The organism is Streptomyces eurocidicus (assembly GCF_002891295.1).
Taxonomy (GTDB): Bacteria; Actinomycetota; Actinomycetes; order Streptomycetales; family Streptomycetaceae; genus Streptomyces; species Streptomyces eurocidicus.
Genome location: NZ_LGUI01000003.1, coordinates 338,148 through 453,490 on the forward strand (window position 1 = coordinate 338,148; position 115,343 = coordinate 453,490).

Annotated in this window: 93 protein-coding genes, 4 tRNA genes, 1 other RNA gene and 3 pseudogenes (2 of these 101 cut by a window edge); 40 read left to right on the forward strand and 61 right to left on the reverse strand. The window is 72.6% G+C overall.

Translation table 11 applies throughout. The features are described 5' to 3' along the window. Window positions 1-211 carry the 3' portion of a hypothetical protein gene (locus AF335_RS11330; RefSeq protein WP_102918214.1) on the forward strand. 59 nt of this gene lie to the left of the window's left edge, so the window shows 211 of its 270 coding nt (coding positions 60-270); its start codon lies off the left edge, out of view; the stop codon is at window positions 209-211. Window positions 212-635: 424 nt separating this feature from the next. Here AF335_RS11330 and AF335_RS11335 read toward each other — a convergent pair whose 3' ends face one another. The 7 genes from AF335_RS11335 to AF335_RS11360 form a co-directional block, all read right to left on the reverse strand. Beyond that, the gene (locus AF335_RS11335; RefSeq protein ID WP_102918215.1) at window positions 636-1,787 is read right to left on the reverse strand and encodes a protein-L-isoaspartate O-methyltransferase family protein; all 1,152 of its coding nucleotides are present in this window, start codon (window positions 1,785-1,787) and stop codon (window positions 636-638) included. Window positions 1,788-1,795: 8 nt separating this feature from the next. Next, window positions 1,796-2,221, reverse strand: coding sequence for a lasso peptide biosynthesis B2 protein (locus AF335_RS11340; protein ID WP_102918216.1), 426 nt, complete (start codon window positions 2,219-2,221; stop codon window positions 1,796-1,798). Further along, a complete protein-coding gene (locus tag AF335_RS11345) occupies window positions 2,218-2,475 on the reverse strand; it encodes a PqqD family peptide modification chaperone (RefSeq protein ID WP_102918217.1) in 258 nt (85 codons plus the stop codon). The genes AF335_RS11340 and AF335_RS11345 overlap by 4 nt, the downstream gene beginning before the upstream one ends. 21 nt (window positions 2,476-2,496) lie before the next feature. Then, window positions 2,497-4,317, reverse strand: a complete 1,821-nt coding sequence (locus AF335_RS11350) for an asparagine synthase-related protein (RefSeq protein WP_170127667.1) — start codon at window positions 4,315-4,317, stop codon at window positions 2,497-2,499. Next, a complete protein-coding gene (locus tag AF335_RS34580) occupies window positions 4,314-4,493 on the reverse strand; it encodes a lasso RiPP family leader peptide-containing protein (protein ID WP_170127668.1) in 180 nt (59 codons plus the stop codon). The genes AF335_RS11350 and AF335_RS34580 overlap by 4 nt, the downstream gene beginning before the upstream one ends. Window positions 4,494-4,638: 145 nt before the next feature. Then, on the reverse strand, window positions 4,639-4,968 hold the full coding sequence (locus tag AF335_RS11355; RefSeq protein ID WP_102918219.1) for a hypothetical protein: 330 nt from the start codon (window positions 4,966-4,968) through the stop codon (window positions 4,639-4,641). Further along, window positions 4,961-5,431 carry an ATP-binding protein gene (locus AF335_RS11360; protein WP_102918220.1) on the reverse strand — a complete coding sequence of 157 codons (471 nt, stop codon included), beginning with the start codon at window positions 5,429-5,431 and terminating at the stop codon, window positions 4,961-4,963. Before AF335_RS11360 ends, AF335_RS11355 begins: the two co-directional genes overlap by 8 nt. Before the next feature lie 200 nt (window positions 5,432-5,631). On the opposite strand from AF335_RS11360, the gene AF335_RS11365 reads away from it, so the two are divergent. Continuing rightward, window positions 5,632-6,507 carry a helix-turn-helix domain-containing protein gene (locus tag AF335_RS11365; protein WP_102918221.1) on the forward strand — a complete coding sequence of 292 codons (876 nt, stop codon included), beginning with the start codon at window positions 5,632-5,634 and terminating at the stop codon, window positions 6,505-6,507. Further along, the gene (locus AF335_RS11370) at window positions 6,504-6,722 is read left to right on the forward strand and encodes a DUF397 domain-containing protein (RefSeq protein ID WP_102918222.1); all 219 of its coding nucleotides are present in this window, start codon (window positions 6,504-6,506) and stop codon (window positions 6,720-6,722) included. The genes AF335_RS11365 and AF335_RS11370 overlap by 4 nt, the downstream gene beginning before the upstream one ends. Window positions 6,723-7,235: 513 nt before the next feature. On the opposite strand, the gene AF335_RS11375 is transcribed toward AF335_RS11370, so the two are convergent. The 3 genes from AF335_RS11375 to AF335_RS11385 all read right to left on the reverse strand — a co-directional run bounded on the left by AF335_RS11375 (window position 7,236) and on the right by AF335_RS11385 (window position 9,321). Beyond that, window positions 7,236-7,952: a zinc finger domain-containing protein gene (locus tag AF335_RS11375; RefSeq protein WP_102918223.1), complete on the reverse strand. Its 717-nt coding sequence runs from the start codon at window positions 7,950-7,952 to the stop codon at window positions 7,236-7,238. Continuing rightward, on the reverse strand, window positions 7,949-8,383 hold the full coding sequence (locus AF335_RS11380; RefSeq protein WP_146045500.1) for a hypothetical protein: 435 nt from the start codon (window positions 8,381-8,383) through the stop codon (window positions 7,949-7,951). The genes AF335_RS11375 and AF335_RS11380 overlap by 4 nt, the downstream gene beginning before the upstream one ends. Window positions 8,384-9,069: 686 nt before the next feature. Then, entirely contained in the window at window positions 9,070-9,321 is a 252-nt protein-coding gene (locus AF335_RS11385; protein WP_376697827.1) for a hypothetical protein, read from the reverse strand. Window positions 9,322-9,427: 106 nt separating this feature from the next. Here AF335_RS11385 and AF335_RS11390 point away from each other — a divergent pair, with 106 nt between their 5' ends. Both AF335_RS11390 and AF335_RS11395 read left to right on the forward strand, forming a co-directional pair. Then, on the forward strand, window positions 9,428-10,162 hold the full coding sequence (locus AF335_RS11390; RefSeq protein WP_146045501.1) for a hypothetical protein: 735 nt from the start codon (window positions 9,428-9,430) through the stop codon (window positions 10,160-10,162). Window positions 10,163-10,175: 13 nt separating this feature from the next. Continuing rightward, window positions 10,176-11,789: a tyrosine-type recombinase/integrase gene (locus tag AF335_RS11395; RefSeq protein ID WP_184743567.1), complete on the forward strand. Its 1,614-nt coding sequence runs from the start codon at window positions 10,176-10,178 to the stop codon at window positions 11,787-11,789. 19 nt (window positions 11,790-11,808) lie between these two features. Here the strand turns inward: AF335_RS11395 and AF335_RS11400 are convergent. The 10 genes from AF335_RS11400 to bldG all read right to left on the reverse strand — a co-directional run bounded on the left by AF335_RS11400 (window position 11,809) and on the right by bldG (window position 28,695). Then, window positions 11,809-11,882 (reverse strand) — tRNA-Thr (locus AF335_RS11400). 108 nt (window positions 11,883-11,990) lie between these two features. Then, window positions 11,991-13,685, reverse strand: a complete 1,695-nt coding sequence (locus tag AF335_RS11405; RefSeq protein WP_102918227.1) for an alpha/beta hydrolase — start codon at window positions 13,683-13,685, stop codon at window positions 11,991-11,993. Window positions 13,686-13,908: 223 nt separating this feature from the next. After that, window positions 13,909-15,129 carry a DNA polymerase III subunit delta' gene (locus AF335_RS11410; protein ID WP_102918228.1) on the reverse strand — a complete coding sequence of 407 codons (1,221 nt, stop codon included), beginning with the start codon at window positions 15,127-15,129 and terminating at the stop codon, window positions 13,909-13,911. 587 nt (window positions 15,130-15,716) lie between these two features. Next, window positions 15,717-19,205, reverse strand: a complete 3,489-nt coding sequence (gene tmk, locus AF335_RS11415) for a dTMP kinase (protein WP_102918229.1) — start codon at window positions 19,203-19,205, stop codon at window positions 15,717-15,719. 242 nt (window positions 19,206-19,447) lie between these two features. Continuing rightward, a complete protein-coding gene (gene topA / locus AF335_RS11420; RefSeq protein ID WP_102918230.1) occupies window positions 19,448-22,312 on the reverse strand; it encodes a type I DNA topoisomerase in 2,865 nt (954 codons plus the stop codon). 258 nt (window positions 22,313-22,570) lie between these two features. After that, window positions 22,571-24,100: a N5-glutamine methyltransferase family protein gene (locus tag AF335_RS11425; protein ID WP_102918231.1), complete on the reverse strand. Its 1,530-nt coding sequence runs from the start codon at window positions 24,098-24,100 to the stop codon at window positions 22,571-22,573. Window positions 24,101-24,188: 88 nt separating this feature from the next. Then, window positions 24,189-24,761 (reverse strand): small secreted protein, encoded by a 573-nt coding sequence (locus AF335_RS11430; RefSeq protein WP_102918232.1) that lies wholly within the window; start codon window positions 24,759-24,761, stop codon window positions 24,189-24,191. A 229-nt stretch (window positions 24,762-24,990) separates the two neighbouring features. Further along, complete coding sequence (locus AF335_RS11435; protein WP_102918233.1) at window positions 24,991-27,384, reverse strand: sodium-translocating pyrophosphatase; 2,394 nt, start codon at window positions 27,382-27,384, stop codon at window positions 24,991-24,993. Between the two features lie 407 nt (window positions 27,385-27,791). Next, window positions 27,792-28,235: an ATP-binding protein gene (locus tag AF335_RS11440; protein WP_102918729.1), complete on the reverse strand. Its 444-nt coding sequence runs from the start codon at window positions 28,233-28,235 to the stop codon at window positions 27,792-27,794. 118 nt (window positions 28,236-28,353) lie between these two features. Continuing rightward, entirely contained in the window at window positions 28,354-28,695 is a 342-nt protein-coding gene (bldG, locus tag AF335_RS11445; protein WP_030367299.1) for an anti-sigma factor antagonist BldG, read from the reverse strand. A 54-nt stretch (window positions 28,696-28,749) separates the two neighbouring features. Between bldG and AF335_RS11450 the strand changes: the two genes are divergently transcribed. Further along, a complete protein-coding gene (locus AF335_RS11450) occupies window positions 28,750-31,209 on the forward strand; it encodes a DEAD/DEAH box helicase (protein WP_102918234.1) in 2,460 nt (819 codons plus the stop codon). A 401-nt stretch (window positions 31,210-31,610) separates the two neighbouring features. Here AF335_RS11450 and AF335_RS11460 read toward each other — a convergent pair whose 3' ends face one another. From AF335_RS11460 to ssd, 7 genes are all read right to left on the reverse strand, one after another. Further along, window positions 31,611-31,943, reverse strand: coding sequence for an Rv3654c family TadE-like protein (locus AF335_RS11460; protein WP_311775600.1), 333 nt, complete (start codon window positions 31,941-31,943; stop codon window positions 31,611-31,613). A 7-nt stretch (window positions 31,944-31,950) separates the two neighbouring features. Beyond that, the gene (locus AF335_RS11465; protein ID WP_102918236.1) at window positions 31,951-32,295 is read right to left on the reverse strand and encodes a TadE family type IV pilus minor pilin; all 345 of its coding nucleotides are present in this window, start codon (window positions 32,293-32,295) and stop codon (window positions 31,951-31,953) included. Then, window positions 32,282-32,500, reverse strand: coding sequence for a DUF4244 domain-containing protein (locus tag AF335_RS11470; protein ID WP_102918730.1), 219 nt, complete (start codon window positions 32,498-32,500; stop codon window positions 32,282-32,284). Before AF335_RS11470 ends, AF335_RS11465 begins: the two co-directional genes overlap by 14 nt. 32 nt (window positions 32,501-32,532) lie before the next feature. Next, on the reverse strand, window positions 32,533-33,156 hold the full coding sequence (locus AF335_RS11475; protein WP_311775601.1) for a type II secretion system F family protein: 624 nt from the start codon (window positions 33,154-33,156) through the stop codon (window positions 32,533-32,535). 236 nt (window positions 33,157-33,392) lie between these two features. Then, entirely contained in the window at window positions 33,393-34,277 is an 885-nt protein-coding gene (locus AF335_RS11480; RefSeq protein ID WP_376697828.1) for a type II secretion system F family protein, read from the reverse strand. Next, window positions 34,274-35,431: a TadA family conjugal transfer-associated ATPase gene (locus tag AF335_RS11485; protein ID WP_102918237.1), complete on the reverse strand. Its 1,158-nt coding sequence runs from the start codon at window positions 35,429-35,431 to the stop codon at window positions 34,274-34,276. The genes AF335_RS11480 and AF335_RS11485 overlap by 4 nt, the downstream gene beginning before the upstream one ends. After that, entirely contained in the window at window positions 35,428-36,552 is a 1,125-nt protein-coding gene (gene ssd, locus AF335_RS11490; protein ID WP_102918238.1) for a septum site-determining protein Ssd, read from the reverse strand. Before ssd ends, AF335_RS11485 begins: the two co-directional genes overlap by 4 nt. A gap of 463 nt (window positions 36,553-37,015) precedes the next feature. On the opposite strand from ssd, the gene AF335_RS11495 reads away from it, so the two are divergent. Then, window positions 37,016-37,861 (forward strand): HAD family hydrolase, encoded by an 846-nt coding sequence (locus tag AF335_RS11495; RefSeq protein ID WP_102918239.1) that lies wholly within the window; start codon window positions 37,016-37,018, stop codon window positions 37,859-37,861. Between the two features lie 392 nt (window positions 37,862-38,253). On the opposite strand, the gene AF335_RS11500 is transcribed toward AF335_RS11495, so the two are convergent. Further along, on the reverse strand, window positions 38,254-39,075 hold the full coding sequence (locus AF335_RS11500) for a Fic family protein (RefSeq protein ID WP_102918240.1): 822 nt from the start codon (window positions 39,073-39,075) through the stop codon (window positions 38,254-38,256). A gap of 100 nt (window positions 39,076-39,175) precedes the next feature. On the opposite strand from AF335_RS11500, the gene AF335_RS11505 reads away from it, so the two are divergent. Next, a complete protein-coding gene (locus AF335_RS11505; RefSeq protein ID WP_102918241.1) occupies window positions 39,176-40,168 on the forward strand; it encodes an ATP-binding protein in 993 nt (330 codons plus the stop codon). Here AF335_RS11505 and AF335_RS11510 read toward each other — a convergent pair. Further along, entirely contained in the window at window positions 40,149-41,387 is a 1,239-nt protein-coding gene (locus AF335_RS11510) for a polysaccharide deacetylase family protein (RefSeq protein ID WP_228773267.1), read from the reverse strand. The genes AF335_RS11505 and AF335_RS11510 overlap by 20 nt on opposite strands. 289 nt (window positions 41,388-41,676) lie before the next feature. Between AF335_RS11510 and AF335_RS11515 the strand changes: the two genes are divergently transcribed. From AF335_RS11515 to AF335_RS11540, 6 genes are all read left to right on the forward strand, one after another. Next, window positions 41,677-43,986, forward strand: a complete 2,310-nt coding sequence (locus tag AF335_RS11515) for a SulP family inorganic anion transporter (protein ID WP_102918242.1) — start codon at window positions 41,677-41,679, stop codon at window positions 43,984-43,986. A 365-nt stretch (window positions 43,987-44,351) separates the two neighbouring features. Then, on the forward strand, window positions 44,352-46,319 hold the full coding sequence (acs, locus tag AF335_RS11520) for an acetate--CoA ligase (RefSeq protein WP_102918243.1): 1,968 nt from the start codon (window positions 44,352-44,354) through the stop codon (window positions 46,317-46,319). Window positions 46,320-46,522: 203 nt separating this feature from the next. Further along, entirely contained in the window at window positions 46,523-47,920 is a 1,398-nt protein-coding gene (nhaA, locus tag AF335_RS11525) for a Na+/H+ antiporter NhaA (protein ID WP_102918244.1), read from the forward strand. A gap of 67 nt (window positions 47,921-47,987) precedes the next feature. Next, window positions 47,988-48,491, forward strand: coding sequence for a phage holin family protein (locus tag AF335_RS11530; RefSeq protein WP_376697829.1), 504 nt, complete (start codon window positions 47,988-47,990; stop codon window positions 48,489-48,491). Then, a complete protein-coding gene (locus AF335_RS11535) occupies window positions 48,488-49,546 on the forward strand; it encodes an alpha/beta fold hydrolase (protein ID WP_221505452.1) in 1,059 nt (352 codons plus the stop codon). Before AF335_RS11530 ends, AF335_RS11535 begins: the two co-directional genes overlap by 4 nt. A gap of 128 nt (window positions 49,547-49,674) precedes the next feature. Beyond that, entirely contained in the window at window positions 49,675-49,884 is a 210-nt protein-coding gene (locus AF335_RS11540; RefSeq protein WP_102918245.1) for a hypothetical protein, read from the forward strand. A 90-nt stretch (window positions 49,885-49,974) separates the two neighbouring features. Here AF335_RS11540 and AF335_RS11545 read toward each other — a convergent pair whose 3' ends face one another. The 3 genes from AF335_RS11545 to nth all read right to left on the reverse strand — a co-directional run bounded on the left by AF335_RS11545 (window position 49,975) and on the right by nth (window position 53,013). Continuing rightward, entirely contained in the window at window positions 49,975-51,174 is a 1,200-nt protein-coding gene (locus tag AF335_RS11545) for a MarP family serine protease (RefSeq protein ID WP_102918736.1), read from the reverse strand. Between the two features lie 82 nt (window positions 51,175-51,256). After that, window positions 51,257-51,940 carry an NUDIX hydrolase gene (locus tag AF335_RS11550; protein ID WP_102918246.1) on the reverse strand — a complete coding sequence of 228 codons (684 nt, stop codon included), beginning with the start codon at window positions 51,938-51,940 and terminating at the stop codon, window positions 51,257-51,259. Window positions 51,941-52,053: 113 nt separating this feature from the next. Next, window positions 52,054-53,013, reverse strand: coding sequence for an endonuclease III (gene nth / locus AF335_RS11555; RefSeq protein ID WP_376697830.1), 960 nt, complete (start codon window positions 53,011-53,013; stop codon window positions 52,054-52,056). Window positions 53,014-53,350: 337 nt separating this feature from the next. Between nth and AF335_RS11560 the strand changes: the two genes are divergently transcribed. Then, entirely contained in the window at window positions 53,351-54,025 is a 675-nt protein-coding gene (locus AF335_RS11560) for a Crp/Fnr family transcriptional regulator (protein WP_030367278.1), read from the forward strand. A 524-nt stretch (window positions 54,026-54,549) separates the two neighbouring features. On the opposite strand, the gene AF335_RS11565 is transcribed toward AF335_RS11560, so the two are convergent. The 4 genes from AF335_RS11565 to sp36 form a co-directional block, all read right to left on the reverse strand. Continuing rightward, window positions 54,550-55,380 (reverse strand): MBL fold metallo-hydrolase, encoded by an 831-nt coding sequence (locus AF335_RS11565; protein ID WP_102918248.1) that lies wholly within the window; start codon window positions 55,378-55,380, stop codon window positions 54,550-54,552. After that, window positions 55,377-56,270 carry an NUDIX hydrolase gene (locus tag AF335_RS11570; protein ID WP_102918249.1) on the reverse strand — a complete coding sequence of 298 codons (894 nt, stop codon included), beginning with the start codon at window positions 56,268-56,270 and terminating at the stop codon, window positions 55,377-55,379. Before AF335_RS11570 ends, AF335_RS11565 begins: the two co-directional genes overlap by 4 nt. Window positions 56,271-56,398: 128 nt before the next feature. Next, window positions 56,399-56,863 (reverse strand): RidA family protein, encoded by a 465-nt coding sequence (locus AF335_RS11575; RefSeq protein ID WP_102918250.1) that lies wholly within the window; start codon window positions 56,861-56,863, stop codon window positions 56,399-56,401. Beyond that, on the reverse strand, window positions 56,860-57,018 hold the full coding sequence (sp36, locus tag AF335_RS34060; RefSeq protein ID WP_146045503.1) for a Sp36 family protein: 159 nt from the start codon (window positions 57,016-57,018) through the stop codon (window positions 56,860-56,862). The genes AF335_RS11575 and sp36 overlap by 4 nt, the downstream gene beginning before the upstream one ends. 72 nt (window positions 57,019-57,090) lie before the next feature. On the opposite strand from sp36, the gene bagA reads away from it, so the two are divergent. Both bagA and bagB read left to right on the forward strand, forming a co-directional pair. Continuing rightward, window positions 57,091-58,086, forward strand: coding sequence for an ATPase BagA (bagA, locus tag AF335_RS11580; protein ID WP_102918251.1), 996 nt, complete (start codon window positions 57,091-57,093; stop codon window positions 58,084-58,086). After that, window positions 58,083-59,696 (forward strand): ATPase BagB, encoded by a 1,614-nt coding sequence (bagB, locus tag AF335_RS11585; RefSeq protein WP_228773268.1) that lies wholly within the window; start codon window positions 58,083-58,085, stop codon window positions 59,694-59,696. Before bagA ends, bagB begins: the two co-directional genes overlap by 4 nt. A gap of 129 nt (window positions 59,697-59,825) precedes the next feature. On the opposite strand, the gene AF335_RS11590 is transcribed toward bagB, so the two are convergent. Beyond that, window positions 59,826-60,161 carry a WhiB family transcriptional regulator gene (locus AF335_RS11590; protein ID WP_184743573.1) on the reverse strand — a complete coding sequence of 112 codons (336 nt, stop codon included), beginning with the start codon at window positions 60,159-60,161 and terminating at the stop codon, window positions 59,826-59,828. A gap of 385 nt (window positions 60,162-60,546) precedes the next feature. Between AF335_RS11590 and AF335_RS11600 the strand changes: the two genes are divergently transcribed. After that, a complete protein-coding gene (locus AF335_RS11600) occupies window positions 60,547-62,733 on the forward strand; it encodes a transglycosylase domain-containing protein (protein ID WP_102918252.1) in 2,187 nt (728 codons plus the stop codon). A 246-nt stretch (window positions 62,734-62,979) separates the two neighbouring features. Here AF335_RS11600 and AF335_RS11605 read toward each other — a convergent pair whose 3' ends face one another. After that, on the reverse strand, window positions 62,980-63,444 hold the full coding sequence (locus AF335_RS11605; RefSeq protein ID WP_102918253.1) for a GatB/YqeY domain-containing protein: 465 nt from the start codon (window positions 63,442-63,444) through the stop codon (window positions 62,980-62,982). A 181-nt stretch (window positions 63,445-63,625) separates the two neighbouring features. Between AF335_RS11605 and AF335_RS11610 the strand changes: the two genes are divergently transcribed. From AF335_RS11610 to AF335_RS11625, 4 genes are all read left to right on the forward strand, one after another. Next, window positions 63,626-64,552: a metallophosphoesterase gene (locus tag AF335_RS11610; RefSeq protein ID WP_102918737.1), complete on the forward strand. Its 927-nt coding sequence runs from the start codon at window positions 63,626-63,628 to the stop codon at window positions 64,550-64,552. 130 nt (window positions 64,553-64,682) lie between these two features. Next, entirely contained in the window at window positions 64,683-65,444 is a 762-nt protein-coding gene (locus AF335_RS11615; RefSeq protein WP_102918254.1) for a Pr6Pr family membrane protein, read from the forward strand. 46 nt (window positions 65,445-65,490) lie between these two features. Continuing rightward, a tRNA-Pro gene (locus AF335_RS11620) sits at window positions 65,491-65,564 on the forward strand. A 425-nt stretch (window positions 65,565-65,989) separates the two neighbouring features. Then, entirely contained in the window at window positions 65,990-67,744 is a 1,755-nt protein-coding gene (locus AF335_RS11625; protein ID WP_102918255.1) for a CDP-glycerol glycerophosphotransferase family protein, read from the forward strand. On the opposite strand, the gene AF335_RS11630 is transcribed toward AF335_RS11625, so the two are convergent. Next, window positions 67,684-69,855, reverse strand: a complete 2,172-nt coding sequence (locus AF335_RS11630) for an NB-ARC domain-containing protein (protein ID WP_102918256.1) — start codon at window positions 69,853-69,855, stop codon at window positions 67,684-67,686. The genes AF335_RS11625 and AF335_RS11630 overlap by 61 nt on opposite strands. A gap of 320 nt (window positions 69,856-70,175) precedes the next feature. Here AF335_RS11630 and AF335_RS11640 point away from each other — a divergent pair, with 320 nt between their 5' ends. After that, window positions 70,176-71,789, forward strand: a complete 1,614-nt coding sequence (locus AF335_RS11640) for a translation initiation factor 2 (RefSeq protein WP_184743595.1) — start codon at window positions 70,176-70,178, stop codon at window positions 71,787-71,789. Here AF335_RS11640 and AF335_RS11645 read toward each other — a convergent pair. Continuing rightward, complete coding sequence (locus AF335_RS11645) at window positions 71,777-73,870, reverse strand: tetratricopeptide repeat protein (RefSeq protein ID WP_102918258.1); 2,094 nt, start codon at window positions 73,868-73,870, stop codon at window positions 71,777-71,779. The genes AF335_RS11640 and AF335_RS11645 overlap by 13 nt on opposite strands. A 166-nt stretch (window positions 73,871-74,036) precedes the next feature. Here AF335_RS11645 and AF335_RS11650 point away from each other — a divergent pair, with 166 nt between their 5' ends. Continuing rightward, window positions 74,037-74,471 carry a hypothetical protein gene (locus tag AF335_RS11650; protein ID WP_102918259.1) on the forward strand — a complete coding sequence of 145 codons (435 nt, stop codon included), beginning with the start codon at window positions 74,037-74,039 and terminating at the stop codon, window positions 74,469-74,471. A 163-nt stretch (window positions 74,472-74,634) separates the two neighbouring features. After that, on the forward strand, window positions 74,635-76,512 hold the full coding sequence (locus AF335_RS11655) for a S9 family peptidase (protein WP_102918260.1): 1,878 nt from the start codon (window positions 74,635-74,637) through the stop codon (window positions 76,510-76,512). Window positions 76,513-76,823: 311 nt separating this feature from the next. On the opposite strand, the gene AF335_RS11660 is transcribed toward AF335_RS11655, so the two are convergent. The 10 genes from AF335_RS11660 to ffs all read right to left on the reverse strand — a co-directional run bounded on the left by AF335_RS11660 (window position 76,824) and on the right by ffs (window position 87,278). Then, window positions 76,824-77,681: an SURF1 family protein gene (locus tag AF335_RS11660; protein ID WP_102918261.1), complete on the reverse strand. Its 858-nt coding sequence runs from the start codon at window positions 77,679-77,681 to the stop codon at window positions 76,824-76,826. 171 nt (window positions 77,682-77,852) lie between these two features. Beyond that, the gene (locus AF335_RS11665) at window positions 77,853-79,040 is read right to left on the reverse strand and encodes a hypothetical protein (protein ID WP_228773269.1); all 1,188 of its coding nucleotides are present in this window, start codon (window positions 79,038-79,040) and stop codon (window positions 77,853-77,855) included. After that, the gene (locus tag AF335_RS11670; protein ID WP_184743576.1) at window positions 79,037-79,696 is read right to left on the reverse strand and encodes a SigE family RNA polymerase sigma factor; all 660 of its coding nucleotides are present in this window, start codon (window positions 79,694-79,696) and stop codon (window positions 79,037-79,039) included. The genes AF335_RS11665 and AF335_RS11670 overlap by 4 nt, the downstream gene beginning before the upstream one ends. Before the next feature lie 285 nt (window positions 79,697-79,981). Continuing rightward, window positions 79,982-81,079 (reverse strand): aspartate-semialdehyde dehydrogenase, encoded by a 1,098-nt coding sequence (locus AF335_RS11675; protein ID WP_102918263.1) that lies wholly within the window; start codon window positions 81,077-81,079, stop codon window positions 79,982-79,984. Next, the gene (locus AF335_RS11680) at window positions 81,076-82,347 is read right to left on the reverse strand and encodes an aspartate kinase (protein WP_102918264.1); all 1,272 of its coding nucleotides are present in this window, start codon (window positions 82,345-82,347) and stop codon (window positions 81,076-81,078) included. Before AF335_RS11680 ends, AF335_RS11675 begins: the two co-directional genes overlap by 4 nt. A gap of 308 nt (window positions 82,348-82,655) precedes the next feature. After that, window positions 82,656-83,312 carry a DUF5063 domain-containing protein gene (locus tag AF335_RS11685; RefSeq protein WP_095579647.1) on the reverse strand — a complete coding sequence of 219 codons (657 nt, stop codon included), beginning with the start codon at window positions 83,310-83,312 and terminating at the stop codon, window positions 82,656-82,658. Next, window positions 83,305-83,904 carry a recombination mediator RecR gene (gene recR / locus AF335_RS11690; RefSeq protein ID WP_102918265.1) on the reverse strand — a complete coding sequence of 200 codons (600 nt, stop codon included), beginning with the start codon at window positions 83,902-83,904 and terminating at the stop codon, window positions 83,305-83,307. The genes AF335_RS11685 and recR overlap by 8 nt, the downstream gene beginning before the upstream one ends. A gap of 102 nt (window positions 83,905-84,006) precedes the next feature. Continuing rightward, window positions 84,007-84,345, reverse strand: coding sequence for a YbaB/EbfC family nucleoid-associated protein (locus tag AF335_RS11695; protein ID WP_102918266.1), 339 nt, complete (start codon window positions 84,343-84,345; stop codon window positions 84,007-84,009). A 317-nt stretch (window positions 84,346-84,662) separates the two neighbouring features. Further along, window positions 84,663-86,999 carry a DNA polymerase III subunit gamma and tau gene (locus AF335_RS11700; protein WP_244926993.1) on the reverse strand — a complete coding sequence of 779 codons (2,337 nt, stop codon included), beginning with the start codon at window positions 86,997-86,999 and terminating at the stop codon, window positions 84,663-84,665. A gap of 184 nt (window positions 87,000-87,183) precedes the next feature. Further along, window positions 87,184-87,278: signal recognition particle sRNA small type (gene ffs, locus AF335_RS11705), an RNA gene on the reverse strand. Between the two features lie 132 nt (window positions 87,279-87,410). On the opposite strand from ffs, the gene AF335_RS11710 reads away from it, so the two are divergent. From AF335_RS11710 to AF335_RS11725, 4 genes are all read left to right on the forward strand, one after another. Continuing rightward, a tRNA-Ser gene (locus AF335_RS11710) sits at window positions 87,411-87,495 on the forward strand. 174 nt (window positions 87,496-87,669) lie between these two features. Further along, on the forward strand, window positions 87,670-88,155 hold the full coding sequence (locus tag AF335_RS11715; RefSeq protein WP_102918267.1) for a MarR family winged helix-turn-helix transcriptional regulator: 486 nt from the start codon (window positions 87,670-87,672) through the stop codon (window positions 88,153-88,155). A gap of 131 nt (window positions 88,156-88,286) precedes the next feature. After that, on the forward strand, window positions 88,287-89,756 hold the full coding sequence (locus AF335_RS11720; RefSeq protein WP_184743601.1) for an MFS transporter: 1,470 nt from the start codon (window positions 88,287-88,289) through the stop codon (window positions 89,754-89,756). A 282-nt stretch (window positions 89,757-90,038) separates the two neighbouring features. Further along, a complete protein-coding gene (locus AF335_RS11725; protein WP_102918269.1) occupies window positions 90,039-91,112 on the forward strand; it encodes a PP2C family protein-serine/threonine phosphatase in 1,074 nt (357 codons plus the stop codon). A 34-nt stretch (window positions 91,113-91,146) separates the two neighbouring features. Here AF335_RS11725 and AF335_RS11730 read toward each other — a convergent pair whose 3' ends face one another. Further along, window positions 91,147-91,986 (reverse strand): helix-turn-helix transcriptional regulator, encoded by an 840-nt coding sequence (locus AF335_RS11730; RefSeq protein ID WP_102918270.1) that lies wholly within the window; start codon window positions 91,984-91,986, stop codon window positions 91,147-91,149. A gap of 410 nt (window positions 91,987-92,396) precedes the next feature. On the opposite strand from AF335_RS11730, the gene AF335_RS11735 reads away from it, so the two are divergent. Beyond that, window positions 92,397-95,612, forward strand: a complete 3,216-nt coding sequence (locus AF335_RS11735; RefSeq protein WP_102918271.1) for a cytochrome P450 — start codon at window positions 92,397-92,399, stop codon at window positions 95,610-95,612. A gap of 125 nt (window positions 95,613-95,737) precedes the next feature. Here the strand turns inward: AF335_RS11735 and AF335_RS11740 are convergent, their stop codons facing one another. Next, on the reverse strand, window positions 95,738-96,055 hold the full coding sequence (locus AF335_RS11740) for a hypothetical protein (RefSeq protein ID WP_102918272.1): 318 nt from the start codon (window positions 96,053-96,055) through the stop codon (window positions 95,738-95,740). A gap of 144 nt (window positions 96,056-96,199) precedes the next feature. Here AF335_RS11740 and AF335_RS11745 point away from each other — a divergent pair, with 144 nt between their 5' ends. After that, a complete protein-coding gene (locus tag AF335_RS11745; RefSeq protein WP_102918273.1) occupies window positions 96,200-97,084 on the forward strand; it encodes a sigma-70 family RNA polymerase sigma factor in 885 nt (294 codons plus the stop codon). A gap of 157 nt (window positions 97,085-97,241) precedes the next feature. On the opposite strand, the gene AF335_RS11750 is transcribed toward AF335_RS11745, so the two are convergent. After that, entirely contained in the window at window positions 97,242-98,747 is a 1,506-nt protein-coding gene (locus tag AF335_RS11750) for an MFS transporter (RefSeq protein ID WP_102918274.1), read from the reverse strand. A gap of 222 nt (window positions 98,748-98,969) precedes the next feature. Between AF335_RS11750 and AF335_RS11755 the strand changes: the two genes are divergently transcribed. Next, entirely contained in the window at window positions 98,970-100,706 is a 1,737-nt protein-coding gene (locus AF335_RS11755) for a GAF domain-containing sensor histidine kinase (RefSeq protein ID WP_170127671.1), read from the forward strand. A gap of 117 nt (window positions 100,707-100,823) precedes the next feature. Here AF335_RS11755 and AF335_RS11760 read toward each other — a convergent pair whose 3' ends face one another. Next, window positions 100,824-101,564: a response regulator transcription factor gene (locus AF335_RS11760; RefSeq protein ID WP_102918275.1), complete on the reverse strand. Its 741-nt coding sequence runs from the start codon at window positions 101,562-101,564 to the stop codon at window positions 100,824-100,826. A gap of 307 nt (window positions 101,565-101,871) precedes the next feature. Between AF335_RS11760 and AF335_RS11765 the strand changes: the two genes are divergently transcribed. Together AF335_RS11765 and AF335_RS11770 are read left to right on the forward strand one after the other, a co-directional pair. After that, window positions 101,872-103,137 carry a globin domain-containing protein gene (locus AF335_RS11765; RefSeq protein ID WP_244926994.1) on the forward strand — a complete coding sequence of 422 codons (1,266 nt, stop codon included), beginning with the start codon at window positions 101,872-101,874 and terminating at the stop codon, window positions 103,135-103,137. Window positions 103,138-103,342: 205 nt separating this feature from the next. Next, the gene (locus AF335_RS11770) at window positions 103,343-103,549 is read left to right on the forward strand and encodes a DUF5988 family protein (protein WP_102918276.1); all 207 of its coding nucleotides are present in this window, start codon (window positions 103,343-103,345) and stop codon (window positions 103,547-103,549) included. A gap of 140 nt (window positions 103,550-103,689) precedes the next feature. Here the strand turns inward: AF335_RS11770 and AF335_RS11775 are convergent. Beyond that, a pseudogene (locus AF335_RS11775) lies at window positions 103,690-104,591 on the reverse strand (LysR family transcriptional regulator). Window positions 104,592-104,688: 97 nt separating this feature from the next. Between AF335_RS11775 and AF335_RS11780 the strand changes: the two are divergent. Beyond that, window positions 104,689-105,687: an NADP-dependent oxidoreductase gene (locus AF335_RS11780; protein ID WP_102918277.1), complete on the forward strand. Its 999-nt coding sequence runs from the start codon at window positions 104,689-104,691 to the stop codon at window positions 105,685-105,687. A gap of 14 nt (window positions 105,688-105,701) precedes the next feature. Here AF335_RS11780 and AF335_RS11785 read toward each other — a convergent pair whose 3' ends face one another. Then, a complete protein-coding gene (locus tag AF335_RS11785) occupies window positions 105,702-106,499 on the reverse strand; it encodes a VOC family protein (RefSeq protein ID WP_102918278.1) in 798 nt (265 codons plus the stop codon). 1,367 nt (window positions 106,500-107,866) lie between these two features. On the opposite strand from AF335_RS11785, the gene AF335_RS11795 reads away from it, so the two are divergent. Then, complete coding sequence (locus tag AF335_RS11795; protein ID WP_102918280.1) at window positions 107,867-109,015, forward strand: PLP-dependent cysteine synthase family protein; 1,149 nt, start codon at window positions 107,867-107,869, stop codon at window positions 109,013-109,015. A 59-nt stretch (window positions 109,016-109,074) separates the two neighbouring features. Continuing rightward, window positions 109,075-110,310, forward strand: a pseudogene (locus tag AF335_RS11800) (MFS transporter). On the opposite strand, the gene AF335_RS11805 reads toward AF335_RS11800, so the two are convergent. Further along, window positions 110,297-111,145 carry a helix-turn-helix transcriptional regulator gene (locus AF335_RS11805; protein WP_102918281.1) on the reverse strand — a complete coding sequence of 283 codons (849 nt, stop codon included), beginning with the start codon at window positions 111,143-111,145 and terminating at the stop codon, window positions 110,297-110,299. The pseudogene AF335_RS11800 and the gene AF335_RS11805 overlap by 14 nt on opposite strands. Before the next feature lie 161 nt (window positions 111,146-111,306). On the opposite strand from AF335_RS11805, the gene AF335_RS11810 reads away from it, so the two are divergent. After that, window positions 111,307-112,119 (forward strand): alpha/beta fold hydrolase, encoded by an 813-nt coding sequence (locus AF335_RS11810; protein ID WP_102918282.1) that lies wholly within the window; start codon window positions 111,307-111,309, stop codon window positions 112,117-112,119. A 47-nt stretch (window positions 112,120-112,166) separates the two neighbouring features. Then, the gene (locus tag AF335_RS35550) at window positions 112,167-112,292 is read left to right on the forward strand and encodes a DUF6126 family protein (RefSeq protein WP_244926995.1); all 126 of its coding nucleotides are present in this window, start codon (window positions 112,167-112,169) and stop codon (window positions 112,290-112,292) included. On the opposite strand, the gene AF335_RS11815 is transcribed toward AF335_RS35550, so the two are convergent. Next, complete coding sequence (locus tag AF335_RS11815) at window positions 112,257-113,225, reverse strand: AraC family transcriptional regulator (RefSeq protein WP_102918283.1); 969 nt, start codon at window positions 113,223-113,225, stop codon at window positions 112,257-112,259. The genes AF335_RS35550 and AF335_RS11815 overlap by 36 nt on opposite strands. Before the next feature lie 102 nt (window positions 113,226-113,327). Here AF335_RS11815 and AF335_RS11820 point away from each other — a divergent pair. Then, a pseudogene (locus AF335_RS11820) lies at window positions 113,328-114,188 on the forward strand (NmrA family NAD(P)-binding protein); the annotation flags it as partial. 120 nt (window positions 114,189-114,308) lie between these two features. Here AF335_RS11820 and AF335_RS11825 read toward each other — a convergent pair. The 3 genes from AF335_RS11825 to tadA form a co-directional block, all read right to left on the reverse strand. Next, window positions 114,309-114,731 (reverse strand): hypothetical protein, encoded by a 423-nt coding sequence (locus tag AF335_RS11825; protein ID WP_102918285.1) that lies wholly within the window; start codon window positions 114,729-114,731, stop codon window positions 114,309-114,311. An 80-nt stretch (window positions 114,732-114,811) separates the two neighbouring features. Then, window positions 114,812-114,898 (reverse strand) — tRNA-Ser (locus AF335_RS11830). A 90-nt stretch (window positions 114,899-114,988) separates the two neighbouring features. After that, window positions 114,989-115,343, reverse strand: partial view of a tRNA adenosine(34) deaminase TadA gene (gene tadA / locus AF335_RS11835; protein WP_102918742.1) — the 3' portion only. The gene runs 167 nt beyond the window's last position; 355 of the gene's 522 nt are visible here — the last part of the coding sequence; the start codon falls outside the window, past its right edge; the stop codon is at window positions 114,989-114,991.

Here is a 115,343-nt window from a genome sequence, read left to right on the forward strand (position 1 = left end):
GCTGTTCTACATGACGGCGGGCGAGGCCCGTCCACAGCTGCCCGACAAATACAACGACAAGGTCGTCACTGCCAAAAACTGGTCGGACGCCGCGGTCTGTCTGTACGAGCACTCGCAGTTCGCGAAGCTGCTGGCGAAGGTCGAGCCGAAGGGAGGCGTCAAGCTGCGCGGGGAGGACCGGAAGAAGACGAGCAGCATCCGGCCCTGCTGACAGACCGTCCTGTGCCCGGTCAGTCGCAGACGACGGCGCGCCCAGGGCTCAGGAGGTAGCGGCGTAGTCGCCGGTCTTCGTACCGTGGCAGTCGGGCTGCCGTCACGCGGGGGTTCAGTCTGCGTCTTGGGGCGCCGGCGAGGTGCGTGCCGCGGGCGCCCTCACTGTCTGCGGCAGATTGCCGACGAGGAGGCAGAGCGAGTGCAACCGTCGCAGTGCGAAGTTGTCTGATGCGGCACTGGCTGTTCGGCGGTACGAATCCCAAGGCCAGACCCACGTCAACTCTGACCGTGTCACTACCCCTTCGAGACCAAGCTGGAGAAGCTTGGTAAGGCGAGCCAGGCACCTCGTCAAGAGGGGACTGGCTCCCGGCGCGTGAGTAGGGGGCACCGACCCAGGTCGGTGCCCCCTCTCGCTGTGTCGGTCAGTGCTGCCGGTAGTCCTCGCGTAGATGCCACTCGACCGGGTAGAAGACCGTCTCGTCATCGCTGGCGCGTTCGAGGATCGCGCGGTGGTCGGCGATGCCCGGCCGTCCGAGGTCCACCCAGCTGTGCACCAGGGCCTTCAGGTCGTCGGCGACGGCCTGGTCGCCGACGTGGTGCAGGTGGCCGGTCCGCTGAATCCAGGCGGTGCCGCGGCTGGGCTCGTGGAGGCAGGCCATGCCCTGGGCGGGGTCGAGGCCGTCGACGTAGGCACGGGTGGTGCGGCCGGTCCGGGTGCCGAGGTGGAACCACAGATCGTAGTAGGCATCGTCCTCCAGGACGGGTCCGACGTTCTCCCATGTGGTCATCGGCTGCGGCGGAAGCGGTTCGGTCAGGGCCGGGGTCTGTCCGTCCTGCCACGCGTAGAGGGGGCCGGCGGCGGACATGAAGTCGCTCGACATCACCCCGCGGCCGATCAGGCGGGTGCCGTCGCGGGTGACCGAGAGGGTGGGGTGGAAGCCGCCGTGTGCGACGGGGACGACGATCTGCCCGTCGTCGGCAAGCTGGTCGAGCCAGTGCGGGGAGATGCCGGTGACGCCGCAGGTGACCACGATCCTGTCGTAGGGGCCCTTGGCGGGATAACCGAGATAGCCGTCGGCCGTGAGGGCGGTGACGTTCTTCTCCCCGGCCCGCTCGGCGGCTTTGGCGGCTTCGGTGACGATGACCTCGGAGACGTCGATGGTGACGACTTCGGCGCCGGTGATGGCCGCGATCAGGGACGCGTTGTAGCCGGTGCCGGCGCCGATCTCGAGGACCTTCATCCCGGGTGCGAGCTGGAGGGCTTCGAGCATGGCGGCGATGACCCGGGGCTGAGAGGTGGAGCTGTAGCGGCCGGCCGCGTCGTCGCTCTTGGGGACGTGGGTCATCAGGGCGGTGTCGGAGTAGATGCGGTCGAGCAGGTCGTCGCCGGGGTCGGCGGGGACGGGGATGAAGGTGCCGCTGGTGTAGTAGCCGCCGGGCAGGAACAGGTGCCGGGGGACGGTGGCGAAAGCCCGCTCGACCGGGCTGGTGCGGATCGCGCCGCGCTCGCGCAGGGTGGTCGCGTAGGCGGCCATGCGGGCGGTCAGGGACGGGCTGGTGGTCTGGTCGGTCATGAGGCTCCTTAGGGTTCGACGGTCAGGGCCGTGGTGAACGTGGCGATGTAGTGCGGGTCTTCGCCGACGGGCTCGCCGTCGGCTTCGACCCACGCGTGGGAGGTCAGGGGCGGGAAGCGCACGCCGCTCTTCCAGGTGGGCCAGGTGCCGGCGAGGCGGCAGAGCAGGGCGGTGGCGATCGATCGGGGCAGGCAGCCGTAGCCGCTGCCGCAGTGGGGGCTGACCGTCGTGACCACGTCCCTCGCTCGCGAGGCCTGCTCGGCGGTGGCGGGTGCGGCCCGGCGGGCGAGCACGTCCAGCAGCTGTTTGAGCCGGGCCGGGCGGGATCCGAGGGCGGTGGTGATCAGGTGGGCGGCGGTGACGGCGAGGTGTCCGGCGGCCTGCTCGGTGCGGGTGAGGTGGACGCGTTCGGGCAGGGCGACGACCGTGCTCATCGCGACTCCAGCAGCCGGTGGCCGGTCAGTCTGGCGGTCAGGTCGCGGACGTCGGCCGCCGCCCGGTCCGCGGTGATGCCGTAGGTGTCCACGAGGGCGGTGGCGGCCTCCTGTTCGCCGTGGCCGACGAGTGCGTCCAAGGCTGTGGCGGCGGAGTCGTTGAGGGCGAAGTAGCCGCCGGTGCGGGTGTTGAAGAGCATCGGCGAGCCGTCGGCGTCGATCCGCTCGACGCCACGAGCGAGGCGGAAGGGCATGGCGATCGGCCTCCTGGCGGGTCAGGGGCGGGCACTGCGAAGCCACAGCTCCACAGCGACCGTCTCGGTGATGAACGCGGGCGGGATGCGGCGGGTGGCGGCCTCGGCCAGGGCCTGGCGTACGGCCCCTTCGTCGATCAGCCCGGCCTTGCCCAGGGCCGAGCCGGTGAACAGCTCGGCGAGCTCACGGTGGTGGGCGGCGAGGCCGGTGTGGATCTCGTGGTTGTAGTGACCCTTGTCCCGCCGGACGAGCAGGCCCGGCGGGGCCAGCGGGGCGACGGCCGCAGTCAGCAGGGGCTTGGGCGACCACGGGTCGGTCCGCTCCTCCGGCCAGGTCGCCAGGGCCGTCTCGATGACCGCCCGGTCCAGGTAGGGGAAGTGGCCGGGAACTCCGGCCGCTTCCATCGCATCCCGGTACAGGCTCGCGCGGCGGGCGACCGAGCGGATCCGCATCACCGCCCCGTGTGTCGCGATGTCCTCCGAGACCGGCTCGGCCGTCTCCGCGACGGCCAGCAGCTCGTGCCGCAGGTCGCGGACGACCTCGGGCACGGTCCAGGGCGGGAGGCGGGGAGGAGCCTCCCACCCGGCCAGGGCGGCGGCCGGGCTGGCCGGGAGGGTGAGCCGGTCGGCGGCCCGGATCAGCCACTGCCGGTAGGTGCCGGCCGAGGCGGCGGCCTGCGCGAGGCTCAGGCTGCTGGTGCGGTTGAGGGCCGCGTGGCCGCGCAGATGCCACCACGCGCGGTACGGGCTGCGGCCGGCGGCCTGCGGCAGGTAGGACAAGGGGGCCACCAGGGTCTCGTCGCCGCCCTGGCCGTTGAGGTGGGCACCGCTGCCGTGCTCGGCCAGCACCCGCAGAGTCTGGCGGAAGCGGGCCGCCGAAGACGCGAACGAGGCGGGCTCGTCCAGCGCGAACTGCGCGTCCTGAAGGTCCTGGAAGATCCGCGGGTAGGCGCCGGGGCCGAGGACCAGGTGGTCCACCCCGTCCAGCAGGCGGGCGGTGCGGCGGGCCCACCGCTCGTCGGGGTTGTCCGCCGCCCGCGAGCCGACGGTGATCAGCAGACTGGTGGAAGCCGGGCGGGCCCGCGCGGCCAAGGCCGCAAGCGCCGCGGAGTCCAGGCCGCCGGACAGCTGCACGCTGGCCACCGGTGGCGAGGCCACCCGGCTGGCGACCGCCTTGGCCAGCACGTCCCGCAGCCGTTCCGCCGCCATCTCCAGCGGGAGGACGGCCGTGGGCGGCGTCCAGGAGCGGGTGACGGCCAGCCGGCCGGAGGCGCTCAGCGTGGCCGCGTACCCGGGGGCGACCGGCTTGACGCCCTCGTACGGGGTGCGGCTGAACAGCAGCGGGGCGGGCGCGTGCGGGGCAAGCAGGCGAAGGGCTGCCCATCGCTCGTCCACTCCCTTGCCCACCTCGTGGGCCAGCTGGCGCGGGCTGCTGGACAGCACCCACACGCCGTCCACGGTCGCGTAGTACAGCCGGTTCAGGCCCGCAACGTCCCCACGTGCGCTACGGACGCCCCGGCGAGATGTGACCAGGTAGTAGCTGCCCGGCAGCGCGGCCAGCTCCTCCTCGTCACCGGTCTCGGCCGCCCTGTCGGCCAGGACCCGCAGCCGGGCGGCGCTGACCGGGCAGGACCCGATCAGCACCACCTTCAGCGGACCGGCCGCGACCGTCCGCAGCCTCTTCCCCCACCCGAACGCGATCAGCCACGGGCGTCCCGAGCTGTGCTGGAGGGTGCGGGCCGCGTCCTGCCGGGCGAGCCGCCGGGCCACAGGCCCGGCGGCGTCGTCATCGGGCAGAACACAGAACCACGGCGGCCTGAACGCACCGGCCGCCTCGGTCACGAGCGGCTGGTCGGGGCGAACAGGGGCGCGTAGTACTGGCCCGCGTCGGAGTCGTCGCTCTGGCCGACGCTGACGTCCCCGAGGGTGTCGGCGGCGAACGAGCCCACCGCCATCACCTTCGGCGCCTCGTACGCAGGCGAGCATGTCTCCGTCCCGCCGCTGGCTACCTTGCTCATAGGGCACTTCCCTTCTTCCGGTGCCGGACGCCGTTGTCCGGCCGCGGTGACCGCCCGGCCGGCTGGCCTGGCGGATGGTGCAGGGTGGTGCGGCCTGCCCGGCCGGGTCCCAGCGGGATGTCACCGGCGGGGCAGGAGCCTGGGGTCACGGCTGCCGTTCGCCTCGCAGGATCGAGCCGACCGGCACCGTGTTCGTCGGGTCGGACAGCGCGCGGACGGCCTTCTGGAGCCGCACGGGGTCCGCTCCGAGGTGGTTGATCGCGGCGGAGGCCAGCACGTTGGCCAGCCGGGCCTGGAGGAACGCTTCGTGGTTGTGCTCGGCGATCGCGACGGCCAGGGCCTCCTGCGAGGCGTATGTCTTGCGGCGCATCGTCTGCCGGGGCGGGTTCCCGTAGGTGATCATCACCACGACCTCGCCTGAGCCGGCGTCGAAGCGCACGTCGAACGGCAGCTCGTCGGCGTCCTGCTCAGGCACGAACTCCACCTCTTCTGTAAGGCACGCGGCAGCGGATCTGCTTGCCCACCGGCGTGATGACGGTGTGCCAGCCCGGGGCGAGCAGGTCGAGCAGGGGCAGCCCCCGGCCGGACTCGGCGTCCGGGTCGTCCAGCGGGGCCGCAGCCCGGTCGGGCAGGTGCTCGCCGTCGGGGTCGTGGACCTTCACCAAGACCGCAACCGGCTCCGCGACGACCTCGACGACCAGGGGCACGAAGGGCCCGCAGCAGGTCACGGCGTTGCCGATCAGCTCGCTGGTCACCAGCTGGGCGTTCTCGGCGACATCCGCGGTGACTCCGGCCTCGCACAGCGCCTGGCCCGTCATGTGCCGGACACGGCGTAAGTGCTCGGCGGAGGAGTGCATGTGGACCGCGAATCCGCCGGGCCTCTCGGTGAGGTAGAAGCCCGGGACCGCCGGTGCCCTCTCGTCCGCCATGGTGACCATGGCCCCTCCATCCGCACAGGCTTCCGCCCGCGCAAGATCGACGCAAGTGCCCCCGGGATACCGCCAGTTGGCAGACCCCTCTGGCCTTTCCGACGAGGATGGACCCAACCGCCCACGGGTCGCAAGGTTTCCACCAAACTCGTTCGGATGGTCCGGCGAAGGGGCTCCCGCTCTCCCGGCGGTGGTGAAACACTGCGCATATGCCCAACAGCCCCGTGGTACCGACGATCCGGCGCCGCCGACTCGGCTCAGCCCTGCGCAAGCTCCGCAACGACGCCGGGCTGACCTTGGATGGTGCCGCCGGGGCCGTGGGCTGGAAGGCGCCGAAGATGTCGAAGGTGGAGAACGCGGCCGCCGGCATCCGCCCGGCCGAGGTCACCGACCTGCTCAAGGCGTACGGCGTCACGGACCCCGAGGTGTTCACCGCGCTGGAGAACCTGGCCCGCGACGCCAGCAAGAAGGGCTGGTGGCAGACCTACAGCGGTGTAGTCGCGCCCGCCTACGCGGACTACCTCTCGCTGGAGTCCGACGCCGAGCGAGTCTTGGAGTGGTCACCGACCCTCGTGCCCGGCCTGTTGCAGAGCGCCGCGTACGCGCGGGAGATGATCGCAGCCTCCGCCGTCACCCGCACACCAGAAGAGGTCGCCGCCCTCGCCGAGGTCCGCATGGCCCGCCAAGCCGTCCTCTCCCGCCCCGACGGCACCGGACCCCTGAACGTGTGGGCCGTGATCTCCGAAGCGGTCCTGCACCAGCGGTTCGCCGTCCGCCCGGCCACCATGCGCGAACAACTCCGCCGCCTGCTCGACGTGGCCGAGCTGCCCAACGTCACCCTCCAGATCATGCCCCTGGGCGCCACCCCGCACCCAGGCGTCGCCGGAGGCTTCACCGTGGTCAACTTCCCCGGCCCCATGCCGGACGTCGTCCTCGTGGAGAACCTCCGAGGCAACTCCTACGTCGAGGGCAGCGAGGACGTCCGCGTCTTCGCCGGCGCCTTCGAACGGATCGTCGCCGCCGCCCTCCCGGTGGACGACTCCCTGGCATTGATCAAACGCATCGAAGAAGGCAGCCCAAAGTGAACGGACCCAAGGCGGAGCTGTACGCGCACGACCTCTCCGCCGCCACCTGGCGCAAGTCCTCCGCCAGCGCAGGCGAAGGCAACTGCGTCGAAACCGCCGACCTCCCCGGCGGCATCGCTGTCCGCGACTCCAAGAAAACCCACCTCGAACCACTCCGCTTCACCACAGCGGAGTGGGACGCGTTTCGCACCGGGATGCTGAGGGGAGAGCTGTAAGCCCTCCCCTCGGAAGAGCACAGCAAGTGCTCGACGCGGCGCGAGCGGGATCTGGATCTCTCATGCGCCACGGTTGCGTGCGTCTCCTGCGGTGGAGCCCGGGCACGACTGACGACCGATACAGGAAGGGCCGGGCGGCCTCGGCGAACGCGGCCTCCATGCGGGCCCGTGCGGGCTCATCCGGCGGCGCATACATCAGTGACCTCCGTCAGTCGTTGGGCGTCCAACGGTAAGTCGAGTGCGGCAGTGGCCTCAGCCCAATGCCCGGAACAGCGACGGTACCCGCGAGACCAGGGAGTGGGGCCGTCCCCCCAGCCACCTGCTACACGCAGGTGGCGGCTCCTCGGCGCGTGGCTTGCGCGCCAGAGCTCGTCGAACGCGCACGCGACTTCCTCACCGCCCACCGCTGACCCATTCCCTCTTGACCACGTGATGGGCCGTCCGGAGCTGTAACCGAGTTGCGCGTTTTCTCCCCTGGCCGTTTCCGGCCGGGAAAGCAACAACCTGGCGGCTTCACGCGGCGGCTTCCCCGCCATGCTGCGCGGTGGCGAGCTCGACGCGGGAGGGGTGCGGGGTGGCACGGCGGGCATTGCTGCGGACGCTGCCATCAGGGCGAACACGACGACTGCGGCACGGGCGGCCTTCGGGTGCCTGGCACCAGTCGCAGCGAACATTGAGCGGGTCTGGCTGTCCAGCCGCGACGGCGGCCTCGCGAACGGCACGTACGGGCCTGTAGCGAGCCAGTTCCGCGCGAGCCGGCGAGGGGATGCACGATCCGATCGCGCGCAGCCGCGCCTCGATGGCCGGGTGCGGCCCGCTGGTCAGCGCGCGGTACTCGATGGGCGCGGCCCGCCCGGTTGCGACAGCGGTACGGGTGGTGCGCATCTCGGTGAGGAAGGCAGGAACGTCGTCGGGGTCGGCGGCCGGGGTGGGGTCGGTGTGGCGCTGCATCAGGGCATCGCGGTGCCGGGCCCAGGCAGTGAGGATGTCGTAAGGCTCGACGGGGTGGTACTGCGCGCTGTTGTCGCCCCCGCGGCGCTCGTAATAGTTGCGGACCACGCGGCCCACGTCCCACGAACCGGCGGGGAGTGTAGCGGGGACATCCGCGAGGGCGGTGGTCCATCGGGTGACGACGCGCTCGGCGCTGCTTGCGTCATTGAGCTGTCGGTCGATCCGGCCGTCGATGGTGGCGACGCGGTCGAGCAGTGCGACGATTTCACGGGGCGTCATCGGGCGTTCTCCCGGTTCTCCAAGTTGTCCAGGGCGGCGAGCAGGTTCTGCCGCGCTGAGGCGGCGGGGGCGGTGGTCGCACGGCCCCGGAAGGGAACGACGGTGGCGCCGGGCCCAGCCGGGCTCAGGTGGTCGAGGTCGGACCAGACCTTGAGCCAGTACCGGGCCGACCTGGGCGCCTCACCGGGCACGGTGCGGTGGACGGCGAGCTCGACGAGAGCAGAGACGCCGTGACGCTGAACGAGACGCCAGACGGCCTCCTGTTCGCCGAGGCCGAGGCTCCAGCGCACGCCGACGCCAGCGGCGTCGAGGGCGGCAGCCAGAGGGCGCAGTGCCTCGGTGACCACGGAGGCGGAGAGGGCTCTCGCGCGCGGCTGCTGCTGTTCCTCTTGGTGCTTGCGTTCTCTTGCGTTCTGGGGTGCAGATTCCACACCCCTGGGGGTGCAGTTCTCGCACCCCTCCGTTGCAGACCCCGCACCCCCTGGGGTGCAACTCTCGCACCCGTGCAGATTCGGCACCGGTGCAGAATCTGCACCACCAATCCGGGGTCTATCGGACGACATGGCGCGGGCGTGACCGACCGCGCCCGCGAGCCGGTACACGGTCTCGCCGCGCGGCCCCTTACGGCCCTCGACGACAGCCAGCTCACCGGACGCGAGCAACTTGTCGACTGCGCCGACGACACACCGCCGGGACGCGTTCGTGCGCTGCACGAGCATCGCGGTGCCGGCATAGGCGGTGCACTCCGGGCCCGAGCACTTGTCGGCGATGGCCAGCAGGATCATGCGGGCAGTGCCCTTCGCGGCGGACCGGGTCCAGACCCAGTCCATGGCGTCGAGGCTCAACGGGCCGCCCCTCCGAATCCGTGCGGGGTGGAGGTGAGGCTGCTGCGGGAGCGGATTGAAGGTATGGGGCGTATCACGCTGCGGCCTCCTGCCTCTCGGCGGAGACAGGGAAGTCGGTAGGCTTCACGAAGAGTCCTTTGACCGACGGTGCGGGGTGGGCAAGACCTCACGCCGTCGTGCTGTTCATGGATGGATGGCGTTGTGGGCTTCGAGGGCTCCGGCTGGCGTTGCGATCGCCAGGCCGGGGCCCGTTCTCGTTGTGGCGCAGGCCGTCACGCAGCCACGGCCACGTCACCGCCTGCACTGTCGGGGGCGATGACGGGCAGGCCCAGGTAGCTCCACAGGTCGTAGCGGGTGACGCGGTAGGCGCGGCCCAGCTGCCGGACGCGCACGGGGTACGTCCCGGTCTTCGCCATGAAGTAGCCCTGTGTGCGGCCGATGCCCAGGGCGCGGTTCGCGGTCTCCAGGGGGAAGCTCACCGGAAGGGCCGTCAGTTCGGCGTGGGTCATCTGGCGGGGGTGCATCCAAGCTCCGGTTTTGTCGATTTGCACAGCCGACGGTTCGAATCGACCTTGATCAACCTAGCGTCACAGAATGGCACGGCGCAAGTTGATGCGCTACCGTGTCGATATGCACAGTCACGAGATCTTGAGCGACGTGGTCGCCGAGCAGGTCCGGGCGCACCGGACTCGCCTCGGGCTCAACCGCGAGCAGCTCGCGGAGGAGTGCGCGCGGATCGGTGCTCCCGAGCTGACGTATGCGGCCATCACGAACATCGAGACCGGCCGCCGGGACAAGGACGGCAAGCGCCGCCGCGAGGTCACCGTCGACGAGCTGATGACCTTCGCGTACGCGCTCGGCGTCCCCCCGCTGCTTCTGATGCTGCCGCTCGGCAGCATGGACAGGGTCCCGTCGCCGGCCAAGTGGGGCGGCCTGCACCCGCACTACGCGTGGCAATGGGTTACCGGTGAGGAGCCGCCGGCCTTCCGTGACGAACGAGGGCGGACGGTCGTCGACAGCTCGGGAATCGGCGGCGAGGAAGGGCCGAACCGCACGGGGGTCTGGCGGCAGGTGGCCGTGCCTACCGAGGTGTACCGCAGCCTCCAGGCGACCCAGGCGGCGCTGAGGCATGCGAGCGGTCAGCTCCACTTCGCCCAGGCGCGTCACGGCGAGGATGCCGACGCGACCCGCAAGGCGCGCGGAGCCTACCTCGACCGGCTCCAGGAGTTCGCTGTCGTACTCAACGAGATGACCGATCTCGGGCTGAACATCCCGGCCTGCGACGCCAGATGGGTCGATGACATGCGGCAGTTCGACATGCTCAAGCGCCCGGAGGCTGTGCAGATCCTCGACACGAAGGACTAGAAGGAGAACAGGATTGACCGGCTCAACCTTCAAACGATGCGCCTGCCGCAACCCGGAAACGGGCAAGCAGTACGGCCAGTCGTGCCCCAAGCTCACGCAGAAGCGGCACGGCCTGTGGAACGTCCGGCAGGAGCTACCGCTCCGTGAGGACGGGACGCGACGAACCTTCCGCCGCTCCGGCTACACGTCCAAGAACGACGCTCAGGCCGACCTGGACCAGATCCGCACGCTGCTCAAGATCCCCAGCACCGACGACGCAGAAGGCCGCGTGCGCATCGGCGATCTCCTCGAATCCGTCGCCTCCGGCAAGGAGCCGATACCGGACTACGAGGAGACGAAGCGGAAATTCGGGACCGGCCAGTCCCTCACCGTGCACACCACGGTCGGCGAGTGGCTCGAACTCTGGCTCGCCGGCAAGAAGCGGCTCCGCAAGAGCGGCAAGGACCGGTACGAGACCGACATCCGCGTGCACCTGGAACCACGCATCGGGCACCTTCGCCTCGACCGGCTGCGGGTGCAGCACCTCGACGAGATGTTCGCGGGCATAGCCGAGACGAACATCGAGATCAACGACGCGAACATCATGCGTCGTGCCGCGATCGACGAGCTGGCCGCGATCCCCTGGAAGGGCGCGGAGAGCCGCGCCCGGCGCAAGGCGCTGAAGGAGACCATCGCGGCGATGCCCCCGTTCCGGCGGATCACCGGACCCTCGACGCAAAGCCACATCAGGGCAACGCTGCGTGCCGCCCTGAACGACGCCATCGCCCAGGGCTACATCACCTTCAACCCCGCCCAGCACGTCGAGCTGGAGGCGGCGAAGCGGCCGAAGGCCCTCGTCTGGACCGAGGAACGCGTCGAAGAATGGATCAGGACGGGCGAGAAACCGTCCCCGGTCATGGTGTGGACCCCGGAGCAGGCCGGCCAGTTCCTCGACTTCATCGCCGAGGACCGGCTGTACGCCCTGTTCCACCTGATCACCTACCGCGGACTACGTCGAGGTGAGGCATGCGGAGCCCGCAAGCAGGACCTGAACCTCCAGGCGATGACGCTCACCATCGCCACGCAGCTGGTGCAGGACGGTTGGGAGGTCCTGGAGAGCGACCCGAAGACCGACAGCGGCGCGCGGGTGGTCCATCTCGACGAAGACACCATGGACGCGCTGCGCACGCACCTAGCGAAGCAGGCCGCTGACCGGCTCAGCTGGGGTGAGGCGTGGCAGGACACGGGCCGCATCTTCACCCAGGAAAATGGCGAGTGGCTCCACCCGGGGTGGCTGACCGATTACTTCGAACGGCTCGTCGAGGCGAGCGGACTCCCGCCGATCCGACTGCATGACCTGCGTCACGTTGCGGCCTCGCTGATGCTTGCCGCCGGCGTCGACGTCAAGATCGTGTCCGAGACGCTGGGCCACAGCGACTCCCGGATCACGCGGGACATCTACCAGTCGGTCCTGCCGAAGGTCGGCGCCGAGGCAGCAGAGGCCACTGCCCGCATGGTCCCTCGGGCCGCGTCCTCGAAGATCGCGCGCACCGCCGGGCTCACCTCGGGCTCACACGCTCCCGCAGAGATCATCGCAATCTCGGGGCCAGCGACCCTGGACAAAGAAAAAGCCCAGGTCAGCGGGTAACTGGCCTGGACTTCAACTGAGCCGCCTTCGGGATTCGAACCCGAGACCTACGCATTACGAGTGCGTTGCTCTGGCCAACTGAGCTAAGGCGGCAAGCTGCGGGGGCCGGATCGGCATCAGCAGCGGGGCCAAGTTTACACAGTTTCCGAGGGTGCTCCGCACACGGTGGCCGAGGGGCCGGGGCCGGGGCTCAGTCGCAGGTCAGGTGCACTTCTGGGAGGCGGGGGGCGCGGTGCTGGTGAGGAGGTAGTTGTTGACGGCGTTGTCGATGCAGGCGCTGCCCCGGGTGTAGGCGGTGTGGCCGTCGCCGTCGTAGGTCAGGAGGCGGCCCGAGGAGAGCTGGGAGGCCAGGGCGCGGGCCCAGGGGTAGGGCGTGGCCGGGTCGCGGGTGGTGCCGACGACCAGGATCGGATCGGCACCCCGCGCGGGGATGACATGCGGCCGTCCGACGGCCGGCATGGTCCAGTACCCGCAGGTCAGGGCCGCCCAGGCGAGGCTCTCGCCAAAGACCGGGGATGCCTTCTCGAAGGCCGGGAGGGCCGCGCGGACCTCACCGGGGCCGCGGAAGGCCGGGGGGAGGTCCAGGCAGTTCACGGCGGCGTTGGCGTACATGAGATTGGCGTAGCCGCCGTTGCCCTCGCGCTCGAAGTAGGCGTCGGAGAGCCTCAGCAGCGGGGCTCCGTCGCCGTGCGCCGCGGCGCGGATCGCCGCGCGCAGCAGGCCCCAGGCCGCCTCGTCGTACATGGCGGAGATCACACCGGTGGTGGCGAGGCTCTCGGTGAGTTTGCGCGACTTCGCGGCCGGCAGCGGGTGGCCGTCGATCTGTTTGAAGAGGGCCGCGAGGCGGTCGCCCGCCGCCTCCGCCGTGGTGGTGCCCAGCGGGCAGTCCTTGCGCCGGGCGCAGTCCTCCGCGAAGGCGGTGAAGGCGGTCTGGAAGCCCGCGGTCTGGTCGCGGTTGATCCGCTCGGAGTCCAGCGACGGGTCGAGCGCGCCGTCGAGGACGAGGCGGCCGACGCGGGCCGGGTAGAGCCCGGCGTAGGTGGCGCCGAGGAAGGTGCCGTACGAGGCGCCGACGTACGTCAGCTTCTCGTCGCCGAGGACCGCGCGCAGGACGTCCATGTCGCGCGCGGCCTCGACCGTCGACACATGGCCGAGCAGTTTGCCCGAGCGGGCCTCGCAGCCCTCCGCGAACTTGATGTAGGCGTCGACCAGTTCCCCGATCTCGCCGGCGTCGTCCGGCGTCTGGTCGACCTGGGTGTAGGCGTCCATCTCCGCGTCGGACAGGCAGACGACGGGCTCGCTGCCGGCTACCCCGCGCGGATCCATCCCGACCATGTCGTACCGGGCGCGGACCGCCGCGGGGTAGCCGAGGGCCGCGTACCGCTGGAGATAGCCGACCGCCGAGCCGCCCGGGCCACCGGGGTTGACCAGCAGGGAGCCGAGGCGCTTGCCGGGCCCCGTCGCCTTCTTGCGGGAGACCGCGAGCCTGACGTCGTCGGCGGGCCGCGGGTCGTCGTAGTCCAGCGGGGCGATCAGCGTCGCGCACTCGAAACCGCTGGTGCCGCACGGCCGCCAGGTCAGCTTCTGCGCGTAGTACGAGCGGAGGGCCGACGGCACCTGGGCCGGCAGCAGGGCCAGCGGGCGGCCGGGCTCGGAGGCGTACGGTCCGGTGGCGTACGAGGTGCCGGATCCGGCGTACGCGGCCGCGGACCCGGCGTACGGGGCACCGGGGCGTCCCCGCGCCGCGTCGCCCCACACCGCGCTGTCACCCCGGTCCTTCGACGGCACCGCCGCGGACGCCCTCGGCGAGGAACCTCCCAGGGCGGCGCCGGAGAGCAGCAGCGCCGCGGTCGCGGCGACGGCGCCGGAGGTGCGGAGCAGGCGGCTGGTGTCCATCGGCTGGTCCCTCTACCTGGAGTGGACGGACGGAAATGTGCGGGTACGCGGAGAACATGGCGAACACCGAGACCGCGATCGTCACAGGGAGTTACGGAGAATCGGATTGCCCGGACGGAGCGTATCCGCAGGGGTGCGCCCCATGGCCAGCCGGAGGGCCTCATTGAGCTCGTTCGAGTGAGAAGGCGTAACCGCAGGCGACTTGGCGCGTACGGCCTTCCCGTCACCCTGCCCGGAGCGCCACCGTCATCGCCTCGACCGCGAGCAGCGGCGCCACGTTCCGGTCGAGGGCGCGGCGGCACTCGATGATCGCCTCGATGCGGCGCAGGGTCTGCTCGGGTCTCGAACCCGAGGCGACGCGCCGGAGGGCGTCCTCGACGTCCACGTTGGCGATGGCGATCGGGGAGCCGAGCTGCATCGCGAGGACGTCGCGGTAGAAGCCCGTCAGGTCGACGAGCGCGAGGTCGAGGCTGTCGCGCTGGGTACGAGTGCCGCGGCGCTTCTGGCGGTCCTGGAGGTCCTTCATGACGCCCGCGGTGCCGCGGGGCAGCCGCCCGCCCGTGCCGGCCGCAGCGCCCAGCGCCGCGCGCAGCTCCTCGGTCTCCTTGGTGTCGACCTCCTCGGCGACCTGCTTGGCGTCCTCCGCCGCCGCGTCGACGAGCTCCTGGGCGCCCTTCAGGCAGCCGCCGATGTCGTCGACCCGCAGCGGCAGTTTGAGGACGGCCGCGCGGCGGGCGCGGGCGCGCTCGTCGGTGGCGAGGCGGCGGGCCCTGTCGATGTGGCCCTGGGTGGCGCGGGCCGACTGCGCGGCGAGCCCCGGCTCGATGCCGTCGCGGCGCGCGAGGAGGTCCGCGACGGCGTCGACGGGCGGCGTCCGCAGGGTGAGGGACCGGCAGCGGGAACGGATCGTCGGCAGCACGTCTTCCAGCGAGGGGGTGCACAGCAGCCACACGGTGCGCGGCGCGGGCTCCTCCACGGCCTTGAGGAGGACGTTCCCGGCACCTTCGGTCAGGCGGTCCGCGTCCTCCAGGACGATCACCTGCCAGCGGCCGCCCGCCGGGGACAGCTGGGAGCGGCGGACCAGGTCGCGGGTCTCCTTCACACCGATCGACAGCTGGTCCGTGCGGACGATCTCGACATCGGCGTGCGTGCCCACGAGCGAGGTGTGGCAGCCGTCGCAGAAACCGCAGCCGGGCATGCCGCCGTGGGCGCGGTCGGGGCTGACGCACTGGAGCGCGGCGGCGAACGCCCGGGCCGCGGTCGCCCTGCCCGAGCCGGGGGGCCCGGTGAACAGCCACGCGTGCGTCATCGAACCGCCGCCGACGGGTGCGCCGCCCTCCCCCGGGGCCGCCGCGCCGGTCACCAGCGCGTCCGCGTCCCGCGCGGCAGCGGAGAGCTGCTCCGTCACCCGGTCCTGGCCGACCAGGTCGTCCCACACCGCCATGGCTGTCCTCCGCCCTGTTCGTCCTGCGGCTCCCCATTGTCGTCCACGGCACTGACACCGCGGACCGCGAACGGGACACGGGGGCCCGGGGCCCGGGTGAGGCGGAGGGCGCGAGGACGGAGAGGGCGGGGGTACGGGGCGGGGCGGGCGCCGGGGCGCGGCGCCCGGCGGTCACGCCGACGAGTACGAGGTGTCCCGCGCCGCCGGGCCTCCGGAGCGTCCGGAGCGTCCGGGGTGTCCGGGGCCTCCGGGGTGTCCGGGGCCTCCCGGGGTGTCCGGGGCCTCCCGGGCGTCCGGCCGGGACGGCACGGCAGCGGCACCCGTCACGGCGACAGCGCGCCGGTCGGCCGGAAGGCGCCGGTCGGCCTCGACGGCGGGCCACCCGGCAGGACGCACCGGCCTGCCCCGCACCCGCAATCCTCAGGCGGCCCGGCCGAACCCGGCGAGATCCGTGCACGCCCACCGGCCGGAAGAGGCCGGCCACCCTTCGGCCTCGTGCCACCCGGCAGGACGCACCGGCCGCCCCACGCCCCAACGCGGTACGGGCCCGCATCCGGGCCCGTACCGATACTCCTACCGCTTCCCCGTCAGCCGTCGCTGCGCTCGTCCGGGCGGCCCGGGCCGCCCTCGCGGCGGTCGCGGCGGTCGCGGCGGTCCCGAGGACCCAGGAGCTCGTCCGCGAGGGTCGGGGCGTCGTCGGACGAGGCGCCCTCCACCCAGCCGGGCCGGCGGCGCGGCTTCGTGCCGGGAGCCGTCCGGCCGTCCGGCTGCGGCAGCTCACGGGTGATCTCGCCGTCCGAGCCGTCCGCCGCGGGGTCCTCCGGCCGGAAGAGCCACGTGGGCACCCGGTCTGTCGGGTCCTCCGGGCGGTCGACAGGACCGGGACCGGTGATCCTTACGGGCGGAAGCACCGCCGTCTCGTCCGCCGCCCCGGCCGGGGTCCCGGAGGCACCGTCGGACGGGACCGGCGGCAGTACGGCGGTCTCCTCCGCGTCGCTCGCCCCGGCGGGCGCGGCCGGAGCGGCCGGCGCCGGGCGGGCGGGCGGCTGCGGCAGTACGGCCGTCTCCTCGGAGTCCGAAGCGCCCGCGGAGGCGCTCGAAGCGTCCTCCGAGGGGCCCGAAGGGGCGGCGTCCGCCGTCTTCTCCGGCTCCGTCCCCCACGTCACCCGCTGCGGCGGCGCCGTGTCGCGTACCGGCGGCAGGACCGCCGTCTCCTCCTCCGCCGCGGGCCGGGCGGCGGAGGCGCGCGGGTCGACGCGCGGCCTTTCGACGGTCGGCGTCAGGTCCGCCGTGCGCGGGTCGGTCCGGCCGACGACCGGACGGCGGACCGTCCGCGTCACCTCGGAGTCGTCCACGGCCGAGGCAGTAGCCGCTTCGTCCTTACCGGACGCTTCACTCTTGCCGGACGCTTCGTCCTTCTTACCGAACGCTTCGTCCTTACGGAGCGAGGGTCGCTCGACGGTAGGCGCCTCGGAGGCGGTGGAAGCCGCCGACGCCGCTGCCGCCTCGGCCGCGGCGACACGCGCCTGCTCCGCCCGCAGCAACGCTTCCTCAGCCTTGCGCTGCTTCTCCAGGCGGCGTTCCGCAGCCTCCGCGCGCAGCCGCGCCTCCTCCTCGGCGCGCTTGCGGAGGCGCTCCTGCTCGGCGGCCCGGGTGCGCTCCTCGGCCTCGCGGCGTCTGCGCTCCTCCTCCGCCAGGCGGCGGGCCTCCTCGGCGCGCTGCCGGGCCTCCTCCGCGAGGCGCTCCTCCTCGCGCTTGCGGGCCTCCTCCAGCTCGCGCCGCCGGCGCTCCTCCTCCTCGGCGCGCAGCTTGGCGAGCTGTGCCTGGCGCTCGCGCTCCAGCCGCTCCTCCTCCGCCTTGCGAGCGGCCTCCTCCTCGGCCTTGCGGCGGGCCTCCTCCTCGGCGGCCTTACGGGCTTGCTCGCGGCGCTCGATCTCGGCCGCGGAGAGCGGAAGGAGCTGGTCCAGGCGGTGGCGCACGACCGTGGAGACGGACTCCGGCTCCTGGCCGGCGTCCACCACGAGATAGCGCGAGGGGTCGGCGGCGGCCAGGGTCAGGAAGCCGGTGCGGACCCGCTGGTGGAACTCGGCGGGCTCGGACTCGAGCCGGTCGGGCGCCTCGGTGAAACGTTCTCGCGCGGTCTCGGGCGAGACGTCGAGCAGCACCGTCAGGTGCGGGACGAGACCGTCCGTGGCCCAGCGCGAGATGCGGGCGATCTCGGTCGGCGAGAGGTCGCGACCGGCGCCCTGGTACGCGACGGAGGAGTCGATGTACCGGTCGGTGATGACGACGGCGCCGCGCTCCAGGGCGGGCCGTACGACGGACTCGACGTGGTGGGCGCGGTCGGCCGCGTACAGCAGCGCCTCGGCCCGGTCGGACAGGCCGGCGGAGCCGACGTCCAGGAGGATGGCGCGCAGCCGCTTCCCTATGGCCGTCGCGCCGGGCTCGCGGGTGACGACGACCTCGTGGCCCTTGGCGCGGATCCAGTCGGCGACGGCCTGCACCTGGGTGGACTTGCCGGCTCCGTCGCCGCCCTCGAAGGCGATGAAGAAGCCGTTGCCCGAGGGCGTCTGGGCGGGGTCGCCGCCGCGCAGCACGTCCATCAGGTCGCGGCGGAACGGTACGCCGTGCCGGTCGTCGGTCTTGCCGAGCACGATGGCGGCGACGGGCAGCAGCAGGGCGCCGACGAGCATCAGCGTGAAGGCCGCCCCGCCGTGCGCGAAGACGAAGCTGCCGCTCTCCACCCGGTGCGGCCCGATGGCCGCGGCGAGCAGCGGCGCCGCGACGGCGCCCAGCGCGGCGCTGACCCGGACGACGGCGTGCAGGTGGTCGGTCGTGCGCGCCCGGCGGCTCTCCTCGGTCTCCTGGTCGAGCAGGGAGTGCCCGGTGTTGGCGACGATGCCGGCGAGGACGCCCGCCGCCAGGACGAGCAGGAGGACCGTGGTCGGGTCCGGCACCAGGCCGGCGGCCAGCAGCGCGAGGCCGGCCAGGGCGAGGGCCAGGGCCAGCAGACGGCGCCGGGAGAAGCCCGGCAGCACCTTCCGCGCGGTGCGGATGCCGATGACCGGGCCGCCGGAGAGGGCGAGCACCAGCAGCCCGAAGGCCACCGGGCCGCCGCCGAGGTCCGCGGCCTGGAGGGCGGCGACGCCGACGGCCGCGGCGATCGCTCCGGCGACGGCGGCGCAGGACAGGACGAGCACCGGGATCGCGCCCGTACGGCCCGTGTCGGGGGTTCCCTGGAGGCCCTTGGGGCGGCGCAGGCCCTCCAGGGGAGAGCGCACGCGCGGAGCCTGTGTACCGGGGAAGGTGAGGAAGTAGAGGACCGCGGCCGAGGCCGCGAACAGCCCGGCGGCGAGGTAGGCGCCCAGGGCCGGCTGGTGCTCGTGGAACCAGTCGATGCCGGAGCCGAGGACGTTGCTGACGAGCGTGATGGCGACGAGCGCGGCGGCCGCCACGGGCAGGGCCACGAAGTTGGTCCGCAGCGAGAGCCGGCGCAGCGCGTCGTAGTGGTCCGGGAGGGGGCGTACGGCCGCGCCCTCGGCGGGGGGCGCGGGCAGCAGCGTGGGAGCCGCGCCCTCCTTGGCGACGGTCCACAGGCGCTCGGCGACGCCCACGACGAAGGCCGACACGAGCAGCAGGGCGAGCGCCTTGTCCTCGGCCCAGTCGATCCACAGGGGGGCGACGGCCAGCAGCGCGAACCGTACGCCGTCCGCGCCGATCATGGTCCAGCGCCGGTCGAGGGGGCCGGCCGGCGCGATGAGCGAGGAGACCGGGCCGAGCAGGGCGGCGCCGAAGAGCAGCGTCGCGAGCAGGCGCGCGCCGAGGACCGCGGCGACCGCCGTAGCGGCACCGCGGTATCCGCCCCCGAACGCCTCCGTCGCGACCGACGCCTGGAGCGCCAGCAGGAGGAGGACGAGAAGGGCGAGGGAGTCCCCGACGCCGCCGACGAACTGGGCGCTCCACAGCCGCCGGAGCGGGGGGATGCGCAACAGGGCCCGTACGGCGCGCTCGCGGGAATCCGCGGCTAGGGCGCCGGATGTGGTGGTTTCCACCGATGGCTGCTCGGCTCGCGTCATCCTGCCAGCCTATCCGGAGTGGCCGGACCTCAACCGCCACGCCGAACATCTGATCGACCTACCGAGTGGTCGTCCCACTGCGGAAACCGCTGCTCACAGGGGTCCTCGGCGCCGACGGCGGGAGGGCGGCCGAGGGAACGGCGGAGGGCGGTGAACCGGATTCCGGTTCACCGCCCTCGACCACGTCGCCCGCGGCAGCCCGCGACGTGAAACCCCCGGCCAGGAGTCCCGGCCGCCCGCCGCTACTCGGCCGGAGCCGCGGCGGTGGTCTTCTTCGCCGCCGTCTTCTTGGCCGTCGCCTTCTTCGCGGTGGTCGTCTTCTTGGCCGTCGTCGTCTTCTTGGCGGCCGTCTTCTTCGCCGCCGTCTTGGTGGCGGTCTTCTTGGCGGTGGTCTTCTTCGCCGCCGTCTTCTTCGCGGGCGCCTTCTTGGCCGTCTTCTTGGCCGGCCCCTTGGCACGCTTCTCGGCGAGCAGCTCGTAGCCGCGCTCCGGCGTGATCGTCTCGACGTCGTCGTCACGGCGCAGCGTGGCGTTGGTCTCGCCGTCGGTCACATACGGACCGAAGCGGCCGTCCTTGACCACGACCGGACGCTCGCTGACCGGGTCGGTGCCGAGCTCCTTCAGCGGCGGCTTGGCCGCGGCGCGGCCCCGCTGCTTCGGCTGGGCGTAGATCGCGAGGGCCTCGTCGAGAGTGATCGTGAAGAGCTGGTCCTCGGTCTCCAGGGAGCGCGAGTCCGTGCCCTTCTTCAGATACGGGCCGTAGCGGCCGTTCTGCGCGGTGATCTCCACACCCTCGGCGTCCGCGCCGACGACGCGCGGCAGCGACATCAGCTTGAGGGCGTCCTCCAGGGTGACCGTGTCCAGGGACATGCTCTTGAAGAGCGAGGCGGTGCGCGGCTTCACGGCGTTCTTGCCGGTCTTCGGCGTGCCCTCGGGCAGCACCTCGGTGACGTACGGGCCGTAGCGGCCGTCGCGGGCGATGACCGGGTTGCCGCTGGCCGGGTCCGTGCCCAGCTCGAAGTCGCCGCTCGGCTTGGCGAACAGCTCCTCGGCGTACGCGACGGTCAGCTCGTCGGGCGCCAGGTCCTCGGGGACGTCCGCGCGCTGGTGGCCCTCGGCGTCCTTCTCGCCCCGCTCGACGTACGGGCCGTAGCGGCCGACGCGCAGCATGATGCCGTCGCCGACCGGGAACGAGGACACCTCGCGGGCGTCGATCGCGCCGAGGTCGGTGACGAGCTCCTTGAGGCCGCCGAGGTGGTCGCCGTCGCCGTTCCCGGCGTCGGCGGCGGAGCCCTCGGGGCCGTCCGCGGAGCCGAAGTAGAAGCGGCGCAGCCACGGCACGGCCTGGGCCTCGCCACGGGCGATGCGGTCGAGGTCCTCCTCCATGGAGGCGGTGAAGTCGTAGTCGACCAGGCGGCCGAAGTGCTTCTCCAGGAGGTTCACGACCGCGAAGGACAGGAAGGACGGGACGAGCGCCGTGCCCTTCTTGAAGACGTAGCCGCGGTCGAGGATCGTGCCGATGATCGACGCGTACGTCGACGGGCGGCCGATCTCCCGCTCCTCCAGCTCCTTGACCAGCGAGGCTTCGGTGTAGCGGGCCGGCGGCTTGGTGGCGTGGCCGTCGGCGGTGATCTCCTCGGCGGTCAGCGAGTCGCCCTCGGTGACCTGCGGGAGGCGGCGCTCGCGGTCGTCGAGCTCGGCGTTCGGGTCGTCGGCGCCTTCGACGTACGCCTTCATAAAGCCGTGGAAGGTGATCGTCTTGCCGGAGGCGCTGAACTCGGCGTCCCGGCCGTCGCTCGCCCGGCCGGCGATCTTGACGGTGACGGAGTTACCGGTCGCGTCCTTCATCTGGGAGGCGACGGTCCGCTTCCAGATCAGCTCGTAGAGCCGGAACTGGTCGCCGGTCAGACCGGTCTCGGCCGGAGTGCGGAAACGATCACCCGAAGGACGAATCGCCTCGTGCGCCTCCTGGGCGTTCTTGACCTTGCCGGCGTACGTACGCGGCTTCTCCGGCAGGTAGTCGGCGCCGTAGAGCTGGGTGACCTGCGTCCGGGCGGCCTGCACGGCCGTGTCGGAGAGCGTGGTCGAGTCCGTACGCATATAGGTGATGAAGCCGTTTTCGTACAGCTTCTGGGCCACCTGCATGGTGGCCTTCGCGCCGAAGCCCAGCTTGCGCGACGCCTCCTGCTGGAGGGTGGTCGTCCGGAACGGCGCGTACGGCGAGCGGCGGTACGGCTTGGACTCGACGGACCGCACCGCGAACGCCGAGTCGGCGAGGGCGGCGGCGAGCGCGCGGGCGTTCGTCTCGTCCAGGTGCAGCACGGCGGAGCCGTCCTTGAGCACACCGGTCGAGCCGAAGTCGCGGCCCTGCGCCACCCGGCGGCCGTCGACCGCGGTCAGGCGGGCGGCAAGGGTGCCGGGGTCCGTGGCGTCGCCGCCGCGGCCGGTGGCGAAGGTGCCGGTGAGGTCCCAGTACTCGGCGGAGCGGAAGGCGATGCGCTCGCGCTCCCGCTCGACGACGAGACGCGTGGCGACGGACTGCACCCGGCCGGCCGACAGCCGGGGCATGACCTTCTTCCACAGCACCGGCGAGACCTCGTAGCCGTAGAGGCGGTCGAGGATGCGGCGGGTCTCCTGGGCGTCGACCAGCTTCTTGTTCAGCTCGCGCGGGTTGGCCACGGCCTCCCGGATCGCGTCCTTGGTGATCTCGTGGAAGACCATCCGGCGGACCGGGACCTTGGGCTTGAGGACTTCCTGGAGGTGCCACGCGATGGCCTCGCCCTCGCGGTCCTCATCGGTGGCGAGGAAGAGCTCGTCGGACTCGGCCAGCAGCTCCTTGAGCTTCTTGACCTGGTCCTTCTTGTCGTGATTGACGACATAGACGGGCTGGAAGTCGGCATCGACGTTCACGCCGAGCCGGGCCCAGGGCTCGCCCTTGTACTTGGCCGGGACCTCGGCGGCCCCGTTCGGCAGGTCACGGATGTGCCCGACGCTCGCCTCGACGACGTATCCGGGGCCGAGGTAGCCCTTGATCGTCTTCGCCTTGGCAGGCGACTCGACGATGACGAGTCGGCGGCCGCCCTGTGCGGTCTCGCTGGTCGGGGACAACTTCGCTCTTCTTCCGGTCGGCACTCGGTGTAGGCGCTGCGGTGACGCTGCGGAGTGTGACGGTACATCCCGCCCCCGTGTCAAACGGAAAAAGCCCGCAACGCCACTCGAACGGTAACCCGACAAGCGTCCTGTCTGCCGCCCGGACCGGCACACCACCGGAGTGAAGGAGCCGCCGGGGCGCCGCGCGGCCCCGGTCGGACCGCGCGCGCCGATTGACGTGAACCCGCCTCTTGCCGGATCGCTCCCCGGCCGCTCTCAGTCCGCCACCGGGGTCAGGAATCCCTGCTCGACGAGGAGCCGGATCGACTCCGGCGTACGGTCGCGCAGCAGCACCGGGTCCTGCCCCACCAGCTGCGCGATCGCGTCGAGGATGCGGCCCGCGCTGAGAGAGCCGTCACACACCCCGGCGAAGCCCGCGCCGACCGTGTCCACCTTGGTGGCCCGCCGCATTCCGCGGTTCTGGCGCAGGACGACATGCTCCGGATCCTCCGCGCCGGGCAGCCCGACCTGCTCCTGGACCACCTCGTCGGCGAGCCGGAAGCGGGCGGCCAGCAGGGACGCGTCGTCGTGCGCGCGCAGGAAGTCCTGTCGCTCGAAATGGGCCCGAACGGATGCACCGAGCGGCTGCTCGACCGGGTGCGGCCACTCCTCCGCGATGACGGAAGGGCGGTCGGAGCCCGATTTACGCAGCGTGATCCAGCCAAATCCGACGGCCTTGGTCCTACGTGTCTCGAACTCGTCCAGCCACGCGTCGTAGCGGGCCGCGTACGCGGCGGGATCCGTGCGGTGGTCACCGCCGTCGCGCAGCCACAGCTCGGCGTACTGGGCGACGTCCTGCACCTCGCGCTGGACGATCCAGGCGTCGCAGCCGCGCGGTACCCAGGAGGACAGCCGGTCCCGCCAGTCCTCGCCCTCGACGTGCTGCCAGTTGGCGAGCAGCTGGCAGTGGCCGCCGTCGTTGAGCCGGTCCGCCGCCTGCCGGACGATCGTCCGGCACAGGTCGTCGCCGCCCATGCCGCCGTCGCGGTAGGTGAGCCGCGCGCCGGGGGAGATGACGAAAGGCGGGTTGGAGACGATCAGGTCGTAGGTGTCCCGGGCGACCGGCTCGAAGAGCGAGCCCTCGCGCAGATCCGCCTCGGGCGCGCCGGACAGGGCCAGCGTGAGGCGCGCGAAGTGCAGGGCGCGCGGGTTGAGGTCGGTGGCGGTGACCCGGGTGGCGTGCCGGCTCGCGTGCAGCGCCTGGATGCCGGAGCCGGTGCCGAGGTCGAGGGCGCTGGCCACGGGCGTGCGGATGGTGATCCCGGCGAGCGTGGTGGAGGCGCCGCCCACGCCGAGGACGAGCTGGGAGCGGTCCACCCCCGACGGGCCCCCGGGGCCTCCGGCGATCCCGCCGGCGCCGCCGACCGCGCAGCCCAGGTCGGAGACGATCCACCAGTCCTCGCCCTCGGGACCGCTGTACGGGCGCACGTCGACCGTGGCGCGTACGTCCTCGCCGTCCCGGACCAGCCAGCCGTCGGCGACGCAGTCGTCCACCGGCAGCGCCGCGGCGGCCCGGGCGCGGCCGACCGGCAGCTGGAGCAGGAAGAGCCGCACCAGCGTCTCCAGCGGGCCGTCACCGCGGGTGGCGCGCAGCGCGGGGACGGTCTCGCTGCGGGCGAGCGCGGCGTAGGCGGGGGCGCCCAGCAGGTCGAGGAGGCCGTCGGCGGTGAAGGCCGCGGTCAGCAGGGAGTCGCGCAGGCGGGCGGTGCGCGCGTGGTCGGTGGCGGAGGGAAGGAGCGTACTCACGGCTCCATTGTCGGGGGCGCCGCGGGCAAACGGCGAAAGCCCGGCACCGCGCCCCTCGCGGGGACGCGGCGCCGGGCCGCACGGCCGGCTATTTCTTCACGGCCGGGGCCGAGGCCGAGATCTTCTTGCAGCCGGGCTGCTTCGTCATGGCCTTGCCGACATCGCCGGCCTGCAGCTTCTTGAGGGCCTCGTCGCTCTGGCCGCTCAGCTTGCCGATGTCCCCGCCGATGGCCTTGAGGCCCTCGCCGAACTTCGCCTTGTCGCCGGTGTCGAGGCCGTCGATCCGCTTCTTCAGGCCGATGTACGCCCCGGAGAGGTCGTTGAGGGCCTTCACGGCGTTCTTCTCGCTGGTCTCGCCGTCCTTGACGGGCGGCGCCCCGGCGTTCTCCACGCTGGTGGCCAGGGCCTTGTACGCGTCGGCGTTGGCCTGGAAGGCGGCCGAGTCGGTCTGCTGGACCTTCTTGGAGTCCTCCTCCGTCTGGACGCCCGCGATGGAGTGGTTGGCGTCCTGGATCTTCTTCACTTGGGGCTGCATCTGGTCGCAGACCTTCTTGGCCCAGTCGTCGAGCTTCTTGTTGCCTTCGTCGCCGCCGCCGCAGCCCGACAGCGCCAGGACGAGTGCCGCACCGCCGGACAGCGCAGCCACAAGCTTCTTGTTCACCGGATCGGTCCCTTCAATGGCTCCCGGCCCCGGAACTTACACGTCCAGGGCGGGCCGCCCGGGAGCCAAGCACCCTTTACGTCCCCTTTTAGGGCCATTTGCACCAAGACATGCGTGGCGTTCGCCGCACCTGATCCCCAGGTGCGGCGCCGGCGCGCGCGGGTGGGTAGTGCGCCCGCGCGCACCACCCACCCACGCTCCTGACGTTCGTTCAGTACGCCTGTGCCGGCTAGGACACCACCGCCGGATCGGCCGGTCGTGGCGCCTTCTCGGCGTTCCCGTCGTCGCCGTCGACGGCGACGCCCCGGCGCTTGGAGACATAGACCGCGGCGACGATGACGACGGCGGCCAGCGCCGCGATGCCGATCCGCAGCCCCTTGTTGGCGTCGTCGCCGTAGGAGAACTTGACCACCGCCGGCGCGATCAGGAGGGCCACCAGGTTCATCACCTTCAGCAGCGGGTTGATCGCGGGCCCCGCGGTGTCCTTGAAGGGGTCGCCGACCGTGTCGCCGATGACAGTCGCGGCGTGCGCCTCGCTGCCCTTGCCGCCGTGGTGCCCGTCCTCCACCAGCTTCTTGGCGTTGTCCCAGGCGCCACCGGAGTTGGCCAGGAAGACTGCCATCAGGGTGCCGCAGCCGATCGCGCCCGCCAGGTACGAGCCGAGGGCGCCGACGCCGAGCGAGAAGCCGACCGCGATCGGCGCCATGACCGCGAGCAGCCCGGGCGTGGCGAGTTCGCGCAGCGCGTCCTTGGTGCAGATGTCCACCACCCGCCCGTACTCCGGCTTTTCGGTGTAATCCATGATCCCGGGGTGCTCGCGGAACTGCCGCCGGACCTCGTAGACCACCGCGCCCGCCGAGCGGGAGACGGCGTTGATCGCCAGCCCCGAGAAGAGGAAGACGACGGCCGCGCCGAGGACCAGCCCCACGAGGTTGTTGGGCTGTGAGATGTCCAGGCTGAGCCCCAGCTCACCGGAGTTGGCGTGCACGTCCCGCACGGCGGTGGCGATGGCGTCGCGGTACGAGCCGAACAGCGCCGCCGCGGCCAGCACGGCCGTGGCGATGGCGATGCCCTTGGTGATGGCCTTGGTGGTGTTGCCGACGGCGTCCAGGTCGGTGAGCACCTGGGCGCCCGCGCCCTCGACGTCGCCGGACATCTCGGCGATGCCCTGGGCGTTGTCGGAGACCGGGCCGAAGGTGTCCATGGCGACGATGACGCCGACGGTCGTCAGCAGACCCGTGCCGGCGAGGGCGACCGCGAACAGCGCGAGCATGATCGAGGTGCCGCCGAGGAGGAACGCGCCGTAGACGCCGAGGCCGATCAGCACGGCGGAGTAGACCGCCGACTCCAGGCCGATGGAGATACCGGCGAGGACGACGGTCGCGGGGCCGGTCAGGGAGGTCTTGCCGATGTCGCGGACCGGCCGCCGGGTGGTCTCCGTGAAATAGCCGGTCAGCTGCTGGATGAGCGCGGCGAGCACGATGCCGATGGCCACCGCGACCAGCGCGAAGACCCGCGGGTCACCGTCGTGGGCCCGGATGGCGTCGTCCCCGATGCCCTTCAATTCCGCGAAGCTGGACGGCAGGTAGACGAAGACCGCGACGGCCACCAGGACGAGCGAGATGACGGCCGAGACGAAGAAGCCGCGGTTGATCGCGGTCATACCGCTGCGGTCGGCACGGCGGGGGGCGACGGCGAAGATGCCGATCATCGCCGTGAGCACCCCGATGGCCGGGACGAGCAGCGGGAAGGCCAGTCCCGCGTCGCCGAAGGCGGCCTTGCCCAGGATCAGCGCGGCCACCAGGGTCACCGCGTAGGACTCGAAGAGGTCGGCCGCCATGCCCGCGCAGTCGCCGACGTTGTCGCCCACGTTGTCGGCGATGGTGGCGGCGTTCCGCGGATCGTCCTCCGGGATGCCCTGCTCCACCTTGCCGACCAGGTCGGCGCCGACGTCGGCGGCCTTGGTGAAGATGCCGCCGCCGACCCTCATGAACATCGCGATCAGCGCCGCGCCCAGGCCGAACCCCTCCAGCACCTTGGGCGCGTCGGCCGCGTAGACCAGCACCACGCAGGAGGCGCCCAGCAGGCCGAGGCCGACCGTGCACATGCCGACGACGCCACCCGTACGAAACGCGATCTTCATGGCCTTGTGGGAGACGGCCGTCAGATCCTTCTCGGGCTCCCCCTCGGCGGGCGTGGCCTCCCGCGCGGCCGCGGCGACCCGCACATTGCTGCGGACGGCGAGCCACATGCCGATATAACCCGTGGCCGCCGAGAAGAGCGCGCCGACCAGGAAGAAGGCGGAACGCCCGGCGCGCTGCGACCAGTTGTCCGCCGGCAACAGCATGAGCAGGAAGAACACCGCCACGGCGAAAATACCGAGGGTGCGCAACTGCCGGGCGAGATAGGCGTTCGCGCCTTCCTGCACCGCCGCGGCGATCTTTCGCATGCCGTCGGTGCCCTCCCGGGCGGCGAGCACCTGCCGGACGAGCACCACGGCGACGACGAGGGCCGCGAGCGCGACGGCTCCGATCACCATCACCAGCGTGCGATTGCCTTGAGTCAGCTCGGCTGCGAGATTCTGCGTGAAGTCCACCTGTCCAGGGGTAAAAGGCCCCGCCATTCGTCCTCCTTGACGTTTGGCACATGGGCGCGCGACCGGACCGCGACCGCGGAACGGTCACCACGCTCAGGCGTCCTGAGCTCAAGATGGACGGATTGTAGGGAGCATGGCGAGATCAAAACAGAGCACGGCAAAGGGAATGAGCCTGTTGCGAGTGAAGATCGAGTGAATGATCCGCCCGATAACCGACGGCAAAGGAAGATCTGAAAACGGAGATCACCAGGGGATCACCGGGAGATCGCCCGAAGGGCACCCGACGATCTCCGAAGAAGATCGGAAATCGGCCCGCGGCCGATGGCGCACCGGTGAATTCAGGCAGGTGGAAAAGGCGCGCGGAGCCGACCCCGGGCGGAGAAGAGTCACGGAAAGTAGCGGGCGGCCCGCTACGGCATTCGACTGACGCCGGGCTACGAAGCCATGGCGCCAGGAGTGGTCGGCCAGCTCATCCGGATCAGGCCACCGGTCTCGTCCGCCGTCACCTCGACGTCGTCGACAAGGCCGCTGATCACGGCGAGGCCCATGTCGTCCTCACCGTCCCCGCCCTCGTCCTGGGCGGATCCGGGGCGCGCGGCACCGCTCGCGGCTCCGACGGGCGCCGGCCTGGGCGCGTCGTCCCCGACCTCGATGGAGAACTTCTTCTCGTCCTCGATCAGCACGACCCGCACGGGGGCGGCCACGCCATGGCTGAGGTGCAGGCCGACCGCGCGCGAGCACGCCTCGCCCACGGCGAGCCGCAGCTCGTCCAGCACGGCCTCGTCGACCCCGGCACGGCGCGCCACCGCGGCCGCCACCAACCGTGCCGTCCGGACATGCTCGGGAAGGGCACTGAACAGCAGTTCGACGGTGGCCATGCCATCCCCCTCGGTCATACGTGCCCTCTTCCCTCTTCTGGAAAAGGGCGAACTCGCGAGAGGGGCCGGGCTCACGAGCCCGGTACCCCCCGCGTGGCAGTCTTCCGCCAGACGACCGTCAGTCGGTCGCCTGCACCGCGTCCTCGACCGAGGTGTGAATCGGGAACACCTTGGTGAGGCCGGTGATACGGAAAATCTTCAGAATGCGCTCCTGGTTGCAGACCAGGCGCAGCGAGCCCTCATGGGCTCGCACCCGCTTGAGGCCGCCGACCAGCACGCCGAGCCCGGTGGAGTCGAGGAAGTCGACGCCCTCCATGTCCACGACGAGGTGATAGCTGCCGTCGTTGACAAGCTCGACCAACTGCTCACGCAGCTTGGGCGCGGTGTACACATCAATCTCGCCACCGACCCGGACAACCGTACGGTCGCCTACGGTCTCGGTCGACAGGGACAGGTCCACGGATCCTCCAGCACCTTGCATCGAGCGGTCGCCCCCCATGGATCGGCAGCCGCGATGGCATTCAATCACTTACCAGCAGGCGTGCACGACGCCTTGGCGCCATTGTCCGTCACGCCAGTGACACACTCGGTGTCGATGGCCAACGATCAACTCCCGCCGGAGGCGGGCGTACATCCCGCTCCCCGGACAGTCCTCGACCGACTGACCGCCGGGGGCGACCGGGCTGCACGCATCACTCATACGGAGCACTTGCCCCCGCGTCCGGGGCGTCATGCCCCCTGGCCTGAGAAGATCCGGCCGGAAGTGGTCGACGCCATCCGGGCGGCCGGTATCGAGCGGCCCTGGGCCCACCAGGCGCTCACGGCGGAGCACGCGCTGCGCGGCGAATCGGTGGTGGTGGCCACCGGCACCGCCTCCGGGAAGTCCCTCGCCTACCTCGCACCGGTCCTGAGCGCCCTCCTGGACGGCTCGGAGGCCCCCAACGGCCGAGGGGCCACCGCGCTCTACATCGCCCCCACCAAGGCCCTGGCGGCCGACCAGCGGCGCGCCGTCCGGACCCTCGCCGCACCCCTGGGCAAGAGCGTCCGCCCCGCCGTCCACGACGGCGACACCCCCGTCGAGGAGCGGGAGTGGGTGCGCCAGTACGCGAACTACGTGCTCACCAACCCCGACATGCTCCACCGCTCGATACTGCCCGCCCACCCCAGGTGGGCCTCCTTCCTGCGCGCCCTGCGCTACGTCGTCATCGACGAGTGCCACACCTACCGCGGCGTCTTCGGCTCGCACGTCGCCCAGGTGCTGCGCCGGCTCCGCCGGATCTGCGCCCGCTACGGCTCCGACCCCGTCTTCCTCCTCGCCTCCGCGACCGCCTCCGACCCGGCCACCGCCGCCACCCGGCTGACCGGGGTGCCCGTCACGGAGATCACCGAGGACTCCTCCCCGCGCGGCGAGCTGGTCTTCGCCCTCTGGGAGCCACCGCTCACCGAGCTCCACGGCGAGCGGGGCGCCCCCGTGCGCCGTACCGCCACCGCGGAGACCGCCGACCTCCTCACCGACCTGGCCGTCCAGGGCGTCCGCACGGTCGCCTTCGTCCGCTCACGACGCGGCGCCGAGCTGGTGGCCCTGATCGCCCAGGAACGCCTGGCCGCGGTGGACCGCTCCCTGCCCTCCCGGGTCGCGGCCTACCGGGGCGGCTACCTCCCCGAGGAGCGCCGTGCCATCGAGCGCGCCCTGCACTCCGGCGAACTCCTCGGCCTCGCCGCCACCAGCGCCCTGGAACTCGGCGTCGACGTCGCCGGGCTCGACGCCGTCCTCCTCTCCGGCTACCCGGGCACCCGGGCCTCCCTGTGGCAGCAGGCCGGCCGCGCCGGCCGTACGGGCCAGGGAGCCCTCGCCGTCCTCGTGGCCCGGGACGACCCGCTGGACACCTATCTCGTCCACCACCCCGAGGCCCTCTTCCGGCAGCCCGTCGAATCGACCGTCCTCGATCCCGACAACCCCTACGTCCTCGCCCCCCATCTGTGCGCCGCCGCGGCCGAGCTGCCGCTCACCGAGGCCGACCTGTCGCTGTTCGGCCCCGAGACGCCCGGCCTGCTCACCCAGCTCGAAGGCCGCAAGCTGCTCCGCCGCCGTGCCGCCGCCTGGCACTGGACCCGCCGCGAGCGCGCCGCCGACCTCACCGACATCAGGGGCGAGGGCGGCCGCCCCTTCCAGATCGTGGAGGAGGGCACGGGCCGCCTGCTGGGCACCGTGGACGCGAGCGCCGCCCACACCACCGTCCACGAAGGCGCGGTCCATCTCCACCAGGGCCGGACCTATCTCGTCCGCCACCTCGACCTGGAGGACTCCGTCGCCCTCGTCGAGCAGGCCGACCCGCCCTATTCGACGACGGCCCGTGACACGACGACCGTCTCCGTCCTGGAGACCACCGCCGAGGTCCCCTGGGGCGACGCCCGGCTCTGCTTCGGCTCCGTCGAGGTCACCAACCAGGTGGTCTCCTTCCTCCGCCGCCGGGTCCTCACCGGCGAGGTCATGGGCGAGTCCAAGCTGGATCTGCCGCCCCGGAAGCTGCGTACCCGCGCCGTGTGGTGGACCGTCACCGAGGACCAGCTCGACGACGCCCGGGTGCACCCCGAGGCCCTCGGGGGCGCCCTGCACGCCGCGGAGCACGCCTCGATCGGCATGCTGCCGCTCTTCGCCACCTGCGACCGCTGGGACATCGGCGGTGTCTCCGTCCCCCTCCACCCCGACACGCTGCTGCCGACGGTCTTCGTCTACGACGGCCACTCCGGCGGCGCGGGCTTCGCCGAGCGCGCCTTCCACACCGCCACCCGCTGGCTCACCGCCACCCGGGAGGCGATCGCCGCCTGCGAGTGCGCTTCCGGGTGCCCCTCGTGCGTGCAGTCCCCCAAGTGCGGCAACGGCAACGAGCCGCTCGACAAGAAGGCCGCCATCCGTCTCCTGACGACCTTGCTGGCCGGCGCCCCACCCGAGGAGCCCACCGACGGCCCGTAGGCCGGGAGAGCCCACCGGAGGCCCCGCGAACGGGAACACCCGACCGACGGCTCGGCCAAGCGGCAAACACCGGACGCCCCATCAGGCCCCTTCACATGCATGGCCTCATGGCCTCATGGCCTCATGGCCTCATGGCCTCATGGCCTCATGGCCTCATGGCCTCATGGCCTCATGGCCTCATGGCCTCATGGCCTCATGGCCTCATGGCCTCATGGCCTCATGGCCTCATGGCCTCATGGCCTCATGGCCTCATGGCCTCATGGCCTCATGGCCTCATGGCCTCATGGCCTCATGGCCTCATGGCCTCATGGCCTCATGGCCTCATGGCCTCATGGCCTCATGGCCTCATGGCCTCATGGCCTCATGGCCTCATGGCCTCATGGCCTCATGGCCTCATGGCCTCATGGCCGGGCTTCCGGCGCCGGGAGCGCCGGGCCCGCCCGGGAGCGGGCGCGGACCGTGTACGGGCCCGCCCGCGCCGCCGCCGAGACCTCGGCGAACTCCCCGCTGACGGCGCAGCTCACCACGCGTGCCCCTTGCGCCCCGGCCACCCGCCGGGCGAGCCCGCAGGCCACCGGCTCGCCCCGCAGGGCATGGTCCGCGGCCGCCAGCACCGCGAGGTCCGCCGCACCTCCGGCGCGGTGACGGGCCACCACCGCCTGGCTCATGGCCAGCAGCGCCGCGAACACCGCGCAGAATGCCGTCGCGGCCACCGCCACCCACACCGTCGCCACTCCCCTGTCACCCCACGGTCTCCTCCGCAAGGGCCACCGCCTCTCCGGAAAGCCGTACGGTCAGCGGGCCCGGTCCGGCCGTCCGCACCACCACCTTCACCCGGACCAGGTCGCCTTCCCGCGACACCGAGACCCGGGCGCCTTCCGGCGCGGTCGCCTCGGCCGCGGCGACCGCTGCCGACGCGGGGTCCGACCGGGCCGCCGCGCGGGCTCCCGCCCTCGCCGCGTCCACGCACTGGATCTGTGCGGCGGCGGCCACCAGTCCCCAGATCAGCCCCATGCCGAAGAGCATCAGCGTGGGGAGCACCACCGCGGCCTCCGCGGTGGCGTAGCCGCCGTCAGAAGGGCGCATTGAGCGCCCTGCCGATCAGCGACTGGAGCGCGGCGCTGACGGCGCCGCTCGTGACCACCTTGTAGAGCACGGCCGCGAGGGCGCATGCCGCCAGCGTCCCGACGGCGTACTCGGCCGTCGTCATCCCGGCCTCACCGTCCGCCCGCCCCCACGACCGCCACGACCGCCACCCGGCCCACCCCTTCGACCACCACCGCACGACCATCACTGCCTCCCCCGTACGCATCTCACGCATCGTCAGCCTCCCTTCATCAGCGAACTCGCCAGCCCGATCACCACAGGCACCACACCGACCGTCAGGAACGCGGGCAGGAAGCACAGCCCGAGCGGGGCCGTGGCCAGGACCCCCGCGCGCCGGGCCCGTATGCCCGCCGTCCTGGCGCGCTCGGTCCGCAGCCGGCCCGCGAGCCGGGCCATGGGCTCCACCGCCGGGACGCCCGTCGCCTGGGCCCGCTCCAGGCAGCGCGCCAGTTCGCGCGCGCCGGGGCCGGAAAGGCCGCCCAGCCGGTTCCAGGCGGTGGCGGGGTCACCACCGAGCCGCACCTCCGCGGCGGCTCGCGCGAGCCGCTCGCCCACCGGCCCGGCCAAGGACGCCCCGACGGCCTCCGCCGCCTGGCCGGGCCCCGCTCCCGCGGCGAGGCAGGCGGCCATGAGATCCGCGGCGAGCGGAAGCTGTCCGGCCACCCCCTCCGTCCCCTTGGCCCCCGGGCGTCGGCGCTCCGCGCCGATCCCGTCACCGGGCCCTTCCACGCCCCTCTCCCGTCGGCACCACCAGCGCCACATGCCGTACGCGGCGGCGAGCCCCGTGGCGCACCCGGCGACGCCACCGACGAGGATGAATCCGGCGGCTCCCGCCCCCATGACGGACAATCGGTCCTTCATCGGTGGCAACCGGGCGGCCCAGCGCCGCACCTGACCCTCCGAACGATCGACGCCGACCGGAGCGGGCGGTGGGAAGAGCCCGGCGACCCGACGCCGCGCGGCCCGTCTCCCGCGCACCCCACGCGCGGCCGCCATCGCGGCGGCGAGCGCGATGCCGAACGGAAACCCTATCCACAGGCTGTGGATAACCTTTTCGCTCGCACCACTCCCGATGCTCACGCCTCTCCCCCTCCGGCCGTTCGTACGATCCGCTTCGTCCACATCAGCCCGGCCCATTCCAGAAGCCCTCCGAGCGCCAGACAGGCCAGGCCGGGAACCGTGTGCAGCAGCACCCGCAGCGGCTCGGCACCCAGCGCGCCACCCATCAGGAGCGCGAGCACGGGAAGCACCGCCAGCATCGCCGCGGTCGATCGCGTGCCCGCCAACTGGGCGCGGAGCTCCTCCCGTTGGTCACGCTCGGCGCTCAGCGCCCCCGCGACCTTGTCGAGACCGGCCGCCAGGCCCGCACCGCCGTCGACCGCGACCTGCCAGCAGGCGGCCACGCCGTTGAGCCCTTCGGCCCCAGGGCGTCGACCGACCGAGCGCAGGGCCGCGGGAACGTCCCCGCCGAACCGCGCGGCCGCCGGGACCGCGGCCCATCCCCCTCCCAGCGTTCCGGCCGACGCCCCGGCCAGCGCCTCATGCGGCTGCCGCCCCGCCCTGAGCTCACCCGCGACCTCCCCGCACAGCTCGATCACCGCCGTCTCCCGGCGCTCGCGCTCCCGCCCCGCGGCCCGCGCGGCGAGCCGACGGCGTACGAGCGGCACGGCCACGGCCGCGAAGAGCAACGGCAGGACCGACTCACCCCACAGCGCCAGAGCACAGCCGACCGGAAGGCACGCCAGCTCCCGTCGCTCGCGCGCCGAACGCCGCAGGCGGGCACCCCACCCACCGACCCACGGCGGCACCCGGAGCCCCGGCGGGCCGACGTCCCCGCCGCCCGCGAAGAGCAGCCGGGCCCGCCGCACCTCCTGGCCCGGACGGGACAGCGACCAGGCCACGGCCCCCAGCGCCACCGCACACACCAGCGCGGTCTGCGGCACCGCCCCGGCCCCCGTCACGGCGCCCCTCCGCCGCGCTCGCACAATTCCGCCAGCCGCGCCCAACCACGCGCCCGCTCGAAGCCCCGCGGCCCCCACATGGCCGCGGGAACGGTCGAGACGAAGCCGGTCTCGCCCCGGTCGAGCACATGGATCTCGGCGACCCGCCGTCTGCCGCCCCGCTCACGCACCAGGTGGATGACCACCGACAGCCCGGCCGCCAATTGGCTGTGCAGCGCCGCGCGGTCCAGCCCGGCCGTCGACCCCAGCGCCTCGAGCCGGGCCGGGACATCCGTCGCGGCATTGGCGTGGACGGTTCCGCAGCCGCCTTCATGACCGGTGTTCAGGGCGCTCAGCAGGTCGGTGACCTCGGGGCCGCGCACCTCGCCGACGACCAGGCGGTCGGGCCTCATCCGCAGTGCCTGGCGCACCAGGTCCCGCAGCGTGACCAGCCCCATGCCCTCCTGGTTCGCGGGCCGCGTCTCCAGCCTCACCACATGCGGGTGGTCGGGGCGCAGCTCGGCGGAGTCCTCGGCCAGGACGATCCGCTCGTCCGGCGCGACCAGGCCCAGCAGGCAGGTCAGCAGCGTGGTCTTGCCGGAGCCCGTGCCGCCGCTGATGACGAAGGACAGCCGGGCGTCCAGGACGGCCCGCAGCAGCAGCTGGCCGCCCGGTGGCACCGTGCCCGCGTCGACGAGGTCCTCCAGGGTGAAGGCGCGGGGCCGCACCACTCGCAGCGAGAGACAGGTCGAGCCGACGGCCACCGGAGGCAGGACGGCGTGCAGCCGCGTCCCGTCGGGCAGCCGTGCGTCCACCCAGGGGCGGGCGTCGTCCAGGCGGCGGCCGGCGATGGCGGCGAGCCGCTGGGCGAGTCTGCGCACGGCCGTCGCGTCGGGGAAGGTCACCTCGGTGCGCTCCAGACCGGCTCCGCGGTCCACCCAGACCTGGTCGGGTGCGGTGACGAGCACATCGGTGACGTCGGGGGACACCAGCAGCCGTTCCAGGGGGCCGGTTCCGACGAGCTCGGACCGCAGCCGGGCCACCACGCCGAGGACCTCCGCGTCGCCGAGCAGCCGCCCCTCCCTCCGCAGGGCCTCCGCGACCCGGGCGGGCGTCGGTTCCGCGCCGCTCTCGGCGAGCCGCAGGCGCACGGTCTCCAGCAGTTCGGTGCTCATACGGGCGCCTGCTCGCCCCGGCCGGACATCCGGTCCCAGAATTCGGCGCAGAACCGGGCGAGCGGCCCCCGGTCGTCCGCGCCCGGCGGGCGCCCCGCCGCGAGCGCCGCCGGCAGGCCCGCCTCGGGAGCGAGCTCACCGGCCAGGGGGAGCTTGAGCAGCCGGGCGATCTCCGCGCCGTCGAGCCCGGCGGCGCAGGGCCCGAGCACCACGGCCCGGAGGTCGCCGAGCGCCTGACCCACCGTCGCGACGACGCGGTGGGCGGCCGCCACAGCCCGGAGTTCGGCGGGGACCACCAACAGGCCGAGGTCCAGCTGGCCGAGGGCTTCGAGCGCCGCCGGATCGAGCCGGCGCGGCAGGTCGACGACGACCACGCCGCCACGTCTGCGCGCTGCGGCGAGCACGGCGCGCATCGCGTCGGGCGGCACGCTCGCGCAGTCGCCGCGATCCCAGCTGAGCAGCCGCAGCGCGTGAAGTTCGGGCAGGGACTCCTCGAGCGCCTGCCCCGCCACCCGGCCGCGCGAGTCGGCGAAGGCGGGCCAGCGCAGCCCGTCCACGCGCTCACCGCCCAGCAGGACGTCGAGGCCGCCGCCGAGGGGGTCCGCGTCGACGAGCATGGTGCGCCGCCCCGCGCGGGCGGCCGCCAGGGCCAGGGCGCAGGCGAGCGTGCTCGCCCCTGCTCCGCCCCGGCCGCCGATCACACCGATGGTGCGGGCGGGGCTGCCGGCTCCTTCCACGGCGTCGGCGATGCGGTCGACCAGCGGGCCCTCGTCCCCGGGCAGCACCGCGACGCCTCGGGCGCCGATCTCCACGGCCCGGCGCCAGATGCCGGCGTCGTCCGGGTCGTTGCCCACGAGCACCGCGTGCTCCCCCAGGACTCCGAGGCCGGAGGCCGTGAACCGGTGGGCGCAGTCGTCCCCGATCAGGGCCAGCGGCGCGGCATCCCCCGTGCCCGCCACCGGGCGCGGGAGCGTGCCATGGGCCACTTCGGGCAGGGCCCCCGCCGCCGCGCACAGTCTGAGCAGGTCGTCGAGCAGCCCTTCGTCCTCGGTGACGATCAGCGGTCCGCCGCTTCCGACCCCGGCCGCCGACGGCCATTCGGAACTGCTGGATCCGGCCACGGTGTCCTCCCCGTCCCTCTGCGCGCTCTCGCTTCCGCGGACATCGCGGAACAGCGCGGGGAATCACCGTGCAACGAACTGGAAAATCATGTGGATCTTGGTGGAAAACTGGGGACAACCCCAGGGTTGTGAATATCCCGGTCACCTATACCGGTGACTTCCGCAGAGCGGCACCCCGATTACGTAGCGTGACGTGTATGAAGGAGGGGAGAGGGCCGCACTTCGGGCCGCGCCGAGGCGCACGGACGGAAGGGAGATCGGATGCCGGGGCCGGAAAAGTATCCGGACATGCGACGACCCCCGCCGGGGGGGAGAGCGGGGGTCGTCCCCACGGCCGACTCGGGGGGGGAGGAGTCGGGCCGGGTTAGACACGGTCGCGAACGATCCGTGACTTCCATGGTGTACCCGAGAGCCTTCTCAGGCAAACCCACACGCCTCAGCTTACGCCGAATGGAGGGCGCCTATGCTCGGGCGCGTGGAAAACCACTCGTTGTCCCGGACAGCCGCGTTCTTTGATCTGGACAAGACGGTCATTGCGAAGTCGAGCACGCTCACCTTCAGCAAGTCCTTCTACCAAGGCGGCTTGATCAACCGACGCGCCGTCCTGCGCACCGCATACGCGCAGTTCGTGTTCCTGGCGGGCGGCGCCGATCATGACCAGATGGAGCGGATGCGCGAGTATCTCTCCGCGCTCTGCCGAGGATGGAATGTCCAGCAGGTCCGCGAGATCGTGGCGGAGACCCTGCACGAACTCATCGACCCGATCATTTACGACGAAGCCGCCTCCCTCATCGAAGCACATCACACCGCCGGCCGCGATGTGGTGATTGTGAGCACCTCCGGCGCCGAGGTCGTCGAGCCCATCGGCGAACTCCTCGGCGCCGATCGCGTGGTCGCCACCCGCATGGTCATCGAGGACGGCGCCTTCACCGGCGAGATCGAGTACTACGCCTACGGCCCCACCAAGGCGGAGGCGATCCGCGCCCTCGCCGAGTCCGAGGGGTACGACCTGGCACGGTGCTACGCCTACAGCGATTCGGCGACGGACGTGCCCATGCTGGAGACGGTGGGGCATCCACACGCGGTCAACCCCGACCGCGCCCTGCGCCGCGAGGCCGTCGCCCGGGACTGGCCGATCCTCTCCTTCGACCACCCGGTACGGCTGAAGCAGCGAGTGCCGGCCCTGTCCATGCCCTCACGGCCGGCCCTTGTCGCGGCCGCGGCGGTCGGCGCCGCGGCGGCCACGGCGGGCCTGGTCTGGCTCGCCAGCAGGCGGCGTGAGCCATCCATCCGCATTGCCCGATTTTGAGGCTAAAAGCAAATATATGCGGTCTGGCCTTCCGCTTCGGCGGCTACAGGAGTAGAAAGGAATCAACGGCCCGCGAGACCAGGGACATCCGAGAGGAAGCCCTTCACGCACCACGGCCCACGGACCGCGCATGAACGTCGGGCACCCACGCGACGCCGACCCGTCGATTACGGGCCAGCCGCACCAGGCATGGGCGAAGTCTCCAGCCTGATGGGCAAACATCGTGCACGCACTGGTAACCCGGCGAACATGCCAGCGGCGGTACCAGACTTGACCGGTACCGCCGCAACCCTGTCCGGACTCCACGCCCCTCACGGAAGCGGTCGACACCCCTCACGGGGCGGTCGCCGCACCGCTTCGGGCCTGCTGCGGGACCCGGCGGCGAAGTCGGGTCAGGCGGCGCCCCGCTGAAGCGCCTCGCACACGGCGACGCTCTCCCGGACCCCCAGCTCGACGGCGCGGCCGCAGTGCGCGATCCAGGCCGCGACGCCCTCCGGCGTCCCCGACACATACCCTTCGAGCGCCTCCGCGTAGGCCGTTCGGCCCAACTCCGCGTGGCCCACCTCGGCCGGGCAGATCGACTTGGGGTCGAGCCCGCTGCCGACGAGCACGATCCGCTCGGCGGCCCGCGCGACCAGCCCGTTGCACGACCCGAACGGGCGCAGGGCGAGAAGTTCTCCGTGCACCACGGCCGCCGTCACCAGCGCCGGTGCCTCACTGCCCGCGAGGAGCAGTCCGGCCAGCCCCTCCAGCCGCCCCGCCACCTCGCCCGCGCTCGGCAGCGGCAGCTCGATCAGCGGCTCGTCGACCGGCTCACCCGCCAGCCGGGGCCGGCCCACCGACTCGTCGGCCCGGGCCCCGCTCGCGGCCACCAGGTGCAGCCTGGCCAGGACACGCAGCGGCGACTGCCGCCACACGCTCAGCAGCTGGCCCGCCTCCGCGGTCAGCCGAAGGGCCGCACCCACCGTCCGAGGCTCACCCTCGACACTGAAGTCGGAGCGCCGGCGCACTTCTTCGAGCTCCCAGTCGGCACCGGACAGCGCCGCCGAGCCGCGCGCCCCACGCAACGCGGCCTCGGAGGCGATCTCATTGCTGCGGCGGCGCATCACCCGATGGCCGTAGACGCGGTCCACGGCCTTGCGCACGGAGTCCACGGAGTCGGCCACGCCCGGGAGCGAGCCCAGGGCGGCGAGCGGATCGGCTGTCGTACTCATGGGTAGACCCTACGCACTTCGGGTTCACACCCCTCGAAGGAGTGGTCTTCTTCACTCACAGCTCTCACTTTTCGCGACCGCCACCCTACGCTTGGTGAACATGAAGATCGCTTTCGTAGGCAAGGGCGGCAGCGGCAAGACCACGCTGTCCTCCCTGTTCATCCGCCATCTCGCCGCGGACCGCGTCCCCGTCGTCGCCGTTGACGCCGACATCAATCAGCACCTCGGGGCGGCGCTCGGGCTGGACGACGAGGCGGCCGCCGCCCTGCCCGCGATGGGCGCCCAGCTCCCCTTGATCAAGGAATATCTGCGCGGCACCAACCCCCGGATCGCCTCCCCGGAGACGATGATCAAGACGACACCGCCGGGCGAGGGCTCCCGGCTGCTGAGGGTCGACGAGGAGAACCCTGTCTACGCGGCGTGCGCCCGGACCATTCCGCTCGACGACGGCGACGCGGTCCGGCTGATGGCGACCGGCCCCTTCACCGAGTCGGACCTCGGGGTGGCCTGCTACCACTCCAAGGTCGGCGCCGTGGAGCTGTGCCTCAACCATCTGGTCGACGGGCCGGGCGAGTACGTCGTGGTCGACATGACGGCGGGCAGCGACTCCTTCGCGTCCGGGATGTTCACCCGTTTCGACATGACGTTCCTGGTCGCGGAGCCCACCCGCAAGGGAGTGTCCGTCTACCGCCAGTACAAGGAGTACGCGCGGGACTTCGGCATCTGCCTGAAGGTCGTGGGGAACAAGGTGCAAGGCCCCGACGACCTGGACTTCCTCCGCGACGAGGTCGGCGACGACCTGCTGGTGACGGTCGGCCACTCCGACTGGGTGCGCGCGATGGAGAAGGGCCGGCCGCCCCGCTTCGGCCTGCTGGAGGAGTCCAACCGCGCGGCACTGCGCACTCTCCGGGAGACGGCGGACGGCGCGTACGAGCACCGGGACTGGCAGCGTTACACCCGTCAGATGGTGCACTTCCACCTGAAGAACGCGGAGAGCTGGGGGAACGCCCGGACGGGCGCGGACCTCGCGGCCCAGGTCGACCCCTCCTTCGTACTGGACGAGCGCTGGGCCTCTACCCCGCAGCCCGCTTGACCCGCTGGGCGGCGGGGAACCGGCCCCAGCCGCCCTTGGGCTTCTCCCCGACGTCCAGGGCGCGCAGTTCCCCGAGCAGCTTCGGGTCCTGCGCGTCCAGCCAGTCGGCGAGCTGCTTGAAGGACACGCAGCGCACGCCCTCCTTCCCGCAGACCGTCTCGATGGTGCTCTCGACGGCGCGCATATAAGTGCCACCGTTCCAGGACTCGAAGTGGTCCCCGATGAGCAACGGGGCGCGGTTGCCGTAGTACGCGCGGTCGAATCCCGCGAGGAGTCCCTCGCGCATCTGCTCACCCCATGCCTCGTGCCGGGACGGGTCGCCCCGGGTGCGGCCGCCGGACTGGTTGGCGAGGAAGTTGTAGTCCATGGCCAGCGTCTCGAAGCCCCGGCCGGGCACCGGGATGTCCTGCAGCGGGAAGTCCCACAGCCCGCCGAGCCTGCGGGGCCACACCTGCCGGCCGCCGATCGAGCTGGCGTCGTAGCGGAAGCCCATGGCCTTGGCGGCGGGGACGAGTCTGCGCTGGCCCTCCAGACAGGGGGCGCGGCCGCCCACGAGTTCCTTGCCGTAGTCGAAGGGCAGGGGCGGCTCGTGGGCGAGGCGGGCATTGGTCTTCCAGTGCCCCACGAAGGACTTCGCCTGCCGGATCTCGCTCTTCCACTCGTTCACCGACCAGGTACCCACGCCGTCGCGGGGCCCGCAGAAGTGGCCGTTGAAGTGGGTGCCGATCTCGTTGCCGTCGAGCCAGGCACCGCCGAGCTGGGCGGCGGTGGCCCGCACACCCTTGATGCTGTTGAAGCCGATGTCGGAGGCGCCCCGCCGGTGCCGGGGCGGGTCGTACAGCCCTCTGCGGTCGGTGGGCAGCATGTACACGCCGCTGAGGAAGTAGGTCATGGCGGCGTGGTGCCTCCTGCCCACGCGGCGGAAGTGGGAGAAGAGCTTCTGGTCGTCCTCACCGGCACCGTCCCAGGAGAAGACCACGAACTGCGGTGGCGTGCGGCCGGGTTCGAGCCGCTCCGGCCTGGGCTGCTGGGGCTGGGGGCCGGTCTCCGCCATCGAGCCGTCCCCGATCGGACGGACCGGGCGCCGGGCCGCGTCGGCGGCGCCCCGCGCCGGGGCGCCCGCACCCTTCCGCCCCTCGCCGTCGGAGCAGCCCGCGGCCCCCGTCGCCAGGGCCAGCGCCGCGAGACCGCCCAGCGCCATTCGCCATGCAGCGGCCATCTGCCACCTCAGCCTTCGGTTCGTCGGACCGGCCCGACCGGCAGGCTCACCGTCGCACGCAAAAACAGAACCAAAGGAATGACGAGCGGATAAAAATACATATTCACTCGATAGAAGGAACCGCGCCTTTATTCGACCGCTCGCCCTTCCCGCGATCTTTACTCTCCATTACGATTCATTTACCGAGAGTTGAAGTAGGCCCCGCCATCGCAGCGCTCCCGCCGCTGCACGCCGTGACCACGGCCGCGTCCCCTGCGGCCGCGCCGCCCCGACGAAGACGGGAACGACCATGCACCCTCAGCCGTCGCAGACGCATGACTCCGCACAGCCGCCCCCCTCACGGCGACGCCCCGAAGGCCAGGAGGGCCCACGGCATCCGCAGGGCCGCCCCACCTGGCGGCAGGATCTCTCCGCCTCTGTGGTCATCTTCCTGATCGCCGTGCCCCTCTCCCTGGGCATCGCGCTGGCGACCGGCGCACCGCTCCAGGCGGGGTTGATCGCGGCGGCCGTGGGCGGCATCGTCTCGGGGCTGCTCGGCGGAGCGCCGCTCCAGGTCAGCGGGGCCGCCACCGGATTGGTCGTGGTGACCGCGGAGCTGGTCCAGCGCTATGGCTGGCGGGCGACCTGCGCGATCACCGCCCTCGCCGGTCTGGTCCAACTCGCGCTCGGGGCCGCCAGGGTGGCCCGCGCCGCGCTCGCCGTCAGCCCGGCCATCGTCCATGGCATGCTCGCCGGCATCGGCGTCACGATCGCGCTGGGGCAGCTGCACGTCGTCCTGGGCGACAGCCCGAACAGCTCCGCGCTGGAGAACCTCGCGGCGCTGCCCGCCCAGCTGGCCGATCTCCACCCGCAGGCCCTGCTGGTCGGCGCGATCACATTGGCCGTGCTGACGGCCTGGCCCCGGCTGCCCGGACGCGCGGGCCGGTGGATCCGCAGGGCCCCGGCGCCGCTGGCGGCCGTCGTCACGGCGACAGCGGCGAGCGTCGGCATGGACGTGCCCCGGGTCTCCCTGCCCCGCTGGGAGCTCCAGGCGCTGCCGGCCCTGCCGGACGGGCCGGCGCTCGGGGTGTTCGCCGCGGTCCTGACGGTCACGCTGGTGGCGAGCATGGAGTCGCTGCTGTCCGCGGTGGCGGTGGACCGGCTGCGCGCCGAGCGGCCGGATCCGCGCGGCGGCCCCGCCGACCTCGATCGCGAACTGGCCGGGCAGGGCGCGGCGAACGTGGTCTCCGGGCTGCTCGGAGGGCTGCCGATCGCCGGTGGCGCGATCCGCGGCGCGGCGAACGTCGAGGCCGGGGCCGCCACCCGGAAGTCCACCGTGCTGCACGGCGTGTGGATGCTCGTCTGCGCAGGTCTGCTCGCCGGAATGCTGGAGCTGATCCCACTGGCCGCGCTGGCCGCGCTGGTCATGGCGGCCGGGGTGAAGATGGTGAGCTTCGCCCACATCAAGCACGTGCAGCGCCACCGCGAGTTCCCCATGTACGCGGCGACGCTCGGTGCCGTGGTGCTGTTCGGAGTGCTCCAGGGCCTCGCGGTCGGCATCGTGGTCACCGCGTTCCTCTCCCTGCGCCGCCTCACCCACACGCGCATCACCGTCGCCGAGGAGGAGGAGCTCCACGTCGTCCGCGTCAGCGGGCAGTTGACGTTCCTGGCGGTGCCCCGGCTGAGCAGGGCGCTCGCGCAGGTGCCCGAGGGGGCGAGCGCCGTGGTGGAGCTGGGCGGCTCCTTCATGGACCACGCGGCGTACGACGCCCTCCAGTCCTGGACGAACGCCCAGCGGGCCCATGGCGGTTGGGTGACGCTCCGGGGGCGCGGCGGGCAGCCGATCGCCGAGCCCGCGAGCGCCCACGCGTGCCGGCCCTGGACCCCTTGGCGCAACCACCACTGCACCCGCCCGGCGTCGGCCGAGGGGGCCGCGGGCGGGCGGCAGTTGCTGGGCGGCGTCAGCGCCTTCCAGCGCAACACCGCCCCGCTGGTCCGGGAGGAGCTGGCGAGGCTCGCCCGCGAGGGCCAGCGCCCGACCCAGCTGTTCCTCACCTGCGCGGACTCCCGCCTGGTCACCAGCATGATCACCTCCAGCGGGCCGGGTGATCTGTTCACGGTGCGCAATGTCGGCAATCTGATGCCGCCCCCGGGCTCCGACGGCACCTGCGACTCGGTCGGCGCGGCCGTGGAGTACGCGGTGGAAGTCCTGCGGGTCGGCAGCATCACCGTGTGCGGGCACTCTGGCTGCGGGGCGATGCAGGCGCTGCTGGGGTCGGCCGGCCAGGAGACCGGTGCGCTGCAGACCCCGCTCACCCGCTGGCTGCGGCACGGGCGGCCGAGCCTGGCCCGGATGGGGCGGATCGGCAGGCTGGGCCGTGGCGAGGTCGCGCTGGCCGGCCGGCCGGTGGCGGACGACGTCGAGCGGCTCGCGCTCGTCAATGTGATGCAGCAGCTCGACCACCTGATGGCGCACACATGCGTGGCCCGTAGGGTCGCGGAAGGGTCGCTCCAGCTCCAGGGCATGTACTTCCATGTGGCCGAGGCCCAGGCGTATGTGCTCGACAGCCGCTCAGGGACGTTCCAGGCCGTACGGCCCGAAGTCCTCGACACGGTCTGATCCATGAGGTCCGGGGGCCCGCGCGCGCCCGGACCGGTGTCGTACGGACGCCGGTGTCGTACGGGCGCCGGTGTCGTACGGGCGCCGGTCCCACGCGTACGGACCGACCCACGCCTACGGACCGGCCCGCGCGTACGGACCGACCTGCCCGTACGGCCCCGCGGCCTCGCGCGCCATCCGGCCCCGCCCGGGTCCCGGCCGGCAGCCGACGTGTCCGGTGTGTCCCCCCGCACGCCTCCGACCTCGCACAACACCCCCATATACAGGTCTAAACCAATTTTTGACAACAACCCTTGTCAGGGTGCGCCCCGGGCTGATGAGCTATGGCCCGGGACACAACGGGCACCCTGGGAAAGGGAGATGTCGTGAGCAACGAAAGCCTGGCCAACCTCTTGAAGGAGGAGCGCCGCTTCGCACCGCCTGCGGGCCTGGCCGCGGAGGCCAACGTCACCGCGGAGGCGTACGAGCGGGCGAAGGCCGACCGGCTGGGCTTCTGGGCCGAACAGGCCCGCCGCCTGAGCTGGGAGACCGAGCCGACCGAGACCCTCGACTGGTCGAACCCGCCGTTCGCCAAGTGGTTCGCCGACGGCCGGCTCAACGTGGCGTACAACTGCGTCGACCGCCATGTGGAGAACGGCCTGGGCGACCGGGTGGCCATCCACTTCGAGGGCGAGCCGGGCGACACCCGCTCGATCACCTACGCCGAGCTCCAGCGCGAGGTCTCCAAGGCCGCGAACGCCCTGATCGAGCTGGGCGTCCAGGCGGGCGACCGGGTGGCGATCTATCTCCCGATGATCCCCGAGGCCGTTGTCTCGATGCTGGCCTGCGCCCGGATCGGCGCCCCGCACTCGCTGGTCTTCGGCGGCTTCTCGGCGGACGCCCTCGCGACCCGGATCAAGGACGCCGACGCCCGCGTCGTGATCACCGCCGACGGTGGTTACCGGCGCGGCAAGCCCTCCGCGCTCAAGCCCGCCGTCGACGAGGCGCTGACCCGCCCCGGCACCGAGAACGTCCGCAGCGTCCTCGTCGTCCGCCGCACCGGCCAGGAGGACATCGCCTGGTCCGAGGGCCGCGACGTGTGGTGGCACGACCTGGTCGAGGCCCAGTCCGACCAGCACACGCCGCAGGCGTTCGACGCCGAGCACCCGCTGTTCATCCTCTACACCTCGGGCACCACGGGGAAGCCGAAGGGCATCCTCCACACCACCGGCGGCTACCTCACCCAGATCTCGTACACCCACCACGCCGTCTTCGACCTCAAGCCGGAGACGGACGTCTTCTGGTGCACGGCCGACGTCGGCTGGGTGACCGGCCACTCCTACATCGTCTACGGCCCGCTGAGCAACGGCGCGACCGAGGTGCTCTACGAGGGCACCCCCGACAGCCCCCACCAGGGCCGCTGGTGGGAGATCGTCCAGAAGTACGGCGTCACGATCCTCTACACCGCGCCGACCGCGATCCGGGCCGCGATGAAGTGGGGCGACGACATCCCCGCCAAGTTCGACCTGAGCAGCCTGCGGATCCTGGGCTCGGTGGGCGAGCCCATCAACCCCGAGGCATGGGTCTGGTACCGCAAGCACATCGGCGCGGACCGTACCCCGGTCGTCGACACCTGGTGGCAGACCGAGACCGGCGGCATCATGATCAGCCCGCTGCCCGGGGTCACCGAGACCAAGCCGGGCTCGGCGCAGGTCCCCCTCCCGGGCATCGCCGCGACGGTCGTGGACGACGACGCCCGCGAGGTGGCGAACGGCTCCGGCGGCTACCTCGTCCTGACCGAGCCGTGGCCGTCGATGCTCCGCACGATCTGGGGCGACGACCAGCGCTACCTCGACACCTACTGGTCCCGCTTCGAGCACAAGTACTTCGCGGGCGACGGCGCCAAGAAGGACGACGACGGCGACATCTGGCTGCTCGGCCGGGTGGACGACGTGATGCTGGTCTCCGGCCACAACATCTCCACCACCGAGGTGGAGTCCGCCCTCGTCTCGCACCCGAAGGTCGCCGAGGCGGCGGTGGTCGGCGCGACCGACCCGCAGACCACCCAGGCGATCTGCGCCTTCGTCATCCTCCGCGGCGACGCCGACGCCCATGAGGAGGGCCTGGTCGAGGAGCTGCGCGCGCACGTCGGCAAGCAGCTCGGGCCGATCGCCAAGCCCAAGCGGATCCTGCCGGTGGCCGAGCTGCCCAAGACCCGCTCCGGAAAGATCATGCGCCGCCTGCTGCGCGACGTGGCCGAGAACCGCACCCTCGGGGATGTGACCACCCTGACCGACTCCTCGGTCATGACCCTCATCCAGTCCCAGCTCCCGACCGCCTCCAGCGAGGACTGACCCGGGAAAACGTCTGCTCAGAGCGGGTACCAAAGCGCATACAAGTGAGGGGCATCCGGCAACCGGCCGGGTGCCCCTCACTCTTTCGGGCTAAGGTAAGTACTGATCGCGTAAAGATCGCGACAAGAATCAAGGGCGCGCCGGGAAGTCTGGTCGGCACACAGCACACGTGTATCCAGTCGACCCCCAGGAGGTCCACCGCCGTGGCCGCGCCCAAGAACCGCCGCTCCGTCTTCCTCGGCCGGTTGCCGCTGCCCGAGCGGAATTACCTCGCCGACGCCCTGCGTACCGAGACCGTGGGCGGTGTGCTGCTGCTGGTGGCCGCCATCGCCGCGCTGATCTGGGCGAACACCCCGATCCGCGACAGCTATGAGTCGGTGCGCGCGTTCCACTTCGGCCCCGGCTCCCTGGGCCTGCACCTCTCGCTCCAGCACTGGGCGGCCGACGGCCTGCTCGCCGTCTTCTTCTTCGTCGCGGGCATCGAGCTCAAGCGCGAGCTGGTCGCGGGCGAGCTGCGCGACCCCAAGGCGGCCGTGCTCCCGGTGGTCGCCGCGGTGTGCGGCATGGCCGTACCCGCGCTGGTCTACTTCGCGGTCGTCTCCACGGGTAGCGGCTCCACGGCCGGCTGGGCCGTGCCCACCGCCACCGACATCGCCTTCGCGCTCGCCGTCCTGGCCGTGATCGGCACTTCGCTGCCGTCGGCCCTGCGGGCGTTCCTGCTGACGCTGGCCGTCGTCGACGACCTCTTCGCCATCCTGATCATCGCGGTCTTCTTCACCTCCTCGCTGAACTTCACCGCCCTCGCCCTGGCCGCGGTGGGTCTGGCGGTCTTCTGGCTGCTGCTCCGCAAGGGCGTCCGGGGCTGGTACGTCTATGTGCCGCTGGGCCTCGTCAACTGGGCGCTGATGTACAACAGCGGCGTCCACGCGACGATCGCCGGTGTGGCGATGGGTCTCATGCTGCGCTGCCACCGCCACGAGGGCGAGGCGCACTCCCCCGGTGAGCACATCGAGCACCTCGTGCGCCCGCTCTCCGCCGGACTGGCCGTACCGCTGTTCGCCCTTTTCTCGGCCGGCGTCGCCATCTCCGGTGGCGCGCTGTCGGACGTCTTCAGTAAGCCCGAGACGCTGGGTGTCGTACTCGGTCTGGTGGTGGGCAAGGCGATCGGCGTCTTCGGCGGGACGTGGCTGGCGGCGCGGTTCACCAGGGCGACCCTCAACCCCGACCTCAAGTGGCCGGACGTGCTGGCCGTCGCCTCCCTCGCCGGCATCGGCTTCACCGTGTCCCTGCTGATCGGCGAGCTCGCCTTCGACGGCGACCAGCTGATGACCGACGAGATCAAGGCCGCCGTGCTCATCGGCTCGCTGATAGCCGCGGTGCTCGCGAGCGTCCTGCTGAAGCTGCGCGACAACAAGTACCGGAAGCTCTGCGCGGACGAGGACCGCGACGAGGACCAGGACGGCATCCCCGACGTCTATGAACAGGACAATCCGGAATACCACCTTCGGATGGCCGCGATCCTGGAGGCGAAGGCCGCCGAGCACCGGAGGCTGGCGGAAGTCGCCGCCGGGCGCACCACCGGCGACGCCGGTCCGGCATGATCTGAGAGTCTTTAGATCCGCTGAAAGACCGCGGACGACGAAGCCGATGACGATGAGGGAGCAGCCGATGAGCGCAGCCGACGACGGTGCGGCGACCGGCACGGAGGCCGGCGCGGCAGCCGGCGCGATGGGCACGGACCGGAGCCTCGGCCAGCTGGTGGCGACGGCCACCACCGAGCTGTCCGCGCTGGTGCACGACGAGATCGCGCTGGCCAAGGCCGAGCTGCGGCAGGACGCGAAGCGGGTCGGCATCGGCGGTGGCGCGATCGCCGCGGCCGGCACGCTGGCGCTGTTCTCGCTGCCGGTGCTGAGCTTCGCGGCCGCGTACGGGATCCATAACCTCGGTCTCGGCCTGGCCTGGTCGTTCCTGATCGTCGGCGGTGCGTTCCTGCTGATCGCGGCGCTGCTGGGGCTGCTCGCGGTGGGCCGGTTCAAGAAGGTCAGCAAGCCCGAGAAGAGCATCGCGTCGGCGAAGCAGACCGCCGCCGTGCTGGGTACGGTCAAGCCGCACCCGCGGCCGCTCACGGGTACGGGCCCGGCGGACGCATCTGTGACACGCTCGACCGTATGACGGTGCCCGATACCCCCGCAGCGCCCGCATCCGACCCCGACCCCGGCGAGTCGGCCGTGCCGGGCGGCACGCAGAGCCCCGAAGGCCCGGCCGTGACCGCCGGGCCGCGGGGTGCCGCGGCGCCCCTCCCGAGGCCGACGCCCTCGCCCGCCTCGGTCGTACGGGCCGAGGGGCCGTGGACCCACCGGGACGTCGCGGCGAACGGCGCGCGGTTCCACATCGCCGAGATGGGCGAGGGGCCGCTGGTGCTGCTGCTGCACGGCTTCCCGCAGTTCTGGTGGACGTGGCGGCACCAGCTTCCGGCGCTCGCGGACGCGGGCTTCCGGGCGGTGGCGATGGATCTGCGCGGGGTGGGCGGCAGCGACCGTACGCCGCGCGGCTACGACCCGGCCAACCTCGCCCTCGACATCACCGGAGTGATCCGCTCCCTCGGGGAGCCGGACGCCGCGCTGGTCGGCCATGACCTGGGCGGATATCTGGCGTGGACGGCGGCGGTGATGCGCCCGAAGCTGGTGCGCAGACTCGCGGTCTCCTCGATGCCGCACCCGCGCCGCTGGCGTTCGTCGATGCTGGCCGACGTCAAGCAGAGCGCGGCCGGCTCCTATATCTGGGGCTTCCAGCGCCCCTGGCTGCCGGAGCGCCGGCTGATCGCGGATGACGCGGCACTGGTGGGGCGGCTGGTACGGGAGTGGTCCGGCCCCCGGCTGCCGGACGACGAGGCGGTCGACACGTACCGCCACGCCATGTCGATCCCCTCCACCGCCCACTGTTCGATCGAGCCGTACCGCTGGATGGTGCGGTCGATGGCCCGGCCGGACGGTCTGCAGTTCAACCGCCGGATGAAGCGCCCGGTGCGGGTGCCGACGCTGCATCTGCACGGTTCCCTCGATCCGGTGATGCGTACGCGCAGCGCGGCGGGGTCCGGGGAGTACGTGGAGGCGCCGTACCGCTGGCGGCTGTTCGACGGGCTCGGGCACTTCCCCCATGAGGAGGATCCCGTGGCGTTCTCGACGGAGCTGGTCAGCTGGCTCAAGGACCCGGAACCCGACCGCTGAGACCCGGTCGGCGCACCGCCGAGCGCGACGGAACGTCCGTTCTCCGAACGGCCAATTGCCCGGCGCATAGGCCAATCGGTGGACCCCGGGGCGATTACCGACCTTTGGGCACGGGCACAGAGCTCTGTATGGGCTGGACGCACGACTACCGAGACGTGACGCAGGAGCGGGGCGCCGAGGGCGACGCCGCAGTGGCTGTGAGCGAGGTGGCCGAGAGGGCGCGGGGTGAGCACGGGCCGATGGCCGGGCCCGACCCGCTCATCGGCATCCCGCGGATCATCCGCCGGCGGGCCCGCTGGGTGTCGGCGCGGCTGCGCCACCATCCGCGCGGCCGCTGACGGCTCCGGGGCGCCTTCCACGGGCCGGACGGGCGCCCGCGAGGCGCCCGCTCCCGCCCGCCACTGGGGACCTCACGGGGCCCTGGCGGCTCAGAGGGCGCAGCCCTGGGTGTTGACCCTCCCGGTGGCCGTACGGCCGCTGAGGGCGTCCTGCCGCACCTCGTCGGCCGTAAGGGCGTAGCCGGTGTCGGCGTCGTCGAGGGACTTCGCGAAGACCACGCCGTAGACCTTGCCGTCCGGGGTGAGCAGCGGACCGCCGGAGTTGCCCTGGCGCACGGTGGTGTAGAGGGAGTAGACGTCGCGGCGGACGTTGCCCCGGTGGTAGATGTCCGGGCCGTTGGCCTGGACGCGGCTGCGGATGCGCGCGGCGCGGACGTCGTAGGAGCCGTTCTCGGGGAAGCCCGCGACGATGGCGCTCCTGCCCGTCTCGGCGCCGGACCCGGCGAAGTCGAGGACCGGCGCCCGGAGCTGCGGCACGTCGAGGACGGCGATGTCGCGCTTCCAGTCGTAGAGGACGACCGTGGCGTCGTAGTGCCTGCCCTGGCCGCCGACCTGGATGGTCGGCTCGTCGACCCCACCGACGACATGGGCGTTGGTCATCACCCGGTGCGGGGCGAAGACGAAGCCGGTGCCTTCGAGGACCTTGCCGCAGCTGGGCGCGGTGCCGACGACCTTGACGATGCTGCGCTGGGCGTCCCTGGCGACGGGACTGGAGGCGAGCTTCGGGTCGGGCGCCGGCACGGAGGTGATGGGCTCGGTGGAGAAGGGCGCGAAGACCTGCGGGAAGCCGTTCTGCGCGAGCGCGGTGCTGAAGTCGGCGAACCAGGTGTTGGCCTGTGCCGGGACGACCCGCGCGACGCCGAGCAGCACCTTGGAGTTGCGGACCTCCTTACCGAGGGTCGGCAGGGAGGTGCCCGCGAGCGCGGAGCCGATGAGCCAGGCGACCAGCAGCATCGCCAGGACGTTGACGAGCGCGCCGCCGGTGGCGTCGAGCGCGCGGGCGGGCGACCAGGTGATGTGGCGGCGGAGCTTGTTGCCCAGGTGCGTGGTCGCGGCCTGGCCGATGGAGGCGCAGACGATGATGATCACAACGGCCGCGACGGCGGCCCACATGCCCGGGGTGGCCTCGTCGGTGGCGCTGTCCCAGATCAGGGGCAGCAGATAGACGGCGACCAGTCCGCCGCCGACGAAACCGATCACGGACAGCACCCCGACGACGAAGCCCTGGCGGTAGCCGACGACGGCGAACCACACGGCGGCGACCAGCAGCACGATGTCCAGCACGTTCACCGGGAGATGCCTCGCAATGATGTTGTCGGCGGTGGCGTCGGCCCCCGCGTGCGGTGGGGCCTGGATCACCGTCTCATGCCCTTCAGGCTCGCCAGTCCAGCGGGACCTGCCGGGCCCGGTCCCAGGGCCGCTCCCAGCCCGCGTAGTGCAGGATCCGGTCGATCACGCCTGCGGTGAACCCCCATACGAGCGCGCCGCCGACCTGGAAGGCCGGGCCGGTGTGACCGCTGGGGTGCCTGGCCGTCGCCCGGTTCTCCGGGTCGGTCAGCTCGGCCACGGGCACGGTGAAGACCCGGGCGGTCTCGGCCTGGTCGACGGGGGCGACCGGGCTGGGCTCGCGCCACCAGCCGAGGACCGGGGTCACGACGAAGCCGCTCACCGGGATGTAGAGCTGCGGGAGCACCCCGAAGATCTGCACCCCGGACGGGTCGAGGCCGGTCTCCTCCTCGGCCTCGCGCAGCGCGGCCCGCAGCAGCCCGCCGCCGGCCGGGTCGCCGTCCTCGGGGTCGAGGGCGCCGCCGGGGAAGGACGGCTGGCCCGCGTGCGAGCGCAGGGTGCCGGAGCGCTCCATGAGGAGCAGCTCGGGGCCCTTGGGGCCGTCGCCGAAGAGGATGAGGACGGCCGACTGCCGGCCGCCCTTGTCCGGCGGCAGGAAGCGACTGAGCTGGTGGGGCTCGATCGTCTCCGAGGCGCGCGCCACGGGCTCCAGCCACTCGGGCAGCCCCTCGGTGGTGATGGTGGCCCGCTGGCCGTACGTGCTCGTCATACGTGTCCCCTCGGCTGTGGTGCGGTCACTGGGCGGGCGCTCTTCGGAGCGGGACGCGGCAGGCCCCCGGAGGGGCCGGACGCGCTCGGCCCCTCCGGCACGTCATCGGGTGGTCATGCGGCTCCCAGGGGGGCGGCCGGCAGGCCCGGGTAGTCCGGCGGGGGCTTGAGCCGCTGGCCCGGCAGACCGCCCTTCTCGTACTTCAGGAGCTTTTGGGCCTTGTCCGGGTCGGTCTCGCCCTCCCCGTAGGACGGGCAGAGCGGAGCGATGGGGCAGGCGCCGCAGGCGGGCTTGCGGGAGTGGCAGATGCGCCTGCCATGGAAGACGACGCGGTGCGAGAGCATCGTCCACTCGCTCTTCGGGAAGAGGTCGCAGACGACGGCCTCGACCTTCTCCGGGTCCGTCTCGTCGGTCCACTTCCAGCGCCGGACGAGCCGCCCGAAGTGGGTGTCCACGGTGATCCCGGGGACTCCGAAGGCGTTGCCCAGCACGACGTTGGCGGTCTTGCGGCCGACGCCGGGCAGCGACACCAGGTCCTCCAGGCGGCCCGGCACCTCGCCGTCGAAGCGGTCGCGCAGGGCGGTGGAGAGCCCTATGAGGGACTTGGCCTTGGCCCGGAAGAAGCCCGTCGGCCGGATCAGGGCCTCCAGCGCCTCGGGGTCGGCCGCGGCCATGTCCTCGGGCGTCGGGTAGGCGGCGAAGAGGGCGGGGGTGGTCTGGTTGACCCGGAGGTCGGTGGTCTGGGCGGAGAGGACCGTGGCGACCAGGAGCTCGAAGGAGTTCTCGAAGTCGAGCTCGGGGTGGGCGTACGGATAGACGTCGGCGAGCTCGCGGTTGATCCGGCGGGCGCGGCGGACGAGCGCGGTCCGCGACTCGGGTCCGGCACCGGCTTTGGCACCGGCCTTCGCACCAGCCTTGGCACCGGCTTTGACGGTGGTCTTGGAGACGGCTTTGGTGACAGGAGCCTTGGTGGCGCGCTTGGCGGCGGCCTTCCCGGATGCGGCGGGTTTCCCGGAGGACAAAGCGGGCGACGAAGCGGAAGGAGAGGCGGAGGAAGAATCGGAAGAAATCATTCCAGCTCCCCGTTCGGCCGTCTGCGCCTTCGGCATTTTGGGCTTGCTCGCGGCTTTCGTCTTTTTTGCGGGCACGCGTTCGCCCACAGCGGAATCCTGCGGCCGGGTCACCCTTCCGGCCCCCTTGCCCTGTGCTCTCACCGGCGTATTGGACACCCGGCCAGACTAAAGCCCGGCGCCGACATCCTGCCCGCGCGTGGGAAAACCGCAGCCCGATCGGACCCCTGCCGTAGGGCTTCCGGCGACGATGCGCGACACTTGTGTTTGATCACACAGTTTTACCGACGGGCATCATGGGGACCACGGTCCTCTGTGCATGTCGACAAGGAGAGAACTCGTGGACGACGTTCTGCGGCGCGCCCCGCTTTTCGCGGCGCTCGATGACGAGCAGGCCGCTGAGCTGCGCGCCTCCATGGGCGAGGCGACCCTCGCGAGGGGCGACGCCCTGTTCCACGAAGGGGACCCCGGCGACCGGCTCTACGTGGTGACCGAGGGCAAGGTGAAGCTCCACCGCACCTCCCCGGACGGCCGCGAGAACATGCTGGCCGTCCTCGGCCCGGGTGAGCTCATCGGGGAGCTGTCGCTCTTCGACCCCGGACCGCGCACCGCCACCGCCACCGCCCTGACCGAGGTCAAGCTGCTCGGCCTGGGCCACGGCGACCTCCAGCCCTGGCTGAACGCCCGGCCCGAGGTGGCGACCGCGCTGCTGCGTGCCGTCGCGCGCCGTCTGCGCCGGACCAACGACTCGATGTCGGACCTCGTCTTCTCCGACGTCCCCGGCCGCGTCGCCAAGGCGCTCCTGGACCTGTCGCGCCGCTTCGGCGTGCAGTCCGAGGAAGGCATCCACGTGGTGCACGACCTCACCCAGGAGGAGCTGGCCCAGCTGGTCGGCGCCTCGCGCGAGACGGTCAACAAGGCGCTCGCGGACTTCGCGGGCCGTGGCTGGCTCCGGCTGGAGGCCCGCGCCGTGATCCTGCTGGACGTGGAGCGGCTCGCCAAGCGGTCCCGCTGACGCGAAGGGGGCGTACGCCCCCGGGGCGCCCGTGAGGGAACGCACCCGTGAACACACCGAAGGCCCCCGCCGGGAACGGCGGGGGCCTTCGGCATGCGGTGGCACGACGGCAGCGAGTGGTGGCGCGCGACGGGGGAATCGGGGCGACCGGGGCGACCGGGGCGACCGGGGCGACCGGGGCGACCGGGGCGACCGGGGCGACCGGGGCGACCGGGGCGACCGGGAGGCGGACTGCCGCGGAAGGCCGGCCGTCACGCGCGTAAGGGCCGGTCACGGGGACGGCCGGGGCATCACCAGTGCACGTACCCGACGGCCTGCCTCACCGCGCGAACGTGCCGTAGAGGGCCGTGAGCAGGGCCAGCAGGCCCGTAGGGACTGCCGGTGAGGGAAGTGGTCACCGCCCGCACTCCAGGGCGTCCAGGCGGTTCTCATGATCGGCGAGCTGCCGGCCGCTACGGCCGCGCCGCCGCCCCGCTCGCCGGAGAGCGGGGCGGCGGCGTCATCGGCGACGCCGGTACGCGGCCTCAGATCAGGCCGTGCTCCCCGAGGTATTCCAGCTGCGCCCGCACGGACAGCTCCGCGGCGGGCCACAGCGACCGGTCGACGTCCGCGTAGACGTGGGCGACCACCTCGCCCGACGTGCGGTGGCCGCTCTCCACAGCGGTCTCCACCTGCGCGAGCCGCTTCGCCCGGTGCACGAGGTAGTAGTCGATGGCGCCCCGGGCGTCGGTCAGCACGGGCCCGTGGGCGGGCAGCACCAGCTCCACGCCCTCCTCGACCACGAGCGCCCGCAGCCTGCGCAGCGAGTCCAGGTAGTCGCCGAGCCGCCCGTCGGGGTGGGCGACGACGGTGGTGCCACGGCCCAGGATCGTGTCGCCGCTGAGCAGCGCCCGGTCGGCGGGGAGGTGGAAGCACAGGGAGTCCGCCGTGTGCCCGGGGGTGGGGACGACGTGCAGCTCCAGGCCGCCGGTGGTGATGACGTCCCCCACGCCGAGCCCCTCGCCCCCCAGCCGCAGCGCGGGGTCCAGGGCCCGCACCGGCGTCCCGGTGAGCTCCGCGAAACGGGCCGCGCCGTCCGAGTGGTCGGGGTGGCCGTGGCTGAGAAGGGTGAGGGCCACCCGCTTGCCCGCGGCCTCGGCGGTCGCGACGACGGCCCGGAGGTGGGCCTCGTCGAGCGGGCCGGGGTCGATGACGACGGCGAGGTCGGAGTCGGGTTCGGCGACGATCCAGGTGTTGGTGCCGTCGAGCGTCATCGCGGACGGGTTGGGCGCGAGCACACACGTCGCCCGGGCGGTCGCGGGACCGCCGGGCGCGCCCTCGCGGGGCCGGCCGGGAAGGTCGGTAGCGGATGTCATGAGTCGGCCTCCGAGGGTCCCGGGACGTCGTGGTGGGCGGCCACGTGCTTGGTGAACTCGTCGTGCCCGGGCCAGCTCAGCACGATCCGGCCGTCGACGAGGCGCGCTCGCGCGAGTACGGGTGTGAGATCCCGCTCACCCGCCGCCGCCAGCGCCTCCGCCACCGAGCCGTAAGGGCGGAGGGAACGCAGGGTGGAGATGGTGGGCGGCATCATCAGCAGGTCGCCCCGGTCGTAGCCGGCCGCGGCCTCGGCCGGGCGGATCCACGCGACGCGGTCGGCCTCCGTGGAGGCGTTGCGGGTGCGCTGCCCTTCCGGGAGGGCGGCCACGAAGAACCAGGTGTCGTAGCGGCGCGGCTCGAACTCCGGAGTGATCCAGCGGGCCCAGCCGCCCAGCAGGTCGCTGCGCAGGACCAGGCCGCGCCGGTCGAGGAAGTCGCCGAAGGCCAGCTCCCGGCCGACCAGGGCGGCGCGGTCGGCCTCCCAGGTGTCGTCGGTGGTGTCCGCGACGACGGTGTCGGGCGTGGGGCCCGCCAGCAGTACGCCCGCCTCCTCGAAGGTCTCCCGGACGGCGGCGCAGACGATGGCCTGGGCCACGGCGGCGTCCACGCCCAGGCGCGCGGCCCACTGGGCGCGCGAGGGGCCCGCCCAGGGCACGTCGCGCGCGTCCCGCGGGTCGACCGAGCCGCCCGGATACGCGTACGCGCCTCCGGCGAAGGCCATGGAGGCGCGTCTGCGCAGCATATGGACGGCGGGTCCGTCCGCTCCGTCACGGAGCAGCAGCACCGTGGCCGCACGGCGCGGCGCCGTGGGCCGGAGCTCGCCGTTCGTGAGCGCTCTGATCCGGTCCGGCCACTCCGGCGGGTACCACTGGCCGTTCGAAGTCGACATGGCCGGATGCTATGCGCTCACGCGCGGATGTTCGAGGGCAACCGGGCCTTACCGGCCGCCCCGGTGGACCGGCCGATGGACCGGTCCGTGGACCAGTCCATGAACCGGTCCATGAACCGGTCCGTGGCTCAGTCCCGGACCTCGACCAGGAACTCGACCTCGACCGGCGCGTCCAGCGGCAGCACCGCGACGCCCACGGCGGAGCGCGCGTGCACGCCCTTCTCACCGAAGATCTCGCCGAGCAGCTCGCTCGTGCCGTTGAGGACACCGGGCTGGCCGGTGAAGTCCGGGGCGGAGGCGACGAAACCGACGACCTTCACCACGCGGACGATCTTGTCGAGGTCACCGACCACGGACTTCACCGCGGCCAGGCCGTTGAGCGCGCAGACCGCCGCCAGCTCCTTGGCCTGCTCGGCGCTGACCTCGGCACCGACCTTGCCGGTCACGGGGATGGCGCCCTTGACCATCGGCAACTGGCCCGCGGTGTACACGTAGGCGCCACTGCGGACGGCCGGCTGATAGGCGGCCAGCGGCGGCACGACGTCCGGCAGCGTCAGGCCGAGCTCGGCCAGCCGGGCCTCGACGGCGCTCACGCCTTGGCCCGCTTGAGGTAGGCCACCAGCTGCGCCGGGTCGTTCGGGCCGGGAACGACCTGGACGAGCTCCCAGCCGTCCTCGCCCCAGGTGTCCAGAATCTGCTTGGTCGCGTGCACGAGGAGCGGCACAGTCGCGTATTCCCACTTGGTCATGGGCCCGACTGTAATGCCTGACACCGACAGCCTCGTGCGTAGCCCGCTCGGCGACTGGTTAGGCTCCGATTCATGAGCAGGCTCCATGTCGTCAGCGGCAAGGGCGGTACCGGCAAGACCACGGTGGCCGCGGCCCTCGCGCTCGCCCTCGCCTCCGAGGGCGGACGCACCCTTCTGGTCGAGGTCGAAGGACGGCAGGGCATCGCCCAGCTCTTCGAGACCGAGGCCCTGCCCTACGAGGAGCGCAGGATCGCGGTCGCGCCGGGCGGCGGTGGCGAGGTCTTCGCCCTCGCGATCGACGCCGAGCGGGCCCTCCTCGACTACCTCCAGATGTTCTACAAGCTCGGCAGCGCCGGGCGCGCGCTGAAGAAGCTCGGCGCGATCGACTTCGCGACGACCATCGCACCGGGCCTGCGCGACGTCCTCCTTACGGGCAAGGCGTGCGAAGCCGTCCGCCGTAAGGATCGCGCGGGCCGTTTCGTCTACGACCACGTGGTCATGGACGCGCCGCCCACCGGCCGCATCACCCGCTTCCTCAACGTCAACGACGAGGTCGCCGGGCTGGCCCGGATCGGCCCCATCCACAACCAGGCGCAGGCCGTGATGCGGGTGCTCAAGTCACCCGAGACGGCCGTGCACTTGGTGACCCTCCTGGAGGAGATGCCCGTCCAGGAGACCGTGGACGGCATCGCGGAGCTGCGTGCGGCCCAGCTGCCGGTGGGCGGCGTCGTCATCAACATGGTGCGCCCGGAGATCCTGGACGAGGCCGCCGTGGAGGTCGCCGGGAACGGCGCCCGCGCGGAGGTCGCCGAGACCCTCCGGTACGCCCTGGAGCGGACCGGCCTCGGCGGCGGCCGCCACACGGGCCTCGCCGAGGCGCTCGTCGACCCGCTGGTGGCACAGGCCCGCGAGCACACCGAGCGGCTCGCCCTGGAGCGCAGCGGCCGCACCGAGATAGCCGGCCTCGGCCTGCCCACGTACGAGCTGGAGCTGCTCGGCGACGGCATGGACCTGGCGGGGCTCTACCGCATGGCACGGGAACTGCGGAAACAAGGAGTGGCGCGTTGACCCTGCCGGACCAGCCGAACGGCCTCGACAAGGCCGCCGTCCTCGACATCGACCCCGTACTGGACGACCCCCGCACCCGCATCGTGGTGTGCTGCGGCTCGGGCGGCGTCGGCAAGACCACGACCGCCGCGGCCCTCGGCCTCCGCGCGGCCGAGCGCGGGCGGCGCGTCGTCGTCCTCACCATCGATCCGGCCCGCAGGCTCGCCCAGTCGATAGGCATCGACGCCCTCGACAACGTGCCGCGCCGCGTCCCCGGTACGGACACCTCCGCGGGCGGCGAGCTGCACGCCATGATGCTCGACATGAAGCGAACCTTCGACGAGATCGTCGAGGCGCACGCCGACGCGGAGCGCGCCCGCGCCATCCTGGAGAACCCCTTCTACCAGTCCCTGTCGGCCGGCTTCGCGGGCACGCAGGAGTACATGGCCATGGAGAAGCTCGGCCAGCTCCGCGCGCGCGACGAGTGGGACCTGATCGTCGTGGACACCCCGCCGAGCCGCTCCGCGCTGGACTTCCTGGACGCCCCCGGGCGCCTGGGCTCCTTCCTGGACGGCAAGTTCATCAAGGTGCTGATGGCCCCGGCGAAGCTCGGCGGCCGGGCGGGGATGAAGTTCCTGGGCGTCGGCATGTCGGTGATGAGCGGCCCCCTCAACAAACTGATGGGGGCCCAGCTGCTGCGTGACGTACAGACCTTCGTGGCGGCGATGGACACCATGTTCGGCGGATTCCGTACCCGCGCCGATGCCACGTACCGGCTGCTCCAGGCGCCCGGTACGGCCTTCCTGGTCGTCGCGGCGCCGGAGCGGGACGCCTTGCGCGAGGCGGCGTACTTCGTGGAGCGGCTGGCCGCGGAGCGGATGCCGCTGGCGGGGCTGGTGCTCAACCGGGTGCACGGCAGCGGGGCCGCACGGCTCCCGGCGGACCGGGCACTGGCCGCCGCCGAGGCGCTGCTGGACGGCGCCGGAGAGCAGTCCCCGGGCCGGGTCCCGGCCCCGGCCGCGCCCCCGGGAGAAGGGGCGGGCGGAGCCGGTACGGCGACGGTCGCGGGGAGGACGGGGAATACAAGGCGTACATCGGATACGTCGGAAAATCTTGACGGCGGCGGCATTGTGGATCGTGACAGCGGGCAAGCTGGCTCACGTACCGTCGATGCCCCGGGTACCGGCACTCCCGCGCTCCCGCCCGAGGGCACTCCCGAAAGCGCTCCTGAGAACGCCCTTGAGAGCACTTCCGAAAAGACTCCTGAAAGCACTCACGGCGCTCCCGACGGCAAGGGCCTCCCCCAGCCCACCTCGTCGGGAGACTCCACCGCACGGCTGACCGCCGGTCTGCTCCGGCTGCACGCCGAGCGGATGCGGGTGCTCGCACGCGAGCGCCGCACGCGTGACCGCTTCACCGCGCTGCACCCCGAGGTCGCGGTGGCGGAGGTCGCCGCCCTGCCGGGTGATGTGCACGACCTGGCGGGCCTGCGGGCGATCGGCGAACTCCTCGCCGCTCAGCCCGCCGCCACGACCGTGGAGAGCGCCACCGCGAGCACCGGCGCGGCCGGGGCCGGCCCGGAGGTCACCGACGACGCCGTGGGCACGTCGGGCGGTGACGCCAAGCGGTGAACGCCGGGCGTAGGCGTCGGCGGGGGGCGTTGACACGGGGCCGTGCGGGCCGCGTGGTGGACGCCGGGTGAGGGCACCGGCACCCGAGGGGCCCGGCCCGTACCCGGGGGACCCTGGCCGCGGGCCCGGTCAGCCGACCGCGGCGTACGCGCCGTACTCCTCGTCGCCCAGCGGCAGGATGCCCGCGCCCCGCTCGTATTCCGTGCGGGCGGTCTCCAGGAGCCTGCGCCAGGAGGTCACCGTCGGGCGGCGCCTGAGCAGCGCACGGCGCTCACGCTCCGTCATGCCGCCCCACACACCGAACTCCACGCGGTTGTCCAGCGCGTCCGCGAGGCACTCGGTGCGCACCGGGCACCCGGTGCATACCGCCTTGGCCCTGTTCTGCGCTGCGCCCTGAACGAATAGTTCATCCGGATCGGTAGTGCGGCAGGCTGCCTGCGCACTCCAGTCGGTTACCCAGCCCATGCTGGCGCCGTCCTCTCCCGAATCGAGGCTCCCCCACGGCGGCAGCGGCATATTCACCGTTGCCAGTTGAGGACGTTACGGAAGGCGGACAGGGGGCAACACCCCCTTCGGGCCCAATCTTGGATGGCCCGAACGGACTATGCGTACGCGGCAGATCACCCAACGGAGTGACCTGGCGACATAGGCGACCAACCCCTGCATATCGGGGCAGTTCACCCTTGTCACGGCGGGCATGAAGTGACACAGACGGCAATACGGACACGTCTCATCACTCACAAGAGTGAGGCCGAAGGTGGTGTCGAATGGCACCGCAGTGACTGGCGTGAAACAGCGTAGGCGAACACACGGGCGTCTGTCCGCCGAATGAGAACGTAGGCTTCCCTTCATGGCTAAGAAGCGCTCGGGCGAGGGTCACAGCAAGACCCGGCAGGCCGCGAAATTCCTCGGTGTCAGCGTGCTCTCCGGAGCGGTTCTGGCGGGGCTGGCCCTGCCTGCGGTCGGCGCCTTCGGGCTCGTGGCGAAGGAGTCCGTCGAGGGGTTCGACGAGATCCCCGCCAGCCTCAAGACTCCACCGCTCAGTCAGCGCACCACCATCCTCGACGCCAAGGGCGGCGAGATCGCCAAGGTGTACTCCCGTGACCGCACGGTCGTGCCCCTGAACGAGATCTCGCCCTATATGCAGCAGGCGATCGTCGCCATCGAGGACGCGCGGTTCTACGAGCACGGGGCGGTCGACCTCAAGGGCGTGCTCCGCGCCCTCAACAAGAACGCCCAGTCCGGCGGCGTCTCCGAGGGCGCGTCCACCCTCACCCAGCAGTACGTGAAGAACATCTTCGTGGAGGAGGCCGGCGACGACCCCGACAAGGTCGCCGTCGCCACCCAGCAGACCCTCGGCCGGAAGGTCAAGGAGCTGAAGTACGCCATCCAGGTCGAGAAGGAGCTGGGCAAGAAGAGGATCCTCAATAACTACCTGAACATCACCTTCTTCGGGCAGCAGTCCTACGGGGTGGAGGCCGCCGCGCAGCGCTACTTCAGCAAGCGCGCCAAGGACCTCACGCTGGACGAGTCCGCGCTGCTGGCCGGCATCGTCCAGTCGCCGAGCCGCTTCGACCCCGTCAACGCCCCGAAGGAGGCCACCAAGCGCCGCAACACCGTGCTGCAGCGCATGGCCGACCTGAAGAACATCACCCCGGCCGAGGCCACCGCCGCGCAGGCCAAACCGCTCAAGCTCAAGATCACCCGGCCGAAGAGCGGCTGCATCACGGCCGTCGACGGCGCGGGCTTCTTCTGCGACTACGTCCGCGAGACCTTCCTCCAGGACCCCGTCTTCGGCAAGACCAAGGAGGCGCGTGCCAAGCGGTGGAACGAAGGCGGCATGACGATCCGCACGACCCTGGACCCGCAGACCCAGAAGTCGGTGCAGAAGTCGATCAGCGATCACGTCTACCAGAACGATTCGGTGGCCACCGCGGTATCGATCGTCGAGCCCGGCTCCGGCAAGGTGCTCGGCATGGGACAGTCGCGGCCGTACGGCTTCGGCGAGAACCAGACACAGATCAACTTCTCGGCCGACCACGCGCAGGGCGGCTCGAACTACGGCTTCCAGACCGGTTCGACCTTCAAGCCGATCCTCGCGGCGGCCGCCCTCGAGGAGGGCTTCTCGCCGAACAAGACCTACTCCTCGCCCTTCCGGATGCCCTACCCGGACGAGGTCGAGACGTGCGACGGCACGTGGCGCAACGGCGGCGGGGAGATGGTCAACAACGAGAACCGGAGCGAGGTCGGCCCGTACGGGATGCGGGAGGCCACGGCGAAGTCGGTCAACACCTACTTCATCCAGATGATCGGCGACACCGGCACCTGCCCGGTGACCAAGATGGCGTCGAAGCTGGGCCTCAAGCCCGCCTCCGGCAAGAAGATGGACCAGGTGCCGTCGATCGCCCTCGGCACGCAGGGCATGTCCCCGCTGCGGATGGCGGCCGCCTACGCCACCTTCGCCAACGGCGGCAAGTACTGCACCCCGGTCCTGATCACCTCGGCGACCGGGCCCAACGGCAAGAGCATCGACGTGCCGAAGACGCAGTGCTCGCGCGCCATGTCCGAGCAGACCGCCGACACCGTCAACACCCTGCTCAAGGGCGTGGTCGAGGACGGCACCGGTAAGGAGGCCGGTCTGGGCGGCCGGGACAGCGCGGGCAAGACGGGTACGACGGACGGCCGTAAGGCCGCCTGGTTCGTCGGCTACACCCCGAACATGGCCGGCGCGGTGTGGGTCGGCGGCCCCGGTAAGGACGTCGAGATGGAGAACATCAGCATCGGCGGCGTCTACCACGACAAGGTCTACGGCGGTGACACGCCGGGTCCGATCTGGCGCGACGCCATGACCGGCGCGCTGGAGGACAAGCCGGCGCCGTCCTTCGACACCGTGCCGGTGGCGGACGCGGACCGCGGGCAGGACTCGGACAAGGCCGGCGCGGGCCGCGGCCGGGGCAAGCCGGGCGCCGGTGGCAACAAGCAGGGCGGCGGCAAGCGGAACCAGCCGCCGGGGCCGGGGATCGTCGGCGGGAACTGACCGCCGGGATCACTGGGATCGCCGGAATCGCCGGAATCGCCGGTAAGGATCACTGGGATCGCCGGGTTCACCGGTAAAGAGGAGGGGGCGCCCGGACCGAACGGTCCGGGCGCCCCCTTCGTCTTGTGCTCCGGCATTGGCCCGGGCGGTCGGCAGCCGGCATGGCCTTGGGGCCGGCCTCCGCCTTTACCGGCCGGCGTCCGCCGACCGGCCGACGTACCCGGCCGCCCCGGCCGCCCTTCGGCGTCAGCCCGCGAGGAGCTTCTTCACCTCGGCGGAAACCCGGCCGCCCTCGGCCCGGCCGGCCACCTTCGGCTTCACGATCTTCATGACGGCGCCCATGGCGCGCGGGCCCTCGGCGCCGCCGGCCTTGGCCTCGGCGACGGCCTCCGCGACGACGGCGGCCAGCTCCTCGTCCGACATCTGCTGCGGCAGGTAGGTGGCGAGCACCTCGCCCTCGGCACGCTCGCGCTCGGCGGACTCGGCGCGGCCGCCCTTGTCGAACGCCTCGGCGGCCTCGCGGCGCTTCTTCGCCTCGCGCGTGATCACCTTCAGCACCTCTTCGTCGGACAGCTCACGAGAGGTCTTGCCGGCGGTCTCCTCGTAGGCGATGGCGGAGAGCGTGAGGCGGAGCGTGGAGGAGCGCAGCTCGTCACGCGCCTTGATGGCGGTCGTGAGGTCGTCGTGAAGCGTGGACTTGAGCGTGGTCATGCCGCAATCTTCGCACTGCGGGACGCGGAGTGCGCCGCATTAACGCCCGGTGCGCCGGACCGGAGCCCCGTGGGCCCGGGCAACTCCCCTGCCGCCGGGGCGCGTCCGGGAGCTCTGCGGGCCGCCCCACGGAGCCGGACCGGGTCACGGAACGCCCCGGCGGTCTGCGACGATGGGCACCATGCGCGCGCGATACGGAGTACCCCTGGGCATCACGGCGGTCGGCGCGGCGGGCATCGCCTACGCCGCCGGCTTCGAGGTCCGTTCCTTCCGCCTCCGACGGATCACGGTCCCCGTGCTGCCGCGGGGGATGCGGCCGCTGCGGGTGCTCCAGGTCTCGGACATCCACATGGTCGGCGGCCAGCGGAAGAAGCAGCGCTGGCTCCAGTCGCTGGCCGGGCTGCGCCCGGACTTCGTCGTCAACACCGGTGACAACCTCTCCGACCCCGAGGGCGTGCCGGAGACCCTGGACGCGCTCGGTCCGCTGATGGAGTTCCCCGGCGCGTACGTCTTCGGCTCGAACGACTACTACGGCCCGAAGCTGCGCAACCCCGCCCGCTACCTCCTGGAGAAGGCCAGCGGCCGGCACGGGCTGAACGGGAACGCCCCGGCGGTCGGTGTGATCCACAACCCCTGGGAGGAGCTGCGCGACGGCTTCGACGCGGCGGGCTGGGTCAACCTCACGAACACCCGCGGCAACCTCAAGGTCGAGGGCTACGACATCGCCCTCACGGGCCTCGACGACCCGCACATCAAGCGCGACCGGTACGCGGAGGTGACCGGCGGCCCGCGGGAGGACGCCGACTTCTCCCTGGCCGTCGTGCACGCCCCGTACCTCCGGGTGCTCGACGCCTTCACCGCCGACCGCTACCCGCTGATCCTCGCGGGACACACGCACGGCGGGCAGCTCTGCATCCCCTTCTACGGGGCGCTGGTCACCAACTGCGACATCGACACGAAGCGGGTCAAGGGCCTCTCCACCCACCAGGCCGGCGGCCACCGCTCGTACCTCCACGTCTCGGCCGGATGCGGCACGAACCGCTACACCCCGGTCCGCTTCGCCTGCCCGCCGGAGGCGACGCTCCTCACACTGGTCGCCCGGGACTGAGCGGGGCGGGCCCGGGGGCTTCCGGACCGGGGACACCCGGGAACCGAAGGGCCCCGGACCAGAGGGCCCCTGAACCGTCCGGAGGTCCCGGACCAGGAAGGTTCCCGCAGCCCACCCGTACGGTGGGGGAATGCTCGAACCGACACATTCCTCCACCACCCGGCGCAGCGCGTCCGACGCGGCGGCCGTTCCCGCGTCCGCCGTCACGTCGGCCGGCCGCCGCCCCTTCGCGGCGGCCTTCCGCGCGCTGGTGGCCCTGGCCGCGCTCACCGGCATCGTCCTGGACTCGATCGACTCCGACGACCTCGGCCGGCTCTTCAGCTACTTCACGATCCAGTCCAACATCCTGGTGGCGGTCACCTTCGCCTGGGCGGCCCAGCGTGCCTGGACCGCACGCCCGGCGCTCTCCCCGAGGATCACGGGGGCGGCGCTGCTGTTCATCTCCATCACGGGCCTGGTCTTCCATTTCGTGCTCTCGAACGACTCCAGCGGCTTCTCCATGACGAGCGAGCGCACGCCCCTGGAGTCGATCGCCAACCAGCTCCTCCACACCGTGACCCCGCTGGCGGCCGCCTTCGACTGGCTCGTGCTCACGGCGCCCGGCGGCTTCCTCCTGCGCCACGCGTGGCAGTGGCTGGCCTACCCGCTCCTGTACCTCCCCTTCGCCCTGGTCAGAGGCGCCCTCCTCGACCCCGGCACCGAGGGCCGCTACCCGTACCCCTTCCTGGACGTAGACCTCCACGGCTACCAAGGCATAGCCGCCAACGCCGTCGTCTTCGGCCTGGCCTTCTACGGCCTGGCCCTCGCCCTGGTCCTCCTCGACCGCATACGCCCCCACCTGCGAGGCCCACGGAATCGGATTTCGTCTCTGGGCTCCGGTCCGCTAAAGTAGAGCTCGTTGCGCCGGGGACTGCGAAAGCAGGGCCTGAAGCGACAATCGGGGTGTAGCGCAGCTTGGCAGCGCGCTTCGTTCGGGACGAAGAGGTCGTGGGTTCAAATCCCGCCACCCCGACAGCTGAAAAAGCAGGTCAGGCCCGGTTTCTTCTGAGAAGAAACCGGGCCTGACCTGCTTTTCGGTGTACCCGTCGAAGGTAGCGACAGTGACCCGGAACACACACCCTGAGGCGCCTTCTGCGGGTGCCAGCCGGAGACCGCCGGGGTGAACAGACAGATGGTCAAGCACGTTGGGCACCGTCGCGCCTCCAGCGCTTCATCTGTCCGAGCGCCTATCCGGCAAGTAGCCTTCCGTGAGGAGAAGGTGGTGGAACGGTTGCTAAGCACCCATGGGGGTGGTACGAGGCTAGCCGGGAGCCGGGAGCCGGGAGCCGGGAGCCGGGAGCCGGGAGCCGGGAGCCGGGAGCCGGGAGCCGGGAGCCGGGAGCCGGGAGGCCGTCTGACCAGGACGTGTGCGATCCTGCCGTCGGGCGGAGGTACGCGATGGAGTCCGACGAGCGCATTCTCGTCCCCGTAGGGCCCGACGCCGCACGCTGGCGGACCTTTGGCGGCGAGCGGACGGTGGTGGTCGCCGCGCGAACGGTGACCTCACTGGTTCGCGTACTGGACGTCGTGCCCGAGATCCTGCACGACGATCCGCGGATCACCGTGGTGTTCGCGTACGACCCGACGTCCGCTTTCAACGACGGTGTGCTCGACCTGCTCCGCTCGCTGGGCTGCCGCACCCTGCCATGGCCCCAGCTCGCGGAGATCTCGCCCGACCTGCTGCTGTCCGCCTCCGAGAACATCAAGGTGCCGCTCGGCCGCTATCCGGTGCTGGTGCTTCCGCACGGGGTCGGGTTCCACAAGCAGGTCCCCGATTCGGCCGGTTCGGGCACCCGGCTCTCCGGGCTGGTCCACGACGACCTGCTGGCCGCCCGGCGCGCCTGGCTCGCGGTGTCCCATCCCGACCAGGAGTCCCAGCTGGCAGCCGCCCATCCCGGTACGGCCGGCAGGACGGTGCTGGTCGGCGACCCGTGCCTCGACCGGCTCCGGGCGAGCGCGCGGTGGCGGGAACGCTACCGTTCGGCCCTCGGCGTGGTTCCCGGTCAGCAGTTGGTCCTGGTGAGCTCGACCTGGGGCGAGGAGTCGCTGGCCGGATCGTGGCCGGGGCTTCCGGCGGATCTGCTGGCCCAGCTCCCGGCCGATGAGTTCCGGGTGGCGCTGGTGCTGCACCCGAACATCTGGTCCGGCCATGGGGCCTGGCAGGTCCGGGTCATGCAGCAGAGCGCCCTGGAAGCCGGCCTGATCGCCGTCGACCCCACGGACGGCTGGCAGCAGGCCCTGGTGGCCTCGGACCTGGTGATCGGGGACCACGGGTCCGTGACGCTGTACGGAGCGGCGCTCGGGCGGCCCGTCGTACTCGGCGCGTTCGGGTCGGAGGCCGTTCCCGGTACGGCCGGGTACGCGCTCCGCTCGGCGGCGGCGCGGCTGGAGACAGGCCGGCCGTTGCGGCCGCAGCTGGCGGCGGCGGTGGCCGGTCACCGGGCGGACCGGTTCGCCGCGGTCAGCGCGGCGGCCTTCGCCGAGCCCGGCCAGGCCCTGCCAAGACTGCGGGAGCTGGTCTACAGCCTCCTCGGCCTCCCCCAGCCGAAGCAGCCGGGCCGCGGGCCGCGGGCCTTCCCGATCCCGGCCCCGGACACCACCCGGGCGCGATCGCTCATGGTGCGCACCTCTGTCGTACGGGGCACCGGGGGCGAACTCCAGGTGGAGATCAGCCGCTTTCCCGCCGCGCTGGCCGGGGAGACAGCAGAGGGCGAAACCGTGTTCTGGCACCTGGCCTGCGATGTCGACGAGCCGGACACCCGGCTCACCGAAAGCGCCACCGTCGTCTGCTCGGCGTCGGAGGTGCTCCCACCCGAGGCGGGGCGGCAGCGCGTGGCGTCCTGCCTGGCCGATTTCCCCGGGGCGCGGATCGCCGCGCTGACCGGGGAGGACGGCTGCGTCGTCGGGACGCGCGACGGACGGCTCGTGCACGTCGGCGCTGCGGACGGGCCGGGTCCTGACCCCGGCACAGCCGCGGCGGCGGTCTACGTACGCCTGCGCCTCGGCATGCCTCTGGATGTCACCGCAATGGTCCTGGTGCACGGCACGCGTCGGCAGAAGCTGCTGCTCCGCCCGGTGCCGCCGGCCGCGGATCAGCCGGCGGTGAGCCGGGCCAGGACCGCGGCCGCCCGGGGGCTGCCGCCCTTCTCGTAGACCGTAAGGGCACGACGCAGGCAGCCCCGGACGGCCTCAGGGTCGTCCAGCAGGTCCGCCAGGTCTTCCAGCGCCCGGGCTTCGTAGTGCGAGGCCCCGCCCTGGTGCAGCTCGTCGGCGGCCCGGGACAGGGCTGCCGCCGCCTCCCCGCGCGCACCGGTACGGGCCAAGGCCCGGCCGGTGTCGGCCAGGGACCGCGCCGCCATCCGCTCGTCGCCCAGGGAGAGGAACGCCTCCCGGGCCCGGGAGAGGGCGGTCAGGGCCGTGGCGTGGTCGCCGGCCACGCTCTGCGCGCAGCCCAGGAAGTAACGGGCCAGGGCCTCGCCCCGCTCCTCCCCGGCTTCGGTGTTGAGTGCGAGCGACGTACGGTACGCGTCCACCGCACGGGCCGGGTCGTGCAGGTCCCAGTAACGGCCGAGGAACTCCTGGACCGATGCCTGGAGGACCAGATGCCCCGACTCCACGGCGAGCTGCTCGGCCATGTCCAGTTGCGCCTTCGCCTGTTCGTCCTGGCCCAGGTCGAGCAGTGGCCTGGACAGCAGGCTGCGCAGCCGGGCCTCGGCGGCCGGATCGCCGTCACGCCGGGCCGCTTCGGCGCCCAGTTCGAGAGACTCCCGCCAGTCCGCGAGGTGCCGGTGGTGGAGGAAGAGGGCGGTGAACGCTTCGGCCGTCTGCCACACGGAACGGTCGAGGTCGAAGCCGGACGCGGCCCGGAGCACGGCGAGGATGTTGGCCCGTTCGGCCTCCAGCCAGCTGATCGCGTCGCGGCCGGGGTCGGTCGCGTCGGCGAACGGTCCGGGGTCGGCACTCGGACCGGGTGTGCCGGCCGGGCAGTCCCGTCGGGCGATCCGGAGCCGGTCGGCCCGGACCGCGAGGTCCGCCGCGGTGGTCAGCACGAGGTAGTGGCCGGTCACCCTGCGGACCGTCTCCCGTTCCGTGCCGGGCGGTTCAAGGGCACGGGCGGTGTCCCTGGCGTGCAGCCGGACCAGGCCGTGCAGTGCGTACCTGCGGTCATCCGTCACCGAGAGCAGGCTGGCGGCCTCCAGGACGTCCAGCGCCTCTTGGGCCCGGGCCGTCGTGTGCAGCCCGGCGGCCGCGGCGGCGACGGCGGTGTCGAAGCTCAGGCCCGGCAGATAGCCGAGTGTCCGGTACATGCGAGCGGCGGCTTCGGGGAGGTCCCGGTAAGTCAGCTCAAGGGCTGCGGACACGGTGCGCTCCTCGTGTGCTGAGGACACGGCGATGCGACTGAGGCGGCTCTGTTCATCGGACAGCTCGGCGACCAGCGCGCCGATCGTCAGGCGGCGATGGGTCAGCAGCCGCGCACCGCAGATGCGCAGGGCGACCGGCAGGCCGCCGCAGAGTTCGACCAGCCGGGCCGCGGCCTCCGCTTCGTCCGCGATCCGCCGGGGACCGCAGAGGGCCGACAACAGCTCCAGGGCGCTGTCGGTGTCGAGGACGTCGAGCTGGAGCAGGGATGCTCCGTCGAGGACGAGCTCGCCCAGGCGCCATGTGCTGGTCGCCAGCACCGCGCTGCCCGGCCCTTGCGGAAGGAGGGCGGTGACCTGCGCCGGGCGCGTCACGTCGTCCAGCACCACGAGCATCCTGCGCTTGGCCGACAGGTCACGGTAGAGAGCCGTACGGTCGGCGAAGCCCGTGGGGAGGAACCGGTCCCGCACGCCCAGGGCGCGCAGGCAGGTGGCGAGCGCTTCGGACACGTCCCCGCCGGTGCCCGCGCGCAGCCCGGCGAAGTCGACGAAGATCTGTCCGTCGGGGAAGCGGAGCTGGTTGCTGTGGGCCCATTGGCAGGCGGCGGCCGTCTTGCCGATCCCGGGGAGCCCGCTGAAGACGCCGATCGGGCAGCCGGCGGGATCGCTGTGGGCGAGTAAACCGTCCACTTCGGCCAGCTCCTGACGGCGGTTGACGAAGCCGCGTGGTGGTCTCGGGACCTGGTCGGGGCGCCGGTCCGGTGGCGCCTCGGGTCCCGCGTGGTAATTAAAGGTGATGGCGCCGTTGACGACACCGGCTTGGACCAGTTGCCCGTCGACATTGCCGGGAAGGCTGTTCGTGATCCTCGTCGGCGCCGGGCGTTCCGAACCGTCCTGCACGCTCATGAACCACCGCCTCTCGGGATCTCCAACCCATGGTCACCGTACTGGACTCAGGCCGTGCAAGGGGGCGTTCCGCGCCCGCTACGATCAGGGACATGCCGAACCAGGCTCCCTACGACGCCCCTGACCTGCCCTGTCGACCCGAGTCCTGCAAATCGCCTGTTACCAGTACAATTAACAATTTGACGGGCAGCGGGCAGCGGGCAGCGGGCAGCGGGCAGCGGGCAGCGGGCAGCGGGCAGCGGGCAGCGGGCAGCGGGCAGCGGGCAGCGGGCAGCGGGCAGCGGGCAGCGGGCAGCGGGCAGCGGGCAGTACTGGTCGCCGTGCGGTCCGCAGGAGCCCTGCACCGGCTCCTCGACGTGTTGCCGGCGTTCGACGGGGACAACCGGGTCACCACCCGGTTCACGCTGGTCCCGGGCTCAGACTTCGACGTCGACGCCCTTTCGGCCCTGGACCGCGCCGGCGCCCGCACTCTCGCCTGGGACGAGGCCCTTCGGACCGAGCATGACCTGATCCTGGCCGCGAGCCCCAAGGGGGCGCTCCGGCAGCTGTCGGGACCCCGGGCGCTGCTGCCTCACGGAGCCGGCTTCAACAAGACGGTCTCCGACGACGGCTCGGCCGGTGTTCCATCGGGCCTCGATCCCCACTACCTGCTGGCAGAGGGCGAGCCCTGGGCCGACCTGCACGCCCTGGCGCACGAGGAGCAGGTGTCCCGCCTGGCACGTCACTGCCCTGTGACCGCCCGCCGGGCCGCCGTGGTCGGTGATCCCACCCTGGACCGGCTCCTCGCGTCCGTCCCCCACCGGGCGGAGTACCGCGATGCCCTGGGCACGGGGCCGCGCAGGCTCATCGTCCTCGTGTCCACATGGGGACCCGAGTCCCTGCTGGCCCGCCGCCCTGGCCTGCCGGCCGACCTCAGCGCGCTCCTGCCCCACGACTCCTTCCAAGTCGCGTTGGTTCTGCACCCCAACGAGCACAGCGGCACCGGGAGGTTCGACCTGTCCCGGTGGCTCGCCCCAGCCCTCGCGGCGGGCCTCGTCCTCTCCCGCCCGTACGAGGAATGGGCCGCGCTGCTGGCCGCGGCCGATGCCGTAGTCACCGACCACGGCTCCACCGCGCTGTACGCCGCGGCCCTCGGCCACCCGGTGATAGGCGCGTACGACGGCGGCCACGAGCTGATACCCGACAGCCCGATGGCACGGTTGCTGGCCGCCGCCCCCCACCTCTCGGCAGCCTCGGATCTGCCCGAAGTCCTCCGGGCTGCCCTTACGGTGGACGCCCGCGGCCACGCCTCCGCCGCGTTCGCGCGGCAGGGCGAAGCGCTTCCCCTGCTACGGCAGCACCTCTACCGGCTGCTCGGGCTGCGCCCGCCGGCGGACCCGCCGGAAGCCCGGGCGTTCCCCGCGCCCTCCGCCGCGCCCCGGCGGCCACGGGCCTTCGCGGTACGGGCCGAGGTCTCGGGTGACCGGGTCGCCGTCGAGCGCTTCCCCGTACACACGCGGGAGCCCGTGCACCACGTGGCGGCCGAGTACCCCACCGCCGGGCCCCGCGAGGTGCAGAGCGCGGCCGTGCTGTGGCGCCGTAAGGAGGACACCGCCCCTCGCACTCGGGCGACCGTGTGGACGGCGAGCGGCTGGACGGCCCACGTCCTGGCGGAGGCTCCGGGCTGCCGGACGGCGGTCGCCGTCCTGACACGCCGGCGGTGCCTGCTCAGGCACCGGAAGGCCGGTCTGCTCCACCTCCGCATGGAGCCCCGCCACGACGCCGGCAGGGTCTCCTACGCCGACCCTGTGGCCGTGGCGTCCGCGGTGCACGTCTGGCTGGGAGCCAACGCGACGCGCGCCCTGCCCGTGTGGCTGACGTGCGACATAGGACCGGTCGCCGTCCGCGTGCACCTGGCCCCCGCGGATACGGACGACCTCGACTACGAGCTCTGACCCTCGGGGGCGACTCCCCCGCACTCGGTCGCGATGCGCCTCGCGGCCGTACGGTGCGCCTCGGCGGTGCGCGTTTCACCGAAGGCGTCCGCCAGGTCGGCGAGCTCCTCCAGGACCCGGACCTCGTCCGTGCGGGAACCGCGCCTCCGGGCACCGTCGAGCGCGGCGCCGACCAAGGGGCGGGCCTCCTCGGGACGGCCGCTCAGGCGCAGCGCGCGGCCCAGTTCGAACGCGGTCCGCGCGGTCATGCGCTCCCGCTTCTGGAGCCGGGCCATCTCGAAGGCTTCGCGCAGCGGTACGACGGCCTCCTGGTGCTGCCCGCTCCGCAGCGCGGTCTTTCCCAGCAGGTACGTCTGCAGCAGTACGCCGTACTCGTTGCCGATCTCCGCGTGGACCGCCTTCGACGCTTCGAAGTCCGCGGCGGCTCCGGTCCAGTCCCCGGTCTCTGCCTTGAGCAGCCCTCGGAACTCCACCGTCGAGGCCCGCAACTTGCGCTCCGGGTCGGATTCCCCCAAGGCGTCGGAGGCGTTGAGGGCATGCCGCAGGTGCTCGGCCGCCTCCTCGTACAGCCGCTGCTCCCACAGCGGGCGGGCCAGCTGACACCTCATCCGCACCATGGCCGGCAGGTACTCCGCGCGGTCGGCCGCGGCCACCCCCGTACGGAACGCGTCCATGATGTCCGCGTAGTGCTGATGGTCGAGGAAATGGGTCCACAACGGCTCGCACAACGCCCAGGCGTCCTCGTACAGCCCGTCCTCGAAGGCCGACCGGACGCACCCGTACAGGATGTGTCGCTGGGCATCCAGCCACCGCAGCGCTTCCGGCTTCCCCGGGAAGTCGACGTCGGGCACGTCGGTGCCCGCGGAGTCCGGCACTTCCGCGAACGTCATCCGCGACCCCGCCGCCACGAGGTCCGCGCGGGCGGCCTGGCGCCTGATCCAGGTGATCAGTGAACGGCGGGCCCCGGCCCGCTCCGCCCCGTCGGGGTCCTCCTGCCGTGCCCGACGGTCGGCATGCCCCCTCAAGAGGCTGTGCATGCGCCAGCCCTCGGTCAGCCCTTCGAGCAGTCCCGCGGACTCCAGTTCCTCCAGGGCGTCTTCCGCGAGGAGTGGAGCGCGACCGAGCAGAGCGGCGGCGACCGATTTCGTGACGCCGGGGCCCGGAAGCTGGGGCAGCAGGCGGTACAGGCGTGCCGCCTCCGGTGGCAGAGCCGCGTACGCGGCATCCCACACGGCTTCGACCATGGGAATACCCTTCCCGTGCAGCTCCGCCGTGAGCTCCGCGACGAGCCGGGACAGGCTGCGCCTGCGGTACTTGCGCACCCACTGCCCGGCCACCTGGAGGGCGGCCGGCAGCCCTCCGCAGCCTCGTGCCAGATCGACGACCGCCTCCGGCTCCGCCGCCAGCCGGGGATCGTCCACGAGGTGGCCCAGCAGCCGCACGGCGTCGTCCACCCCGAGCGGGCCCACCGGCACCTCGACAGCGGCTCTGCCGTCGAGGTCGTACAGGGCGGCCTGGCTGGTGACGATCACAAGGCTGAGGTCCGATGACGGGAGGAGTTCGTTCACCTCGGTCCCGAGGCGCGCGTTGTCGACGACCACGATGAGCCGCTTGCCCTTTGTCCTGCTCCAGAGCTGCTTTTTGCGACCGCCCTGGGATTTTTCCAGCCAATCCGGTGTCACGCCCATGCCCGTCAGGAGTTCCCCGACAGCGTCCGAGACTTCGACGACACCGTCCCGGCGCAGGTCGTCGAGGTCTACGTAGAGCACTCCGTCCGGGTACCGGTCGGTGAGGCCGCGAGCCATGTGGAACCCGAGTGCCGTCTTGCCGATGCCGCCGATACCGGTCAGCGCGACGACCAGGGGTCCGCCGTGCACCGGGTGGCCCTCGACCGCACGGGTGATGCGCTCACGCTCGTCGTGTCTGTTCTCGAACCGGGCCAACGCGGGTGGGAGTTGGCAGGGGACGGGCCGGCCCGACGCTTCCGCGCCGTGAAAGTGCTGGTGAATCTCTCCGATGCGGCCAGCTTGGACGACCACTTCCGCGTGCCCGTCCAGACTGTTCCAGGTGTCCTCGGCCATGCGCCAACACTATTGGCCCATCGGCAACATGACGATGCGTACATATCGGCCGGCCGCACCGAGGCCGTGGTCCGTGGCCCGGACCTGGATGTGCCGGAACCACTTCGACGGGGTGCGGTGCCGACCTAAGGTGGGACGACCCGACACCGAGCGAGGGAGTCCCAGCATGGACCCGATCACCGCAGCGGCACTCGCCGCGCTGGCCGGCAGCCTCGGCAGTGAAGCCGGGCGCCAGGCATGGCAAGGGCTCACCGCGCTGGTGCGGCGCCCCTTCGGGTGGGCCGCGGCCCAGGGACCGGAGGGCAACGGGACGCCCCAGGTCAGCTCGGGTGAGCTGGAAGCCGCCGCGTTGGCGGGAGACCCCGCCGACCCGATGCGCGCACAGGCGCTGGCGACGGCCCTCGGCGTACGGGCGGCCCTGGACGGCGAGTTCCGCGCACTGCTCGACGAGTGGTGGCAGCGGGCACAGGCCGGTTCCCCGGGCGGCGATGTGCACAACAGCATCAGCGGCGGCACCCAGAACGGCCCGGTGCTCCAGGGCCGGGACTTCTCGAACCTGACCTTCGACATGACGCGCGGCGAGGCCGCTCCGGACAGCTGAAACACCACTTCAGAGCCGTTTCCGAGACCCTCTTCGCGTGCGCTCCCGGAGTCTCCGCGGTCGTCGGCGGGCGGGGTGCCTTCCCGACCGGTGCCGGACGGAGTTATCCACAGGCTGGGGCTCTCCTCGACACGTTGTCGGTCCGGCGGCGCAGAATGGGGCCATGACTGAGAGCAACGGGTCCAAGCTGAGTGACGGGGCCGCGGAGGCCGGCGCGGCGGCGCGCGCGGCGAGTGAGGCCATGCCGGACTGGGAGAAGCGCTTCCGGGCGCCGCGGGTGGGGCTGCCCAAGTGGGCGGAGGACGCCCCGGACCGCTCACTGTTCGTCTCGAACGTGACGGGCACCTTCGAGCTCTACGCCTGGGACCGCGCGACGGGCGAGCAGCGCCAGGCGACCGACCGGCCGAACGGCACGACGGGCGGGCTGCTGTCGCCGGACGGCGAATGGATCTGGTGGTTCTCCGACAAGGACGGCGACGAGTTCGGCGTATGGATGCGCCAGCCCTTCCACGGCGGGCCGAACGAGGAGGCGACGCCCGGTCTCGACCCCTCCTACCCCGGTGGCCTGGCCCTGGGCAGGGACGGCACGGCGGTCGTCGGCCGGTCCACGGACAAGGGCGGCTCGACCGTCCACGTCGCGCGGCCCGATGCCGAGCCCGTGGAGATCTACCGCCATGAGGAGTCCGCCGGCGTGGGCGGTTTCTCCCATGACGGCACCCTGATCGCGATCGAACACACCGAGCACGGTGACGCCATGCACTCGGCGATCCGGATCGTCCGTACGGACGGCACCACGGTCGCCGAGCTCGACGACACCCGGGGCGGCACGGAGGAGCTGGGCCTCGCCGCCATGGGCTTCGCCCCGGTCGACGGTGACTCCCGGCTGCTCGTCGGGCACCAGCGGCGCGGCCGCTGGGAGCCCATGCTGTGGGACGCGGCGACGGGTGAGGAGACGGCACTCGCCGTCGACCTGCCCGGCGATCTGGACGCCGACTGGTACCCGGACGGGTCCGCGCTGCTGATCGAGCACAGCTTCCAGGCCCGCAGCGAGCTGTGGCGCTACGACCTGGCCGACGGCGCCCTCTCCCGCGTGGACACCCCGGAGGGCACCGTCTCCGGCGCGCTGGCCCGCCCTGACGGCACGGTGGAGTTCCTGTGGTCCTCCGCCGCCAAGGCCCCGGTCGTGCGGTCCACGACCGGGCAGGTCGTACTGGACCCGCCGCCGGCGCCGGGCGGCGTGGGCCGGGCCCCGGACTCGGTGCCGGTGAGCGACGCGTGGGTGGACGGACCGGGCGGCAAGGTGCACGCCCTGATCCAGAAGCCGGCCGGCGAGGGACCCTTCCCGACCGTCTTCGACATCCACGGCGGCCCGACCTGGCACGACAGCGACGCCTTCGCCGCCGGACCGGCGGCCTGGGTGGACCACGGCTTCGCGGTCGTGCGCGTCAACTACCGGGGCTCGACCGGCTACGGCAGGGCGTGGACGGACGCCCTCAAGCACCGGGTCGGCCTGATCGAGCTGGAGGACATCGCGGCGGTCCGGGACTGGGCCGTGGCGTCCGGGCTGGCGGACCCGGAGCGGCTGGTGCTCGCCGGCGGCTCCTGGGGCGGCTATCTGACGCTGCTGGGGCTCGGCACCCAGCCGGAAGCCTGGGCGCTGGGCCTGGCCGCCGTGCCCGTGGCGGACTACGTGACGGCCTATCACGACGAGATGGAGGCCCTGAAGGCACTGGACCGCACGCTGCTGGGCGGCACCCCGGAGGAGGTGCCGGAGCGCTTCGCCGCGTCCTCACCGCTGACGTACGTCGACGACGTGCGCGCCCCGGTCTACATCTCGGCGGGGATGAACGACCCGCGCTGCCCCATCCGGCAGGTCGAGAACTACGTCGAGCGGCTGGAGCGCCGGGACCACCCCCTGGAGGTCTACCGCTACGACGCGGGGCACGGCTCCCTGGTGGTGGAGGAGCGGGTCAAGCAGCTCCGGCTGGAGATCGCCTTCGCGGAACGGCACCTGGGCGCGGGGAGCGGCGGGAAGCCGTAAGGCGACGACGGCGCCTTACGGTCCGGCCCGGCCCGGTAGGCCCGGCCCGGTAGGGGACTCGCGGGGCCCTTGGGGCGTGGCGGCCTGCCCCCCTTGGGGCAGGTGACCGCCCGTCCTGTCCTGGGCGGGTTCCTGGCCCCCTAGGGCCGGGGCGCCCCTTCCGGAGCCTTGGGTCCTGCGGGCGCCGCCGCGGCGTCGGGGATCTCCGTAGCGTCGGGGGTCTCCGGGCCGTCGGAGGTCTCCGTAGCGTCGGGGGTCTCGGGGCCGTCGGAGGTCTCCGGGGCGTCGCGAGTCTCCAGGGCCCCGGCCCCCTACGACGCCTTGGTGCCCTCGGGCACCCCGGTGTCCCCAGGCGCCTTGGCGGCCTCCTGTGCCTTGGTCTCCTCCGGCTGGTCCGGGGTGATGCCGAGGGCCAGGTCCTTGGCCGCCTCGACCTCCCTGCGGAAGAGCCGGAACCACATGAAGAGGACGAAGCCCGCGAAGACGAACCACTCACCGGTGTAGCCGAGGTTCTGGAACGCCTTGAGGTCGAGGCCACTGTTGGGAGCGACGGCCGGCGGCACCGGCGTCAGGGCGCCCTCCGCCTTGGGCGCGGTCAGCCAGGCGTCGTACACCTCGTACGGCAGGACGTTGACCAGGGAGGCGGAGCTGATGACGCCGAGCTGCCCCTCGGGCAGTCCGCCGGCCGACCGTACGCCCTTGGAGCCGGGGCTCTCCGAAGCCTGGAGGGCGCCGGTCACGGTGACGTGCCCCGTCGGCGGGGCGGGCACGGCGGCGGTGTCGGCCTTGGAGCCCGCGTCGCCCGGCAGCCAGCCGCGGACGATCGGGACGGCCTTGCCGCCGTCGGTGCGCAGCAGCGTCAGGACGTAGAAGCCCTGGCGGTCGTCCAGGCTGCGGTTCGGGACGAGCAGCTGGTGCCCGGTGTCGTAGCGGCCGGTGACGACGGCCTGGCGGCCGGAGGTCTCCGTGCTCACCGGCAGCAGCTCGCGCAGCGGCTCGGCGGCGGCGGCCTTGGCGTCGTCGGCCTGCGTCTGCTGCTCGCGGTGCGAGTCGACGCGCGTTTCGAAGCGGCTGAGCTGCCAGCTGCCCATGAACAGACAGACAGGGATGGACAGCACGGCGAAGACGTTGATCGCCCACCAGCGGGAAGTCAGCAGGAACCGATACACACCACCACGGTACGGGCCCCTCCGCTCGGGCTCCGCACCGGGCGGCTCCCTCACGGCCCGAGGCCCAGCCGAAGCACGGCCCGAGGCACGGCCCGGCACGGACCGGAGCAACCCGGAGCCGGTCCGAAACAGCCCGGAACAGTCCGGAGCGTGCCGCGCACGCCGCCGCGGCTACCTCGCCGGAACCGCCATGGGCCCCGTGCGGTAAACCGTTCCGGCGCAGGCGTCGTCGATCTTGGCGTCCGCTATCGCGGGCTCGCCGACGTCCGGGGTGTGGCTGACCACGACGCTCGCCGGCGGCTTGGGCGGCGGGGTGTTCTCGGTCACGCCGGGTGTCTGCGCGGCCGGGGCACCGGCGGACGGGGCACCGCTCGCGCTCGGCGCGGGGGTGGCGGGTCCGGTGTTCCTCCCGCAGCTGTTCGTACCGCCGTCGGGCGACGGTATCCAGGCGAACTTCACCTCGTACGCCTGGCCGGGCTGGAGGATCACCTCGCTGGGCTCGCCGGCGGGGCTGGGCAGACCGGTCGCGGCGTCGCCCTGGGTGTGGTCGACGACGGAGACCCGGGAGGACTCCGCGCTGCCGCGCGCGCTGACGGCCACCGTGCCGGGCCCCGCGACCGTACAGACGGTGCGCGAGACGTTGACGACGCGGAAGGCGCCGTAGACACGGCCGTCCCGGTCGGCGGCGCCGACGGTGCCCGCGCCCTGGCCGAGCTGGTCGCGGTCGCAGGTCGGGGAGACGGGGGCGAAGGTGTTGGTGGGGTCGGGCAGGCTGGCGGCCGGGGTGCCCGACGGCTTCGGCTCGTTGCCCTTGTGGCCCTCCTCCTTCCGCTCCTCCTCCCGGGAATCCGGGCTCTCGGTGCCCTTCTCCGCCGGACGGCCGGCCTCTGTGAGGCCGTCGCCACGGCCCTCGCCGCCCTCGTCCTCGCTGCGCCGGCTGCTGGCGGTGGTGGCGTGGCGCTCGCCGGGGGCGTCCTCGGAGGAGGCCACATGGATGAGCGCGGGCAGCGCCGTGCCACCGAGGATCAGCGCCGCCGCGGCGCCGATGAGGGCCTGCCGACGGCGCGCGCGCCGCGCCGGGACCGCGCGCCGCAGCTGCTCCAGGGCGTCCGGGGACGGCTCCAGCTCCTCGACGGCTCCCTGCAGGAGTCGCCGCAGGACCTCCTCGTCGACGCCGGAACCGGCGGCGGAGGCGGCGGAACCGGCGGGCTCGGAGAACTCGGAGGACTCGGAGGACTCAGAGAACTCGGAGGAGCGGGAGGGACCGGAGGAGCGGGAGGGACCGGACGCGCCGGATGAGCCGAAGGGACCGGACGAGCCGTCCTCGGGACGGCGGCCGTCCGAGTGCTGCTGGTTCATGCCGGAGCCTCCATGGCGACACGCAGCGCCGCGATGCCGCGGGAGCCGTACGCCTTGACCGAACCGAGAGAGAGGCCCAGGGTCTCGGCGACCTGGGCCTCGGTCATATCGGCGAAGTAGCGGAGGACGAGGACCTCGCGCTGGCGGCGCTGCAGTCCGCGCATCGCGGTGATCAATTGGTCTCGCTCCAGCTGTTCGTACGCGCCCTCCTCGGCGCTCGCCATGTCGGGCATCGGCTTGGACAGCAGCTTCAGCCCGAGAATGCGACGGCGCAGCGCGGAGCGGGACAGATTGACGACAGTCTGCCTCAAATAGGCCAGTGTCTTCTCCGGGTCCCGGACGCGGTTACGCGCGGAATGCACCCGGATGAACGCTTCCTGGACGACGTCCTCGCAGGAGGCGGTGTCGTCGAGGAGCAGCGCGGCGAGGCCGAGCAACGACCGGTAGTGGGCGCGGTAGGTCTCGGTGAGGTGGTCGACTGTGGTGCCCGCTGCCATCGCCTCGTCAGCGTCCCCGCGCTGGGACGGGAGCTGGGCGGCGGAGCGGGTGGTCGGCCAGGGAGCGATCACCGGCATACCGCCCGACGCGCGGGGACGCGGACGCACTGCGCTGCTGCCACGCCTCGGGGCGGTTGCGATGCTGATGACCTCTGCCACGCCTGTTGGACACGCTTCCCCCCATCAGGGTTGTACGCGTGAGGCACCCCGTTTGACGATGCACCGCGTGACGATGCGTCATATGCCCTCATGCGTACCAGCTCTTCCTCAATGCCCCGGTTTTGGCACCACCGCAAGAGACGGCAGCAAAGACGCCCCGTGCCCGGTCACCGGTTCCGGCCGCCGGTGGCGAGGGGCGGACAGTGATAGTCGAACACACCATCTGCCCAGCTCAAGAGGTCTGGACCAACGACTTGATCACAGGACCTTCACGGATCCTCCAGATTAGGGAGTGGTCAGCTCCGCCGCCACGAATTCAGCGATCTGGACGGCATTGAGGGCCGCGCCCTTGCGGAGGTTGTCGCCGCAGGCGAAGAATTCCAGTGCCTTGGGGTCGTCCAGCGCGCGCCGCACCCGCCCCACCCACGTGGGATCCGTGCCGACCGCGTCGGCGGGCGTGGGGAACTCCCCCTCGGCGGGGTCGTCGACGAGCACCACACCGGGCGCGTTGGCCAGGATCTCGTGTGCCTGGGCGACCGAGACCTCGTTCTCGAAGCACGCGTGCACCGTGAGCGAGTGCGTCGTGATCACCGGTACGCGCACACAGGTCGCGCTCACCGGCAGCCCCGGCAACCCCAGGATCTTCCGGGACTCGTCCCGGATCTTCATCTCCTCGGAGGACCAGCCGTCCTCGCGCGGTGAGCCCACCCAGGGCACGACGTTCAGCGCCAGCGGGGCCGGGAAGGGGCCCAGGGTGTCGCCGACCGCCCGCCGGACGTCGCCCGGCTGCGTACCCGCCGAGGCCCCGACGACCGCGGCGAGCTGCGCGCGGAGCGTGTCGACGCCCGCCTTGCCCGCACCCGAGGCGGCTTGGTACGAGGAGACGACGAGCCCGCTCAGCCCGAACTCGGCGTGCAGCGCGCCCACCGCGACGATCATCGACAGGGTGGTGCAGTTGGGGTTGGAGATGATGCCGCGCGGCCGTACCCGCGCCGCGTGCGCGTTGACCTCGGGCACGACCAGCGGGACGTCCGGGTCCATCCGGAAGGCCCCGGAGTTGTCCACGACCACCACGCCCTTGGCGGTGGCGATCGGCGCCCACCGCGCCGCGACCTCGTCGGGCACGTCGAACATCGCGACGTCGACCCCGTCGAAGACCTCCTCGCTCAGCGCGAGGACCGGGGTCTCCACGCCCCGGACGGCCGGCCTGCGACCGGCCGAGCGGGCGGACGCCACGAGGCGGATCTCGCCCCAGACGTCCGCGCGCCGGGAGAGGAACTCCAGCATGACCGTGCCCACGGCGCCGGTGGCGCCGACCACGGCCAGGGTCGGCCTACGGCCCGTGCCCGCCGGGGCGGGACGGGCCGCGTAGCCGCCGGTCATCGACCGGTGCCGCCGTAAACGACCGCCTCGTCGCTCTCGCTGTCCAGACCGAAGGCCGTGTGCACGGCGCGCACGGACTCGTTGGCGTCGTCGGCGCGGGTGACCACCGAGATACGGATCTCGGACGTCGAGATCAGCTCGATGTTCACCCCCGCGTCGGACAGCGCCTCGAAGAAGGTCGCCGTGACGCCCGGGTTGGTCTTCATGCCCGCGCCGACCAGGGAGATCTTGGCGATCTGGTCGTCGTAGCGCAGCGAGTCGAAGCCGACGCGCCCCTTCGTCTTCTCCAGCGCCTCGATGGCCTTGCGGCCCTCGGTCTTCGGGAGGGTGAAGGAGATGTCCGTGAGGCCCGTGGAGGCCGCCGAGACATTCTGGACGATCATGTCGATGTTGATCTCGGCGTCCGAGATGGCACGGAAGATCGTCGCGGCCTCGCCCGGCTTGTCCGGCACCCCGACGACCGTGACCTTGGCCTCGGACGTGTCGTGGGCAACACCCGAAATGATCGCCTGCTCCATCGGCTGGTCCCCTCGCGGTTCGTTGCTGACCCAGGTGCCCTGGAGCCCCGAGAAGGACGAGCGCACATGGATCGGGATGTTGTAACGGCGTGCGTACTCGACGCAGCGGTGCAGCAGCACCTTGGAACCGGAGCTCGCCAGCTCCAGCATGTCCTCGAACGAGATCCAGTCGATCTTGCGGGCCTTCTTCACGACCCGCGGATCGGCGGTGAAGACCCCGTCGACGTCGGTGTAGATCTCGCACACCTCGGCGTTCAGCGCGGCGGCCAGTGCGACGGCGGTGGTGTCGCTGCCGCCCCGGCCCAGGGTGGTGATGTCCTTCTTGTCCTGGGACACACCCTGGAAACCGGCCACGATCGCGATGTTGCCCGCGTCGACGGACTGCTGGATCCGGCCCGGCGTGACGTCGATGATGCGCGCTTTGTTGTGGACCGAGTCGGTGATGACTCCGGCCTGGCTGCCCGTGAACGACTGCGCCTCGTGACCGAGGTTTTTGATCGCCATGGCCAGCAGCGCCATGGAGATCCGCTCTCCGGCGGTCAGCAGCATGTCGAACTCGCGCCCGGCAGGAATCGGCGAAACCTGCCCGGCGAGGTCGATCAACTCGTCCGTCGTGTCACCCATCGCGGAAACCACGACGACCACCTGGTGGCCGTTCTTCTTGGCTTCCACGATTCGCTTGGCAACCCGCTTGATGCCTTCGGCATCGGCAACGGAGGAGCCTCCGTACTTCTGCACGACAAGGCCCACGTGCGCTCCTCGCAACTATGTGTAATGCGGTCGGCTCAGTCTAACGAGCGGCCGGAATCGGCCACGCGGATACCGCATGGTGAGACGTCCGGCCCGCTCGCTCCAGGGACGTCCCTGCCCGCTTCCCGGGGCCGCACTCTCGAAGGTGACCCAGGTCACGGGCGGGTCCCGGGCCCGGGTCGACGGGGGGGGGCGACACCGGTCCGGGTTGGTGCCGACGGGGGGCGGCGCCGGCCCGGGTCGGTGTCGACGCGCGGCCGGCGCGCCGGTCCGTGCCCGCCCTTACGAACCGGCCGGCACCCCGTACGTCATACGCTCCGCAGCCCCAGCGGCCCGGCGATCTCGGCGGCCATCACCTTCCCGGCCTCCTCCGCCAGCTGCTCCTCCGTGGCCGCGGAGTCCGTGTCCAGCCCCTGGAGCTCGTCCAGCGGCTGGTCGAGGCGGACGTGCGCGACCAGGGACTGCAGGGCCCGCAGCGCGGCCGAGGCCGTGGGGCCCCAGTTGGAGAGGTAGGAGAACTGCCACCACCACAGGGCCTCGCTGACCCGGCCGTCGCGGTAGTGCGCCATGCCGTGGCGCAGGTCCGTGATGATGTCGGCCAGATCGTCGGAGATCCGGCAGGCGACCGGGGCGCTCCGCGGCACATACGGGTCGAAGACCTCGGAATAGACGTCCACCGGGTCGAGCAGGACCGCGAACCGCTCGCGCAGCTCGTCCACGTCGGGCTCGGGGCCGACGTCCGGTTCGTACCGCTCGTCGGGGAGGAAGTCCTCGTGCGCGCCGAGCCGGCCGCCGGTGAGGAGGAGCTGGGAGACCTCCAGCAGCAGGAAGGGCACGGCGCTGTCGGGCTCGTCGCCGCGGGACACCTCGGCGACCGCGACGATGAAGCTCTCGATCGAGTCGGCGATCTGGACGGCGAAGTCGTCGGGATCGCGCTTGGCGTCATGGAGCGTTGCGTCAGACATCGAGTAGTCGTCTCCCTTCGAAGGCACGCCCGAGCGTGACCTCGTCGGCGTATTCAAGATCTCCACCCACAGGCAGACCGCTGGCCAGCCGCGTAACCCTCAGACCCATGGGTTTCACCATGCGCGCGAGGTACGTGGCGGTGGCCTCTCCCTCCAGGTTGGGGTCTGTGGCGAGGATCAGCTCGGTGACGGTGCCGTCCGCGAGCCGGGTGAGCAGCTCACGGATGCGCAGATCGTCCGGGCCGACGCCCTCGATGGGGCTGATGGCCCCGCCGAGTACGTGGTAGCGGCCGCGGAACTCGCGGGTCCGCTCGATCGCGACGACGTCCTTGGACTCCTCCACCACGCAGATGACGGCGGGGTCGCGGCGCGGGTCGAGGCAGACGCGGCAGCGCTCGTCCTGCGCGACGTTGCCGCAGACCGCGCAGAAGCGGACCTTCGCCTTGACCTCGGTCAGCGCGTGGGCGAGCCGGCGGACGTCGGCCGGCTCGGCCTGGAGGATGTGGAAGGCGATCCGCTGCGCGCTCTTGGGCCCGACGCCGGGCAGCCTGCCCAGCTCGTCGATGAGGTCCTGGACCACGCCTTCATACACGGATCGAATGCTCCTTCTTGTGTCTCTGTCCGTCGCTGTCTGTCGTTGTCACCCGGTGTCACCGGGGGACGCCGGGTGACCGCCCGCGGCCGCCCCTGCTCCTCAGAAGGGCAGGCCCGGGATGCCGCCGCCCAGGCCCTGGGCGAGCGGGCCGAGCTTCTGCTGCTGGAGCTGCTGCGCGGCGGCGTTCGCGTCGCGCACGGCGGCGACGACCAGGTCGGCGAGGGTCTCGGTGTCCTCGGGGTCCACGGCCTTGGGGTCGATCACCAGGCCCTGGAGCTCACCGGCGCCGGTGACGGTCGCCTTGACCAGGCCGCCGCCCGCGGTGCCGTCGACCAGAGTGCGCGCGAGCTCCTCCTGGGCCGCCGCGAGGTCCTGCTGCATCTTCTGGGCCTGCTGGAGCAGCTGCTGCATGTTGGGCTGGCCACCACCGGGGATCACGGTTTCGCTCCTGGCTGTCGACGACGATGTCTCGGTAGCCCGAGCCTACGTGTTCGCCGGGCGGCGCGCCCTATGCCGTGGGAAGAAGTCCGGTAGGCGCCCGGGGGCGTACGCGGCGCATCCGGAAGGGGCGCGGATCGCGTACCGAACGTGTGCGGAACGCAGCCGTACGACTACTCGTACGGCTGCGTGTGCGGGGCGCGGGCGGGGGCCGGGGGTTGGCTTCGGCTGGACTTCGACCGGGCCCCGCCGGGGTGCCCGTCGGCTCTCCATCGACTCTCCGCCGGGCCCGCGCCGAGGCCCGCTCGCCGTCCCGGCTACTCGTTGGCGATCTCCTCGATGACCGTGGCACCCAGCTCGCGGACGATGAGGTCGTGGCCGGTCAGGGCGGAGTCGACGAGGTCGGGATCGTCCTCGGCGGGCATGTCGTCCTCGGGCGCGACCGGCGGCGGCTCGGGCTCGCGGTGCGCCTGGGAGGCCGCGGGCGGGGCCTGCCGGGCTCGGGCGCCGGGCCGGGGCCTGCGGCGCGGCGGCCGGGCGGCTCTGCGGGCACCGGTCGCGGCCGGGCCGCCGCCGAAGCCGCCGGGGGTGCCGTAGCCGCCCGCACCGCCGGGGGGCTCGCGGCGGGCGCCCCGCCGTAGCCGCCGCCGGGACCGCTCGTACCGCCGAAGCCGCCACCGCCGCCACTGCCACCGGCGAACCCGCCGCCGGCCGGGGCGCCGCCCGGGGCCACGACGAGGTCGATCTTCCACTGCGCACCGTTCATCACATCGCCGACGGCCTGGCGGAGGACGTCCTCGCTGCCGCTGTTGGCGAAGGAGTCGCGGGCTCCGGGGTTGGCGAAGCCGATCTGGAGGGTGGTGCCGTCGAAGCCGACCACGTCGGCGTTCTGGCTGAGGATGATCCAGGTGAAGCGACGGCGGTTCTTGACGGCTTCCAGGATGTTCGGCCACATCTGGCGCACGTAGGAGGCGTCGCCGACGGGCGCGGCGGCGGCCGGGGCCGACGGCTGGGCGTACGAGCTCGCGGGCGCGGGCTGCTGGGCGGTGGGGGCGGGCCCTGCCCCGGGGTGGCGGCGGACGGCCAGGCGCCGGCGGGCTTGGCCGCGCCGGCACCGCCCTGGCCGGGGCGGCGGCGGTGGGCCAGGCGCCCGCGGTGGGCGTGGCGGCGGGGCCGCCGGGGCTGTGCCGGAGCGGGCGCGGGGGCGCTCGCGGGGCGGCCGCGCTGGGCCAGGCGCCGGCCTGCGGGGCGCCGGAGGCGGGGCCGAGGCGGGCCGGAAGCGGGCGCGCCCGAGACCGCGGCGCGGGCCGCGGCGGGGCCGGAAAGCCCGGAGGGGGCGCGGCGGGAGCGACCTGCGGGGCGGCCGGGGCGCTCGGGGCGGCGTGGGCGTCGGGCCCGGGGGCGTATCCGGCCGCGGGGGCGGAGCCATGGGGCGCCGGGACGTAACCGGCGGGCGGGGTCATGGGCGCCGTCACCATGCCGCCGCCGGCCGCGAGGGCGCCGCGCTCCAGCTTGTCGAGGCGGGCGCGCACGGAGCGCTCGTCGTCGAAGGCGGCGGGGAGCAGGACGCGGGCGCAGATGAGCTCGAGCTGGAGGCGCGGGGACGTGGCGCCGCGCATCTCGGTGAGGCCCTCGTTGACCAGGTCGGCGGCGCGGCTGAGCTCGGCGGCGCCGAAGACGGACGCCTGGGCCTGCATGCGCTCGACAAGGTCGACGGGGGCGTCGATGAGGCCCTTCTCGACGGCGTCGGGGACCGCGGCGAGGATCACCAGGTCGCGCAGGCGCTCCAGGAGGTCGGCGACGAAGCGGCGGGGGTCGTTGCCGCCCTCGATCACGCGGTCGACGACCTCGAAGGCGGCGGCGCCGTCGCTCGCGGCGAAGGCGTCGACGACGGCGTCGAGGAGGGAGCCGTCGGTGTAGCCGAGGAGGGACGTCGCCATGGCGTATGTCACACCGTCCTCGGCGGCGCCGGCGAGGAGCTGGTCCATGACGGACATCGAGTCACGGACGGATCCGGCGCCGGCGCGCACGACGAGCGGGAGCACGCCGTCCTCGACCGGGATCTTCTCCTGGCCGCAGACCTCGCCCAGGTACTCGCGCAGGGTGCCGGGGGGCACCAGGCGGAAGGGGTAGTGGTGCGTACGCGACCGGATGGTGCCGATGACCTTCTCGGGCTCGGTGGTCGCGAAGATGAACTTGAGGTGCTCCGGCGGCTCCTCGACGACCTTCAGCAGGGCGTTGAACCCCGCCGAGGTGACCATGTGGGCCTCGTCGATGATGTAGATCTTGTAGCGGCTGGCGGCGGGGCCGAAGAACGCCTTTTCCCGCAGGTCACGGGCGTCGTCCACACCACCGTGGGAAGCGGCGTCGATCTCGATGACGTCGATCGAGCCGCGGCCGTTGCGCGCGAGGTCGATACAGGACTGGCACTCGCCGCAGGGCGTGGGCGTGGGGCCCTGCTCGCAGTTCAGACAGCGGGCGAGGATGCGGGCACTGGTCGTCTTTCCACAGCCGCGCGGGCCGCTGAACAGGTACGCGTGATTGACCCTGTTGTTACGCAGCGCCTGCTGCAACGGGGCGGTGACATGCTCCTGACCGATGACCTCGGCGAAGGACTCGGGACGGTAGCGGCGGTAGAGCGCGAGGGACGACACACCTACGACGATATCGGGCCCCACCGACAAGTGGTCTCGATCACAGCTCAAGGCCCCGGTCGCACGCCCCGCGGACCCGCCGCGAGCCCCCGCGAACCCGGCCGACCGGCCCGGGCGTCCTCCGCCGGCCCCGGCGACCGCACCAGGGCCCGGACCCCCGAAAACGGCCCACACCCCTGGAAACACAAGGGCCCCCCACGCACCCGCCAGAGCCCACTTACCCTTGCTGCCTTCCGGCCCTGGGGGAGTTGGGTGAGATAGCGCCACGTGAGGGGCTTGCCCTCAGCCTAGCCGATCCCGGCCCGTGCTCGTGCCCCCTCCCCCACCCCGGCACCCCTCGAAGCTCCGCCCGACCCCACCTCGGCGGAAGACGTTCGCGAGCACCCCTTCGAGTCTTGTATTGTTTGCGGCGGAGGATTCGCCTAGTGGCCTAGGGCGCACGCTTGGAAAGCGTGTTGGGGGCAACCCCTCACGAGTTCGAATCTCGTATCCTCCGCACAGTGCCTCACCGGGCACTACCGAAGGCCCCGACCGGGAAACCGGCCGGGGCCTTCGGCGTTCCGTGGTCACGGTTGCCGGGCGGGCGAACATCCGGCCCTGACTCGCCCCCACCCCAAATCATCCGCTTACCAATAATCCGCGACGGACCGGTTTTCGTTACCCTGGCGGCATGACCGCCATGGCACCCACCCGCACCGAACCGGACCTGTCCTTCCTCCTGGATCACACGAGTCATGTGCTGCGGACGCAGATGGCCGCGCGGCTCGGCGAGATCGGGCTGACCCCGCGCATGCACTGCGTCCTCGTCCACGCCCTGGAGGAGGAGCGCACCCAGGCGCAGCTCGCCGAGATCGGGGACATGGACAAGACCACGATGGTGGTGACCGTCGACGCCCTGGAGAAGGCCGGCCTCGCCGAGCGCAAGCCGTCCAGCACCGACCGGAGGGCGCGGATCATCGCGGTGACGGAGGAGGGGGCAAAGGTCGCCGAGGAGAGCCGGAAGATCGTCGATGACGTCCATGAGAGCGCTCTCGGCGCCCTGCCCGACGGCGAGCGCGATGTGCTGCTCCGGGCACTGAACCGCCTGGTCACGGGCCACCTGGAGACGCCTGCGGAGGGGCCTCGGCAGGCTCGGCGGGCGCGCCAGAAGGGCTGACCGGAGAGGCCCGCGAACAACCGAATGCAGCCCTCACCGGCCTCTGATCCGTAAAAGATAGTCTGCAACAAAACCATCTGCTACGGTCTCTCCTGTTGCCTCCACCGACAGGAGAGACCGCTGTGCCCACCATCTCCGCACCCGCCTCCGCCCCCTCACGCTCCCGCCTGCTCGCCCTCGGCGTCCTGGCCACCGGGATGCTGATGACGGTCCTCGACGGCAGCATCGTGACCGTCGCCATGCCCGCCATCCAGAGCGACCTCGGCTTCACCCCGGCCGGGCTGAGCTGGGTCGTCAACGCCTACCTCATCGCCTTCGGCTCGCTCCTCCTGCTCGCCGGCCGCCTCGGCGACATGATCGGCCGCAAGCGGATGTTCCTGGTGGGCACGGGGGTGTTCACCGCCGCCTCGCTGCTGGCCGGTGCCGCCGCCTCCCCCGGGGTCCTGATCGCCGCCCGCTTCCTCCAGGGCGTCGGCAGCGCGATGGCCTCCGCCGTCAGCCTCGGCATCCTCGTCACGCTCTTCACCGAGCCTCGCGAACGGGCCAAGGCCATCGCCGTGTTCAGCTTCACCGGCGCGGCCGGCGCGTCGATCGGACAGGTTCTGGGCGGCGTCCTCACCGACGCGCTCACCTGGAACTGGATCTTCTTCATCAACCTGCCCATCGGCATCGCGACCCTCCTCGTCGCCCTCCCCGCCCTGCCCGGTGACCGCGGCCTCGGCCCGAAGGCGGGCGCGGACGCCCTCGGCGCGCTGCTCGTCACCTCCGGCCTGATGCTCGGCATCTACGCGGTGGTCAAGGTCGAGGAATACGGGGCGGCTTCGGCCCACACGCTCGGTTTCGGTGCCCTGGCGCTCGCCCTGCTCGCCGGATTCCTCGTCCGCCAGGCCACGGCGAAGAACCCGCTCATGCCGCTGCGGATCTTCCGGTCGCGCAGCGTCTCCGGCGCGAACCTGGTCCAGATGCTGATGGTCGCCGCGCTCTTCTCCTTCCAGCTCCTCGTCGCGCTCTACCTGCAGAACGTGCTCGGCTACGGCGCCGCCAGGACCGGTCTCGCGATGCTGCCGGCGGCCGCCGTCATCGGCGCGGTGTCCCTCGGCGCCTCCGCCCGCCTCAACGCCCGCTTCGGCGAGCGCAACGTCCTCCTGGCCGGTCTGGTGCTCCTGGTCGGCGTGCTCGGCCTGCTGACCCGGATACCCGGTCAGGCCGACCGGGCGAACTACCTCACCGACCTGTTTCCCGTGATGCTCCTCGCCGCCGGATTCGGCCTCGCGCTCCCCGCACTGACCTCGCTGGCCATGTCCGGCGCGAAGGAGGAGGACGCGGGCCTCGCCTCCGGCCTCTTCAACACGACCCAGCAGATCGGCATGGCCCTCGGCATCGCCGTCCTCTCCACCCTGGCCGCCTCCCGCACCGAGTCCCTCACCGCGGCGGGCCGCCCGGCCGCCGAGGCCCTGACCAGCGGCTACCACCTGGCCTTCGCGGCCGGCGCCGGCCTCCTCGTCACCGCCCTGGCCGTCGCCTTCACGGTCCTCCGCCGCCCGGAGCGGATCCCGCGGAACACCACGGCCGAGCGGGAAGCCCGCCTCGCCGCCCTGTGATCAGCCGGGACGGACAGCCGGAAAACACGCCGAGGCAATCACTCGCGAGTTCGAATCTCTCATCCTCCGCCGCACGAAGGCCCGGACCGCTCGGTCCGGGCCTTTCGCGTTCTCGCGGGCGGGAACCGGCCGCCCGGGGGCGTCCACTCGCACCCCGCCGTACTCCGTCAGGGCGCTTCGCCCGGTTTGCCTGGATATGCTGTGAAAGTGGTTAAATCTGGCCGGCTCCGGCCCCGTCGTCGTCATGGACGGGGGCCGCTCACGCCGCTGTCACTGTCACCGGTGATCCTCACCGTTGTCATCGCCAGCCTGGCCTACACCACCCCCAGGAGCATGGCCTTCAGCCGGCTGCTGCCCGCCGCGCCCGCCCTCGCCGCCGCCATGTGGCCCGTCCTCCCCACCGTCCTGCTGGGGACCGTCTGTCTCTTTCTCATGATCGGGCTCGGCATCGTCTTCCCCGACCTGGGGACGGGGTACACGGCGGCCGGGATCGTCGCGGTGACCGTGGCCGCCGCGTACGGGAGCCACGTCCGGCTCCAGCGGGAGCAGTCCCTCTTCCAGGTCCGGCTCGTCGCCGACGCGGCCCAGCAGGTCGTCCTGAGCCCCATGCCGCGCCGCTTCGGGGGCATCGAGATCGAGTCGCTGTACCTCGCCGCCGCCGCGGAGGCCCGGATCGGCGGCGACTTCTACGAGGTGGCCGACACCCCTTACGGCGTGCGGCTGCTCATCGGGGACGTACGGGGCAAGGGGCTGCCCGCGGTGGGGACGGCCGCCGCCGTGGTCAACTCCTTCCGGGAGGCCGCCTACGACGAACCCGACCTGAGCGGCATCGCCCGCCGGCTGGAGGCCAGCAGCACCCGGTACAGCGCCGCCTTCTCCCCCGAGGACCTGACGGAACGCTTCTCCACCGCCGTCCTCGTCGAGATCCCGCACGACGACGGCCACCTCAGGATCCTCAACTGCGGGCATCCCCCACCGCTGCTCCTCAACCACGGCGAACTCCGCGTCCTGGAGCCCACCGCCCCCTCGCCGCTGCTCAATCTCGCCGAGCTGATCGGCGACCACTACAGCGTCGACACGATCGCCTTCGCCCCCGGTGACCTGCTGCTCCTCTACACCGACGGCGTCACCGAGGCCCGGGACCGCGACGGCGGGTTCTTCCCGCTCGCGACCTGGATGGGCGGGCAGCCCCCCGGGCGGCCCCGCGAGCTGCTCGACGCCCTCCACCGCGACCTCCTCCGCTACAGCGGGGGCGGCCTCGACGACGACATCGCCGCCCTCTCCGTACGGCTACGGGAACGGGAAGCGGAACCGGAAGCGGAAGCGCCATCCGGCGGGGCGGCCGGTCGCGCCTGAGGGCCTGAGCGCCTGAGCGCCTCCCGGGACGCCCTCAGGGCCGCCGCCTCCCGGGCAGCGCCGCCGGTGGCCAAACCGCCGGGGACAGCAGGCCCAGTACGTAGGCCCTGGCCACCAGGGCCGTCCGGTTCGGGACGGACAGCCGGCGGGCCAGGCGTACGAGGTGGTAGTTCACTCCGTCGTCGCTGAGGCCCACGGCGCGGGCGATCACCGACGTGGTGCGGCCCGCCGCCACCAGCTCCAGAATGCGTTCCTCCTGCGGGCCGAGCACGACCATCGGCGCTCTCGTCCCGTCCGCCGGGGGCCGCTCCTCGTCGACCCGGAGGGTCGCCAGCAGGGGCGGTGACGCCCCTTCCGGATCGCTCACGGGCTCGACGGTGAGCTCCCCCTCGTACGACCGCCCGGCCGCCTCCCAGCGCACCCGGACGGGATAGCGGGAGCGCCGGCCCCCTCGTAGCGCCGCGTCGACCTTGACCAGCTGGCCGCCGTCGGTCGGGGTGAACAGGTCGAGGAGGTTGCGGCCGGTCAGCCGGCCGGGGGTCACGTCCCAGAGCGCCGCGAGGGGCGGGTTCGCGCCGGTGATCACGCCGTCGGTGGTGCTGATGGCGGTGGGGACCGGTATGCGGTCCAGGAGGTTGAGGAAGCGGGTCCGCCAGATGGTGGGGTCGGGGGCGGTCTCCGCGTCCGGGTACAGGTACGGGGTCGCGTCCGGGTACGGGGTCGCGTCCGGGTACGAGGTCGCGTCCGGCCCTGGGCGTGGTTCCGGCCGGTGCCGCGGCTGGGGGTCCGGCCGGTGCCGTGGCCGGGAGTCCGGCCTGTGTAGCGACTGGGGATCCGGCCGGTGTCGTGGCCGGGGGTCCGGTTCTTGCGTCATGTGCGGCGTCCTCGGGTCCGGTGGGCGGTGGGTCCGTGGCGCCCCCTCGTCCGGGGAGGCGTGTGCGGCGGATCTTTCCCCAGCCCCGCCCCTTCCCGCCCCTTTCCGCCGCATCCCGCCGCATCCCGCCGCATCCGATGCGCGGCTCCGCCGCGTGGCGGGGCAAGCCCGCCGGCTCCCTTGCCGCCCGATGGCCCCGAACGCCGCGCGGTGGCCCGAACACCGGCCCGGCTGAATTCTCGCCCACCCCTGGGGCAGAAGCCCCGCCCCTACCGCACACCCACCCCCCACACCCCAAGAGACACACCCACCCCCCTACAAGATTTCGTAGTCTCCGCAGCGGATCGGCCCGCCCCCGGCGGAATCGTGAAGGCAGTAGCCGGCCGACGACTCCCCAGAGGAGACCGCGCATGCACCTCCACGAGACACCCCTCGTCGACGCCTCCGAGACGGGGCTCACCAGCACCCCGATCCAGCAGGCCATGGCCCTCGCCCGGGAACACGGCCCGATCTTCCGGCGGCGGTTCCACGAGCGCGAGTCCGTCCTCGTCTCCTCCTACGCGCTCGTCGACGAGCTCTCCGACGAGACCCGCTTCACCAAGGCCGTGGGCCCCGCGCTGGAGCACGTACGGGACATCACCGCCGACGGGCTGTTCACCGCCTACAACGACGAGCCCAACTGGGCCAAGGCGCACGACATCCTGCTCCCCGCCTTCGCCCTGGGGTCCATGCGCACGTACCACCCGACGATGCTGCGCGTGTGCCGGCGGCTCGTCGCGTCCTGGGACGCGGCGCTCGCGCGGGGCACGTCCGTGGACGTGTCCGCCGACATGACCCGGATGACGCTCGACACCATAGGACTGGCCGGTTTCGGCTACGACTTCGAGTCCTTCCGCCGGCCCGAACCCCACCCCTTCGTACAGGCGCTCGTACGGGCTCTCGCCCACAGCCAGGCCGCTCTGAGCCGGACCCCCGGCGGTGATTACGCGGCGGAGGACCGGGCCTTCGCGGCCGACGCCGCCTTCCTCGCCGAGGTGGTCGACGAGGTCATCGGCGCGCGCAAGGCCGCCGCCGGGGAGGAGGCCGGTGCCTCCCCCGACGACCTGCTCGGGCTGATGCTCGACGCCCCGCACCCCGCCGACGGCAGGCCCCTGGACGAGGCCAACATCCGCAACCAGGTCATCACCTTCCTCATCGCGGGCCACGAGACCACCTCGGGCACCCTCTCCTTCGCCCTCCACCACCTCCTGAAGAACCCGGCCGCCCTGCGCCTCGCGCAGGCCGAGGTGGACGCGCTCTGGGGCGACGAGCCCGACCCCGATCCGTCCTTCGAGGACATCGGCGGACTGCGGTACGTACGCCAGGTCCTCAACGAGACCCTGCGGCTGTGGCCCACCGCGGCCGCCTTCGAACGCGCGGCCCGCCACGACACCGTCATCGGCGGGAACTTCCCCGTCCGGGCGGGGCAACGGCTGACCGTGCTCACGCCGATGCTGCACCGCGACCTGGTGTGGGGCGACAACGTGGAGGAGTTCGACCCCGACCGCTTCGCCCCGGACGCCGAGGCCGCCCGTCCGGCGAACGCGTACAAGCCCTTCGGCACGGGCGAGCGGGCCTGCATAGGCCGTCAGTTCGCGCTGCACGAGGCCACCATGCTGCTGGCGTTGCTGATCCACCGGTACCGCTTCCTCGGCCGGCCGGGCCATACGCTCACCGTCAAGGAGACGCTCACCCTCAAGCCCGAGGGCTTCACCCTGACGCTCGCGGCCCGCACCGGCGAGGACCGGGCGCGGGTACGGGGCGCCGCCCGGGGCGGTTCCCCGGCAGGGGCCCCCGCCGGGGAACCGCCCGGCACGGAACTGCCTGCCAGGGCCATCCCGGGCTCCGCGCTGACCGTTCTCCACGGCTCCGACTTCGGCACCTGCCGGGGTTATGCCGAGGACCTCGCCGGGTTCTGCGGCTCCCTCGGGTTCCGGACCACCGTCGCACCGCTCGACGCGTACGCCGGAGGGCCGCCCGCCGACGTACCGGTCGTCATCGTGGCCGCCTCCTACAACGGGCGTCCCACGGACGACGCGGCCGCCTTCTTCTCCTGGCTGGCGGACGCGGAGGCGGGTGCGGCCGACGGCCTGCGGTACTGCGTCCTCGGCGTGGGCGACCGCAACTGGGCCGCCACCTACCAGCACGTACCCACCGAGATCGACCGCCGACTCGCCGAACTGGGCGGCACCCGGCTGCTGGACCGCGCCGAGGCCGACGCGTCGGGCGACCTCGCCGGGGCGGTCGCCCGCTTCACGGCGGGGCTGCGGCGTACGCTCCTGGAGGCGTACGGCGACCCGGAGTCCGCCGGTGTTCCCGACTCCGCTTCCGCCGCTCCCGAGTACTCCTACGACGTCACCGAGGTGACCGGCGCCCCCGGTACCGCCCTGGCCGCCCGGCACGGCGTGCTGCCGATGACCGTGGCCGAGGCCCGTGACCTCGTGGACCCGAGCCATCCCCTCGGCCGTCCCAAGAGGTTCGTCCGCCTCGCCCTCCCCACCGGCGTCACCTACCGCACCGCCGACCACCTTGCCGTACTGCCCGTCAACGACCCCGCGCTCGTCGAGCGCGCGGCCAAGGCGTTCGGCGTCGATCCGGACGCGCTCCTGGACGTCCGCGCGCACCGGCCCGGCCGTGCCACGCTCCCCCTGGACCGTCCCGTCACGGCCCATGAGCTGCTGAGCCGCCATCTGGAACTTCAGGCCCCGGTAGGGCCGGAGCAGGTGGCCCGGCTCGCCGGGCTCAACCCGTGCCCGCCGGAGCGGGCGGCGTTGCACGCCCTCGCCGCCGACACCGCCGCCGATCCCGTATGCCTGATCGAACTGGTGGAACGGAACCCCGCCCTCCAGGGCCTGTTGGGCTGGCCGCTGCTCCTCGACCTGCTACCGCCGATACGCCCCCGCCACTACTCCGTCTCCTCCTCCCCCACCGCGGACCCCCGCCACGCCGATCTGATGGTCTCCCTGCTCAGCGGCCCTTCCCGGGCCGGCACCGGCACCTTCACGGGCGTCGGATCGGCGTACCTGCACCGCGTACGGCCCGGTGACGAGGTGTACGCCCGGGTGCTGCCGTGCCGCGAGGCGTTCCGCGTGGAGCACGACGCGCGGACCCCGCTGATCATGATCGGCGCCGGTACGGGCCTGGCCCCCTTCCGCGCCACCATCGCCGACCGCCACGCGCTCGTACGCCGGGGCACCCTCCTCGCACCGGCCCTGTGCTACTTCGGCTGCGACCACCCGGACGTCGACTACCTGCACCGCACGGAACTGGAGGAGGCGGACCGGTCCGGGGCCGTGTCCATGCGCCCGGCCTTCTCCAAGTCCCCCGAGCTCGGCGGTCCGTTCGTCCAGGACCGCGTCACCACCGAGGGCGCGGAGGTGTGGCGCCTGCTGGAAGCCGGGGCGAGGGTCTATGTCTGCGGCGACGGGAGGCGGATGGCGCCGGGGGTACGAGGGGCTTTCCGGGGGATATATGAGCGGTTCGCGGGTGGTGGGAGTGGCGGGAGTGGCGGGGACGAGGCGGGGCGGTGGCTGGACGGGCTTGTGGGGGACGGGCGTTATGTCGAGGACGTTTACGCCGGGGGGTGAGGGGTGTGCCGGCGGGGTGGTCCAGAGCGCCGGCCGGGCCGGAGTGCCGACCGAGCTGGAGCGCCGACCAGGCCGGAGTGCCGACCTGCCGACGCTCGATGACCGCGAGCCCCGCGGGACTCGCCCTACGACCACCCGCGATCGAGCGCGTCCAGATGCGCGTCCAGCGCCATCAGATCCGGCCCGTCGAACACCGCCTGGGTCCGTGCCCACTCCGTGTTGTCCGCCTTGTACGCCGCGACGACCTCGCCCACCGTCGTTCCCGTCATCGCCGCGACCAGCTCGGCCACGTCGTTCGTGAGCCCGTACGCGCGGGCGAGGACGCCATAGACCTCGATGTCGGCGGTGCCGTCGGCACGGCCTCCCGAGGGCGTGCGCTGTTCTATCCAGCGGGTGAAACCGCTGCGGAACGGGCCGGGGTACCCGCCGACGTGGTTTTCCACGGCACCCCCTCCTCGGCCGTCCGCAGGCGAGCGTACCGCCGGTGACCTGGGGAGTTGGCGTCATGGCCGGTCCGGGGCCCCGGTACCTTCAGCGGGGTTCGCGGATGCACCGCTATGACCCCGGGCGACGAAGGAACGTGACACGTGGACACACACGAACGGCTGGCGGAACGGTTCGAGGAGCACCGGTCCCATCTGCGGGCGGTGGCCTACCGCATGCTCGGCTCGCTCAGTGAGGCGGAGGACGCCGTACAGGACGCCTGGCTGCGCGCCTCCCGCGCCGGTACGGAGGGCGTGGAGAACCTCGGCGGGTGGCTGACCACCATCGTGGGGCGCGTGTGCCTGAACATGCTGCGCGCGCGGGAGACCCGGCGTGAGGATCCGCTGGAGACGCGGTTCGCCGACCCGACCGTGGGCGAGGAGTCCGGGGACGACCCCGAGCGGGAGGCCCTGACGGCCGACTCGGTCGGTGTCGCGCTGCTGGTCGTGCTCGACACGCTGACCCCGGCCGAGCGCCTCTCCTTCGTCCTGCACGACATGTTCGCCGTGCCCTTCGACGAGATCGCCCCGATGATCGAGCGGACCCCGGCCGCGACGCGGCAGCTCGCGAGCCGCGCCCGCCGCCGGGTCAAGGGCGGCACCCCCGCGCCCGCCCCCGATCCCGACCGCCGGCGCGAGGTCGTCGCGGCCTTCCTGGCCGCCACGCGTGGCGGGAACTTCGACGCGCTCGTCACCCTGCTCCACCCGGACGTCGTGCTCCACGCCGACAAGTCCGCCATCCCCACCCCCGAGCCCGTCTTCGTCCGGGGCGCGCAGCCGGTTGCCAAGGGCGCCATGGCCGCCATGGGCCGGGCCCGGTTCACCGGCCTCGCGATGGTCGACGGGGCCGTCGGACTCACGATGGCGCCGTTCGGGCGGCTGGCGGTCGTTCTCGGCTTCACGGTCGTGGACGGCCTGATCACGGAGATCGATGTGATCGCGGACGCGGAGCGGCTGGAGCGGTTGTCCGTGGGGGTGGTGGAGGGCTGAGGGCGGGGCGGATGGTGGGTGAGTGGGTGAGTGGGGGTCGGCCCTGCGGGGCTTTTTCCCCTACCCGCCCCTTCCGGATGTCCTCAATCGCCGGGCGGGCTGAAATCAGCCCGTCCGGCGTTTGAGGACCCGGGGCCCGGGGCGGCCGGTCCCGCGCTCATACGAGGCTCGGTTCGTCCTTCCCCGCCCGTTCCGCCGCCTTCGCCGGCTTCCCGTCCCGCATCAGGACCAGTGCGAGTACGGCCGCCGCCAGCACCCCGCACGCCCCCACCGCGAACGTGGTGGACGACGCCGTCGTGAACGCCTCGTGCGCCGTGGCCACCAGGGTCCGGTCGCCCGTGGCGGCGGCCGTCGTGAGCGCGTCGGCGATCGAGTGGCCGCTCCGGCCGGGGGCCGAGCCGGGCATGGCGTCGGTGTAGGTGCCGGAGAGGACCGCGCCCAGGACGGCCACGCCGAGCGCGGCGCCCGCCTGCTGGACCGTGTCGTTGAGCGCCGAGCCGACCCCGGCGTGCTCGGCCGGGACGGCGCCCATCAGCGCCGCGGTGGCGGCGGGCATCGTCAGGCCGCCGCCCGCTCCCATGAGGAGCATCGCCGTCACCAGGACGCCGAGGCCGTCGCCCGCCGAGAGGGTCGCCAGGACGCCGAACCCGGCCGCGATGACGGCGAGGCCGACGGCCGACATGACACGGTTGCCGATCTTCTGGCCCAGCGTGGCGCCGAGGCCGTTGAACAGCAGCGTGGCGACGGCCAGCGGGGCGAAGGCCAGGCCCGCCTCGGTCGGGGTGTAGCCGAGGACGAACTGGAGGTACTGCGTCAGCACCAGCATCAGCCCGCCGTTGGCGAAGGTCAGGAGCACGAGGGAGAAGCTCGCGCCACTGAAGACGCGGTCGCGGAAGAGCGCGAGGGGGACCATCGGGGACGGGGCGCGGAGCTCCCACCACACGAAGCCGGTGAGGCCGAGCACCGCGACGGCGAGCGCGGTCAGCGTGCCGGGGGCGGTCAGGCCGTCCTTCGGCAGCACCGTGATCGTCCAGACCAGGGCGGCCATACCGGCCATGGACAGCACCATGCCGGGCAGATCGGCCTTCCGCCGCGGGCCCTTGGACTCCGGCATCAGGGTGACCGCCGCGGCGATCGCCAGCACCACGACCGGAACGTTGATCAGGAACACCGAGCCCCACCAGAAGTGCGCGAGCAGCACACCGCCGAGCACCGGGCCGCCGACCAGGCCGACCATGGCCACCGCGCTCCAGGCGGCGATCGCCTTACGGCGCTCCTCCTCGTCGAAGACCGTGATGAGGATCGACAGCGTGCTGGGCATCACCAGCGCGCCGCCCACCCCCATCAGGACGCGGCCCGCGATCAGTTGCTCCGGGCTCCCCGCGAACGTCGCCAGCAGTGAGGCCGCCCCGAAGACCGCCAGGCCGATGACCATCACCCGCCGCCGGCCGAACCGGTCGGACAGGCTCCCCGACGTGAGCAGCAGGCCGGCGAAGACCAGCATGTACGAGTCGATGATCCACTGGATGTCCTGGGCGTCGGCCCCCAGGTCCGCAGCGATCGGCGGGATCGACACGGTGAGCACCATGTTGTCGATGACCAGCACCAGCGTGCTGAGGCAGAGCACGATCAGGATGAGCCAGCGTCGCGGATGACGTTCCATCGTGGCCACCGTGGACCCCCTTCGGGCGAGATGTCGGAGAGCGCGCGCACCACCACCCCCGTTTCCGGGGTGCGGCGTGCGCCGCTGAGAACACCGTACGTTGCTGCGCACACTGTGCGCAAGAACGTACGGCGTGCGCGCAAGGGCTTCCGGACCGCCTCCCGGCCACCCCCCGGTGTCGTACGCTGCTGTGGAGTTACGGGGTCGGGGCCGGGGAGAGGCATGTCCACAACCGCAGATCACACACAGTCGGCGCAGCGGCCTCACCTTCGCGAACCGGACCGGATACGCGGCCTCCTCGACGCCGTGATGAGCCTCGGCCGCGGTCTCGAACTGCCGCAGGTGCTCCGGGGGATCGTCGAGGCGGCCGTCACGCTCACCGACGCGGAGTACGGCGCGCTCGGCGTCGTAGGCGACCGGCAGAAGCTCTCGGAGTTCCTGACCGTCGGCATGTCCGAGGAGCTGGAGGCGCGGATAGGCCGGACGCCCTGCGGGCGGGGCATCCTCGGGGAACTCATCACCAACCCCGTGCCGTTGCGCCTCACCGACCTCTCCCGGCATCCGCACAGCTACGGTTTCCCGGCGAACCACCCGCCGATGCGGACCTTCCTGGGGGTGCCGGTCCGCGTCCGGGACGAGGTCTTCGGCAACCTCTACCTCACCGAGAAGCGCGGCGGCGCCGCCTTCGACGAGGACGACGAGGCCGTCCTCACCACCCTGTCCATCGCGGCGGGCGTCGCCATCGACAACGCCCGGATGTACCACGAGAGCCGCCGCCGCGAGCGCTGGCTGGAGGCGCTGGGCGAGATCACCCGCAGCCTGCTCTCCGGCACCGACGCAGGCGAGGTCCTGCACCTGATCGCCGAACGGGCCATGGAGGTCGCGAGCGCCGACCACGCCGCCGTACTGCTGCCCGCCGAACCGGCCGCCGGCAATGGGCCGGGGCTGCTGACGGTCGAGGTCGCCCACGGCCACGGCGCGAGCCGCATCGACGGCCTCGCGGTACCGGCCGACGGCTCGCTGGCCGGCCTCGCCGCCCGCACCGGCAAGCCCGTGGCCAGCGCCGACGCCCGCGAGGACCCCCGGGCCCACCCCATGGAGGCCGGCGAGGAGCACGGCGAGGACCTCTGCGGGCCCACCGTCTCCGTACCGCTCCAGAGAGACGCCGGAGCCTCGGGCGCCCTACGGCTCAGCCGGCTCGCCGGCCGGCCCGCGTTCGACGACACCGAGGTCAAGCTGATCTCCGGCTTCGCCGACCAGGCCGCGATCGCCCTCGAACTCGCCCGGCGGCGCGCCGAGTCGGAGGACCTCGCCGTCCTCCACGACCGCGACCGCATCGCCCGTGACCTGCACGACCTCGCCATCCAGCGGCTCTTCGCCACCGGGATGACGCTGCAGAGCGCGACCCGGCTCATCGACCGCCCCGAGGCCGCCGAGCGCGTCGGCCGGGCCGTGGGCGACCTGGACACCACCATCCAGATCATCCGGTCGACCATCTTCGGGCTGCGCGCCACGGGCGACGGCACCAGCGGGCCCAGCCTGCGCCGCAGCATGGCCGAGACCGCGCAGGCGGCCGGGCGGACGCTCGGCTTCCCGCCCTCGCTGCGGATCGAGGGGCCGGTGGACACCAACGTTCCCGGCGAACTGGCCGAGCAGGTACTCGCGGTGACCGCGGAGGCCCTCAGCAACGTCGCACGGCACGCGCGGGCGCGGCGGGTGGAGGTCGTCCTGTCGGTGGGGGACGAGGTGACCTTGTCGGTGACGGATGACGGGGTGGGGCTGGGGGCCGCGGGGTCCGGTGCGGGTTCGGGGGCGGCGCGGCGTTCCGGGGGGTTGGCGAATATGCGGTCTCGGGCGGAGTTGCATGGTGGGGGGTGTGTGGTGTCGTCGGTTGGTGCGGGTGATGGTGTCGGTGGGGGTGGGACTCGGGTGGTTTGGAGGGCGCCGTTGCCGGAGTGACGGGCCGGGGGTGGCCGGTGCGGGGCGAGGGTGCCGCTGCGCGGGGCTTTCCCCACCCCGCCCCTTCCCGAACCGGGGCTCCGCCCGGGCCCCTTTTCCGCGCTCCGCGCGGTGTCCTCAAACGCCGGACGGGCTGGAATTCCCCCTCTCCCCCCTCACCCGCCCCGCGATCACCGCCGCCTGTACCCGCCGTCCCACCCCCAGCTTCGCCAGTAGCGACGAGATGCGGTTCTTCACCGTCTTCTCGGCCAGGAACAGCCGGTCGGCGATCTCCCGGTTGGTCAGGCCCTCGCCGATGAGCTCCAGGATCTGGCGTTCCCGGGGTGAGAGCCGGTCCAGTTCCGACGCGCCGGAGTCCGTTGCCGCCGTCGCCGCCGGGGGCTCCTGGGGGGCGCGCAGCCGGGCCATCACGCGCGACGCCGTACGCGGGTCGAGCATCGACCTGCCGGTGGCGACCGTGCGGACGGCCGTCACCAGCTCCGAGCCGTTGATCTGCTTGAGCACATAGCCCGCCGCGCCCGCCATGATCGCGTCGAAGAGCGCCTCGTCGTCGTCGAACGACGTCAGCATCAGACAGGCCAGATCCGGTATGCGGGCGCGGAGTTCGCGGCAGACCTCCACGCCCTCGTGGTCGCCGCCGCCGTTCTCGGGGCGCTCCCCGAGCCGTACGTCGAGGATCGCCACGTCCGGGCGGACGGCCGGTACCCGGGCGAGGGCCTCACGGCCGGTGGCGGCCTCGCCCACGACTTCGATGTCCGGTTCCGCTTCGAGGAGGTCGCGCACCCCTCGCCGTACCACTTCGTGATCGTCGAGGATGAAGACGCGCAACGGTGAGGCAGCCGAGGTGTTTTGATCCATACAAGCAGTATGTCCGGGCCCGGCGGAGCGGGAGGAGAGGGGCCACCCCGACAAGGGGTGGTGCTCCGGCCGGGCCACGGACACCCGCACAGCCCACACCCTCCGCGCGGTCGCCGATAGGGCCGAACGGCCCCTCGCCGACAGGGCCGGTCGGGCCCACGGAATAGGGCCGTCCGGGCCCGGGGGCACGGTGCCAGAATGACGCGTCCCGTCCGCCGGGCGGGCGGCCGGGCACTCCTGCGCCCGCCACCGCCCGGCGGGTTTCCCCGGCGCGACACGCGCGCCTGCCCGAGGAGCCGTTGCCCCCGTGACCACCGTCGACGCCAAGTACCACGCGCTGCTGGCCCGGCACGACGCGATGCGCCTGCGCCGGCAGCTCCTGTCCCCCGACCGCCGCCCGGACGCCGGCGGCGCGCCGCGCTCCGCACCGGGCGGGCACCGCTCCTACGACGGCGCCGCCGACCAGGAGATGATCCTGCGTCACCTCCATCTGGTGACGCCCTTCGACGTGCTGATCGACCACCTCTACGAGGCGATGTTCACGCACCGCCCCTACCTGCGGTCGCTGTTCCCCTCCTCGATGGAGTTCCAGCGCAAGCACCTGGAAGCGATCTTCCGCTACCTGATCGAGCACCTGCACCGGCCCGACGAGGTGGCCAGGGAGTTCACCCGGCTCGGCCGCGACCACCGCAAGCTGGGCGTACGGCCGGTGCACTACGAGACGTTCGAGTCCGCGCTGTGCGAGGCGCTGCACCGTACGGCGGGGCCCGCGTGGCACACGGAACTGGAGGGGGCCTGGGTGCGCATGCTGCGCTTCGCCGTGGGCGCCATGGTCGAGGGCGCGGAGGCCGCGCTGGCCGAGCCCCCGGACTGGCCGGCCACCGTCACGGCGCACGAACTGCGCCGCCCGGACCTCGCCGTCCTGCGCGTACGCACCCATGAGCCGTACTCCTACCGGGCCGGGCAGTACGCGTCCGTCGCCTCCCCCTTACTGCCCCAGGCCTGGCGGCAGTACTCGCTGGCCACGGCGCCCCGGCCGGACGGCGAGCTGGAGTTCCACGTCCGCCAGACCTGTACGGGCGGGGTGAGCGAGGCCCTGGTGGCGGGCACCGGCGTCGGTGACACACTGCGCGTCGGGCCGCCCGCCGGGACGATGACGCTCGGCGACGGGACCGCCGCGCCCGACCGCGATCTGCTGCTGGTCGCGAGCGGCATCGGCTGGGCGGCGGCGAAGTCGCTGCTGGAGGAGCTGGCCGGCCGCCGGATGGGCGGGCGGAGCGTGCACCTCTTCCTCGGGGCCGACGACCTGTCCGGGCTCTACGACGCCGGGCCCGTGGCCGAGCTGGAGCGCCGCCGCCCCTGGCTGCACGTGGTCCCGGTGCCGGGTACGGGCCCGGCGGCGGACCCGTACCGTCCGCTGGCCGACGCGGTGGCGCGGCGTGGCGACTGGTCGGAGCACGTCGCGTACGTCAGCGGGCCGCCCGCGATGGTCGGCCCGACCGTCGCCCGGCTGGCCGGTACGCACCTGCCCGCCGAGCGCGTCCGGCACGATCCCCTGCCGGACACCCCCTGACCTGGGCCCGCCGCCGCACGTCCCCTCACGGCGGGTGCGGCGGGCCCAGCCCCGACGAGCCGGCCTTCCGGCACGGCCCGGACGGCCGCGCGGAGACCCCCGCCTCCCGCCCCGCCGGGCCGTCACCGGACGGCCGGCTCCCCCGCGCTCGCACCGTTCGGCGCGTCGCGGGGCCCCGGCTCCGGCTCCCCGGGACACTGGCGGCATGAGCAAAGCGCCCAGAGCATTTCTCGAAGGCGGGCCGGACGGGCTGCCCTCGCGGATCGTGGACATCACTCCGCCGGGGATCGAGCTGAAGATCCCGTTCCGGGGTGGGTACGAGCATTTCAAGGCGACGTCCCGGCAGGGGGAGACCCCGGAGGGGGTGTTGCCGGTGTACGAGTGGTGGGAGCGGACGGAGATCGCGGAGTAGTTCCCGATACCGGGGCTCCGCCCCGGACCCCGGTCCTCAATCGCCGGACGGGCTGATCTTCAGCCCGTCCGGCGATTGAGGACATTCGGGAAGGGGCGGGGTGGGGAACAGGCCCGCCGCAGGCGCACCCGCCGCCCCCCTCACACCCCCACCGGCACCTCCCCCAGCTCCACCCCCCTCAGCTCGCGGATCAGCTCCCGCACCACCCCACCCGCACCAGCTCCCGCGTCGTCACATACCCCACCCCCCGCGTAGGCCGCCCCTCCCCCAGGTCCGTGATCGTCACGGACCTCGGCGCCGACATGAGGGCGAGCGCGGGCATGATGGCCATGCCCATGCCCTGGGCGACCATCGACAGGACGACGCTGTCGTCCTCCGCGTCGACGGTGACCGGCGGGATCCAGTCCTGCTCCGCCCACCACGCGCGGGTGTACGAGCCGCAGTTCTCCATCCAGTCGATCAATGGCAGGGTGCGTGGCGCCGGGTGGCCCACGGGGTGGACCAGGAAGTACGGCTCCGTGACGACCGTCGCCGACAGCAGACCGCCCGGCAGCGGCTCCGAGCCGCCCAGGGTGGCGATGCCGACGTCGGCGCGGCCGTCGGTGACCTCGCCCGCGGTGCCGCGCCCCAGTTCGCGGACGATCCGTACCTCCGGGGTGATCCCCGGGTGGCGCGCCGTGAGGCGGGCCAGGGCGGCGGGCAGCAGATGGGCGGCGGCGCTGCGGAAGGCGGCGATCCGGAGCGGGCCGGCGAGGGGCTCGGCGGTCCGGACCGCGCCCCGGACCTCCGCCGGCATCGTCTCCAGCAGGCGCAGGACACGGCGGGCGTGGCCGGCGGCCCGGGCCCCGGCGGGGGTGGGGCGGGCACCGTGGCGGCCGCGGTCGAACAGCACCGCGCCCAGCTTTCGTTCACCGCTCCGTACCGCGTGCGAGACCGCCGACTGGGTCAGTCCCAGCCGGGCCGCCGCGGCCGTGAAGCCGCCCTCCTCCTCGACGGCGACGAGGACGCGCAGCTCGGGGACCGTGAGATCGGGTTCGCTCATCCACCGAACCTACGTCCATGAACGCGATTCATGGAAGGGTCCGGTCCATCGACGGCGAGGGCTGGGACGGCTCCCGCACGCTCCCTACGGTGGGCCCATGACCAGCACCTTTCGCGCAGTTCAGCAGATCTCCCGGCCGCACGGCATGCCGGTGCCCGGCGACTTCGCCTTCGTCGAGCGGCCGATGCCGGAGGTCGCGCCCGGCACCGCCCTGGTGGAGAACCTCTATCTGTCCGTCGACCCGTACATGCGGGAGGCCATGGACGCGGAATGGAAGCTGGAGCACCCGCTGGAGGGCCGTTCGATCGGCCGCGTCACCGCCTCCCGCGACCCGGGGCTCGCGGTCGGCGATCTCGTCTTCCACCGGGCCGGGTGGCGTACGCACGCGCTGGTGAGCCGGGCGGAGGGGGCGCGGGTGCTGCCCCGGCACACGGGGGTGCCGGTCGGCTCGTACCTCGGTCTGCTCGGCGGTACGGGCCTGAGCGCGTACGTCGCCCTCACCCGGATCGCCGGGCTCCAGCCCGGCGAGACCGTCTTCGTCTCGGCCGCGGCGGGCGGCGTGGGCAGCGCGGCCGGCCGGCTGGCCAGGCTGCTGGGCGCGGGCCGGGTGATCGGCAGCGCGGGGTCGCCCCGGAAGGTCGCGCACCTCGTCGGCCGCCTCGGGTTCGACGCCGCCTTCGACTACCACGACGGCTCGGTCGGCGAGCAGCTCGCGAAGGCCGCACCGGACGGCATCGACGTGTACGTGGACAACGTCGGCGGCGACCACCTGGAGGGCGCGATCTCGGCCATGCGCGACCATGGGCGGATCGCCTGGTGCGGAGCGGTCGCCCAGTACAACAGCGCGGAACCCCCGCCGGCGCCCCGCAACCTCTACGACATCGTGGAGAAGAGCATCCGTCTGGAGGGCTTCCTCGTCCGCCAGTACGGCGACGCACAGGCCGAGTTGGAGGACTTCCTGATCCCGCACATCCAGGCGGGCCGGGTGACGCAGGACGAGACGGTCGTCGACGGGTTCGACGGCGTGGTGGACGCCTTCCTGGGCATGCTGCGCGGCCGCAACACCGGGAAGATGCTGGTCAAGCTCGGGGACTGAGGGCGCCCCGGACCCTACGCGTCCGCCATCGGCGGCATCTCTCCCTCCGTCTTCCCCGGGTCGATCACGGAGAACGCCGCCCCTTGCGGGTCGGTCAGCGCCGCGAAGCGGCCGAACGGGGTGCTCATCGGCCCGAACTTCAGCTCGCCGCCGCCCTTTTGCGCCTTCTCCACGGCGGCGTCGCAGTCCGCGACGGCGAAGAAGATGTTGACGTACGGCGGGACCTCGGCCGGGAATTCGTCCGCCATCACCATCCGGCCCAGGACGGTGTCGTCACCCAGGTCGAAGACCTTGAAGTCGACCTGGGGGTCGTCCATGCGCCGGACGCGGTAGGGGAAGACGGCCGGGAAGAAGACGTCCGCCTTCTCCGGCTGCCGGGTGAACACCTCGGCCCAGCAGAAGGATCCGGTCTCGCCCCGCTTCTCGAAGCCCTCGTGGGTGCCCGCCTGCCAGACGCCGAAGGCCACCCCGCCGGGGTCCTTCGCGAGCAGCATCGAGCCGAATTCGCCGACCTGCATCGGCCCCATCACCACCTCGCCGCCGCTGTCGCCGATCTTCTTGGCGGTGGCGGCGGCGTCGGGCGAGGCGAAGTACAGGCACCAGGCCGCCACGGGGTCCGCCTGGCCCGGCATCGGCGGCACCACCGCGGCCACCGCTTTGCCGTCCGAGTACGCCTGTGTGTAATTGCCGAACTCCGCCGAGCTCTCGGCGAAAGTCCAGCCCAGCAGATCGCCGTAGAAGCCTTTCGCGCCCTCCACATCCGGGAACATCGCGTCGGCCCAGCACGGCATGCCTTCCGGTAGCGCGACCATGGTCCTGGCTCCCTCCACAACAGGTTGAACAGTCCCGTTTCCCACGCTAGTCAGTCGGCCGGGGGCCCGCACGGCAGGAGGCCGGGGCCCCGGGGGCGCGCCTCTGCCCCCTCCTGGATCCCGCCTGTTTACCGATGTTTACCCCTGTTTCACCGGTGAAGCGTCGATTGCGGGGTATGCGCCACGCCCGGGCGAGTAGGCGGCACACTTCCGCGTGCTGCTGAATTGTCTTCTATTCACTGCGTTCGTACGCGAATAAAGGCGCCTACAGCGACCGATATCCGGGGCATCCCCCATGTTTATCGCGGGAGTTGGCCGGAGGGAGTTCCCAGATGGCGGCCGCTTACGGCACGATGACCGCATGGCCACGGCTCCGCCGCATGTCGGCGTGCTGCGAGCCCGCCTTTCCGCGGCGGGCCCCTGGTGGCTTTCCTGGATGGGGCTGCTGCTCCTCGCGCTCCTCTACAGCCACGGCATGACGACGGAAGGCGCCTCGGCCCATCCGGTGCATCCGGGGTTGACGGCCTTGTCCGCTGCCGCGCATTCCGCCGCCGGTCATGGGGGCGGCTCCTCGGCCGGATCCTCGGCGGTCGCCTCGACAGCCCCTTCGCCGGGCCTTTCGCCGGACTCCGCTACGGGTTCCGGTTCGGGTTCCGCATCCGGTGCCGCGCCGGGTTCCGTAGCCGGTGCCGCCCCCAGCGCCGGCCGCGGCCTCGCGGCCGGGCCTCCGGCCACCGGGCGTGGCGTGGCGCCCGCCCCGTACAACAGCCATGACGTCTCGCACGCCACGCAGGACTGCCTGTCCGGGGCCGTGCGGGATATGACGGGGCTGGGCGCGTTGTGTGTGGTGCCGGGGGTGGGTGGGCCGTTCTCGTACGGGCCCGGGTGGGGTGTCGTGCGGGTGGCGGGGGGCGGGGGCGGGGTGCCTTCGTCGGTCCTCTCGCCGGTTCTGCGGATCTAGGCCGCTGCGCGGGGCTTTGTCCCCTACCCGCCCCTTCCCTCCCCCAGCTACCGCTGGGAGGTGCCCCCATCCGGGGGCTTCGCCCCCGGGCCCCTTTCCGCGCTGCCGCGCGGTGGCCTCAATCGCCGGCCGGGCTGGATTTCGCTCCTGTCCGGGGACGGCTTTCCCGTGCCACGGGTCGTCCTTTCCGCCCGGTTCCGGGCAACAACTCAGCCCGTCCGGGGGCACCTCCTGGGGGCACCCCCAGCGGTAGCTGGGGGAGGTAGCCGGGGGAGCTTGAGGACCGGGGCCCGGGGCGGAGCCCCGTTCGGGAAGGGGCGGGGCGGGGACAAAGCCCCGCGCAGCGGCAGCACCCCGCCCGCCGCCACACCACCACCGGCACCCCCGACCCCGCGAAGGAACCCCCATGCCTCCCACACCCCCTCCCGGCCCCGCCGGACTCGTCGGCGACACCCCCGTCCTCCGTATCTCCGAGCCCCTCTGTCCCCCCGGCCGCGGCTTCTGGGCGAAGCTCGAAGGGTTCAACCCCGGTGGGATCAAGGACCGCCCGGGGCTGCACATGGTCGAGCGGGCCCGCGCCCGCGGGGAGCTGGCGCCCGGCGGCATGGTCATCGAGTCCACCAGCGGGACCCTCGGGCTCGGGCTGGCGCTGGCCGGGATGGTGCACGGGCACCCCGTCACGCTGGTCACCGATCCAGGGCTGGAACCGTCCATGATCCGGCTGCTGACCGCCTACGGGGCCCGGGTCGACGTCGTCCGCGAGCCGCATCCGGCCGGCGGCTGGCAGCAGGCACGCCGTGACCGCGTGGCGGCGTTGCGGGACGCGCACCCCGGGGCCTGGGTGCCGGACCAGTACAACAACCCCGACAACGTCGCCGCCTACACCCCGCTCGCCCTCGAACTCGCCGGGCAGCTCCGGCACATCGACGTCCTCGTGTGCAGCGTGGGGACCGGCGGGCACTCCGCCGGCGTGTCCCGGGTGCTGCGGCAGCTCCACCCCGGGCTCCGGCTGGTCGGCGTGGACACCATCGGCTCCACGATCTTCGGTCAGCCCGCCCGCACCCGGCTGATGCGCGGCCTCGGGTCGAGCATCTACCCCCGTAACGTCGCCTACGACAGCTTCGACGAGGTGCACTGGGTCGCCCCGGCCGAGGCCGTCTGGACCTGCCGGCGGCTGGCCGCCTCGCACTACGCCAGCGGCGGCTGGAGCGTCGGCGCCGTCGCGCTGGTCGCGGCGTGGCTGGCCCGCACGCTGCCCCGGGACACCCGGATCGCCGCGATCTTCCCCGACGGCCCGCAGCGCTATCTGACGACGGTGTTCGACGACGACTACTGCGCCGCGCACGGCCTGTGCGAGGGTCCGCCGGCCCCCGAGCCCGAGGTCGTGGGCCGGCCCGACGAGAAGGAGGTCACCCGCTGGACCCGGTGCACCCAGGTCGTCGACCCGGTCGGCGCGCGGCACGCACCCGCGTCCGCGCCCGTACCCACGTCCGCACCCGCGGCCACACCCACCGGAACCCCCCTCGCACCCGCCCCCGAGGGCGGCCCGCGGTGAGGCCCGGCCCCGGACCGCTGGCCCAGGCCCGCTCCTTCGGCACCGTCACCCAGCTCCTGATGGTCAATCAGTTCACCATCAACCTCGGCTTCTACATGCTCATGCCCTACCTCGCCCAGCACCTCTCGGGAAACCTGGGCATGGCCGCCTGGACCGTCGGACTCGTCCTGGGCGTACGGAACTTCAGCCAGCAGGGCATGTTCTTCGTCGGCGGCACCCTCGCCGACCGGTTCGGCCACAAACCCCTCATCGTCTCGGGGCTGGTCCTGCGCGTCGCCGGCTTCGCCGTCCTCGGGCTCGTCGACACCCTGCCCGCCCTGCTGGCGGCGTCGGCCGCCACCGGCCTCGCGGGGGCGCTGTTCAACCCCGCCGTACGGGCCTGCCTGGCGCAGGACGCCGGGGAGCGCCGGGTGGAGGCGTTCGCCCTGTTCAACGTCTTCTACCAGGCGGGGATCCTGCTCGGCCCGCTCGTCGGCGTCCTGCTGACCGGGGTGAGCTTCCGGCTGACCTGCCTGGTCGCCGCGGCCGTCTTCGCCGTCCTGTCGGCCGTGCAGCTCCGCGCCCTGCCCGCGAGCCCGCCCCCGGGGACCGCCCCCGGGGAATCCCTGGCCTCGGTGCGCGCGCAATGGCGCGCGGTGGTCGCCAACCGGCCCTTCCTGCTGTTCTCCCTCGCGATGATCGGCTCGTACGCCCTGTCGTTCCAGGTCTATCTGGCCCTGCCGCTGGAGGTCCGCCGGGTGGCGGGCGACGACGGCGTCGGCACCGTCGGCGTGGGGCTGCTGTTCGCCGCCTCCGGGCTGGCCACGGTCGTGGGACAGACGCGGCTGACGGCCTGGTGCCGGCGGCGGCTGGGCGCCGGGCCCGCGCTCGTCGCCGGGCTGGCGGCGCTCGGGCGGCCTTCCTGCCCCGCTGGCCGCGACGGCGGCCCCGGTGCCGGCCGGCGGGCCCGCGCGGTGGGCGCTGGCCGTCCTGCCGCCGCTGGCCTCCGCGCTCCTGCTGGCGCTGGGCACGATGCTCGCCTACCCCTTCGAGATGGACACGATCGTCGCCCTGTCCGGGAACCGCTACGTGGCCACCCACTACGGCCTCTACAACACCATCTGCGGCATCGGCATCACCCTCGGCAATCTCCTCACGGGCGCCGCGCTGGACGCCGCGCGCTCCGCGGGGCGCCCGCCCTGCCGTGGGCCGCGCTCGCCACCCTGGGCGGCGGCTGCGCCGTGGCCGTCCTCGCCCTGCACCGCACCGGCCGGCTGACGGCGGCCCCGGCGGCCGGGGGCGTCAGGCCGGGGTGAACTGCCCGTTGCCCACGACCCGGAGGAGCGCCAGCCGGTCCGCCGTGTCGGTGCCCGGCGGCGGGGTGAAGAGGACGAGACGGTGGTCGCCCTCGGGGGCCAGCAGCACCTGGCAGTCGAGGTCGACCGCGCCGATCACGGGGTGCAGCACCCTCATCCGGCTCCGCCTGCGCACCGCGACCTCGTGGCGCTCCCACAGCTCCGCGAACTCCTCGCTGGCCGCGCGCAGCCGCTCCACCAGGCGTACGGCGGCCGGGTCCGCGCCTCTGCGGGCCACCGCGGCCCGCAGGTCGGCGGTGTGCACCCGGCTGTGGTGCGCGTGCTCCTCGACGGGGTACGCGGCACGGTTCGCCGGGTCGGCGAACCACCGCCAGACCACGTTCCGGCCGTGCTCGGAGACCGTGCACACCCCGCCCAGGAGCGTGCGGGACAGGGCATTCTGCGCGAGGACGTCCCCGAGGTCGTTCAGCACCTGGGCGGGGGTGCCCGTCAGCTGGTCGAGGAGGTGCAGCAGCCCGGGGGCGACGTGGTCGCCGGCCGCGCGCCCGGCGGGCGGCCGGTGCCCGGCGAGCACATGGAGGTGGTCGCGCTCGTCGCCGGTCAGCCGGAGGGCGCGGGCGAGCGCGGCGAGCATCTGCGGCGAGGGCTGCGGGCCCCGGGCCTGCTCCAGCCGGATGTAGTAGTCGGCCGACATGCCCGCGAGCTGCGCCACCTCCTCGCGCCGCAGGCCCGGCGTACGGCGCCGGGGGCCCTCGGGCAGGCCCGCGTCCTGGGGGCGGATCCGGTCGCGGGACCGGCGCAGGAAGTCGGCGAGGGCACGGCGGTCGATCGTCATGACGATCATCCTCGCCGATGCCGTGGCCGCGAACCAGGGACCGGCGGTCCCAGGGTGGGCGGGGCTCTCCCGGGGCGGTGCGCACGGCGGAAGAGTGGTGATCGCCGGGCGGACGCACCGCCCGGCGCAGCCCCCCCTTGAGCCTCCCGAGGAGCCCCGCCATGCCCGTCGTCCCCGTCGCCGACGCCCTCGTCCACTACGACCGCTTCGACGCCACCGCCCCCGACGGCTCCCCCGCCCTGGTGCTCGTCCACGGCACCGGGTCCGCCGGCGCCGCCCTGAACTGGGGGCAGACCGTTCCCCGCTTCACCGGCAGGCGCACCGTCCTCACCCCCGACCTCTCCGGCACCGACCGCACCCGGGACGGCGGCGGGCGGCTCACCACCGAGGGGCTCGCCGCCCAGGTGATCGCCGTCATCGAGGACGCCGGCACCGGCCCGGTGGACCTGCTGGGCTTCTCGATGGGCGCCCCCGTCTCCGCCGCCGTCGCCGCGCTCCGCCCCGACCTCGTACGACGCCTCGTCCTGGTGGCCGGCTGGGCCCGCACCGACGGCGACGAGTACCTCCGCAACCTCTTCACCCTCTGGCAGCGCCTGGGCGACCTCGACCCCGAGGGCTTCGGGCGGAGCGTGGCCATGACCGGGTTCAGCCGCGGCTACCTCAACGCCATCGGCCGCGAGGGCTTCGAGCAGCTGGTCCCGAACATGCCGCCCACCCCCGGCACCCTCCGCCACGTCGACCTCGACCTCCGTGTCGACATCCGCGACCTGCTGCCGCGCGTCGAGGCCGAGACCCTGGTCATCGGCTGCGCCCAGGACGCGACCGTCCCGGTGGAGCACAGCCGGGCCCTGCACGCCGCGCTCTCGCGGACCACCACCGCGTCGTACACGGAGATGGACGCCGGGCACGTGGTGTTCTTCGAGAAGGCGGACGAGTTCGTGCAGCGGGTCACCGACTTCGTCGAGGCGCCGTGACCGCACGACGACGGCCCGCGACCGGACCCGCCCGGTAGAATCACGGGGTGGAGAGCGAGAAGTGGCAGCAGAAGCAGGTCGCCCTGCGCGTGCTGGTCTACGTCTTCGTCACCCACCTCTTCGCGGGCTTCGTCTGGCTACTGTTCTACCTCGGCGGCCACGCCGACAAGTGAGCCGGACGCCACCTCCGCAAGGGCCGCCGTCACCGCCGCCCGGTGCGCGCTCGGGCTCGTACCGCGCACCCGCTTGAAGGCGGCGCTGAAGCCGAAGGCGTCCGCGTACCCCACCCGCCGGGCCACCCCCGCGATCGTCGCGCCGGGCTCGGCCAGCAGGTCCGCCGCCAGCGTCATCCGCCACTCCGTGAGGTACGCCAGCGGGGGCTCGGCGAGCAGGTCGTTGAAGCGCTTGGCGAGCGTGGAGCGGGACACCCCGGCCTCCGCCGCCAGCGAGGCGAGGGTCCAGGGCCGGGCCGGCTCGTCGTGCATGGCCCGCAGCGCGGGGCCCACGGCGTCGTCGCCGAGCGCCCGGTACCAGGCGGGCCGCGCGGCCTCGGGGCGGTCGAACCAGTCCCGCAGGGTGCACACCAGCAGCCAGTCCAGCAGCCGGTCCACCACGATCTGCCGCCCGGGGCGGACGGCGGACAACTGGGCCTCCAGATAGGCGCGCATCCCCGAGCAGTCGTCGTCGTCCGCCACGACCACGACCGGCGGCAGCACCCGCAGCAGCCGGCGCGGCACCTCGCCCCGGACCCGGTACGCGCCCGCCATCAGCACCGTACGGCCGTCCGGCGCCGCTTCCCCGCCCTGCCGGGCGCCCGGCTCGCCGCAGCGGATGTCCCGCGTCAGCCCCGGCCGGGCCGCCGACGCCGGGTCGTCGGCGAACACGAACGGCTCGGGCCCGCGCACGATCGCCGCGTCGCCCACCCGGATCCGGCGCGGCTCCCCGCCGCCGCCCGGGACGATCCAGCCCTCGCCGCGCAGCGGCACGCACAGCGTCAGATAGGCGTCGCCGGTGAAGCGCAGCGCCCACGGCGGGGACAGCACCGAGCCGCCGAACAGGGCGCCGTTGGCGCGCACGCCTCGCAACAGATCGTCGAACGGGTCCATGGCCTCACGATATGCGGCCCCCACGGCCCCTCGTACGGACGCACATGGCCGCCGGACGGACGGCCATGGTCCGCGGCCCCCGCACGGGGTTGGCTGGAGCACATGACGACGACGAGGAACACGACGGAAGAGACGACGGGGACGACCGCCACGGGCCCGGTCCTGGTACTGGGCGCGACCGGCAAGACGGGGCGCCGCGTGACGCGCCTGCTGCGCGCGGCCGGCGTGCCCGTACGGGCCGCGTCCCGCTCCGGCGAGGTGCGCTTCGACTGGGCGGAACCGGCCACCTGGGCGGGGGCGTTGGAGGGCGCGACGGCGGCCTACGTCATCGCCTCCGACGCACACCCGGACGCGGTGGGCGCCTTCACCGAGCAGGCCGTGGCCGCGGGCGTCGGCCGCTTCGTGGCGCTCTCCGGGCGCGGCATCGACGAGGTGGGCCCGGACTTCGGGCAGGGCATGGTCGCGGCGGAGCGCGCCGTGCGCGCGTCCGGGGCCCGGTGGTCGGTCATCCGCCCCAACAACTTCAACCAGAACTTCGACGAGGACGTCTGGCACCAGCCCCTCCTGGACGGCCGGCTGGCCCTGCCCATCGGCGACGTGCCGGAGCCCTTCGTCGACGCCGACGACGTCGCGGAGGTCGCGGCGGCGCTGCTGACCCGGGACGGGCACGACGGTCAGGTGTACGAGCTGTCGGGGCCGCGCGGCCTGACCTTCGCCGAGGCCGCCGAACAGATCGCGCGTGCGGCGGGCCGCCCGGTCACGTACGTGGAGCTGACGCCGGAGGAGTACGAGGCGGAGCTCACCGCCGCGGGCTGGCCGGAGACGGGGGTGCGGTCCATGAGCGCGCTGTTCGCGCTGCACCGGACGGGGATCTCGGCGGTGCCGGTGGACGGGGTGCGGCGGGTGCTGGGGCGGGAGGCACGGGGGTTCGAGGCGTATGTGGAGAGGGGGGTGGCGGCGGGGCGTGGTGACGCGGCGGGGGCGGGTGCGGGTCGCCGCGGCATGGGGCCTTCCCCTGCCCGCCCCTTCCCGCCGCACGGCGGGGCCGACGCCCCCGGGACCGCGACCCCGCCACCGGTCGGACTACTCCGCTCCGCCGAGCGACGGCGGTGACTCCTCCGGCAGCAGGTACCGGCCGAGATGCGCCGTGAGGAAGGCGGCGAGCGCGTCCGCGTCGGCGGCCGGGGCGGGGAGGTCTCCCGGGCGGGGTGCGTGGAGCCGTAGCAGTTCGTCCCGCAGCCGGGTGTCGAGGAGCGGCGCCCGGTAGCGGTCGATCGTGCCCAGGAAGAAGATCCGCTCGAAGATCCGGCGGGCGGGGCAGCGCCCCGACCGCGGCTCGTCCGACTGATGCTCGTCCCGCCACGAGCCGACGTGGAGGAAGGCGGCGCGCTCCAGCGCCCCGTCCAGGACGGGGGTCGGGAGGTCCTTGAGGTTCCAGTAGATCCGGGCCTCGTCCTCGGGGACGGGGGCCGGGACTGCGGCCAGCCAGAGGTGGTATTCGCTCACCGGATCACCCTGGCACGAGGCCGGTATGCGAAGAACCGCCCCCGGTCTGCTCGCGCAGACCGAAGGCGGTTCTCCTGAAGCGGTAGCGGTGGGATTTGAACCCACGGTGGAGTTGCCCCCACACACGCTTTCGAGGCGTGCTCCTTAGGCCGCTCGGACACGCTACCGAGAGAGAGCTTAGCGGACGTTGGGCCGTGCTCTGAAATCGGTTCCCGGGGAGAGGTCCGCGAGCGGCCCGCGAGGGGCTTCCGGTGAGGTCAGAGGGCCCGGAAGAAGTCCGTGAGGAGGGCCGCGCACTCCGGGGCCAGGACGCCCTCGATGACCTCGGGGCGGTGGTTGAGGCGGCGGTCGCGGAGGACGTCCCACAGGGAGCCGGCCGCGCCCCCCTTCTCGTCGACCGCGCCGTAGACGACCCGGTCCAGGCGGGAGAGGACGATGGCGCCCGCGCACATCGTGCAGGGCTCCAGGGTCACGACGAGGGTGCAGCCGGACAGCCGCCACCCGCCGACCGCCCGGGCGGCGTCGCGGATCGCGAGGACCTCGGCGTGGCCGGTCGGGTCGCCGGTGGCCTCGCGTTCGTTGCGGCCGCGGCCGATGACGGAGCCGTCCGGG

Excerpts from the sequence above, each read along its gene's own strand:
- AF335_RS11340 (WP_102918216.1), bottom strand. The coding sequence starts at position 2,221 with ATGAGCACGGTCGTCGCCCTGCCCGAACGCGTCCACCTCACCCGCACC.
- AF335_RS11390 (WP_146045501.1), top strand. The coding sequence starts at position 9,428 with ATGCACAGTCACGAGATCTTGAGCGACGTGGTCGCCGAGCAGGTCCGG.
- AF335_RS11610 (WP_102918737.1), top strand. The coding sequence starts at position 63,626 with ATGCGCGCGCGATACGGAGTACCCCTGGGCATCACGGCGGTCGGCGCG.
- AF335_RS11810 (WP_102918282.1), top strand. The coding sequence starts at position 111,307 with ATGCCCGTCGTCCCCGTCGCCGACGCCCTCGTCCACTACGACCGCTTC.
- AF335_RS11440 (WP_102918729.1), bottom strand. The coding sequence starts at position 28,235 with ATGGCCACCGTCGAACTGCTGTTCAGTGCCCTTCCCGAGCATGTCCGG.
- AF335_RS11590 (WP_184743573.1), bottom strand. The coding sequence starts at position 60,161 with ATGGGCTGGGTAACCGACTGGAGTGCGCAGGCAGCCTGCCGCACTACC.
- AF335_RS11665 (WP_228773269.1), bottom strand. The coding sequence starts at position 79,040 with ATGAACCAGCAGCACTCGGACGGCCGCCGTCCCGAGGACGGCTCGTCC.
- AF335_RS11515 (WP_102918242.1), top strand. The coding sequence starts at position 41,677 with ATGCACCCTCAGCCGTCGCAGACGCATGACTCCGCACAGCCGCCCCCC.
- AF335_RS11335 (WP_102918215.1), bottom strand. The coding sequence starts at position 1,787 with ATGACCGACCAGACCACCAGCCCGTCCCTGACCGCCCGCATGGCCGCC.
- AF335_RS11650 (WP_102918259.1), top strand. The coding sequence starts at position 74,037 with ATGGACCCGATCACCGCAGCGGCACTCGCCGCGCTGGCCGGCAGCCTC.
- AF335_RS11535 (WP_221505452.1), top strand. The coding sequence starts at position 48,488 with ATGACGGTGCCCGATACCCCCGCAGCGCCCGCATCCGACCCCGACCCC.
- AF335_RS11675 (WP_102918263.1), bottom strand. The coding sequence starts at position 81,079 with ATGACCGGCGGCTACGCGGCCCGTCCCGCCCCGGCGGGCACGGGCCGT.
- AF335_RS11645 (WP_102918258.1), bottom strand. The coding sequence starts at position 73,870 with ATGGCCGAGGACACCTGGAACAGTCTGGACGGGCACGCGGAAGTGGTC.
- AF335_RS11410 (WP_102918228.1), bottom strand. The coding sequence starts at position 15,129 with ATGGCGGTGTGGGACGACCTGGTCGGCCAGGACCGGGTGACGGAGCAG.
- AF335_RS11815 (WP_102918283.1), bottom strand. The coding sequence starts at position 113,225 with ATGGACCCGTTCGACGATCTGTTGCGAGGCGTGCGCGCCAACGGCGCC.
- AF335_RS11570 (WP_102918249.1), bottom strand. The coding sequence starts at position 56,270 with ATGTCGACTTCGAACGGCCAGTGGTACCCGCCGGAGTGGCCGGACCGG.
- AF335_RS11565 (WP_102918248.1), bottom strand. The coding sequence starts at position 55,380 with ATGACATCCGCTACCGACCTTCCCGGCCGGCCCCGCGAGGGCGCGCCC.
- AF335_RS11495 (WP_102918239.1), top strand. The coding sequence starts at position 37,016 with ATGCTCGGGCGCGTGGAAAACCACTCGTTGTCCCGGACAGCCGCGTTC.
- AF335_RS11780 (WP_102918277.1), top strand. The coding sequence starts at position 104,689 with ATGACCAGCACCTTTCGCGCAGTTCAGCAGATCTCCCGGCCGCACGGC.
- sp36 (WP_146045503.1), bottom strand. The coding sequence starts at position 57,018 with ATGACCAAGTGGGAATACGCGACTGTGCCGCTCCTCGTGCACGCGACC.
- AF335_RS11470 (WP_102918730.1), bottom strand. The coding sequence starts at position 32,500 with ATGGTCGTGCGGTGGTGGTCGAAGGGGTGGGCCGGGTGGCGGTCGTGG.
- AF335_RS11475 (WP_311775601.1), bottom strand. The coding sequence starts at position 33,156 with ATGGGGGCGGGAGCCGCCGGATTCATCCTCGTCGGTGGCGTCGCCGGG.
- AF335_RS11760 (WP_102918275.1), bottom strand. The coding sequence starts at position 101,564 with ATGGATCAAAACACCTCGGCTGCCTCACCGTTGCGCGTCTTCATCCTC.
- AF335_RS11360 (WP_102918220.1), bottom strand. The coding sequence starts at position 5,431 with ATGGTCACCATGGCGGACGAGAGGGCACCGGCGGTCCCGGGCTTCTAC.
- AF335_RS11605 (WP_102918253.1), bottom strand. The coding sequence starts at position 63,444 with ATGACCACGCTCAAGTCCACGCTTCACGACGACCTCACGACCGCCATC.
- AF335_RS11405 (WP_102918227.1), bottom strand. The coding sequence starts at position 13,685 with ATGGACACCAGCCGCCTGCTCCGCACCTCCGGCGCCGTCGCCGCGACC.
- AF335_RS11715 (WP_102918267.1), top strand. The coding sequence starts at position 87,670 with ATGACCGCCATGGCACCCACCCGCACCGAACCGGACCTGTCCTTCCTC.
- AF335_RS11750 (WP_102918274.1), bottom strand. The coding sequence starts at position 98,747 with ATGGAACGTCATCCGCGACGCTGGCTCATCCTGATCGTGCTCTGCCTC.
- AF335_RS11735 (WP_102918271.1), top strand. The coding sequence starts at position 92,397 with ATGCACCTCCACGAGACACCCCTCGTCGACGCCTCCGAGACGGGGCTC.
- AF335_RS11550 (WP_102918246.1), bottom strand. The coding sequence starts at position 51,940 with ATGACGAGCACGTACGGCCAGCGGGCCACCATCACCACCGAGGGGCTG.
- AF335_RS11655 (WP_102918260.1), top strand. The coding sequence starts at position 74,635 with ATGACTGAGAGCAACGGGTCCAAGCTGAGTGACGGGGCCGCGGAGGCC.
- AF335_RS11685 (WP_095579647.1), bottom strand. The coding sequence starts at position 83,312 with ATGTCTGACGCAACGCTCCATGACGCCAAGCGCGATCCCGACGACTTC.
- AF335_RS11530 (WP_376697829.1), top strand. The coding sequence starts at position 47,988 with ATGAGCGCAGCCGACGACGGTGCGGCGACCGGCACGGAGGCCGGCGCG.
- AF335_RS11805 (WP_102918281.1), bottom strand. The coding sequence starts at position 111,145 with ATGACGATCGACCGCCGTGCCCTCGCCGACTTCCTGCGCCGGTCCCGC.
- AF335_RS11630 (WP_102918256.1), bottom strand. The coding sequence starts at position 69,855 with ATGAGCGTGCAGGACGGTTCGGAACGCCCGGCGCCGACGAGGATCACG.
- AF335_RS11540 (WP_102918245.1), top strand. The coding sequence starts at position 49,675 with ATGGGCTGGACGCACGACTACCGAGACGTGACGCAGGAGCGGGGCGCC.
- AF335_RS11625 (WP_102918255.1), top strand. The coding sequence starts at position 65,990 with ATGGAGTCCGACGAGCGCATTCTCGTCCCCGTAGGGCCCGACGCCGCA.
- AF335_RS11385 (WP_376697827.1), bottom strand. The coding sequence starts at position 9,321 with ATGCACCCCCGCCAGATGACCCACGCCGAACTGACGGCCCTTCCGGTG.
- AF335_RS11795 (WP_102918280.1), top strand. The coding sequence starts at position 107,867 with ATGCCTCCCACACCCCCTCCCGGCCCCGCCGGACTCGTCGGCGACACC.
- AF335_RS11365 (WP_102918221.1), top strand. The coding sequence starts at position 5,632 with ATGCCCAACAGCCCCGTGGTACCGACGATCCGGCGCCGCCGACTCGGC.
- AF335_RS11785 (WP_102918278.1), bottom strand. The coding sequence starts at position 106,499 with ATGGTCGCGCTACCGGAAGGCATGCCGTGCTGGGCCGACGCGATGTTC.
- AF335_RS11730 (WP_102918270.1), bottom strand. The coding sequence starts at position 91,986 with ATGACGCAAGAACCGGACCCCCGGCCACGACACCGGCCGGATCCCCAG.
- AF335_RS11375 (WP_102918223.1), bottom strand. The coding sequence starts at position 7,952 with ATGACGCCCCGTGAAATCGTCGCACTGCTCGACCGCGTCGCCACCATC.
- AF335_RS11465 (WP_102918236.1), bottom strand. The coding sequence starts at position 32,295 with ATGCGCCCTTCTGACGGCGGCTACGCCACCGCGGAGGCCGCGGTGGTG.
- AF335_RS11345 (WP_102918217.1), bottom strand. The coding sequence starts at position 2,475 with ATGCCCTTCCGCCTCGCTCGTGGCGTCGAGCGGATCGACGCCGACGGC.
- bagA (WP_102918251.1), top strand. The coding sequence starts at position 57,091 with ATGAGCAGGCTCCATGTCGTCAGCGGCAAGGGCGGTACCGGCAAGACC.
- AF335_RS11505 (WP_102918241.1), top strand. The coding sequence starts at position 39,176 with ATGAAGATCGCTTTCGTAGGCAAGGGCGGCAGCGGCAAGACCACGCTG.
- nth (WP_376697830.1), bottom strand. The coding sequence starts at position 53,013 with ATGATTTCTTCCGATTCTTCCTCCGCCTCTCCTTCCGCTTCGTCGCCC.
- AF335_RS11600 (WP_102918252.1), top strand. The coding sequence starts at position 60,547 with ATGGCTAAGAAGCGCTCGGGCGAGGGTCACAGCAAGACCCGGCAGGCC.
- tmk (WP_102918229.1), bottom strand. The coding sequence starts at position 19,205 with ATGACGCGAGCCGAGCAGCCATCGGTGGAAACCACCACATCCGGCGCC.
- AF335_RS11500 (WP_102918240.1), bottom strand. The coding sequence starts at position 39,075 with ATGAGTACGACAGCCGATCCGCTCGCCGCCCTGGGCTCGCTCCCGGGC.
- AF335_RS11510 (WP_228773267.1), bottom strand. The coding sequence starts at position 41,387 with ATGGCCGCTGCATGGCGAATGGCGCTGGGCGGTCTCGCGGCGCTGGCC.
- AF335_RS11450 (WP_102918234.1), top strand. The coding sequence starts at position 28,750 with ATGGCATTCAATCACTTACCAGCAGGCGTGCACGACGCCTTGGCGCCA.
- AF335_RS11770 (WP_102918276.1), top strand. The coding sequence starts at position 103,343 with ATGAGCAAAGCGCCCAGAGCATTTCTCGAAGGCGGGCCGGACGGGCTG.
- AF335_RS11485 (WP_102918237.1), bottom strand. The coding sequence starts at position 35,431 with ATGAGCACCGAACTGCTGGAGACCGTGCGCCTGCGGCTCGCCGAGAGC.
- AF335_RS11435 (WP_102918233.1), bottom strand. The coding sequence starts at position 27,384 with ATGGCGGGGCCTTTTACCCCTGGACAGGTGGACTTCACGCAGAATCTC.
- AF335_RS11755 (WP_170127671.1), top strand. The coding sequence starts at position 98,970 with ATGTCCACAACCGCAGATCACACACAGTCGGCGCAGCGGCCTCACCTT.
- AF335_RS11615 (WP_102918254.1), top strand. The coding sequence starts at position 64,683 with ATGCTCGAACCGACACATTCCTCCACCACCCGGCGCAGCGCGTCCGAC.
- AF335_RS34580 (WP_170127668.1), bottom strand. The coding sequence starts at position 4,493 with ATGAGCAAGGTAGCCAGCGGCGGGACGGAGACATGCTCGCCTGCGTAC.